Annotated in this window: 108 protein-coding genes, 6 tRNA genes, 1 rRNA gene, 1 other RNA gene and 1 pseudogene (2 of these 117 cut by a window edge); 57 read left to right on the top strand and 60 right to left on the bottom strand. The window is 67.5% G+C overall.

What is annotated here, in order from left to right:
* The 4 genes in view from VMV28_02145 to VMV28_02160 are tightly spaced (at most 43 nt apart) and all read right to left on the bottom strand, a layout consistent with a single transcriptional unit that may run on beyond the window.
* Positions 1-164, bottom strand: the 5' portion of a protein-coding gene (locus tag VMV28_02145; protein HUZ79411.1) for a 30S ribosomal protein S28e. It extends 49 nt beyond the left edge of the window; 164 of the gene's 213 nt are visible here — the first part of the coding sequence; it begins with the start codon at positions 162-164; its stop codon lies beyond the left edge, outside the window.
* A 28-nt stretch (positions 165-192) separates the two neighbouring features.
* Positions 193-564 carry a 50S ribosomal protein L7Ae gene (gene rpl7ae, locus VMV28_02150; GenBank protein HUZ79412.1) on the bottom strand — a complete coding sequence of 124 codons (372 nt, stop codon included), beginning with the start codon at positions 562-564 and terminating at the stop codon, positions 193-195.
* 43 nt (positions 565-607) lie between these two features.
* On the bottom strand, positions 608-1,369 hold the full coding sequence (locus VMV28_02155; protein HUZ79413.1) for a dienelactone hydrolase family protein: 762 nt from the start codon (positions 1,367-1,369) through the stop codon (positions 608-610).
* Between the two features lie 20 nt (positions 1,370-1,389).
* Positions 1,390-2,445 carry a tyrosine--tRNA ligase gene (locus VMV28_02160; protein ID HUZ79414.1) on the bottom strand — a complete coding sequence of 352 codons (1,056 nt, stop codon included), beginning with the start codon at positions 2,443-2,445 and terminating at the stop codon, positions 1,390-1,392.
* A gap of 123 nt (positions 2,446-2,568) precedes the next feature.
* On the opposite strand from VMV28_02160, the gene ffs reads away from it, so the two are divergent.
* An RNA gene (ffs, locus tag VMV28_02165) (signal recognition particle sRNA) lies at positions 2,569-2,881 on the top strand.
* Positions 2,882-2,962: 81 nt separating this feature from the next.
* On the opposite strand, the gene VMV28_02170 is transcribed toward ffs, so the two are convergent.
* Entirely contained in the window at positions 2,963-3,436 is a 474-nt protein-coding gene (locus tag VMV28_02170; GenBank protein HUZ79415.1) for an acyl-CoA thioesterase, read from the bottom strand.
* A 94-nt stretch (positions 3,437-3,530) separates the two neighbouring features.
* Between VMV28_02170 and VMV28_02175 the strand changes: the two genes are divergently transcribed.
* Positions 3,531-4,883, top strand: a complete 1,353-nt coding sequence (locus VMV28_02175; protein ID HUZ79416.1) for a serine hydroxymethyltransferase — start codon at positions 3,531-3,533, stop codon at positions 4,881-4,883.
* On the opposite strand, the gene VMV28_02180 is transcribed toward VMV28_02175, so the two are convergent.
* From VMV28_02180 to VMV28_02210, 7 genes are all read right to left on the bottom strand, one after another.
* Complete coding sequence (locus VMV28_02180) at positions 4,880-5,326, bottom strand: hypothetical protein (GenBank protein ID HUZ79417.1); 447 nt, start codon at positions 5,324-5,326, stop codon at positions 4,880-4,882. The two genes, VMV28_02175 and VMV28_02180, sit on opposite strands and share 4 nt — an antisense overlap.
* Before the next feature lie 55 nt (positions 5,327-5,381).
* Positions 5,382-5,930: an RNA 2',3'-cyclic phosphodiesterase gene (gene thpR / locus VMV28_02185; GenBank protein HUZ79418.1), complete on the bottom strand. Its 549-nt coding sequence runs from the start codon at positions 5,928-5,930 to the stop codon at positions 5,382-5,384.
* A 13-nt stretch (positions 5,931-5,943) separates the two neighbouring features.
* On the bottom strand, positions 5,944-8,520 hold the full coding sequence (locus tag VMV28_02190; protein HUZ79419.1) for a hypothetical protein: 2,577 nt from the start codon (positions 8,518-8,520) through the stop codon (positions 5,944-5,946).
* Between the two features lie 518 nt (positions 8,521-9,038).
* A complete protein-coding gene (locus VMV28_02195) occupies positions 9,039-10,079 on the bottom strand; it encodes an S-adenosylmethionine:tRNA ribosyltransferase-isomerase (protein HUZ79420.1) in 1,041 nt (346 codons plus the stop codon).
* Entirely contained in the window at positions 10,076-10,807 is a 732-nt protein-coding gene (locus VMV28_02200) for an SDR family NAD(P)-dependent oxidoreductase (GenBank protein HUZ79421.1), read from the bottom strand. Before VMV28_02200 ends, VMV28_02195 begins: the two co-directional genes overlap by 4 nt.
* Positions 10,804-11,466 (bottom strand): winged helix-turn-helix transcriptional regulator, encoded by a 663-nt coding sequence (locus VMV28_02205; GenBank protein ID HUZ79422.1) that lies wholly within the window; start codon positions 11,464-11,466, stop codon positions 10,804-10,806. The genes VMV28_02200 and VMV28_02205 overlap by 4 nt, the downstream gene beginning before the upstream one ends.
* Before the next feature lie 234 nt (positions 11,467-11,700).
* Complete coding sequence (locus tag VMV28_02210; GenBank protein ID HUZ79423.1) at positions 11,701-12,192, bottom strand: helix-turn-helix domain-containing protein; 492 nt, start codon at positions 12,190-12,192, stop codon at positions 11,701-11,703.
* Positions 12,193-12,352: 160 nt separating this feature from the next.
* Between VMV28_02210 and VMV28_02215 the strand changes: the two genes are divergently transcribed.
* Positions 12,353-12,943 (top strand): hypothetical protein, encoded by a 591-nt coding sequence (locus VMV28_02215; GenBank protein ID HUZ79424.1) that lies wholly within the window; start codon positions 12,353-12,355, stop codon positions 12,941-12,943.
* Here the strand turns inward: VMV28_02215 and VMV28_02220 are convergent.
* From VMV28_02220 to VMV28_02235, 4 genes are all read right to left on the bottom strand, one after another.
* Positions 12,940-14,190, bottom strand: a complete 1,251-nt coding sequence (locus tag VMV28_02220; GenBank protein ID HUZ79425.1) for an MFS transporter — start codon at positions 14,188-14,190, stop codon at positions 12,940-12,942. The genes VMV28_02215 and VMV28_02220 overlap by 4 nt on opposite strands.
* An 8-nt stretch (positions 14,191-14,198) precedes the next feature.
* On the bottom strand, positions 14,199-15,521 hold the full coding sequence (locus VMV28_02225; protein HUZ79426.1) for a DUF4147 domain-containing protein: 1,323 nt from the start codon (positions 15,519-15,521) through the stop codon (positions 14,199-14,201).
* Between the two features lie 87 nt (positions 15,522-15,608).
* Entirely contained in the window at positions 15,609-16,778 is a 1,170-nt protein-coding gene (locus tag VMV28_02230) for an FAD-binding oxidoreductase (protein HUZ79427.1), read from the bottom strand.
* Positions 16,775-18,427, bottom strand: a complete 1,653-nt coding sequence (locus VMV28_02235; protein ID HUZ79428.1) for an FAD-dependent oxidoreductase — start codon at positions 18,425-18,427, stop codon at positions 16,775-16,777. The genes VMV28_02230 and VMV28_02235 overlap by 4 nt, the downstream gene beginning before the upstream one ends.
* A gap of 149 nt (positions 18,428-18,576) precedes the next feature.
* On the opposite strand from VMV28_02235, the gene VMV28_02240 reads away from it, so the two are divergent.
* The gene (locus tag VMV28_02240; protein ID HUZ79429.1) at positions 18,577-19,644 is read left to right on the top strand and encodes a PhoU domain-containing protein; all 1,068 of its coding nucleotides are present in this window, start codon (positions 18,577-18,579) and stop codon (positions 19,642-19,644) included.
* 50 nt (positions 19,645-19,694) lie between these two features.
* Here the strand turns inward: VMV28_02240 and VMV28_02245 are convergent, their stop codons facing one another.
* The 3 genes from VMV28_02245 to VMV28_02255 form a co-directional block, all read right to left on the bottom strand.
* Positions 19,695-20,852 carry an iron-containing alcohol dehydrogenase gene (locus VMV28_02245; protein HUZ79430.1) on the bottom strand — a complete coding sequence of 386 codons (1,158 nt, stop codon included), beginning with the start codon at positions 20,850-20,852 and terminating at the stop codon, positions 19,695-19,697.
* Between the two features lie 577 nt (positions 20,853-21,429).
* The gene (locus VMV28_02250; protein HUZ79431.1) at positions 21,430-22,488 is read right to left on the bottom strand and encodes a response regulator; all 1,059 of its coding nucleotides are present in this window, start codon (positions 22,486-22,488) and stop codon (positions 21,430-21,432) included.
* A 321-nt stretch (positions 22,489-22,809) separates the two neighbouring features.
* On the bottom strand, positions 22,810-22,974 hold the full coding sequence (locus VMV28_02255) for a hypothetical protein (GenBank protein ID HUZ79432.1): 165 nt from the start codon (positions 22,972-22,974) through the stop codon (positions 22,810-22,812).
* Positions 22,975-23,062: 88 nt separating this feature from the next.
* Here VMV28_02255 and VMV28_02260 point away from each other — a divergent pair, with 88 nt between their 5' ends.
* Both VMV28_02260 and VMV28_02265 read left to right on the top strand, forming a co-directional pair.
* The gene (locus tag VMV28_02260) at positions 23,063-23,263 is read left to right on the top strand and encodes a hypothetical protein (GenBank protein ID HUZ79433.1); all 201 of its coding nucleotides are present in this window, start codon (positions 23,063-23,065) and stop codon (positions 23,261-23,263) included.
* 564 nt (positions 23,264-23,827) lie between these two features.
* Positions 23,828-25,219 (top strand): ice-binding family protein, encoded by a 1,392-nt coding sequence (locus VMV28_02265; protein ID HUZ79434.1) that lies wholly within the window; start codon positions 23,828-23,830, stop codon positions 25,217-25,219.
* A gap of 208 nt (positions 25,220-25,427) precedes the next feature.
* Here VMV28_02265 and VMV28_02270 read toward each other — a convergent pair.
* From VMV28_02270 to VMV28_02280, 3 genes are all read right to left on the bottom strand, one after another.
* Positions 25,428-25,512 (bottom strand) — tRNA-Leu (locus VMV28_02270).
* A 57-nt stretch (positions 25,513-25,569) separates the two neighbouring features.
* Positions 25,570-26,424 carry a 3-hydroxy-5-phosphonooxypentane-2,4-dione thiolase gene (gene lsrF / locus VMV28_02275; protein ID HUZ79435.1) on the bottom strand — a complete coding sequence of 285 codons (855 nt, stop codon included), beginning with the start codon at positions 26,422-26,424 and terminating at the stop codon, positions 25,570-25,572.
* Positions 26,425-26,489: 65 nt separating this feature from the next.
* On the bottom strand, positions 26,490-26,981 hold the full coding sequence (locus VMV28_02280; protein HUZ79436.1) for an Lrp/AsnC family transcriptional regulator: 492 nt from the start codon (positions 26,979-26,981) through the stop codon (positions 26,490-26,492).
* Positions 26,982-27,159: 178 nt separating this feature from the next.
* Here VMV28_02280 and glnA point away from each other — a divergent pair, with 178 nt between their 5' ends.
* The 4 genes from glnA (at position 27,160) to VMV28_02300 (ending at position 32,143) form a co-directional block, all read left to right on the top strand.
* Complete coding sequence (gene glnA / locus VMV28_02285; protein ID HUZ79437.1) at positions 27,160-28,566, top strand: type I glutamate--ammonia ligase; 1,407 nt, start codon at positions 27,160-27,162, stop codon at positions 28,564-28,566.
* Between the two features lie 83 nt (positions 28,567-28,649).
* On the top strand, positions 28,650-30,200 hold the full coding sequence (locus VMV28_02290) for an amidohydrolase (protein HUZ79438.1): 1,551 nt from the start codon (positions 28,650-28,652) through the stop codon (positions 30,198-30,200).
* 54 nt (positions 30,201-30,254) lie between these two features.
* Positions 30,255-30,905 carry a hypothetical protein gene (locus VMV28_02295; protein ID HUZ79439.1) on the top strand — a complete coding sequence of 217 codons (651 nt, stop codon included), beginning with the start codon at positions 30,255-30,257 and terminating at the stop codon, positions 30,903-30,905.
* Positions 30,906-30,937: 32 nt separating this feature from the next.
* On the top strand, positions 30,938-32,143 hold the full coding sequence (locus VMV28_02300) for a saccharopine dehydrogenase C-terminal domain-containing protein (protein ID HUZ79440.1): 1,206 nt from the start codon (positions 30,938-30,940) through the stop codon (positions 32,141-32,143).
* A gap of 42 nt (positions 32,144-32,185) precedes the next feature.
* Here VMV28_02300 and VMV28_02305 read toward each other — a convergent pair whose 3' ends face one another.
* Both VMV28_02305 and VMV28_02310 read right to left on the bottom strand, forming a co-directional pair.
* The gene (locus tag VMV28_02305; GenBank protein ID HUZ79441.1) at positions 32,186-33,085 is read right to left on the bottom strand and encodes a dihydrodipicolinate synthase family protein; all 900 of its coding nucleotides are present in this window, start codon (positions 33,083-33,085) and stop codon (positions 32,186-32,188) included.
* Positions 33,086-33,200: 115 nt separating this feature from the next.
* Positions 33,201-34,169, bottom strand: coding sequence for a proline racemase family protein (locus VMV28_02310; protein HUZ79442.1), 969 nt, complete (start codon positions 34,167-34,169; stop codon positions 33,201-33,203).
* 322 nt (positions 34,170-34,491) lie between these two features.
* Here VMV28_02310 and VMV28_02315 point away from each other — a divergent pair, with 322 nt between their 5' ends.
* Genes VMV28_02315 through VMV28_02325 form a run of 3 tightly spaced genes read left to right on the top strand, consistent with a single transcriptional unit; the run spans position 34,492 to position 37,739 of the window.
* Positions 34,492-36,096, top strand: coding sequence for an aspartate aminotransferase family protein (locus VMV28_02315; GenBank protein HUZ79443.1), 1,605 nt, complete (start codon positions 34,492-34,494; stop codon positions 36,094-36,096).
* On the top strand, positions 36,096-36,242 hold the full coding sequence (locus VMV28_02320) for a hypothetical protein (GenBank protein ID HUZ79444.1): 147 nt from the start codon (positions 36,096-36,098) through the stop codon (positions 36,240-36,242). Before VMV28_02315 ends, VMV28_02320 begins: the two co-directional genes overlap by 1 nt.
* A 9-nt stretch (positions 36,243-36,251) precedes the next feature.
* On the top strand, positions 36,252-37,739 hold the full coding sequence (locus VMV28_02325; GenBank protein HUZ79445.1) for an aldehyde dehydrogenase family protein: 1,488 nt from the start codon (positions 36,252-36,254) through the stop codon (positions 37,737-37,739).
* Here VMV28_02325 and VMV28_02330 read toward each other — a convergent pair.
* The gene (locus tag VMV28_02330; GenBank protein HUZ79446.1) at positions 37,711-39,222 is read right to left on the bottom strand and encodes an aspartate aminotransferase family protein; all 1,512 of its coding nucleotides are present in this window, start codon (positions 39,220-39,222) and stop codon (positions 37,711-37,713) included. The genes VMV28_02325 and VMV28_02330 overlap by 29 nt on opposite strands.
* Before the next feature lie 105 nt (positions 39,223-39,327).
* On the opposite strand from VMV28_02330, the gene VMV28_02335 reads away from it, so the two are divergent.
* The 4 genes from VMV28_02335 to VMV28_02350 all read left to right on the top strand — a co-directional run bounded on the left by VMV28_02335 (position 39,328) and on the right by VMV28_02350 (position 43,519).
* On the top strand, positions 39,328-40,671 hold the full coding sequence (locus tag VMV28_02335) for an aspartate aminotransferase family protein (GenBank protein HUZ79447.1): 1,344 nt from the start codon (positions 39,328-39,330) through the stop codon (positions 40,669-40,671).
* A gap of 111 nt (positions 40,672-40,782) precedes the next feature.
* Complete coding sequence (locus tag VMV28_02340) at positions 40,783-42,195, top strand: methyltransferase domain-containing protein (protein HUZ79448.1); 1,413 nt, start codon at positions 40,783-40,785, stop codon at positions 42,193-42,195.
* 191 nt (positions 42,196-42,386) lie between these two features.
* Complete coding sequence (locus VMV28_02345) at positions 42,387-43,256, top strand: hypothetical protein (protein HUZ79449.1); 870 nt, start codon at positions 42,387-42,389, stop codon at positions 43,254-43,256.
* A gap of 38 nt (positions 43,257-43,294) precedes the next feature.
* Entirely contained in the window at positions 43,295-43,519 is a 225-nt protein-coding gene (locus VMV28_02350; GenBank protein ID HUZ79450.1) for a hypothetical protein, read from the top strand.
* A 66-nt stretch (positions 43,520-43,585) separates the two neighbouring features.
* Here the strand turns inward: VMV28_02350 and VMV28_02355 are convergent.
* Together VMV28_02355 and hxlA are read right to left on the bottom strand one after the other, a co-directional pair.
* Positions 43,586-43,660 (bottom strand) — tRNA-Glu (locus VMV28_02355).
* Positions 43,661-43,746: 86 nt separating this feature from the next.
* The gene (hxlA, locus tag VMV28_02360) at positions 43,747-45,051 is read right to left on the bottom strand and encodes a 3-hexulose-6-phosphate synthase (protein HUZ79451.1); all 1,305 of its coding nucleotides are present in this window, start codon (positions 45,049-45,051) and stop codon (positions 43,747-43,749) included.
* Positions 45,052-45,104: 53 nt separating this feature from the next.
* On the opposite strand from hxlA, the gene VMV28_02365 reads away from it, so the two are divergent.
* Positions 45,105-45,914 (top strand): site-specific DNA-methyltransferase, encoded by an 810-nt coding sequence (locus VMV28_02365; GenBank protein ID HUZ79452.1) that lies wholly within the window; start codon positions 45,105-45,107, stop codon positions 45,912-45,914.
* A gap of 23 nt (positions 45,915-45,937) precedes the next feature.
* On the opposite strand, the gene VMV28_02370 is transcribed toward VMV28_02365, so the two are convergent.
* The 9 genes from VMV28_02370 to VMV28_02410 form a co-directional block, all read right to left on the bottom strand.
* Positions 45,938-46,468 (bottom strand): hypothetical protein, encoded by a 531-nt coding sequence (locus VMV28_02370; protein ID HUZ79453.1) that lies wholly within the window; start codon positions 46,466-46,468, stop codon positions 45,938-45,940.
* A 24-nt stretch (positions 46,469-46,492) separates the two neighbouring features.
* Entirely contained in the window at positions 46,493-48,175 is a 1,683-nt protein-coding gene (locus tag VMV28_02375) for a DUF87 domain-containing protein (protein HUZ79454.1), read from the bottom strand.
* Complete coding sequence (locus tag VMV28_02380; GenBank protein ID HUZ79455.1) at positions 48,172-48,513, bottom strand: hypothetical protein; 342 nt, start codon at positions 48,511-48,513, stop codon at positions 48,172-48,174. Before VMV28_02380 ends, VMV28_02375 begins: the two co-directional genes overlap by 4 nt.
* Positions 48,510-49,298, bottom strand: a complete 789-nt coding sequence (locus tag VMV28_02385; protein HUZ79456.1) for a hypothetical protein — start codon at positions 49,296-49,298, stop codon at positions 48,510-48,512. The genes VMV28_02380 and VMV28_02385 overlap by 4 nt, the downstream gene beginning before the upstream one ends.
* Position 49,299: 1 nt before the next feature.
* The gene (locus VMV28_02390; GenBank protein ID HUZ79457.1) at positions 49,300-50,421 is read right to left on the bottom strand and encodes a hypothetical protein; all 1,122 of its coding nucleotides are present in this window, start codon (positions 50,419-50,421) and stop codon (positions 49,300-49,302) included.
* Positions 50,422-50,428: 7 nt separating this feature from the next.
* Entirely contained in the window at positions 50,429-50,812 is a 384-nt protein-coding gene (locus VMV28_02395) for a hypothetical protein (GenBank protein HUZ79458.1), read from the bottom strand.
* On the bottom strand, positions 50,809-51,105 hold the full coding sequence (locus VMV28_02400; GenBank protein HUZ79459.1) for a hypothetical protein: 297 nt from the start codon (positions 51,103-51,105) through the stop codon (positions 50,809-50,811). The genes VMV28_02395 and VMV28_02400 overlap by 4 nt, the downstream gene beginning before the upstream one ends.
* 79 nt (positions 51,106-51,184) lie before the next feature.
* Positions 51,185-51,841: a fibrillarin-like rRNA/tRNA 2'-O-methyltransferase gene (locus tag VMV28_02405; protein HUZ79460.1), complete on the bottom strand. Its 657-nt coding sequence runs from the start codon at positions 51,839-51,841 to the stop codon at positions 51,185-51,187.
* 10 nt (positions 51,842-51,851) lie between these two features.
* Positions 51,852-52,313: a RidA family protein gene (locus tag VMV28_02410; GenBank protein ID HUZ79461.1), complete on the bottom strand. Its 462-nt coding sequence runs from the start codon at positions 52,311-52,313 to the stop codon at positions 51,852-51,854.
* A gap of 113 nt (positions 52,314-52,426) precedes the next feature.
* Between VMV28_02410 and VMV28_02415 the strand changes: the two genes are divergently transcribed.
* From VMV28_02415 to VMV28_02425, 3 genes are all read left to right on the top strand, one after another.
* Positions 52,427-54,061, top strand: coding sequence for a DUF885 domain-containing protein (locus VMV28_02415; GenBank protein HUZ79462.1), 1,635 nt, complete (start codon positions 52,427-52,429; stop codon positions 54,059-54,061).
* Positions 54,062-54,075: 14 nt separating this feature from the next.
* A complete protein-coding gene (msrA, locus tag VMV28_02420; protein ID HUZ79463.1) occupies positions 54,076-54,639 on the top strand; it encodes a peptide-methionine (S)-S-oxide reductase MsrA in 564 nt (187 codons plus the stop codon).
* Positions 54,640-54,735: 96 nt separating this feature from the next.
* On the top strand, positions 54,736-55,335 hold the full coding sequence (locus VMV28_02425) for a hypothetical protein (protein ID HUZ79464.1): 600 nt from the start codon (positions 54,736-54,738) through the stop codon (positions 55,333-55,335).
* Between the two features lie 13 nt (positions 55,336-55,348).
* On the opposite strand, the gene VMV28_02430 is transcribed toward VMV28_02425, so the two are convergent.
* Positions 55,349-57,214: a chloride channel protein gene (locus VMV28_02430; protein ID HUZ79465.1), complete on the bottom strand. Its 1,866-nt coding sequence runs from the start codon at positions 57,212-57,214 to the stop codon at positions 55,349-55,351.
* A 281-nt stretch (positions 57,215-57,495) separates the two neighbouring features.
* On the opposite strand from VMV28_02430, the gene VMV28_02435 reads away from it, so the two are divergent.
* The 4 genes from VMV28_02435 to VMV28_02450 all read left to right on the top strand — a co-directional run bounded on the left by VMV28_02435 (position 57,496) and on the right by VMV28_02450 (position 62,419).
* A complete protein-coding gene (locus VMV28_02435; protein ID HUZ79466.1) occupies positions 57,496-57,978 on the top strand; it encodes a hypothetical protein in 483 nt (160 codons plus the stop codon).
* On the top strand, positions 57,975-60,146 hold the full coding sequence (locus VMV28_02440) for an amylo-alpha-1,6-glucosidase (protein ID HUZ79467.1): 2,172 nt from the start codon (positions 57,975-57,977) through the stop codon (positions 60,144-60,146). Before VMV28_02435 ends, VMV28_02440 begins: the two co-directional genes overlap by 4 nt.
* A gap of 732 nt (positions 60,147-60,878) precedes the next feature.
* On the top strand, positions 60,879-61,721 hold the full coding sequence (locus VMV28_02445; GenBank protein HUZ79468.1) for an alpha/beta hydrolase: 843 nt from the start codon (positions 60,879-60,881) through the stop codon (positions 61,719-61,721).
* Between the two features lie 257 nt (positions 61,722-61,978).
* On the top strand, positions 61,979-62,419 hold the full coding sequence (locus VMV28_02450; GenBank protein ID HUZ79469.1) for a GNAT family N-acetyltransferase: 441 nt from the start codon (positions 61,979-61,981) through the stop codon (positions 62,417-62,419).
* A gap of 191 nt (positions 62,420-62,610) precedes the next feature.
* Here the strand turns inward: VMV28_02450 and VMV28_02455 are convergent.
* Together VMV28_02455 and VMV28_02460 are read right to left on the bottom strand one after the other, a co-directional pair.
* A tRNA-Met gene (locus VMV28_02455) sits at positions 62,611-62,711 on the bottom strand.
* 44 nt (positions 62,712-62,755) lie between these two features.
* Complete coding sequence (locus tag VMV28_02460; GenBank protein HUZ79470.1) at positions 62,756-63,466, bottom strand: 30S ribosomal protein S3ae; 711 nt, start codon at positions 63,464-63,466, stop codon at positions 62,756-62,758.
* Between the two features lie 217 nt (positions 63,467-63,683).
* Here VMV28_02460 and VMV28_02465 point away from each other — a divergent pair, with 217 nt between their 5' ends.
* The 3 genes from VMV28_02465 to VMV28_02475 all read left to right on the top strand — a co-directional run bounded on the left by VMV28_02465 (position 63,684) and on the right by VMV28_02475 (position 68,898).
* Complete coding sequence (locus tag VMV28_02465; protein ID HUZ79471.1) at positions 63,684-64,928, top strand: MFS transporter; 1,245 nt, start codon at positions 63,684-63,686, stop codon at positions 64,926-64,928.
* A gap of 69 nt (positions 64,929-64,997) precedes the next feature.
* Entirely contained in the window at positions 64,998-66,548 is a 1,551-nt protein-coding gene (locus tag VMV28_02470; protein HUZ79472.1) for a sigma 54-interacting transcriptional regulator, read from the top strand.
* Positions 66,549-68,478: 1,930 nt separating this feature from the next.
* On the top strand, positions 68,479-68,898 hold the full coding sequence (locus VMV28_02475; GenBank protein ID HUZ79473.1) for a hypothetical protein: 420 nt from the start codon (positions 68,479-68,481) through the stop codon (positions 68,896-68,898).
* Here VMV28_02475 and VMV28_02480 read toward each other — a convergent pair.
* From VMV28_02480 to VMV28_02505, 6 genes are read right to left on the bottom strand one after another with little or no spacing between them, the layout of a single operon-like run.
* Positions 68,895-69,842, bottom strand: coding sequence for a site-specific DNA-methyltransferase (locus VMV28_02480; protein HUZ79474.1), 948 nt, complete (start codon positions 69,840-69,842; stop codon positions 68,895-68,897). The genes VMV28_02475 and VMV28_02480 overlap by 4 nt on opposite strands.
* A 7-nt stretch (positions 69,843-69,849) precedes the next feature.
* Positions 69,850-71,460 carry a type II/IV secretion system ATPase subunit gene (locus VMV28_02485; protein ID HUZ79475.1) on the bottom strand — a complete coding sequence of 537 codons (1,611 nt, stop codon included), beginning with the start codon at positions 71,458-71,460 and terminating at the stop codon, positions 69,850-69,852.
* A 1-nt stretch (position 71,461) separates the two neighbouring features.
* Positions 71,462-72,430: a type II secretion system F family protein gene (locus VMV28_02490; GenBank protein HUZ79476.1), complete on the bottom strand. Its 969-nt coding sequence runs from the start codon at positions 72,428-72,430 to the stop codon at positions 71,462-71,464.
* Positions 72,427-73,365, bottom strand: coding sequence for a type II secretion system F family protein (locus tag VMV28_02495; GenBank protein ID HUZ79477.1), 939 nt, complete (start codon positions 73,363-73,365; stop codon positions 72,427-72,429). The genes VMV28_02490 and VMV28_02495 overlap by 4 nt, the downstream gene beginning before the upstream one ends.
* Positions 73,362-74,918, bottom strand: coding sequence for a type II/IV secretion system ATPase subunit (locus VMV28_02500; protein HUZ79478.1), 1,557 nt, complete (start codon positions 74,916-74,918; stop codon positions 73,362-73,364). Before VMV28_02500 ends, VMV28_02495 begins: the two co-directional genes overlap by 4 nt.
* Before the next feature lie 8 nt (positions 74,919-74,926).
* Positions 74,927-75,787, bottom strand: a complete 861-nt coding sequence (locus tag VMV28_02505; protein ID HUZ79479.1) for a hypothetical protein — start codon at positions 75,785-75,787, stop codon at positions 74,927-74,929.
* Between the two features lie 218 nt (positions 75,788-76,005).
* Between VMV28_02505 and VMV28_02510 the strand changes: the two genes are divergently transcribed.
* Complete coding sequence (locus VMV28_02510) at positions 76,006-76,494, top strand: ACT domain-containing protein (protein HUZ79480.1); 489 nt, start codon at positions 76,006-76,008, stop codon at positions 76,492-76,494.
* Positions 76,495-76,545: 51 nt separating this feature from the next.
* Positions 76,546-76,617 (top strand) — tRNA-Gly (locus VMV28_02515).
* 253 nt (positions 76,618-76,870) lie between these two features.
* Here the strand turns inward: VMV28_02515 and VMV28_02520 are convergent.
* Both VMV28_02520 and VMV28_02525 read right to left on the bottom strand, forming a co-directional pair.
* Positions 76,871-77,053, bottom strand: coding sequence for a hypothetical protein (locus VMV28_02520; GenBank protein ID HUZ79481.1), 183 nt, complete (start codon positions 77,051-77,053; stop codon positions 76,871-76,873).
* 102 nt (positions 77,054-77,155) lie between these two features.
* Positions 77,156-77,262, bottom strand: a tRNA-Tyr gene (locus VMV28_02525).
* A 65-nt stretch (positions 77,263-77,327) separates the two neighbouring features.
* Between VMV28_02525 and VMV28_02530 the strand changes: the two genes are divergently transcribed.
* Entirely contained in the window at positions 77,328-77,867 is a 540-nt protein-coding gene (locus VMV28_02530) for a histidine phosphatase family protein (GenBank protein ID HUZ79482.1), read from the top strand.
* Here the strand turns inward: VMV28_02530 and VMV28_02535 are convergent.
* A complete protein-coding gene (locus VMV28_02535; protein ID HUZ79483.1) occupies positions 77,864-78,505 on the bottom strand; it encodes an adenylate kinase in 642 nt (213 codons plus the stop codon). The two genes, VMV28_02530 and VMV28_02535, sit on opposite strands and share 4 nt — an antisense overlap.
* Positions 78,506-78,540: 35 nt before the next feature.
* Positions 78,541-79,239 (bottom strand): UMP kinase, encoded by a 699-nt coding sequence (pyrH, locus tag VMV28_02540; GenBank protein HUZ79484.1) that lies wholly within the window; start codon positions 79,237-79,239, stop codon positions 78,541-78,543.
* An 81-nt stretch (positions 79,240-79,320) separates the two neighbouring features.
* Here pyrH and rpiA point away from each other — a divergent pair, with 81 nt between their 5' ends.
* From rpiA to VMV28_02555, 3 genes are read left to right on the top strand one after another with little or no spacing between them, the layout of a single operon-like run.
* On the top strand, positions 79,321-80,031 hold the full coding sequence (gene rpiA / locus VMV28_02545; protein HUZ79485.1) for a ribose-5-phosphate isomerase RpiA: 711 nt from the start codon (positions 79,321-79,323) through the stop codon (positions 80,029-80,031).
* Between the two features lie 51 nt (positions 80,032-80,082).
* The gene (locus VMV28_02550; protein HUZ79486.1) at positions 80,083-80,865 is read left to right on the top strand and encodes an enoyl-CoA hydratase-related protein; all 783 of its coding nucleotides are present in this window, start codon (positions 80,083-80,085) and stop codon (positions 80,863-80,865) included.
* A gap of 28 nt (positions 80,866-80,893) precedes the next feature.
* A complete protein-coding gene (locus tag VMV28_02555; GenBank protein HUZ79487.1) occupies positions 80,894-81,745 on the top strand; it encodes a Phenylacetic acid catabolic protein in 852 nt (283 codons plus the stop codon).
* Here the strand turns inward: VMV28_02555 and mvaD are convergent.
* Positions 81,742-82,749 (bottom strand): diphosphomevalonate decarboxylase, encoded by a 1,008-nt coding sequence (gene mvaD / locus VMV28_02560; GenBank protein ID HUZ79488.1) that lies wholly within the window; start codon positions 82,747-82,749, stop codon positions 81,742-81,744. The genes VMV28_02555 and mvaD overlap by 4 nt on opposite strands.
* Positions 82,750-82,807: 58 nt before the next feature.
* Between mvaD and VMV28_02565 the strand changes: the two genes are divergently transcribed.
* Positions 82,808-83,335 carry a PaaI family thioesterase gene (locus VMV28_02565; GenBank protein ID HUZ79489.1) on the top strand — a complete coding sequence of 176 codons (528 nt, stop codon included), beginning with the start codon at positions 82,808-82,810 and terminating at the stop codon, positions 83,333-83,335.
* Here VMV28_02565 and VMV28_02570 read toward each other — a convergent pair.
* Positions 83,286-85,724: a M1 family metallopeptidase gene (locus tag VMV28_02570; GenBank protein ID HUZ79490.1), complete on the bottom strand. Its 2,439-nt coding sequence runs from the start codon at positions 85,722-85,724 to the stop codon at positions 83,286-83,288. The two genes, VMV28_02565 and VMV28_02570, sit on opposite strands and share 50 nt — an antisense overlap.
* Positions 85,725-85,941: 217 nt before the next feature.
* On the opposite strand from VMV28_02570, the gene VMV28_02575 reads away from it, so the two are divergent.
* From VMV28_02575 to mtnP, 8 genes and pseudogenes are all read left to right on the top strand, one after another.
* Positions 85,942-86,076 (top strand): hypothetical protein, encoded by a 135-nt coding sequence (locus VMV28_02575; GenBank protein HUZ79491.1) that lies wholly within the window; start codon positions 85,942-85,944, stop codon positions 86,074-86,076.
* 90 nt (positions 86,077-86,166) lie between these two features.
* Positions 86,167-86,288: ribosomal RNA gene (rrf, locus tag VMV28_02580) — 5S ribosomal RNA — on the top strand.
* A gap of 103 nt (positions 86,289-86,391) precedes the next feature.
* Entirely contained in the window at positions 86,392-87,150 is a 759-nt protein-coding gene (locus VMV28_02585; GenBank protein HUZ79492.1) for a hypothetical protein, read from the top strand.
* A gap of 59 nt (positions 87,151-87,209) precedes the next feature.
* Entirely contained in the window at positions 87,210-88,130 is a 921-nt protein-coding gene (locus VMV28_02590; protein HUZ79493.1) for a deoxyribonuclease IV, read from the top strand.
* A 25-nt stretch (positions 88,131-88,155) separates the two neighbouring features.
* A pseudogene (locus tag VMV28_02595) lies at positions 88,156-88,326 on the top strand (fructose-6-phosphate aldolase).
* Between the two features lie 45 nt (positions 88,327-88,371).
* Positions 88,372-88,656 (top strand): DUF357 domain-containing protein, encoded by a 285-nt coding sequence (locus VMV28_02600; GenBank protein ID HUZ79494.1) that lies wholly within the window; start codon positions 88,372-88,374, stop codon positions 88,654-88,656.
* Positions 88,628-89,287: a hypothetical protein gene (locus VMV28_02605; protein HUZ79495.1), complete on the top strand. Its 660-nt coding sequence runs from the start codon at positions 88,628-88,630 to the stop codon at positions 89,285-89,287. Before VMV28_02600 ends, VMV28_02605 begins: the two co-directional genes overlap by 29 nt.
* Positions 89,284-90,087: an S-methyl-5'-thioadenosine phosphorylase gene (gene mtnP / locus VMV28_02610; protein ID HUZ79496.1), complete on the top strand. Its 804-nt coding sequence runs from the start codon at positions 89,284-89,286 to the stop codon at positions 90,085-90,087. The genes VMV28_02605 and mtnP overlap by 4 nt, the downstream gene beginning before the upstream one ends.
* Before the next feature lie 15 nt (positions 90,088-90,102).
* On the opposite strand, the gene VMV28_02615 is transcribed toward mtnP, so the two are convergent.
* Complete coding sequence (locus VMV28_02615) at positions 90,103-90,321, bottom strand: DNA-directed RNA polymerase subunit K (GenBank protein HUZ79497.1); 219 nt, start codon at positions 90,319-90,321, stop codon at positions 90,103-90,105.
* Between the two features lie 178 nt (positions 90,322-90,499).
* Here VMV28_02615 and VMV28_02620 point away from each other — a divergent pair, with 178 nt between their 5' ends.
* Positions 90,500-91,555 (top strand): NAD-binding protein, encoded by a 1,056-nt coding sequence (locus VMV28_02620; GenBank protein ID HUZ79498.1) that lies wholly within the window; start codon positions 90,500-90,502, stop codon positions 91,553-91,555.
* A gap of 19 nt (positions 91,556-91,574) precedes the next feature.
* Here VMV28_02620 and VMV28_02625 read toward each other — a convergent pair.
* Positions 91,575-91,647: transfer RNA gene (locus tag VMV28_02625), tRNA-Gly, on the bottom strand.
* An 834-nt stretch (positions 91,648-92,481) separates the two neighbouring features.
* Positions 92,482-93,549: a hypothetical protein gene (locus tag VMV28_02630; GenBank protein HUZ79499.1), complete on the bottom strand. Its 1,068-nt coding sequence runs from the start codon at positions 93,547-93,549 to the stop codon at positions 92,482-92,484.
* A gap of 182 nt (positions 93,550-93,731) precedes the next feature.
* On the opposite strand from VMV28_02630, the gene VMV28_02635 reads away from it, so the two are divergent.
* The 12 genes from VMV28_02635 to VMV28_02690 all read left to right on the top strand — a co-directional run bounded on the left by VMV28_02635 (position 93,732) and on the right by VMV28_02690 (position 105,793).
* A complete protein-coding gene (locus tag VMV28_02635; GenBank protein ID HUZ79500.1) occupies positions 93,732-95,729 on the top strand; it encodes a PEGA domain-containing protein in 1,998 nt (665 codons plus the stop codon).
* 470 nt (positions 95,730-96,199) lie between these two features.
* Positions 96,200-96,973 (top strand): tRNA (adenine-N1)-methyltransferase, encoded by a 774-nt coding sequence (locus tag VMV28_02640; protein HUZ79501.1) that lies wholly within the window; start codon positions 96,200-96,202, stop codon positions 96,971-96,973.
* Between the two features lie 2 nt (positions 96,974-96,975).
* Positions 96,976-97,740: a hypothetical protein gene (locus VMV28_02645; protein ID HUZ79502.1), complete on the top strand. Its 765-nt coding sequence runs from the start codon at positions 96,976-96,978 to the stop codon at positions 97,738-97,740.
* A gap of 90 nt (positions 97,741-97,830) precedes the next feature.
* Positions 97,831-98,265, top strand: coding sequence for a hypothetical protein (locus VMV28_02650; protein ID HUZ79503.1), 435 nt, complete (start codon positions 97,831-97,833; stop codon positions 98,263-98,265).
* Positions 98,266-98,321: 56 nt separating this feature from the next.
* Positions 98,322-99,221, top strand: a complete 900-nt coding sequence (locus VMV28_02655) for a GNAT family N-acetyltransferase (GenBank protein HUZ79504.1) — start codon at positions 98,322-98,324, stop codon at positions 99,219-99,221.
* 88 nt (positions 99,222-99,309) lie between these two features.
* Entirely contained in the window at positions 99,310-100,212 is a 903-nt protein-coding gene (locus tag VMV28_02660) for a DUF4129 domain-containing protein (GenBank protein HUZ79505.1), read from the top strand.
* Complete coding sequence (locus tag VMV28_02665) at positions 100,209-100,628, top strand: hypothetical protein (protein HUZ79506.1); 420 nt, start codon at positions 100,209-100,211, stop codon at positions 100,626-100,628. Before VMV28_02660 ends, VMV28_02665 begins: the two co-directional genes overlap by 4 nt.
* Complete coding sequence (locus tag VMV28_02670; protein HUZ79507.1) at positions 100,625-101,926, top strand: DUF58 domain-containing protein; 1,302 nt, start codon at positions 100,625-100,627, stop codon at positions 101,924-101,926. The genes VMV28_02665 and VMV28_02670 overlap by 4 nt, the downstream gene beginning before the upstream one ends.
* On the top strand, positions 101,923-102,456 hold the full coding sequence (locus tag VMV28_02675; protein ID HUZ79508.1) for a hypothetical protein: 534 nt from the start codon (positions 101,923-101,925) through the stop codon (positions 102,454-102,456). The genes VMV28_02670 and VMV28_02675 overlap by 4 nt, the downstream gene beginning before the upstream one ends.
* Positions 102,457-102,710: 254 nt before the next feature.
* Entirely contained in the window at positions 102,711-103,658 is a 948-nt protein-coding gene (locus VMV28_02680) for a MoxR family ATPase (GenBank protein HUZ79509.1), read from the top strand.
* A gap of 48 nt (positions 103,659-103,706) precedes the next feature.
* Positions 103,707-104,660 carry a hydroxyacid dehydrogenase gene (locus VMV28_02685; protein ID HUZ79510.1) on the top strand — a complete coding sequence of 318 codons (954 nt, stop codon included), beginning with the start codon at positions 103,707-103,709 and terminating at the stop codon, positions 104,658-104,660.
* Positions 104,657-105,793 (top strand): alanine--glyoxylate aminotransferase family protein, encoded by a 1,137-nt coding sequence (locus VMV28_02690; GenBank protein HUZ79511.1) that lies wholly within the window; start codon positions 104,657-104,659, stop codon positions 105,791-105,793. Before VMV28_02685 ends, VMV28_02690 begins: the two co-directional genes overlap by 4 nt.
* A 52-nt stretch (positions 105,794-105,845) precedes the next feature.
* On the opposite strand, the gene VMV28_02695 is transcribed toward VMV28_02690, so the two are convergent.
* Positions 105,846-106,292, bottom strand: coding sequence for an archease (locus VMV28_02695; GenBank protein ID HUZ79512.1), 447 nt, complete (start codon positions 106,290-106,292; stop codon positions 105,846-105,848).
* 56 nt (positions 106,293-106,348) lie between these two features.
* Here VMV28_02695 and VMV28_02700 point away from each other — a divergent pair, with 56 nt between their 5' ends.
* Positions 106,349-107,116 carry a glycosyltransferase family 2 protein gene (locus tag VMV28_02700; protein HUZ79513.1) on the top strand — a complete coding sequence of 256 codons (768 nt, stop codon included), beginning with the start codon at positions 106,349-106,351 and terminating at the stop codon, positions 107,114-107,116.
* A 4-nt stretch (positions 107,117-107,120) separates the two neighbouring features.
* On the opposite strand, the gene VMV28_02705 is transcribed toward VMV28_02700, so the two are convergent.
* From VMV28_02705 to VMV28_02725, 5 genes are all read right to left on the bottom strand, one after another.
* A complete protein-coding gene (locus VMV28_02705; protein ID HUZ79514.1) occupies positions 107,121-107,273 on the bottom strand; it encodes a 50S ribosomal protein L40e in 153 nt (50 codons plus the stop codon).
* Between the two features lie 456 nt (positions 107,274-107,729).
* A complete protein-coding gene (ileS, locus tag VMV28_02710) occupies positions 107,730-110,981 on the bottom strand; it encodes an isoleucine--tRNA ligase (protein ID HUZ79515.1) in 3,252 nt (1,083 codons plus the stop codon).
* Between the two features lie 47 nt (positions 110,982-111,028).
* Positions 111,029-111,856, bottom strand: coding sequence for a hypothetical protein (locus VMV28_02715; protein HUZ79516.1), 828 nt, complete (start codon positions 111,854-111,856; stop codon positions 111,029-111,031).
* A gap of 14 nt (positions 111,857-111,870) precedes the next feature.
* A complete protein-coding gene (locus tag VMV28_02720; protein ID HUZ79517.1) occupies positions 111,871-112,308 on the bottom strand; it encodes a CoA-binding protein in 438 nt (145 codons plus the stop codon).
* Positions 112,269-113,008: the 3' portion of a CPBP family intramembrane glutamic endopeptidase gene (locus tag VMV28_02725; GenBank protein ID HUZ79518.1), read on the bottom strand. The gene runs 322 nt beyond the window's last position; the window shows 740 of its 1,062 coding nt (coding positions 323-1,062); the start codon falls outside the window, past its right edge; its stop codon occupies positions 112,269-112,271. The genes VMV28_02720 and VMV28_02725 overlap by 40 nt, the downstream gene beginning before the upstream one ends.

Consider the following 113,008-nt stretch of genomic DNA (forward strand, 5'->3'; position numbering starts at 1 on the left):
AGCACGTCCCCGAGCCGGATCGGGCCGGCGACGTTGCGCGTGATAATCTTGCCGCGGTCGCGGCCGGCGAGCACGCGGACCTTGACCTGGGTGGCCTCGCCGGCCATGCCGGTGCGGCCGATCAGCTCGACGACTTCCGCCGCGCTTCCCTTGTCATCTGCCATCGCCTGGACCTCGCTCGTTCCGAGTTCGTTACTTCTTCAACGTCGGGAACGCGTTGATGAGTTCTTCGAGCAGGGCCTTCGCGTCGCCGGGTTCGACGATCGCGATGGAGGCGGCGGACTTCGTGAGGCCGGCCGACTGGCCGAGCCGCTGCTTCTTGTTGACATACACGTACGGAATCCGCTTCTCCTCGCAGAGCATCGGGACGTGGACCAGGATCTCGACGGGGTCGACGTCCTCCGCCATCACCACGAGCTTGGCCTCGCCCCGCTCGCTCGATTTGGTGACCTCGTTGGTCCCCACCCGGATCTTCCCGGTCTCGCTCGCCACTTGCACGAGCTGGAGGGCCTTGTCGGCAACGTCGCTCGGGGTCTCGAACCGTACGTAGATTGGTCGCGCCATGTTGTACCTCGCGTCAGCGGAACCCCCGAAGGGAATCCTCGGCTCACGGGTGGGAGCGCGTAGGGGGACCGCTACTTAAGGCTGGCGAGGGAGCGGACGCCGCCGCCTCCGCTGAGGGCAGGTAGCCGGTTTCGGAGCGTACCCGGGCGAGGAATTCGAGGGTGCGCTTCCAGGCGTCGTTCGCGGCCCGATCCTCGTGCCCTTCCCAACCCGGGCGTTGGAACGCGTGACGAACCTGGGGGTACACCTGCACGTCGACCCGTCGCTTGGCATGGTTGAGAGCGGGCAGGAGCGCGGAGAAGGCCCAGCCCGTGACCTTCTCGTCGTCCGAGGCCAGGATCAGGAGGAGCGGCCCCCGGAGTCCGTTGACCTCCTGCGGGTGTTCGATGCGGCCGTAGGAGTCGACGCAGAAATCGAACGGGAGCCGACAGGCCCCGAGGAGCGCGTACCCACCACCCATGCTGAAGCCGATCACGCCGACTCGCGCCCCCGGATCGAGCCGTGCGGCGACCTCCGCCCTCGCCCGGTCGAGCATCGCGAGCACGTGGGCCTCCGTGAGCGCGCCCTGCATCGCGAGCGCTCCTTCCAGGCTCTGGGCCGTTCGGCCGCCGTAGAGATCCACCGCCACGGTGGGGAATCCCTCGTGGGCGAGGGATGCCGCGACCCCCCGGATGATGGGAGTGTAGCCGAAGATCTCGTGGACGAGGACGAGCCCGACCGGCCCGCCGCGACCGAACGCTTCGAATCCCCCGGGCGCGGTCCCTTCGGGCATGGGCGAGGCCTTTCGCAGACCCCAGCCCCCCATGGGGCTCCTACGCTATCTAACTAGGGAAGGCCGAGGAACGAGGTCGGGGAGACCTCGGGGTGGTCGGTGAAGTAGCGGCGGACCGGTTCGATCAACTGGTCGAGCCCGACCACCACCCCCGACTTCAGGTCCTGGGGGTGAAGCTTCCCGGACTCCCACTCGGCCCGGAAGCCGGCCGAATCCTGGAACGTGAGGGGTCCGCCGTACTTCGCGGCCCGAGGGATCTCGATCGACCCGAGCCATGGGAGGATCACGTACTCCACCAGCTCCACGACCGGATTCCCTGCGACCTGCTTCGCGGGGCAGAACGCCCCGGCGATACGCGCGGCGATCTCCTCGGAGGGAGCCGGCAGGGTGATCGCGGTGGCCGGATCCGATTTCGACATCTTGCCCTCGAACGCGCCGCTAGAAGGATCCATCCGACCCCCGCCCTTCAGCGAGGAAAGGAGCGGCGTGTGGATGCCCACCGGAGTGGGCCACCCGCGCTGGTGTGCGACCTCGCGCGCCAGCACGTGGGCCCGTCGCTGGTCCATCCCACCGTAGGCGATGTCGACGGGAAGTTCGAAGATGTCGGCGACCTGCATGGCAGGATAGAACAGCTTGGAGGTGTCCAGCGTCGCCTCCTCCTCGTTGCGGCCCATGATCGACATCGCTCGCTTCGTTCGGGCGAGGGTGGTCGATTTCGCGACCCGAACGACCCGGGCCCAGTAGTCGGCGCGGTCCGTCAGTTCGCTCGCCCATCGGAAGCGGGCGCGGTCCGGGTCGACCCCGAGAGCGGTAAAGCCGGCCTGCATGTAGCGACCCGAGGCCCGGATCCGCTCGAGATCGCCCCCGAGCTTGTCGTTGATCCAGGCGTGCCAGTCGGCGAGGAAGACGGTCACGTCGCACCCCGCCTCCTGCAGATCGCGGATCTTGCGCGTGGTGATGAAGTGGGCGACCGTCAGCATTCCCGACGGCTCGAAGCCGATGTACGCCCGCGGCCGGTCGTTCGTGGCGACGAGGGCGCGTAGCTCCTCCGTGGTGAGCACTTCCTGGGTCCGCCGACCGATGCGCTCGACCCGCTCCTCGGTATCCACGACCCGCGCGAGGGAGGCCACGCTATTTACCTGTCGTTTCGACCGCGCTCGGCGGGCAGGTGCGGGCCGGCGGTTCCCTCCTCCCCGGGACCCATGCTAAATACGGTGACGAGGTTGGTTCCCCGCTAGGCTTGACCGGGGGGTTGGGCGTCCCCTTGTACACCGAAACCGTCCTTAGCGGGGGTGACAGGTAGGAGCGACGTTCGGGGGAGGAGTACGTCTTGCGTTGCTTCGTCGACGCTCTGTTCCACTGGGCCGCGGGCACTGCGATGAACGCTCGGAGGAGCGATCTAGCGGTTATCCATCACGGGCACCGGGTCAGGTCCTGACGGGAGCAGCCTTACCGTGACCCGTCGACGCTGGTGGGGCGACGGGGCTGAGGAGCGCGCAAGATCAACGCACACCTTCTCCGGGCGGCTATCCTATCGGCCTAGCACGCCCACCCTCGCGCGAAGTGCAGCACCCCCACCCCCCTCTTTCCAGTGGAGATTCCCGGCTGGTCCCGCAGAGCGGGGGCCTACCAGCCTTCGCTAGCGGGGTCGACCGCGTGGCGTTCCATCGCGCGCCGGCGATCCTCGGGGATCGCTTTCTTCTCCCCTTTGGCGTAGTCGTAACAGACGACGACCGAACGACCTCGGGCGACGACCTCCTTCCCTCCCTTCCGGGAGAACCGGTACAGAAGAACGAAGCTCGTTCGCCCGAGCGGTCGAGCGACCGTGACCTCTCCGAGGATCTCCTCTCCGTAGAGGACCGGTGCGAAGTATCTGCAGGAGGCTTCTGCGATGATGATGTCGAGTTGAGAGGGATGGAAGTGAGGAGGAGGAGAGTTCGAGAGGAGCGGCAGATAGTACTCGCAACGCAGCGTCTCCATGAAACCGAAGTACGTGGCGTGATTGAGGTGCTCGAGAACGTCGAGGTATCGGTACTCGATGTAGAATCGTCGTTGAGTAGGCCAGGGTACGGTGGGCTCGGGAACGATCGGGGCCGTCATCCGCCCGGGTCCACGGGGTTGGCGAATATATGGGTGGGGGCGTAACGGAAGCGGAACGTGGGGCCCGTGCGCCCCGCGTGGAGCAGCGAAGGCCATGACCGGTTCCAGTGGAAAAGGAGGGGTGGGGGGGACTACCGCGCCGGCTCCGGGAGAGATGGCCGGGGTCGTGCAACAGATCCGGCAGACCGTCCGCCATCACTCCGCCCGCTTCGAGGCGGCGATTCCGCTCATCGCGAGCGAGAACCTGTTGTCACCGTATGCGAAGGAGCTCCTGATCAGCGACTTTCACTCCCGGTACGCGGAAGGACTGCCCGGTGAGCGGTACTACGAGGGGAACGAGGACGTCGACCGGGTCGAGAACGTCTGCCTCGACCTCGCGCGCCGCCTCTTCCGGTGCTCGTTCGCGGACGTCCGCCCCATCTCGGGCACGGTCGCGAACCTCGCGGTTCTGAAGGCACTCGCCGAGCCGGGCGATCTGGTCGGAACGAACCGGCTCGCGAACGGGGCGCACATCTCGAGCGCGTCGTTCGGCGCGTTCGGGCTCCGGGGGGTCAAACCGGTCTACTACGCCTGGGATGAAGAGCGCATGACGATCGACGTCGCGAAGACGCGCGAGATCCTCAAGGCGGTTCGGCCGAAGCTCTGTCTGTTCGGACTCTCGGTGTTCCTGTTCCCGCAGCCGATCGAGGAGCTTCGGAGCACGCTCGAGGAGATCGGCGCGAAGGGCTGGTACGACGCGGCCCACGTACTCGGCCTGATCGCCGGTGGGCAGTTCCAAGACCCGCTCCGCGAGGGGGCCACGGTCATCTCCGCCTCGACCCACAAGACGCTCCCCGGCCCCCAGCACGGGATACTCCTTGGGGAGACCCCCGATGAGGAGACGGTCCGGCGCCTGCAATCCGCCGCGTTCCCCGGCGTCACGAGCAACCACCACCTCCATACCATGGCGGCCCTCGCGGTCAGCCTCGCCGAGCACATCGAGTTCGGCCGCGACTACGCGCGGCAGACGATCGCCAACGCCCAGGCGCTCGCGCAGGCGCTCTACGAGCGGGGCTTCGAGGTCCTCGCTCCGAAGCTCGGGTTCACGCGCTCCCACACGATCGCGGTCCGGGTCGCGCGCGAAGGCGGAGGGGAGACGGTCGCGCATCGGCTCGCGGACGCCGGCATCATCACGAACAAGAATCTGCTTCCGGGCGACGCGAGCCCGAAGCATCCACAGGGGATCCGCCTCGGAACGCCCGAGCTCACGCGCGTGGGAATGACCGAGAAGGAGATGGTCCGTGTGGCCGAACTGTTCGAGATGCTGCTCCACCAGGGCCAGTCGACGGAGGACGTCCGAGAGGCGGCGACCGCGCTCAAATCCCCGTTCACGACCATCCGCTACTGTTTCGGTGCCGGCGAGTCGGCGTACCGGTACTACGACTTAGTCGGCCGAGATCCGAGCTAGAGCCCTTCTCCACTCCCCGCGCCCGGGGGCTCCTCGAGGTACAGCTCCGCGCGACGATCGACCCGCCGTCGAGCTCGCGCGGTGTCGATCGTTACCCGCGGTAGCGGCTCCGTGCTCTCGATGAACACGGCCCGTCCTTCCCGATCCAGCGTCGCGTGCAGGCTGCCGTCGGCGACCATCGATCCCAACCAATCCGCGAGCCGTTCCGGCCCCGGCGAAGGTCGAAGACGATCGCGCAAGGCCGCGAAGTCGAGCGGGCCGTATCGCGCGAGGGCATCGCGGACGGACTGACGGCCCCAGACCAGACGCTCGAGTTCGCGGGCGTGCTGGCCCCGGTGGGGTCGTGCGCGCCAGAGAAGTCCGGTCGCGGCCACGGCGCCCCCTCCGATCAGAGCACCTCCCAGGAGCGGCAGCATGCCGCGTGGGAGGACGATGGGGTCCATCTCCCGGAGCTACAGCGCGGACGATGAAACGTGAGGACCGCGCGGGGGACCGGCCTCAGGCGAGTTCGGAGTGGCTTCCCAACTCCACGCTCGCGATCGTGCGGTGGATGGGCCCGTCTCGAGTGAGCGTGCTTTCCTTGAGTGCGATCGCACGGACGAAAACGGAGAGCGGGCCCGGTCCCCCACCGCCGGCCAACACCTCACGGGCGATTGCGCGTTCGACATCCGAGCGGACCCTGAACCAGGTGAGGTGCGGGACGAACGGACGGTCCTCCGAGGGGAACCCAACCCGAGAGAGGCGACGATCGAGATTGGCGACGAGGTCGATGAGGGCCTCCCGACCATCCGTGATCCCGCGCCACACTACCTTCGGGTCACGCGGGGAGGGGAATGCTCCGATCCCTTCGATCGTGATCGAGAACGGCGCCGACTCTCGGGCTACCTCCGATAAGGCATCGACGACCGCAGGGACCGATGCGGCGGGCAGGTCCGCGAAAAAACGCAACGTGAGGTGATCCGATGGCGGGATCGCCCGCTCGCTCGAGGTGATCGGGGCGGCCGAGGGAAGGTCGATGGCGACGAACGCACGCATCGCCGCTCCCATGGAGCGGAGCCATCTATCGATTGTCGCCCCCCGATCTCACCGCGCAACCGGCCAGGGTCCACACCTGAGCCCGGTCGATCCCCACCCCCTCCTCCCGAAGCACCGCGCGCACCCGCCGCGCCCTGAGGGCATCGGAGACCAGGAACAGCGCGAAGGTGTCGTGGCGAGCCGCCTTGCGAAGACCGTGCCGTATTCGTTCCCGACGGAGCGCACCCGATACTTCCGCCTCCACGTGAACGTTCTTTCCGTGAAAGAATCGCCATGCCCATTCCGTGCGTGCGCGATCGATCGCCACCGCGAGCTCGCTTGGGGGACGACGCTGGAGGGGATCCGCGAGGAGACGAAGGCGCGCGTCCGGCAGCGTCGTGTCGAAACGACCCTGGCGGACGATCTCCAGACGGTGACCCTTGCGTGCGAAGATACGGAACGCCGCGAGGAGGAGGGCGCGGTGCTCCGCGGACTCCCGGACCGCTCCGGTGGGGGCCCCGAGACCGAGGATGCGTTCGCCGCTGGGGGTGAGCCGGCAGCCCTCCTCGGTCCGCTCGATCCACCTCCGCCGCTCGATCTGCGTCCAGCGGTCCAGGAGCCGGGCCGCGTCGGGAGAACTGCCGGGAAGCTCGAGTGCGCGACCGACCGCCTCTTCGGGTGGAAGCGGACGGCCCTGTTCCGACGCCGCGAGGACCGCGAGCAGCAATCGCTCGCTGGCCAGGTCGGGGCCCTGAGGGGTAGCCTCGGTCGTGTCGAAGGCGACGCCGTACGCCCGCTGAGTCCGGCGGACGGTCTCCAACCAGGCCGCCGGGTCCGGCTCGGGCGGGTTCGAGACGAGCAAGGTCGATCCGGCCCGACCGGTCCCGGAGTCGATCGCGATGGCCTCCCCGATCGGAAGTGTCGCGAGCTGCTCCGGAGCGTCGCGTGTCGATAGGCCGAGCCAGCGCGCGGTGCCGACCGCTCCCGAGCGCGGGACCCGGAAGCTCAGGTGCGCTCCGACCGCACCGGTGGCGGCCTCACGCGCCTCCCGACCAAGCCGGGAGGGGAACTGGGTCGAGACGATCGCGCGGACGCCGAACTTGCGACCCTCGGTGAGAACCTCGGCCAGGAGCGGCGGCGAGAACCCCTGGGCTTCGTCCAACAGCAGGAGCACGGGGGCTCCCGTGCCGTCGCCCGGCGATCGGGCGGCGATCCCCAGATAGATTCTCGCGAGCAGGAGGGTGCCGGCGAGGGCCGCGGCCTCGGGGCCGAGTTGGGCGAAGGAGAGCCGAACCAACAACGAACGACGGTCGGCGAGGACGGAGGGGATCGACACCGCATGGTCCGACGGTGCGAGGAGCTCGCGCAATTCGGGCACCAGCGTGATCTTGGAGAGGCGGGTCGCGGCCGACCAGAGAAAGTCCGGCTGTCGCTTGAGCAGAGGACCGAGCTCCTCGAGGAAGCCCGCAAGTTCGGGCCGTTGGGTGGCCAGTCGCGCGGCCTCCCTCCGGTCCGGATTGGACAAGAGGTCGGCGAGGTCGACGAGCGAGCCCGATTGCTCCTGCGCGAGCCGAACGAACGTGTCGAAGATCCGCTCGAGGCGGAACCCCCAGTACATCGCCTCTCCGTCCGGCGTGAGCCGCTTCAGGGCGGCCACTAGGTGGGCCGCAGATCGATCGTCGCCTTCGCGTGGACCGCGTGCGAGAACGTCGATCCCCGGCACGGGACGCTGGGCGACGTCGACGGCAACGACCCGATCCCGCTCGGGGAGGCTGAGGCGGGAGACGATCGCGACCGAAAGGTCCCCATGCAGGTCGAGTGCCACCACCGAGCGACCTCGACGGATCGCCGATGCGGCGACCTCGGCCAAGAAGGTGGTCTTCCCCGCCCCGGAGGCCCCGAAGGCACAGAGGTGACCTCGTTCCCAGGGGAAGGAGCGCGCGCAACGAGCCGGTGGAGGTAGCTCCGGGCTGGGTGCGATCGGGTACGGCGTGCATAGGGTCCACGCGGAACGGGGGAGGGCACCTACGGTTCGCCGTCTCCATTCGCGCCGGGAGCGGAATCGAGAGAGCGCGTGCGGGTGGCAAGGGCGATCGAGGGCGTCGGCCCACTGCCGGGCGAGGGCGAGGCCCGTGGTCCGATACGCCGGCTCGAGGGTGGAGGGGTCCGGAGTCGCGACGCGAAAGCGACGTGCGATCCACAGGGCGCCTTCGGGAGCGCGTAGCCAGTACGTCTGGATTCCCGCCCACGCTCCGTCCGCGGGCTGCAACACGACGGCCCCGGCGGGAACTTCGGGCGGAGGTCGATCTCCCGCCTTGGAACGGGATGGCGACACCCGCAGCACCCCGGAGCGTTCGCACCAGTCCGGCGGCGGATCGAACGGGGCGGGAGCGATCGACTCCCGTGTGGTCGCACGGGCCGCGCCGGTTCCGTACACCAGCGACCGGAGGGAGCTCGGACGGATCGTGATCTGCGGAGGAGCGCCCGCGATCCGCTGTTCGAAGACCGCCCCGGCGGGATCCGAAGCCGTCACGATCGCACGTGCGAGGTTCTGGTAGAGTCGCGCGCGGATCTCTGGGGGCCCGGTGCATCGGAGCGTGACGACCGACCGATCCACGGTCATGGGGACCTCGATCCTCGTGCGACCGGAGGCTCCGCGCGAAGGCGGTCTTGTCGTGTTCGGCTTCGAACGGGTTCGGTGGGAAGTGGTTCTCTGGGCATCCCTATGGGATTCATGGTCTCTCCAAAGCCCGGCGGCGCGCACGAGGGGTTCCGCGGACGCTCGGGCGGACGTCGCGGTGGGAACTGCAATCTCGACGGAGGGTCGCCGTGGATCCGGCCGGGCCGAGGCTCGCCGTAGCCGGATGCGAGTGGTCGATTCGCGCGTTCCGGTTACGTCCGGTCAGGCGAGCGGTCCACGGTAGGCACGGGCGGGTCGGCAAGGCGGTGCCCTGCGGAGCGGCCGGTGCGAAGCGGGGGTCGTCGGATCGATCCACGTCGGCGAGGAGTCGGCTTCCAAGGGGAGGGAGCGGGGACCTGCGTTCGATGGAGGGGATCCGTTCATGCAGCAAAGTGGCGCACGCGCCCGGAGGGGTCGATCGTGCGGTCCTGTAGAACGGTGAACGATGGTCCGACTCCCGGCTAGTGCGCGTAGGGAAGAATGAGGTGGCTGTCCCCGAACTCGTGCCAGAGATAGCCGGAGTCGATGGCGACCCGGTAGGCGCGATGCATCTCCGCGGTGCCCGCGACGGCGCAGAGGAGCGCAAGATGGCTCGATCGAGAATCGTGGAAGCCCGTGAGCAGCCCATCGAACGCGCGAGGTGGACGGCCGGGGTGGACGAAGAGTCGCGTAAAGCCGGCCGCCGCTACAATCCGCTCGCCGTTCCAGGCGGATTCGAGGGCCCGAACCACGGTGGTGCCGACCGCCACGACGCGGCCGCCTCGCTGCCGACATCGCGCGAAGGCGGTTGCGGTCGCGGGAGGAACCTCGAACGGTTCGGGGTACAACGGGGCCGACGCGAGGGTCGGTCCATCCACCTCGAGGCTGGATACCCCGGTGTGCAGCACGATCGGAGCGTGCTCGATACCATGCTCGCGCAGGGCTGCCAGAAGGGAGAAGGAGAACGGTCGACCGGCGCTCGGCATCTCAGCGCTTCCCGGAGAGCGCGCAAACACCGTCTGGTACCGCTCCAGGGGATAGTCCCGATCGAGGTAGCCGTAGCGGATCGGCCGACCCTGCTCATGCATGGTCGGCTCGAGAGCTTCGTCGAAGGTGAGGAAGAGCAGTCGTGGGATCCCGGGGAACGGCGCGACCACGCGGGTCTCGACCCCCGCGACCCTCAGCCTCGCGCCCGGGCGTAATGGGAGGGGGCCCGGACGGGAGGCCGACCAGCGCGGTTCGGCGAGCCAGAGCTGCGGGCCGTACCGGGTGCTCAGGTGAACGACGAACTCGCCGAACTCGGCCACCGCCGGCAGCGCCGCCGGCACGGTCGCGCTTTCGTTGATGACCAGAAGGTCTCCTGAGGCGAGCAACGAGGGGAGGTCGCGGAACCGGTAGTGCTCCTCGGCTCCTCCCCGGCTCAGCAACAGGCGCACGTCGTCCCGAGCGAGGCCGCGTTCCTCGGGCGGTCGCGTCGCCTCGAGATCCTTCGGTCGATCGAAGGTGATCTCCGAGACGTTCATCGCACAACCTCCCAGCGTTCGGCCTGGGCTTGGAAGCGGTGTCCGGACACCTGGGTGGGATCCTGATGCAGGAGCCACGCCCAGAACGGAAGGGTGACGTCCGGGAGAGGCCGGTCGGAGATGTCCCGGCCGGCGTACGCGGCCTGGTGCATCGTCGTTCGCATATCCCCTGGGTCGACACTGACGATCGCGATCCCGCGCTCGCGTAGCTCGTTCGCGAGGGTTCGGCTGACGAGATCGAGAGCGGCCTTGCTCGCCCCATAGCCGCCCCAGCCGGGGTAGCCGCCGAGCGCGGCATCGCTGGAGATGTTGATCACCCAGCCTCGGGCAGATTCGAGAAGGGGTAGAAGTTCCTGGACGAGCCCCACGGGCGCGACCACATTGATCGAGTACACCCGCTCGAGCTGGTCCAGCGGGTACTCCGCTAGGTGCGGCAGAGGGGACGGCCCGAGCTCGCTCGCATTGTTGACCAGCACATCGATGCGACCGCGCTGGGTCGCAACGTTACGCAGGCGAGCACGGTGGAGCGGATCGGCGACATCGCCCGGAAGTGCGACGACCTCGACCCCGAGCTCCCGGACGGAGGCGGCCGTTCGCTCGAGGTCCTCTCGTCCGCGGGCGGTGAGGATCAGTTCGTAGCGTTCTCCGGCAAGGAACCGCGCGATGGTCTCGCCGAGGCCGCGGCTCGCCCCGGTCACGAGGGCGACCTTGCGTGCCGCGTTCGTCATCGGTCCGCCGATGCATCCCGGATCCAGAAGCGGCAGACCGGATCGCCCGCAACGACCCGGTGAGAGACCTCGATGCGCGCGTGCAGCAACGACTCGAACATTCGGCGCTCGGTGTCGCAGGCTTCGGGATACTCCTGCGTGACGGTGAGGATCGGACAGTTGTGCTCGCGCATCTCGATCGCATCCCGACGTCGCGCGCCGAGCTCGGCCATGTAGCCGCCTTCGGTGCGGATCCGAGCGAGTTCGGAGACGCGCGCCCGCAGATCTCCGGACGCGAGGCGCGCGCGGTTCAGGTCGGCCACCTCGCGCGCGCGCTCCTGCAGGAGCTCTACGACCGCCGGGCGGCCGAGCCGTCGCTCGATGAAGGCGAGCGCGCAGCGCGACATCTCTCCGTAGCCCTGCGGGAAGAGTCCGTCGGAACCTTCCGCGAGCCGAAAGCAGACGGCCGGTCGTCCGACCGAGCCGCGCCGGTAGCTACGCTCGATCCAGCGCTCGGTCTCGAGTTCCTGCAGGTGGCCGAGCGCGGCGGCCTTCGAGATATCCGATGCGCGCGCGATCTCTGCGAGCGATGCGTCCGGCGTGCGCTTGAGGTAGAGGAGGATCTCCCGTTTCGCGGAGGAGAATCCGCGAGCTTCTCGGACCGGCGCGGGAGCGGACATGGAGGAAGCATCGGCCTGGTCGTTTATACACTGTTTTATTAACAAAACAAACGAACGCGCACCCCGCGCGCAAGGGTTTGAACGACCCCCTCGCACGCTCGAGACGCGGTGCCGTCTCCTGGGAGCGATGTTGAGGGGGTCGTTCGGGGTGGTTGCACTACCTCCAGGAGGTTCCGGGGTATTTCAAGCGGGAACGAAGGGGGAGCGCAACGCTTCCCCGAGAGACCGTTTCGTCTATCGGGTCCGGTGGCCTTCGGTGTCGGCGAGCACGATCCGCGGGAGCTCGCCCTGGATCGCGGGCGTCCGACGTGGATTCGTTCCCGGCCGGGTCGCCGGTGTCGCACGAGGCACGAGCCAGCGTTCCCCCCAGGCCCGCAGTTCGCGAGCGACCGGGGCCAAGCCCATTCCCATCTCCGTCAGGGAGTACGTCACCGAGAACGGTCGCGTGCTGATCACATGGCGCTGCACGACGCCTTGGTTCTCGAGATACTTCAGGGTCGCGCTGAGGGTCTTCGCGTTGAGGCGGGCGTTGGACTTGAGGATCTCGCTGAACCGCTGAGGTCCCTCGAGCAAGCGGTGGATGATCGCGAGGCGCCACTCGGTCCCGATCACTCCGACCGAGGCCAGCACCGGGCACAGATTGCGCCCCCGCATCGCCGCGGAGTCGCAGGAGGCGTCGGCCGGAGCTTCGGAGCGCGTGGTTCGACGGGAACGATCGGCTTGCATGGAGGTCACTAGAATATCGAGCGCCGGACCGTTCTTATAGTTACCGTATGGAATTAGCTGGCCTCAGGTAATCGAGTGGACGAACGGCACCCATGGGCACCGTCCACCGGCCGGCCTCTCCCGCGCGTACGTTTTGTCCGCGCGCTCCCCTCCGAAGGAGATGGCGCTCAAGCGGAGGGAGATCGAGCTCTCCGTCGAGCAACCGCTGGGTCCCCCCGCCGATGGGACCGTGCGGCTCAGCGTGCGCTTCGAGGTCGGCCCGCAAGAGACCACCACCGATCCCGAGGACCTGGCGACCGCGCTCGCCCATCTTCGAGAGGAGCTCTCCGAACTCGTAGGCTCCCCGGCCGCGGCAACCCACGAGGATCGCGATCTGGCCGAGCTTGTCGAGACGTATCGCCCCCGACAACCGGAGCTCCTCGAGCTCTTGCGTGGAGAGGGCGATCTCTCGCCTCGAGAGTATGAGCTGCTGAAGGCGCACCTCGCAACGGCGCCTCCGAGACCTGCGGCCGCTCCGGCCGCCCGCTCGCGACCGGCGGGTCCGGCGGTCCCGGCGATCCCCGCGACCCCCGTGGGACCCGCGACGCCACGGGACGTACCCGATCTCTTGCGAGAGTACCATATCGAATCGTTGCGGCAAGCCGGAGCCGTGCGGGCCCGGCGCCAGATTTCCTTCGAGGAGTACATGGCCCTCAAGCGCCACTTCGAAGAGGCGCCGGCCGTTGCGCCGAAGCCCGGGCCGACGACCTAGAATCGCAAGCGTCGGATCACGGGCAGCGCCAGCAACCCGGCGGCCCCGACGAGGACCATGAACACGCCGATCGTCGCGCCGACCCACGCGAGGGGCACCGCCGCGATCAGGAACCCGATCACGATCGCTCCTACCGCACGCGAGCTTCCGCGGAAGACGTAGGAATTGGTGATGGTCCGCGCGACGAGCTCGCGCGGGGCCGTCGCTTGAAGGTAGACAAGCCAGGTGGCGAAGAAGATCCCGTCGACCGCGCCCACGGCGAACCAGCCGAACGCGCTTGCGAGCAACTGCGGCGCGGCATAGATCGCGCCGACGAGCAAGAGGCCCTCGGCCACCGGCCCGATCCCGAGCACGATCCCGAGCCACCGACGAGGGTTCGTCTGCCCCAACGCGAGGACCCCGAGCCCACCTCCGATCGCGAAGGCAGTGAACATCACGCCGTAGGCGGCGGCCGGCACCGCGAACCGCTCGCTCGCCAGGACGGGCAAGAGAATCGCCGGCGCCGCCGTGAAGAACGACTGGAAGGCGGAGTACACCGAGAGTTGGAGGAGCGTGCGATGGGGCCCTCCGAAGAGGTATCGCCACCCGGCCCGGAACTCGGTCCCCACCGAACGGATCGCACGGACGACGCGAGGGACGTCCACACCGAGCGCCGAGATCCCCGCCGCGACGTTGAGGGCGGCATACAGGAACGCAGCGTAGGATGGGCCAACGAGGAGGAGCAGGGCCGACCCGGCCGCGTACCCCGCGATCTGGCCGCCGCCAGCTCCGGCGTTCATGACCCCGCTCGCACGGAAGAGCGTCGGGGCGTCGACGAGCTCGGGAGGTACGGCGTTGGAGGCGGTCCAGGTGAAGTCCCAGACGCTCGAGATGAGCACGACAAGCCCGAGGAGGAGCGGGATCGTCAGGACCCCGGCTTCGGCGGCGAACCCGAGAGCCGCCGCTCCAGCCGCCTGCAGCGGGTAGCCGACGATCAGCACGAGCCGGAGATTGTGGACGCGATCGATGTACGGGCCGACGAGGAAGGCGAGGGCGTAGACCCCGAACTCGATGCCGACGACGGCTCCGACGACCGTGACCTGGTGGGTGGTCGTGTAGGCGAGCCACGGGATCGCGACCGCGTATACGGCGTATCCCGCCTCGCCGAAGACGTAGGAGAGGAAGAACGCGAGGAAGCTCCGATCGGCGAATAGGCGGCCGTACGAGGTCGGAGGGTCGCGGGGGACCGCCGAGGTCGCTTCCGTCATCCCGAGCTCTAGGCTGTCGATGGCTTACCGAGAAGCGCGATCGCGAGACAGCCGACGTCCGTGACCCCGGACTGCATGGGGATCGCTCGTGCGCGGCCGACGGGGACCTTGGCCTGTGGATCGGTCGGCCGTCCGATCACGGCTCCGGGCGGATACGCCTCGTCCCCGATCGTCCCGGCCGTCCGCAGGAGAGCGATGCTCATCTCCGGTCGCCGCATCCTCTCCTGCGCTCGGTGGAGAAAGCGAGCGAGAGCCGGGCCCTCGTCGGCCCCTTCGGGAAGTCCGAGCGTCGTCATCGCGAACGCGCCGATCCCCTGGCTGTGATCGAGCTCGAGATCGGCCTCCCGCGCGACGATGGCCTCGAATCGCTCTAGGAACCGGTCGGCGGCGAGCTCGGGAGGGCCCTCGATCTGGAGCATCGCGAGACGGCTGCGCCACTTCTTGTCGAAGATGACGTCCCCGGCAGCGCGAAGCGCATCGTTCGGTCCCGCGACGCGCACGGGGCGATGTCGCGGAGGCTCTCCGGACTGCGCCGGGCCGCCTCCGGGTGCGAGCTCCGCGATCGTGGCCGACGGCAGGGCCCTCTGCAGGTCGAGACGCCGGAGTACCGAGCGCGCCTCCTCGCGTTCGCGCGGAGCGATGGGGTGGGCCGGTCCCCCTCCGAGCAGCGTGGCCCCATCCCCGTGATCGACGATGAACGTTGCGACGTCGGCCTTCTGGACCGCCGCCCCGAGGCGGCCTCCGACGGGACCGCGGGCGAGGACCCGCGCCAGCAGACCGACCTCTCGCCCGCTCGCTCCCCGCTCGTGCGCGTTCGTCAGAAATCGGCCGAACTCCTCGCCGGACATGCCCGGAGGTGGGAGCGCGAGCGCCGCGATCGTCCCGGGCGAGAGGAGCAGGAGGAGCAACTGATGCTCGCCTAGGCTCTCGGCAACCTCGAGCGCTCCACGGGCCGCTTCCTCCGCGCGGGGCGTGCCCGGGCTTCCGAGGGGGAGAGAGATGTGCAGGAACGGAACTTCGGGAGGGATGGGGGTGGGACCGACGGTGAAACCCATCGTGAGGCGGTCGTGGAGGGAATCGAGCGCTGCGATCGCCATCGATCCAGCCGCCGAGCCACAGGCGATGAACGCGATGTCCCGGTAGTACCCGAGGGGAACGAACCGGTTCCCAACCCGCATCGTGTCCCCTTCGATCTGGAGGGCGTCGCGCACGCCGTGGTAGGCGTCGGCCGCCTTCACCGCGGCTTCGTAGGCGAGTGCGGGCAAGGGATCGGGGCCTTTGGGAAGCGGAATCCCATGCGGGAACGGGTCCCAGGGGAACTGACCGATCACACTCGCGCGATGAAGTTCTGACTAAAAGGGTCTCGACCCCGACGAAGGATGTCGCGAGAGGCCCTTCGATGCTCGGAGAAGGCCGGTTTACCCGAGCTGGAGCCGTTCGGTGGGAAGCTCGCGGCCGGATTCGGAGAAGCGCTGGGGGCCGAACAGGTGGGGATCGAGGTCGGAGGGTTCTCCCAGGACGGCGCGGGCGACGCGCTGGGCAGAGGCCGGGGCGAGCATGAACCCGTGCCCCCCGAACCCGTTCGCGTGCACGAATCCGGGAAGGCGCGCATCCGTGCCGATCACGGGGAACCCATCCGGGGTATCGTCGTAGTACCCCGACCATGCGCGGAGGACTCGGAGCGATCGAAACTGCGGGAAGAGTCCGACGAGGCCTCGGGACATCCGCGCAAGGAAGTCAAGCGAGCTCCCCATCCCGGGCCGGGTCGCTAGGGTAGCGGAGGGCGCGATACCTCCGACGATCTCCCCGCGCATCGTTTGGCTGAAGTAGAGTCCGTCCGAGACCCGAACGACCATGGGGTCCAAGAACGGTTTCAACGGTTCGGTAGCGAGGATCTCGTGCCGTGTGGCCACGTTGGGGACATCGAGGCCAGCGCGGCGTGAGAGCTCCCCGGACCAGCCACCGGCGGCGTTGACGCAGTGCTCGGTCGCGATGCGACCGAGGGACGTCTCCACGGCCGCCACACGCCCCCCGAGAGCGTGGATTCCCGTGACTTCGGCCCCCAGGACGACCTCGACGCCAAGAGCGCGGACGGCCTCGTACAGACCCCACAGCGCCGGGAATGGGTACAGGATTCCGTCCGTGCGCAGGTACGTCCCGCCAATGGTCGCATCGGGACGGATACCGGGCACCAGCCGGAGTACCTCCGCGGCGTCGAGGACCCGGGAGACGAGCCCCTCGCCGCGCACGACGGCGTTGACCCGGCGAAGGCGGGCGAGTTGGCCCTCATCCTCGGCCACGAAGACGTAGCCCGATTGCCGGAACCAGATGTTGTACCCGAACTCCCGCCCGAATCGGCGGTATGCGGCGACGGATTCGCGCGCGAGCCGGATCGTGGCCGGGGTCTCCCATTGCTGGCGGACACCGCCGCCGTTTCTTCCGGATGCCCCGCTCGACAGGAACCCTCGATCCAGTACGAGGATCGGTCCGGCACCGGCGTGGGCCAGATGGTACGCGGTGTAGAGCCCGATGATCCCGGCCCCAACGACGACCGTGTGGTAGGAGGATCGGGCCGGGGAGGTGATCACGGCGCCTCCTTCTCATCTGGGGGGCCGGCAAAGGACGCTAGCGCTCCCAAAGATGTCGGCAGGACCGGAGGGCGTTGGGTGATGTAGCCGACCTCGGACGGGCGGCGCTGTTCCAGGATGGAGAGAAGCAGGACGGCGTCGGGGAGGCAATACCGGCCCTGGCAGAGCCCGGTGCCGAGGCCCGTGTAGCGCTTGATCACCTCGATCCCACGATACCCACGCCGCTCGGCGTCCTCCACTTCGTGGAGGAGGACGTCCTCGCATGGACATGCGATCCACTTTCCGGAGCCCCGGGGTTGGCGAAGAAGCTCCCGATAGTATCCTTCGAGCTCCCCAGGGAGATCCATGGAGGGAGGATTGGACGAGGACGGCGCGGAGGAGTCCCGCTGCACGATCGACGTCGCGGCGAGTTGAGCGCACCTGACCGCGGCCGCGGGGTCGAACACCCCAGCCGCCTCGCCCACGGCATAGAGGCCGGGCACGGTCGTCTGCCCGGTTTCCGAAACGATCGGGAAGTAAGCCGCGGCGCGGGAGCGCCACTGCATCAGGGCCCCGGCCTGGAAGAACAGCTGTGGGTGGGGCACACGCCGGTGGGCGAGTATGATCGCATCCGCTCCGAGCCGGAAGGATGGCCCATCCGAGCGGGTCCGAAGCGTCAGCCCTCGAACCCGACGTCGACCGACCGTAGAGAGAACTAGACTCCGGGGGTAGAGGGGGACTCCCTGCTCCGAGGCGAGCCGGGTGAGATCGGGATTGACGTCTCCCGGAGCCGCGATGGCCGAGATCCGGCTGGGAAAGCGTGCGAGTACCTCCCGCGCGCGCTCGCCTCCACCGAAGACGACGGCGCGGTTGAACGGCGGAGGCCCGGGGGCCGAGAGAGCGAATGCCCCTTCCGCCGTGAGCACCCCGGGGCGATCGTTCCCCGAGAACAGCAGGGAGGCATCGTAGCCTCCCGTCGCGACGATGACCGAGCGCGCGCGAACCTCCACGCCCTGGCCCGAGTCGTTGGTTGCGGCGAGGGAGAACGGCTGGGCCGCGGCCGGATCGGGAGGGGGGAGGAATACTGCCGTCGTGCGGCCGAGCATCTCGGCACCCGACAGGGTCGACGCCCGGGCATCGCGATCGAGCACTACGACGGACCCGACGCCCGAGCGCAGGAGGGCGCCGGCCGCGGCGCTTCCGCTGACCCCTCCGCCCACCACCGCGACCTCCACGATCCTACGGATCGAAGCCGGAGGAGGCTGCTGCGTGGCCTCGGTAGGAGGGTCGTCATACCCGCTTAGGCGACGGACGACCCGTTGGTAGAGCGACGTGAACGCCGCGGGGCGCCGGAACCCCCGAAGGGTGTCGATGCCCCGCGGGAACACGACATCGACGATGCCGAGGAGATCGAAGGACGGAGAGGGCCAGGCGTTCGCCGTTGTCTTCATTCCCGGCAGGTCGAACCCCTCCCGGCAGGCCCGAACGTTGGTCCGTCCGTCCACGCGGACGAGGCAGTTCGTGCAGTAGCCGACCCCGCAAAACGGGGCGCGGGGCCGGTGGTAGCGAATCGAACGTTGCAACAGAGGAAGCAGGCCCTTCCGCGACGGCGATCCGACACGGGGAACGCTCGACGGCTCGGGCGAGGAGGCCGAGGGCATGCCCGACATATGGAACGGGCTCGGAACCCGCGCCCGGAGTATTTTAGGGTCCCGGCTCCGGAACCGACCGCGGCGGGTGCCGAATCGTCCTCCGGTGGACACGGACGACACCTGCCGAACGAGCCAACTATATAGACTCCTGATACACCGACGCCCCGATGCGCGCCACCGGAGGATTTCATGGCCGGAAGATCCAGAAGACCGGTGGCTCGACCTACATCATCTCGCTTCCGAAGAACTGGGTCACGAGCCGGGGGCTCCACGCCGGTGACGTCCTGACCTTCGCCCCCCACCCGGACGGCTCGCTGCAGATCCAACCGGAAGAGGGCAGCTCGATGGAGGTCCTGCGCCGGGTAGTCGCGATCTCGAACGACATGGACGAGGAGCACCTGCTCCGCCGGCTGATCGCGGAGTACATCGCGGGCTCGACCTTGCTCGAGATCCGCACGCCGACGCGGATGAGCGCTCGCACCCGCGACATCGTTCGAGGATTCGCTCAGCGCGTGATCGGCCCGGAGATCATCGAGGAGACTGCGGAGTCGGTGATCCTCCAGGACGTCGTGGGCCCGAATCCGCTTCCGCTCCCGTCCGTCATCCGCCGGATGCACCAGATGGCGCGCGCGATGCAGTCCGATGCGATGGCCGCCTTCCACTCCGCGGACGCGTCGATCGCGAAGGACGTGATCGAGCGGGATCGCGAGGTCGACCGGCTCCACTGGTTCATGGAGAAGCAGGTCAACTCCGCCCTGCGGGATGCCCGTGTCCTGACGAGCCTATCGGTCACGCTTCCGGACTGCTCGACGTACCTGCTCGCTTCGCGCCTGATGGAGCGAATCGCCGACCATGCCGTGCGCATCGCGGGAACGATCCCCCTGTTCCAGAAGGAGCGGCCGCCGGCCGCGATGGTCGGCGAGCTCGAGCGGATGTCCGAAGCCGCGGCGAAGGCTCTCACCGAGGCCCTCGAGAGCCTTGAGCACCGGGACATCGAGCGAGCGAATGCGGTCATCGACGCGGCCCACCGCCTGGTCCGCGAGCGGGCCCACCTATTGCAGGAGGTCTCGACCAAGCGCGGCCGGATGGCGGTCGGCCTTGCCTATGTCCTCGAGAGCCTGGAGCGCAGCGCGCTCTACGCCGGAGACCTCGCAGAGATCGCGATCAACCACGCCGTCGAAACACCCACCGCCACGGTCGAACGTTCGGTCGGCGCCCCCGTGCCCAAGGCGTAAAATGGGCCCCCGGGCGAGACCTACATAGCTAGGGCCCAATAGTCGGTCGCCTATGGTGGTCGCGGGCCGTCGGTGCCCGCGACCTGCTCCACCAAGCGGCGGAGCTCCTCCGCCGACGGAACGCGGGGGTTCGCGATGCATGTGGTCGAGTGCAGTGCCCGTTCTACGATCACCGCCCGCTGGGCCCGGATCGCGTCGAGGGGAACCCCTGCCGCAGCCAGGGTCCGCGGGATCTGAAGCTGCTCGCCGAGCGCGCGCAGTCTTTCGGAGAGCGTCGCGTGGCTCTGACCCACCGGTTCGGAGAGCACCGGCCCGAGCGCGAGGTATCGATCGCGTGCCGAGCCGAAGTTGAAATCGACGACGTACGGCAGGACGATGCCGAGGAGCCGACCGTAGCCGAGCCCCGTGTCGGGGAGCATTGCCCGCGTGAGCGCGTGGGCGAGGCCGAGTTGGGCGTTCGATGCAGCGAGCCCGGCGCGCGTAGCGGCATAGAACAGGGCCGTTCGGGCCTCCTCGTCGCGGGGGTGACGGGCGAGACGCGGCAGGGCCGTCAGGGCGGTCACGGCCGCATCGCGCGCCAGCGCGTCCGAGAACGGATTCGCCCACTCCGATGCGAGCGCCTCGAGTGCGTGGGCGACCACCTCCATGCCGGTGTCTACGGCGAGGGCCGGCGGCATCGATCGTCCGAAGGTCGGGTCGACCAGGGCCCAGTCCGGAGTGAGGTCCCGGTGGGAGAGTTCGATCGTGGAGCCGTCCTCCGCGAGAAGGTTGCTCGATCCCGTGGCCTCGCTGCCGCTCCCCCCCGTGGTCGGGATCGCGATGAGCCGGGGTCGCGCCGGCACGGCGAGCTCTGCGAGCGGGGTCAACGTGCGCACATCGAGATCGGGGCGGGCGCGCGTGGCGACGAGCGCCTTCGCGAGATCGATCAGGCTACCTCCGCCGACGGCGAGGAGGGTGTCGAACGATACGTTCTTGGATCGATCGATCAGGAGGGCGAGCGTGCGAAGGGTAGCCGCCGACGGGAGATCGTCCACGACGATCGACGGGGTCTCGCTGCGGGCGAGCTCTCGGATCACCCGACGGGCGGGATCCAACGCCGCGATCGCCGGATCGATGAGAACGAACGCGGACCGGATCCCGAGTCCGCTCAGCTGTTCGATGGCTCCGGGTCCCCACGCGACGCGCGGCGACGTGAAGAACCCGGACATTTCACTGTACGGTTCCGATCAGGGCGATCCGGCGGCGCACCGAGGACAGACTCCGGTGAGCGAGTAGGAGATACCATCCACGGACCAGCTGCGCGGCCGTCGTTCGACGAGAGAGGCTAGGCTCCCGAGATCCTCCGGAGTGAGGGTGAGATGACTGATGCGGCCGCACCGTCGACAGACGATGTGGGTATGGGCGGGCCCGGGGACGGACGTCGCCGACACGGGCGGCGGCGGCGCACGCGGCCGGCGAGCCGTAGAACGCCGACGCGCGGGGCGCGCGCGGCGGGTCCGCCGACGGGCTGCCATCGAGCCGTGGAATCTCCTCCGCGTATTTGATGACGTGGAGACTTCCGGTGGCGACGCCGGGCTCGCCTCGCGGTGCGTCGAGCCGCGCGGGTTCGCCCGTGCATCGCAATCGATGACCTCCGCTCGCCCCGGGAGAATCACCAGCGCCGCGATCACCCTTCGGAAGGAGTAAGGTCGAATCTAGCTCGAGGAGATCCCGTCGAGTGGTCCTACGTTTCACGGGAATTTCCGTCCGCTCCAGGTCAGGAGTGCGCGGAGATGGACGGCCCGATCAGCGTCGGGAAAATTTCGAAGGCTTCGAAATGAAAAGCCGGTTGCCGCTTCCCTTTCGTGAGTCGAGGTCGTCGATCGAGCCCAAGACCTCCAGCGCTCCCTTTCCACGGGCGGTGAGCCGGTATCGCTCTCGAGGCAGGTGGGCGACGAGCCCGCTCTCGGCCAGCTTACGAAGGTGGAAGGCAATCAACGAGGAGTCGTCGAGGTGAGCCGCCTCCATCGCTTGACCGAAGGTGCAGGGACCTTCTGCAAGGCGTCGCAGGACCAGTCGACGCAGAGGGTTCGATAGCGATTCGAGCGTCATGTGCACGTCCGCCGACGCGATTGCGGCTCGAACGGCCAGGGCGCCGGAGGCCGTGATCTTGTCCGGATCGTACCCGATGGCGAGCGGCCCCTTCCCCTGAACGGCCCGTCGCAGCTGCTCGAGGAGCTCGGCGATATCCTCTTCGCGATGACGTGCGAAGAGCGTCTCGATGGCGGCGAGCACCACCGCTGCCCTCTCCCTCGCGGAGGCGAAATCCTCGACCGCGCCACGAATGTGGGATGGATCTCCGGCATCGAGAGGAAGGTGGCTGACCGCAGGGGGTACTATCGGAGGAGGAGGCGGCGTGATGAGGAGAACTTCGTAGCCTCCGTCCTTGGCCAGGGCCTTGGCATACTCGACGGGATCGAGGGGTTTCCCGCCCATCCGTACGAGGGCGAGTTGCTGACCGATAAGGTCCAAGACCCGCTGGACCTGGTCGGCTCGAATGGGCTTTCGGATGTAATCGACAGCACCCAATTGGAGAGCCCGGACCGCGGTTTCGACGGTCGCGTTGGTGGCCAACATGACCACAATCACCCGAGGCCACCGCTCGCGCACCTCTGTAAGGAGCCGCATGCCGCCGCGCCGGCCCAGCTGGAGGTCCGTAAACATCGCATCAAACTCATCCCGTTCAAGGGCCGCGGTGGCATCCGAGGCAGAGGCGACGCCCGTCACGAAGTGGTTACCCTCCTTCAGCTGCGAGATGAGCTCGTCCCGGAATTCCGAATCCCTATCGACGATCAGCACTCGCATTGCTCGGAGAATCACCTCCCCTTCGCATTGTTCTACCGTACTCGGAAAACTAGAATCTACATAATCTATCTGCGCGGACGCACCGTTCGGTGAATCGCTGGTCGATACCTCCGACCCCATCGCAGTGGGGAGCCAGCGGCACGTTCGAGGATAGGTCGATACGACGATCCAAGATGGAGGATTCGCTCGCGAAGATATCGTCCCTGAGCTCGATAGGCGTCGCTGGGTCCGATACGACCGAGGAGTACTGGATCGCGAGTCTGCCGAGACGCGGGCGATCGCGTGGCTACGATCGCCCCTATTCTAGTTAGTCGGCGGCGCTCAATTTCCGATGGTGACTCGGTTGCCGGGCCCCAGTGCGTACCATAGGAGGATCGCCGCTATGACTAGAATGAGCAGCCCCAGCGGGCCGATCACGAACAGCAATACGAGCGCGATCAGAATGATCAACAGAGCGGCTCCGAAACTGATTCTATGGACGGACATACTTGCATCCACCCTCTGGCGAGGGATGACGCTTCGCTTGATTCGGATTGAGCGACCGCTTATGGATGGCACCCGCGATTAATGACCGATGACAGCGAAACCAACGAAACGCAGAGAGACGGTCTCTTTCCTGGAAGGGAAGAAGACGCCGCGACGAATCCGAGTGAAGTTCACCGCGCCGAAATCGGCCGGGGCTAAGCGCGTGTCGTTCCTCGAGGGCAAGAAGTCGCCCCGGAGGACCCGCGTGACGTTCAAGGCGAAGAGATCCGCGAAGGCGCGCAGTCACTAGCGACTCACGTACATCGATCCAGGAGGGAGGGACGCGCGTGCCCTCCCCCACCCTCTGAGAAGAGGGAGGGGCGATTGGGACGGTCCTACCGGGCCGGGTCCGCGGCTCCCGCGCAGGGAGTCCGTCTAGAAGCGCTCGGTTTCCCTCCTCATCGCGCTGTCGGATCTTTCGGGACGTCCCATTGCCCGAGGTCCGCACGGACGGCACGACCGCGATCGGGTTGAGGCGTTGGTGCCCTCACTTCACGTAGTGCGGTTCGTGAACCGGTCGCCGCGGGGAAGACGGTTCATTGAGGTGATGTCACGGTGCCGCCCGATGTATGGCCATCCCACTAGCGCGTTGCCCTGAGGTGCTCGGCTCACTCTTCTCCGCTGGATCGCGACCTCCCTCGGTGACGAGGCGCGCTTTCGAGCAGGCCCGCCACCGGGGCCATGAGGTCGCATCGGTGGCTTGATTTGAATCAAGGGGGGAGCTATCTCATGATCGAGGGATCGAAGGACCGGTCTCAGGACTGCAGGGAATGTCAACATGAAGATCGTATCGAAGCGAGCAGCGACCGTAGCCATGAGCGTACTCGTCGTCACCGGACTGCTGTTTGCAGCATTCGTCGTGATGACTCCGCCCACATCTCCAAGGACCGCGACCTCCGACTCCGCTTCTCCAACGGGCGCTCGCATCGGAGAAGCTAGCGTTCATCTTGCTGCCACCTGCGGCCAGGTTCCGGTTCCGCTCGCCTCCGCTGCGTCCTACGCCGTTCTTGCGAGCAGCACCGTTACGAGTACGGGGGCGACCGCAATCACGGGAGATCTCGGGCTCTCCCCCGGCACTTCGGTGACGGGCTTTCCTCCCGGGACGATCACCGGCCTCAAGAACGTGACAACCCCCTCCGCGGCAGGAGCAAAGGCGAACCTCACCGTCGCCTACAACAATGCCTCGGCGCGATCGAACTGTCCGGTAACCGTCGCCGGCAACATCGGCGGGCAGACGCTGACCCCAGGCCTCTACAAGTCGACGTCCTCTCTCGCAATTTCTTCTGGGGACCTTACCTTGAGCGCTGCCGGTAATCCCAACGGAGTGTTCATCTTCCAGGTGGCATCGGCACTCACCACGACCTCCGGTCGCGCCGTTATCTTGGCGGGCGGTGCTCAGGCCGCGAACGTATTCTGGGTAATCGGAAGCTCGGCCACCCTCGGCACCACGTCGGTCATGAAGGGGACGGTCATGGCGTACGACTCCATTTCGATGTTGACGGGCTCCGTCCTCGACGGGCGAGCGCTGGCGGATACCGGCGAGGTGTCCCTCGCAGGAAGCACCATCGTAGTACCGACCCCCACCTCCCAATCGACGTACCCGGTGACCTTTACGGAGAGCGGGCTGCCCACGGGGACCGCCTGGTCGGTCACTCTGGCCGGAGCCCCGGTGAGCTCCACGTCCCCAACCATCAAGTTCAGTGTAGTGAGCGGAACGTACGCGTACACTACGGCCGTAGCTGGGTACATCGCGACCCCGTCGTCCGGGAGCCTTACGGTGAACGGAGCGGCGGTGGATCAATCGATCGTCTGCACGACCGCCGCCACGGGGACCTTCAACCTTACATTCACGGAGTCCGGGTTGCCCGCGGGGACAGGCTGGTCAATTGCGTTGAACGGAGTGACAACGAGCTCCGTCGCGACGACGATCGGGTTTACCGAGGCGAGCGGAACCTACAGCTACGCGGTGGGTTATCTGTCGAACTACACCTCCAGCCCGGCTTCGGGCAGCGTGACGATAAACGGTGCGGCAACCAGTGTGACGATCGCGTTCTCCTCCACCGGAGGTAACGGCACCACGTCACCCGGCGGCGGATCCCCCGGAATCTCCTCCGGGGAGTGGGCGCTTCTCGCGATTGTCGCGGTTGCGGCCGTGGTCGCAGCTGTCACCGTTGCCGTGGTCTTGCACCGGCGGAAGAGTCCCTAAGGGCCTCACCCGCACGAAGGTGTCGCCTGCCCGAGCGTCGGGAACGCACCGCTGATATCCGCGTCGACCGCTCTCGCCTAAGGGCGGCCGATCACCTCGATGCGCTCGGTGAAGCACCGCTTCAGGGAGTCCCGTGCGGTGGAGGGCAGATCGTCTCGCGCGAGAACTCTCGGAGAGTCCTATACAACCCGCGCGCGCGGCCGAGAGGTGCGGGGAGAGGGATTTGAACCCACGAACTCCTACGAGACCAGACCCTGAATCTGGCGCCTTTGACCAAGCTGGGCGATCCCCGCGGCGTGGGGAGTGGTGTACCGCTTATGAGAATTCCCGAGCCCGGACCCGCGCACGTGTTACGCGACGGTGGCGCGCGAAGGCCGTGCTTTCTCCTGGGTCAGAATGTCCATCGCCTCGCCGACCGTGGCATGCTCATGGACGATCGATCGCAGCGCCTTGAGCATCGCAACGGGATAGTCGGATTGCCATATGTTCCGGCCCATGTCGATTCCCTTCGCGCCGAGCGCGATCGCGTGGTGGGCTAGCTCTAGAGCGGCCTGGTCGCTGTCCAGCCTCGGTCCGCCGGCCACGACGATCGGGACGGGACATCCCTCGACGACCTTCTCGAAGTCATCGCAGTAGTACGTCTTGACCATGTGCGCCCCGAGCTCGGCGGAAACGCGGCAAGCGAGCGCGAGATAGCGCGCATCCCGTTTTTCCAGCTCCTTCCCTACCGCCGTAATCGCAAGCACGGGCATCCCCGCTTCCTCCCCTTGGTCGACCAGCTCGGAGAGGTGAACGAGCGAGGAATGTTCGTGGGGGGAGCCGACGAACACGGAGAGTGCTACGGCACTGACGTTGAGGCGGACCGCATCCTCCATCGAGACCGTGATGTCCTCATCCGAAAGATCCTCCTGAAGGACGGTCACGCCCCCGCTCACCCGAAGGACGATCGGGGTCCGGGTCGAAGGTGGGACGCAGGTGCGCAGGATCCCGCGGGTCAGCGCGAGCGCATCGGCGTGGGGGAGGAGCGGTGCGATCGTCGCGCGCGGGTCCTCCAAACGTCGCGTCGGGCCCATGAAGTATCCGTGGTCGACCGCGAGCATGACCGAGTTCTGGCTCCCGGGGGAGAACATCCGGGCCATCCGATTCGCAAGACCCCAGTCCATGGCGACCTCGCTCTCCGATGGGCCGAGGGCCCTCATAGCCATTGCCCCGGACGCTCCGCGACCGGGCGACCGCTCCCCGCCGGCGAGAAAAGCGGGGCTCGTGGGTACTAGGCGGAATCCGCCCGATCCGCCGGGCGCAGGGACACCGGCACCCGTCGGTCCTCCTTGACCCGGTTGAGGACCACCTGGGTGTTGGTCCGCTCGATGTGGGGGTCTTGGAGAGCGTGTTTGACGAACCGGTCGAGATCCCTCCGATCCCGGAACCGACCGATGACGAGCGCGTCGAACTCTCCCGTGAGATCGTAGATCGCGTAGGCGCGGGGGTTGCGCGCGAGTCGCTCCTCGACCTCCCGGAGCTTCCCTTTCGAGATCCGGATGCCGATCGTGGCCCAGAGGTCCCAACCGAGCTGCTCGTCGTCCAGGATCGGAACGTACCCACGGATGATCCCGCTGGCCTCCAAGCGCGCGATCCGGGTGCTCACGGTTGTGGGGGAGACATCCAGATGGTGGGCGATCGTTCGGTGACTGCGGCGCGCATCTACATTGAGGTCTTCCAAGATGGCTCGATCGAGCTCGTCCACGCTGGATGTACGCACCATGTATAGAGTACAATTCAGGTGAAATTAACAATTTTCGTCGGGGAGTAGGACAAACGTCCAATATTATTGGCCATGCCTTGATGTAGCCGGGGACCCTCGTCTTCGCCGGGGGCTCGAAAATTTGCCACCGCAGACAGGTGCCGGAACCACGCCGGACGGAGCGAAGGTACTACGGGATCTGAAGGAGGCCAAGGTCCGCTGGATCGAGCTGTGCTACACGGACGTGCTGGGGGGATTCAACCAAGTTGACGTCCCGCTGGATACCCTGGACGCCGAGTCGTTCGTTTCCGGAGTACCCAAGCTCGACGGCTCCTCCGTGCGCGGATTCCGCGAGATTTACGAATCCGACATGCTGCTCGTGCCCGATCCGCGGACCGTGGCCATCATCCCATGGCACCCGGACGCCGGCGGGATCGCGCGGTTCATCTGCGACGTGCGCCTGGGTACGATGAGCGAGCCGTACGCCCACGATCCTCGCGGGGTCGCGCGCAAGACCGAGAAGATCCTTGCGGACGCGGGCTACGATCAGTCGTTCTGGGGCCCGGAGATCGAGTTCTTTGTCTTCGATTCGATCGAGCTGATCCCCTCCGCCCAGGGTGTCCGGGATGCCTGGGGAGGTTCGGGATATCTCATCAACAGCGGTGAGACCTCCTGGCAGGAAGGGCCCACGCCCGCCCCGATACGATTCAAGGAAGGGTACCATCGCACCGCGCCGTACGACACCTTGATCGGGATCCGGGCCGAGGCGTCGAACATCCTCGCCGATAACTTCCACGTCAAGATGGACGCGCACCATCACGAGGTGGCCACGGCTGGGCAGAGCGAGCTCAACGTGCACTACGACGAGCTCGTCCCGATGGCCGATCATGTTCAGGATGTTCGGTACGTCCTCAAGAACGTCGCCCACCGGCACGGCAAGATCGCCTCGTTCATGCCGAAGCCGGTCTTCGGGGACAACGGCATTGGGATGCACGTCAACCAGTCCCTATGGACGAAGGGGACGAACACGTTCTTTGATGGCAACGACGCCTACGCCGAGGTCAGCCAGACCTGCCGGTACTACATCGGCGGGCTGCTCGAACACTCCCGGGCGTTGTGCGCGATTACCAACCCCACCACCAACTCCTACCGTCGCCTCGTCCCGGGCTACGAGGCCCCGGTGTTCATTGCCTGGAGCAAGGCAAACCGATCGGCGAACGTCCGGATCCCGTTCTATCATCGCGGGCGCCCCGCCGTGAAGCGAATCGAGTACCGCACGCCGGATTCCGCGGCCAACATCTATCTAACCGAGGCCGCCCTCGCACTCGCGGGTCTCGATGGGATTCGCCGGAAGATCGAGCCGCCGGCCCCGGTCGACCACGACATCTACAAGCTGACGCCCGCGAAGCGCAAGGAGCTCAGCATCCGAGAGCTGCCCGGATCGCTCGGAGAGGCCCTCGACTGCCTCGCGAGCGATCACGAGTTCCTGAAGCCCGCGTTCGCGGACTCGCTTCTCGAGGCGTACACCGACATCAAGCGCGAGGAGCAGCTGCAGCTGAACCTGAGGCCCCACCCGTACGAGTTCTATCGGTACATGGACGTCTGAGGCCGGCACGCGGGCGGTGTCCAACCTTTTCCTCCGCTCGACCCTTCCTGGGATACCCGACGGAAGGGGGAGAGGAGGGGCGCATGGTCGACGCACGTCGATGGATCGGAGGCCGCATCTTCACCGGGAGCGGATACGCCGAGGCGCTCCTGATCGAGGACGGCCGCGTGGTCGTCGCCGGTACCGAGGAAGAGGTTCGCCGCGCCAGCCCCACGGGGGTCGAGACGAATCAGCTCACGGGCCGCCTCGTGATTCCGGGACTCGTAGACTCTCACCTGCATCTCTCCGAGCTTGTTCGCCAACGGGAGGGAGTGGCCCTCGACGGGGCCCGCTCGATTGCCGAGGCGGGGGAGAGGATCGCCGACTGGTCGGTCCGGAACCCGCACGGCCCGATCTTCGGTCGCGGGTGGAACCAGGACGAACTCATCGACGGTCGGTGGCCGGATCGCCGGGACCTCGACCGGTCCGCTCCCGATCGACCGACCGTGCTCTACCGCATCTGCGGGCACGTGGTGTGGACCAACAGCCCGGCGCTCGCGCTCATGGGGATCGAGCGAGAAACGCCCGATCCTCCGGGTGGGGCCATCGGGCGCGACTCGCGCGGAGAGCCGAATGGGCTTCTCTACGAGAGTGCGCTGTCCCTGGCCGAGTCCATCGTCCAGAGCGCGCTCGTCGTGGACGCGTCGAGGTTCGAACCGACCGTGCGATCGGCCGTGCAGATGGGCCTGACCAGCGTCGCCTCGATGCGGGCCGATCTATCCGAGATCGAAGGATTGCGTACGCTGGCGCGTGCGGGTCGGCTTCCCCTCCAGGTGCGGCTGTATGTCGGGATGCGGTACCTCGACGCCGTGGAGCGCGCGGGAGCGATTGACGTATCGGTACCGTCCGGGTCCGTGCGGGTGATCGGGGTCAAGGCCTTCGCGGACGGGTCGTTCGGAGGGCGAACCGCGCTCCTCGATAGCCCCTATCTGGACGCCCCGGAGACCTCGGGTATCGCCGTCGCTTCCCCCGCCCAGCTCGCCGAGGTGGTCACGCGGGCTCGTTCCCGTGGGCTCGCTCCGGGAATCCACGCGATCGGTAACCGGGCGATCGATCGGGCGCTCGATGCGCTCGAGACGGATCGGTTTCCTTCCCCTCCCCCTCGCATCGAACATGCCTCGCTGACTCCGCCGTCGACGATGGATCGGATCGACCGAATCCGGCCAGCCCTGATCGTCCAGCCAGGGTTCCTGGCGAGCGATTACTGGCTCCAAGATCGCCTCGGGTCGGAACGGGTTCGATGGGCGTATGCCTTCCGGACCCTCCTCGAGAAGGGACACTTGCTCGCGGGCTCGAGCGACGCTCCCTTCGATTCGTTCAATCCGTGGGTCGGGATCCGCTGCGCGGTCCGACGGACCGACGACGCCGGACGTTCGGCGAACCCGATCCGCTCCGAGGGACTCGATCCGGAGATGGCCGTGGCCCTGTACACGGTGAACGGCGGTCGCGCGTTGGGAGACGAATCGATCGGGTCGCTGCGAGCGGGGGCACGCGCCGATCTGGTCGTGCTCAACGGCGGTAGCCTCGAGCGGATCCTGGATTGGTCCGTCACGCCCGTGGCCGAGACTTGGAGCGGCGGGGCGCGCGTCGCATGAGCGTGCGCGAGGGTCCCCGAAACGTCTAAACGTCCGCGGGGAGGAGGGCGAAACGTGGGCGCGCCTACCGTTCCCAAGTTCGTCGAGTTCTCTCCCACGATCAAGGTCGACCTGATCGTTTCCGACTGGAGAGCGGAGCTATTGCCCGAGTGGTCCAGCGAAGAGAAGGAACGGCGTCTATACGATCAGGCGTGGCAGGCGTACACCGCCGGTGATTACGGGTTCGGGCTATGGTGCTGGCACGAGTGCGACCGGCTCTCGAACGCGCTCTCCAACAACGTTCGAGAGGTAACGCGCGTGCTCGGCCCCGGCCGATACTTTGGTTTCTCTCAGAAGAAAGCGGTCGCCGAGGCCGTTCCGTTCGATCGGATCTACCGGCCGCGCAAGGGAGACATGAGCCGCCCCCGCCCCGATTCTTACGTGCTCGCGCACTACCAGCTCCTGTGCGTCTACGCGGTCCGCGCGCAGAGCGGGGATCCGAAGGCGAAGGCGCAACTCGAGATCGCGCTCGGGGATGTCGAGAACCAGCGTCGGGCCGACCCCTTCCTGAGGCACTTCGAAACATTCCAGTCGATCCTCGCCCGAGGAGACGCAGAGGCGGCCGGCGCGGCCGCCACCCCGGAGTCCCCGCCGATGACGCCACCTCCACCGAAAGTAGCGACCGGACCCCGATCCCCGGCCACCCTACGGCGCGCAGGAAAGTAGCTCCTCAACGCGTGAGGCAACACGAAGGTCCGATGCGCGCAGTGGTCCTTGGGGGAGGTGGCCTGACCGGCCGGTGCACCGTCCGTGACCTGGCCGCGGGTCACCAGTTCGACTCGATCGTCGTCGCCGATCTCGATGAGGAACTCGCCCGGGAAGCCGCGCGACGTGCCGGAGCCCCGCGGCGGGTCCGCGCCGAACGGGTCGACGTCCGCGACGCCGCGGCCCTCGCCCAGCTCCTGGAGGGCGCCTCGGTCTGCGTCAATGCGGTCCAGTACACGTTCAACCTCGCGGTCATGAACGCCTGCCTCACCGCGAGGGTCCCCTACCTCGACTTCGGCGGACTCTTCCACACCACTCGGAGACAACTGGCCCTGGATCCGAAGTTCCGCGAGGCCCAACTCCTGGCCATCCCCGGCCTTGGCCAGGTTCCGGGCATCTCGAACGTGCTCGCCATGGCGGCGTGCCGGGACCTGGAACGCGTCGAGTCGATCCTCATCCGCGATGGCTGGAAGGACTTCACCGAGAACGGGCCCGAGATCGCGTTCACGTGGTCGCCGAGCACCTTCCTCGATGAAATGATCCAGCCGGCCCTGATCTTCGACAACGGGGAGTACCGGGAACAGCTTGCGATGAGCGGGGCCGAGGAGTACGACTTCCCATCTCCGGTGGGTCGCACCCGCGTGTATCGGACCTTGCACTCGGAGGCCGCCACGCTCCCCGAGAGCTTGCGAGCGAAAGGGCTGCGCCATTGCGAATGGAAGGAAGGGGGTCCCGGGATCGATCTCATGCGAACGATGGCTCTGCTCGGGCTCGGATCCGACCGGCCGGTTCAGGTCGGGGATCGGTCGGTCGTGCCCCGCGAATTCCTCGCCGCTTTGCTGAAGCGAGAGGGCCTGCTCGGGTCCCCGCCCGGAGTGACGATCGAGGATTGGGAGGTCTGCGACATCGAGGTACACGGCACGCTCAGCGGCCGGCCGGCCGAACGTCACGCGGTCGCACGTTTCCCGCCTCGACCGGATTGGCAGCTCAGCGCTACGGAGTACGCGGTCGGAGTCGCCGGCTCGATCGGCGCGGAGATGATCGCGCGCGGAGAGATCACGGGCGTCGGCGTGCTTCCGCCCGAAGTGTGCGTCCCCGCGCCTCGGTTCCGGCACGAGCTCGCGCGACGGGGGATCGAGACGACGATCTCTCCCCCCGAGCGGGAGCTCGCCCCCCTGGACCTCGTCCGCCAACGCTAGAACTACCTCAGGGTGGGGTCCCCCCTCTGCCGAGGAGCACTCTCAGCTCGAAGAGGCGTTCGGGCGATTCGAGAGCGTCGCCTGGATCAGTCGACGGGTCCGGTCCAGCTCCTCCGCGTGGAGCTCGAGTCGCGGAGGGCGCACCCGAGAACTTCCCATCCCCACCTCTTGCTGAACGAGCTTGATCAACTGGACGAACTTCGGATTCGCATCCAGACGGAGCAGCGGCAAGAACCAGCGGTATCGCGCGAGCGCATCGACTTGCCGTCCGGCGCGCGACGCTTCGAACAGTTCGACCGATTCTCGAGGGAGCGCGTTGGCAAGCCCGGCCACCCACCCGGACGCCCCGGCGGCCATCCCCTCCAAGATCTGGTCATCGATCCCGACGAATCGAGCGACGTGGGAACCCAGCCGAAACCCGAGATCGGTGATGCGTCGAACGTCTCCGCTCGACTCCTTGACGGCCACGAGATTGGGGTTGTCGCGCGCCAGTGCCTCGACATCGTCGGGTACCACGTCGGTGCCGTAGGCGATCGGGTTGTTGTACAACATGCACGGGAGCCGCGTTGCACGGAACACCTGAGAGAAGTGGGCGCGCACCTCCCGGGCGTCCCCGTGGTAGACGTACGGCGGGAGCACCATGAGTCCGCTCGCGCCCCACTCCTCAGCCGCACGCGCGAGTCGAGCCGCGTCCGCAGTGGAGTAGGCCGAGATCCCGACGAGCACCGGCATGCGGCCGGCGGTGCGCACCGCGCTCTCGACGATCCGCATCTTCTCCTCCGCGGTGAGCGCGGGAGCCTCTCCGAGTGAGCCGAGCACGACCACACCCGCGCACCCGGAATCGAGCAGCCATCGAACGTGCCGCTCGAGAAAAGGCAGATCGACCTCCAACGACGGATCGAACGGGGTCGTGAGGGCCGGCCAGACACCACTCCACGTCATCGACGCGCTTCTCCTCCCGGGTTCGCCCACGCACCGGGGCCGGCCAGATGGAGGTTTCGGCCCTCGAGGCGTTCGAATCCATCGCCGACCGCGTCCGCGTCGGGTTCCCGAGAGCTCACCCTCGTGGATTCCGGATCAACGGATCGTCGCGGTCGACGAGAAGTTCCGTTTCACCCGTGACATAGGCCGAGCCGCGGATCGCAGGGTAGAGGATCCCGTCGCGGCGCACTAGTCGACCCACGAATCGAGTGCCGAGAACGCTCTCCTGCCGCCAGAGCGCTCCCTCGGCAAGCTTTCCATCGGCGTACAGGCAGGCCATCTTCGCGCTCGTTCCCGTGCCGCATGGGGAGCGATCGTACGCGTCCCCAGGGCATAGCACGAAATTCCGAGCATCCGCGTCGGGCCGTTGCGGCGGTCCGGAGAGCTCGACGTGGTCGATCTCCGCCCCATCGGCCCCGGTGATGCCCTTTCGGTGCAGTTCCCGTCGGATGGCAACGGTCCGGTCCGTGAGGGCGGGTACGTCGGCGAGCCGCAGCTCGATGGTCGGATCGGCGACGAGGAAGAACCAGTTCCCCCCCCATGCGATGTCCCCGTAGACCCGTCCGTACCCAGGGACTTCGAGCTCGACGTCCTTGTGATGGCGGTAGCTCGCAACGTTGGTGAACGTCACCTCGTGAGCGTTGTGCAGCTCGGCAGAAACCACGCCGACCGGCGTCTCGAGCCGGTAGGTTCTCGGGGCCGCGATCCGGCCCAGGTGGTGGAGGGTAACGAGCACTCCGATCGTACCGTGCCCGCACATCCCGAGGTACCCGACATTGTTGAAGAAAACCACACCGGACGCGACCGGAGCGACCGGTGCGCAGAGGAGCGCCCCGACGGCGATGGGCGAGCCCCTAGGTTCGTCTACGATAATCCGACGAAAGTTGTCGTGGAGGGTCCGGAAGCGCTCGACACGGCTCGCGAGCGATCCGCCCCCGAGGTCGGGCCCTCCGGAGAGGACGACGCGGGTCGGCTCCCCTTCAGTGTGGCTGTCGATCACCCGGATGCGCCCGTCAGCGGGTCGTGGATTCCCGTGCGACGCCATGCGACCCAAGGGGGCCCGGCCGCCCCGGGAGGCCATGGCGCCCGCGAACGCATCAACCTTCGGGGCCCCGGAGACCGACCCCCGCGGGGACCCCACTCGGCAGGTGAAGGGTTACCCAACCGTGTCCGAAGTGGATAATTTGGAGAACTTATAGCAGTGTTTTCGAGGGCGAGTTGGCAATATCATCGATATAGAGTCCTTTAACTTAACACGCGTGAAAATGTATTATAACGTACATCTTACGTACCACGGATTCCGTGGGTTCGCTGTCTATATATACGGTCCCCCGGGTCGATGAGACAGTTACGGAGATGAAATTCTCATGGCGGAATCGGAGACCGCCCCAACTCCCCCACCCCGAGCCCCGGGCGACCGTCCGGGCGCGGATGGCCGACCGGTCCGGGAGCTGCCGGCAGGCCTGAAGGCAGAGGGCGCCGCGCAGCCCTCCATCGTCCCTGCCGAGAACGCCGCCGCGGCCGACGCGCGGAAAGAGGAGCTGTCACGAGAGGCCAAGAAGGACCCGACCTCTGCCCCCCTCGTTGTCGAGGTCGAAACCCCTCCGGAACTGCCGATCCCGATCGCACGGCTCGTGCCCAAGCTCAGGAAGAGCGCGAAGCTCTTCGCGGAGGGGAAGCTCTACGTTCCGAACGCATCGAGCTCCTTGATCCGGGTCGCCTCCTACGATCCCTGCCCACCGTTCATCGCTCGCGGGAAGGGCGCCCGCATCTGGGACGAGGACGAGAACGAGTACCTCGACTTCAACCTCGCGTACGGGTGCCTCATCAACGGGCACGCACCCGCGGACCAGGTGCGTGCGATCGCCGAGCAGGCGGAGAAGGGGATCCACTTTGCTGCCCCTACCGAGCTCGAGATCGACGTAGCGAAGCAGTTCCGCCGGCTCGTCCCGAGCGCCGAGCGCGTCGCGTTCTGCTCGAACGGTTCCGACGCCACGATGAACGCTATCCGGATCGCCCGCGCCGTGACCGGCAAGGATGCCATCTTGAAGTTCGAGGGCCACTACCACGGCCAGCACGACTACGCGCTGATCAGCGCCGAGGCTCCGCCGATCGTGGCGGGCCTGGACGAGTATCCTCGCCCGCTCCCGAACTCCGCCGGGATCCCGCCGGGCGTCACGGACTACGTGATGGTCGCGCAGTACAACAGCATCGTCTCCTTCGAGCGGATGGTCAAGCGCTACCGCGATCGGCTCGCCTGCGTGATCCTGGAACCAATCATGGCGAACGCGGGGGTCATTGCGCCGGTCCCGGAGTACCTGAAGCGGATCGTGGAGATCGCCCACCAGAACGAGATCCTAGTCATCTTTGACGAGGTGTTCACGGGATTCCGGGTGGCACCCGGAGGCGCGCAGCAGCTCTACGGGGTAGAGCCCGATCTCTCTTGCTGGGCGAAGGCGCTCGGCGGAGGCGTGCCGATCTCGGCGGTCTCGGGGAAGGCTGAGTACATGGACTCGATCGCGCCGGGCCGGATCTCCTTCGGAGGTACGTACTTCGCGAACAACCTGTCCCTCTCCGGAACGCTCGCGAACCTCAAGCACCTCGCGCGCGGAGGAGAGGAGTTGTACGCGCGCTTTGGGCACCTCACCAACAAGCTCGAGAAAGGCATCGAACAGGCCGCGCGCGACGCCAAGGTGTCCGTCCTGGTGCAGTCGGTCAACGGGATGCTGCAGTACTTCTTCACCCGCCGCAAGAAGATCCAGAACTACCGGGAGGCCCTCCAGATCGACTGGAACCTCTACTTGCGCAACCACCAGCTCCTGCTCGACAAGGGGATCTACACACATCCGGACAACTACGAGCGGATCACCTTCTCGAGCGCGCACACGGACAAGGACGTGGAGCGGTTCATCCAGGCGATCGGAGAGACCTTCACCGAGCTCAAGACGCTCCCGCGCGATTACCTGGCGTGATGGCCGCGTCCCCGGCTGCCCGGATGGTCATCGGCGGGGAGTGGGTCGACCTGCTCGCCCACTACACGGTCCTGAGGAACATCGGTGCCGACTTCGCGGGCCCGGTGCGGAAGGGATGGCATTACACGGTCTACGGCGATCCGTAGGCAGGTCGCATGATCGAGGGAGTGCCGTCGGACGGCCGCGGTCGCCTGTTCATCGCGGGAGAGTGGCGGGCTCCGGCCGGGGGAGGGTACCGACCCGTGGTCGATCCATCGACAGGGAGCACGGTCGGGCAGGCGCCGATCGCTTCTGTGGACGAAGCGCGCGCTGCCGTGGACGCGGCCGCGGCGACCGAAGAGAGCTGGGCGGCGGTCACCGGCCATCAACGAGCGCGCATCCTGCGGGAGATCGCCCAGCGCCTTCGCGCCGATCGGGACCCCCTCGCTCACCTGATCGCCCTCGAGGTGGGCAAGCCGATCACCGAAGCGAGAGTCGAGGTCACCCGGGCGGCGAGCGTCTTCGAGCTCGCGGCCGAGGAGATCCGGCAGCTCGGAGGGGAGAGCTATCCGGCCGACGCCTACGAGTATCCGGTCGGCAACGATCGTCGATTCCTGTTCACCGTCCGGGACCCGATGGGGGTCATCGTCGCGATCGGCCCGTTCAATTTCCCCCTGAACCTCCTCTGCCACAAGATCGCTCCAGCGCTGGCCGCTGGGAACCCCGTGGTTGCCAAGCCGACGAGCAGCGCGCCGTTCACGGCGCTCCGCCTCGCCCAGCACCTCGAAGCGTCGGGGATCCCGCCGGGGGTGTTCAACGTCGTCATCGGCCCGGGCGGCGCGATCGGCAGTGCGCTCGTCGAGCATCCCCGCACGCGCCTCGTGACCTTTACCGGATCGACCGAGGTCGGCAAACAGCTCGCGGAAGCCGCGGGCCGGCACGCGAAACGCGTGATTCTCGAGCTCGGCGGGCTCGATCCGTTCATCGTGCTCGACGACGCGGCCCTCGACGTGGCGGTCGCGGCCGCCGCGCGAGGAGCGTTCGGATATTCGGGCCAGGTCTGCACAGCCTCCAAGCGGTTCCTCGTCCAGGAAGCGGTGGCCGACCGGTTCGGCATCGCGCTCGCGGCGCGGGCCAAAGGGCTCCGCCTGGGACCGGCCAGCGAGGAGACCACCGAGCTCGGCCCGCTCATCGACCGGGCCGCGGTCGATCGGGTCGAGCGAATGGTGGAAGACGCACGTCGTCGGGACGCTACGGTCCTGACGGGCGGCCGGCGCTCGAATGCCTTTCCGGGTGGGAACTTCTTCGAGGCGACAGTGCTCGACTCCGTGCCCGAGGGTGCGGAGGTCGTGCGGCAGGAGCCGTTCGGTCCGATCGCGCCGATCCTCCGCTTCGAGAAGATCGAGGACGCGATTCGGATCGCCAATGCCACTCCGTACGGACTGCAGGCCTCCGTCTACACCCGGGATCTCGCGCGGGCGTTCCGTGTAGCGAAGCGGATCCGAGCCGGCTCGGTCCATCTCAATGACCCGACGAACTTGCGCTGGGACGCGCTTCCCTTCGGTGGGGTGAAGGAGAGCGGGCTCGGCCGTGAAGGGATCCGCGACGCGATGCTCGAGATGACCGAGGTCAAGCTCATCTCGGTGAACTACGCCGACGGTTGATCCGTCGGATCGCGGCACCCGAGGCCGTGGGATGGGGTTGGTACGCGGCCGGACGTCGAGCGTGAGCCGGAGGCGGCGATGGGCTCGATCCGTCGGCGGCGGATGCCGTTGCGGGAGGCTGGCGGTCGAGGTCTCCGATCGCCTGTTCGAAGATCTCGGTCCCACGCTCGAGGAGCTCGTCCTCGATCGTGAGCGGGGCCATGAACCGCAGCACCTGATCGTACGAGCCGGCGGTGTGCATGAGCACCCCGCGGCCGAGCATGCCCGTGCGTACCGATTTCGCACCCTCGGTCCAGGGGGAGCGCGCGCGGGCATCGCGGACGAACTCCGTGCCGATCATGAAGCCGAGACCGCGCACGTCGCCGATTGCGGGGTGGGACGACGAAATGGAGCGGAACCGCTCGAGCAAGCGAGCACCGCGCGTCCGGGTCCGCTCGATCACATCCGTTCCGGCGAGGATGCGGAGGACCTCGGTTCCGACCGCGAGCGCGAGGGGATTCCCTCGATAGGTTCCCAGGTGGAATCCGGGGGGGAGTTCGGGAGCGAGATCCTCGCGGTAGGCGACCAGCGAGAGGGGGATTCCGCCCCCGATGCTCTTCGCGATGCACAGGATGTCCGGGGTCACTCCGGAGTGTTCCACGGCCCAGAAGCGTCCGGTCCGGCCGAGTCCCGTCTGCACTTCGTCGGCGATGAGCAGGATGTGATGGCGGTCGCAGAACTCCCGCAAGGAGGGAAGGAAATCGGCCGGCGGGACCACGTACCCTCCTTCGCCGAGGATGGGCTCGACCAGCACCGAGGAGATCTGATCGATCCCCGAATGCGGGTCCGTGACCAGATGCTCCAGATAGCGGATCGTTCCGGCCGCGCCCGTGTCGGCACCGAGGACCGGGTGGTACGGGTCGGGGTACGGAACTCGAACGATCGAGCCTCCGTGGAAGGACGTGGTGCGATGGTACCGGCGGCCGCTCGTCAGGTTGACCGCTCCGCCGTGGACCCCGTGGTACGCCCCGGAAAAGGCGACGGTGCCGGTGCGGCCCTGAGCAAAATCGGCGAGGCTAACGGCCGTCTCGACCGCATCGCCGCCCGTGACCGTGAAGAGGATCTTCGCATGATTCTTCAACGTTCCCGGTAGATGCGCCTGGAGCTCGCGCAAGAACTCGATCCGTGCCTCGGTCGGGAGTTCGAGGGCGTGCCAGATCTTGCCTGCCTGGGCGTGGAGGGCCGCTTCGAGGCGAGGGTGGCGGTGACCGAGATTGAGGACCGAGATGCCCGCGACCCAGTCGATGAACCGGTTGCCGTCGACGTCCTCGATCGTCGCTCCCTGGGCGGAAGCGATCGCGATCGGAAAGTGGCGGGGGTAGGAAACTGCCTCGGTCTCGAGTCGCGCCTGCTCGGCGAGGAGTTCCCGGGAACGTGGACCCGGAGGGGGATGGAGGATCCGGGGAGCGTCCCGATAGCTCGACCACTCGGCATCGCGGGTCATCGACGTGCTCGCGCGCTCCAGTGCCCTTGCGCATATCACAATGCCCGGAGGGTCGCGCGGCGATGGGCCCTTATTAGGGGAGGCTCGCTCGCCGAGTCGAGAGCGATGGATCCCGAAGCGGAGCGCAAGATCGTACGGGAGACGAACTACGTCACCTGGCGACGCCAAGGCGGATGGGATCCCGTGGTCGTGGTCCGTGCCCAGGGGTCCAAGTTCTGGGACCGGGCCGGCAAGGAGTACCTCGATCTATCGGCCCAGCTGATCGCGACGAACCTCGGCCACGGGAACGAGCGGGTCGCCCAGGCGATCGTCGATCAGGCGCGCACGTTGCCGTACGTCGCCCCCGGCATGTCGACCGAGGTCCGCGCGCAGGTCTCGGCCCGGCTCCTCGAGGTGCTGCCCTCCCCGCTTTCCCGGTTCTTCTTCAGCACGTCGGGGACGGAGGCGAACGAGGCCGCGCTGAAGATCGCACGGGCTGCGACCGGCCGCACGAAGGTGATCTCGCGCTTCCGATCCTATCACGGCGCCACGGCCGCCTCGATCTCCGTGACGGGCGAGCTCCGTCGTCGGGTCATCGAGAAATTCCAGAAGGTCCCGGGAACCGTCTTCGCTCCCGACTGTTACTGCTATCGCTGCCCGTTCGGGCTCACGTACCCCAGCTGCAACGTGGAGTGCGCGGAGTACGTGGACCAGCAGATCACGCGGGAGGGGGACGTCGCGGCGATGATCGTGGAGCCCGTGGTCGGCACGAACGGCGTCATCGTCCCGGTGCCGGAATACCTTCCCCGCATCCGCGAGATCACCCGAAAGCACGAGGTGCTTCTGATCGCGGACGAAGTGATGAGCGGCTGGGGCCGCGTCGGGGAGTGGTTCGCGGTCAACCATTGGAACGTCGTCCCGGACATCCTGACGACCGCGAAAGGGATCACCGGCGCGTACGCGCCTCTCGGATTGACGGCGACGACCCCGGCGATCCACGACATCTTCCAAGAGCGTTACTTCCCGCACGGACACACCTACGAGGCGCACCCGCTCACCCTCGCGCCGGCCGTCGCGGCCATCGAGGAGTATCGCCGTCTCGCCCTCATCGAGAAATCACGACGGGACGGGGAGTATCTATTGGGCCGGCTGCGGGAGATCCAAGCCCGGCACCCATCGGTCGGAGAGGTCCGGGGCCTCGGGCTGTTCGCGGCGGTGGAACTGGTCAAGAACCGCACGACCCGCGCGCCGTTCAACACCGAGGACGACAAGATCGCGGGGAGGCCTCTCGTGGCCGATGCCGTGAGCCAGGCGATGATGAAGGAGGGGGTCTACTGCATCAGTTGGGTGTCGCACCTCGTGATCGGACCTCCCCTCATCATCACCCGAGAGGAACTCGACCACGGCCTCGAGGTGCTCGACCGTGCCCTGGCGGTCGCCGACGCCCGCGTGGATCCCTCAACGGCGTAAGCGCTCAAGAACCACCTCGGGGTTCGGTGGAACACGACGCGCTGGCTAGTCCGCTTCGGATACGATGGTGCCGCGTTCGACGGCTGGGCCCGCCAGCCGGGTCGCCGTACGGTGGAAGGAACGATCCGATCGGGAGTCGTGCGCCTCGGCATCGCTCCGAACGCAGACGCCGCTCGCATCGATGTTGCGAGCCGTACCGACGCCGGGGTCAGCGCGCGCGGGAACGTTCTGACCGCTACGAGCCCGCTCGCGGGCCCCGCCTTCTTGCGGGCGATCAACGGAACCGCCGAGGATATCTTCTTCAACGCGGCCCGTGAGGTCGACGAAACCTTCCGCGTCCGAAGCGCGACGCACCGCGTCTATCGCTACTACTTACCCGGGAACGAGCGCCGGATCCATCACCTGGAGGAGGGCGCTCTCCTTCTCGGCTCGAGCGTCGACGCGCGTACCTTCGGCCGCGGCCTACCGGCCGAGCGGGCAAGCCTCCGGCCGATCGAATCAATCCGGGTGCACGCCGCCGTTCGCGGGATCTGGATCGAGGTGAGAGCTCCCTCGTTCGTGTGGGGGATGGTCCGCAAGATCGTCGGCGGTCTCCTGATGTGGGAGAGCGGCTCGCTGTCCTCGGAGAAGCTTCGGGCGGCTGCCCGCGGCAAGGAGCGGCTCAGCCTACCGCTCGCCCCGCCGGACGCGCTCGTCCTGTGGGAGGTCGGGCACTTGGGACCGTGGGAGTTCAAGTTCGAGCGGGCCCGCCGCCATCAACTCCGGTACCGCCTCGAGTCGGCGCGTCGGGCCGACGCTCGGGTTCATGTGCTCGACGCCCTCAACGCCCCGGAGGCCGGGCGGTCCAGCGAGCCCGACGTGATCGCGGACCCAGCCTCGCCGCTTTCGAGCGCGCGTGCGAAACGACTGGTACGAGACGGATGGGATCAGGTCTCACTTCGATACCGTTCGGATGACGCCGCAGCGGATCCGTTCCGACATACGGCCGCGGAGTATGAACCGTGGTTGGGGCCGATCCTCGATCACGTCGACGCGGGAGCGGAGGTGCTCGACCTCGGGTGTGGGTGCGGCGTCCCGATCGCCCGTCGGCTCGCGCCGAGGTATCGGGTCACGGGCGTGGATATCTCCGACGTTCAGATCGAGCGGGCGCGCGCGCTCGTTCCTTCCGCACGGTTCATCCGCGTAGACATGGCCAAGGTCGCCTTCGCCGAGAACATGTTCGGAGCGGTCGTTGCGCTCTATTCCATGATCCATCTGCCGCTCGCCGAGCAACGCCCGCTCTTCGAGCGGATCTACTCATGGCTCATGCCAGGGGGATTCTTCCTCGCCACCCTGGGAGCCGAGGCGTACACCGGTATCGAGAGAGGGTGGCTCGGATCGGAAGCAACGATGTATTGGAGCCATGCCGACGCCGGGACGTACCAGCAGTGGCTCGGGGAACTCGGGTTCGAGCCGATCGAGCAGGCGTTCGTCCCGGAAGGGGACGGCGGACACACGAGGTTCCTCGTACGCAAGCCAAGGTGACGGACCGAGCCGTCCGCCCCGTTCCAGTGGTTTTGCGCTGCTCGCGTCTCCTCCGAGAGACTTCGAGGGAAACGACCTTGGGAGAGGAGCGCCCTCCTCGGAACGCACCCGCAAGGTGTCCAACGGACCCACCCCCATCTTGGACTCAAGTACAACTAGCCGGGGTCCGCATCGAGGGAGCGGTGAACCTCATGGAGACAAACCCGGCCGTGGTCGCCCACGAGACGATCGTAACGAAAGGCGCGAAGCTGAGCGCGAGCGAAACGGCGCGAGGAACCGCAAGCGCCGGCCCCTCTTCGCCCAGACCCCCACCGACATCGGGAGGATCGACGGGCACAGCGACCCACGCAGGCTCTTCGGCTCACGTCGGGGCGACCGCCCAGCTGGGTGCGCAGGCGCCCGCGGGGACTTCGGCAGGTCCCTCCTCGATCGGAATCCACGTCGTGAACACCGGGACCATCCATGGCGCAACAACGGCGTCCACGTCCACCGGCGTGTCCACAAGCACGATCGCGCATGCCGGAGTGGCGGCCCACGGGATCGCTCAAGGCTCCGCCGGAGCGTCGGCGGGTTCCCCTTCGGTAGGGGCTCACGCCGTGGGTGCAGCCGCAGGCAAGACCTCAATCGACCTCAACGCTGCCGGGGCAGCGGCGGGCAAGACCTCGACCGGCATCCACGCCGCTGGAGGGACCACAATCCACGGTGTTACGCATATCGCTCCGATCACCATCGGCACACATGCCGCGGGACACGGCTCGATCGCGGTCTCGGCCACCGGAGCGCTGTCGAGCGGTGCGAAGTCCATGATGGCAACCTCGGTCAGCAAGATCGGATGGGCCGCGAAAGTGGGCGCGATCGCCGCGAAGGGGAGCTTGGCCGCGAAGGTCGTCGCCGTCGCGAGCGTCGGCGTCGCGGGCCTGGTCATCGCGGCTCATACGGGCGCTGCACCCGGCGTGGAGACCGCGCTCTCCGTGGTGCCGGTCTGGAGTCATGGACATAGCCTGCTCAGCCAGGTACAAGCGGGGATCCAAGGCCGCGCTTCCGGCGGGTTGAACCTATAGCGGAAGGTCCCGGGAGTCCCCAAGAGGCAGGAGGAGCCATGGACGCGGACTTTCTGCCGCGCCGGACCCCTCCCGCCAGCCCGGGAACGCGCTGGCCGCACTGGACCGGCATCGTCCTGGTCCTGGCAGGCGTCGTCGTGGTGGTCGCGGAGACCAGCAGCCTCCTGATGGTGGTCGGGGCACTCTTCGTCGTGGCGGGAGCGTACTCCCTCCTGCGCGGATGGAGCACCAAGTACACCCGAGCTTCGCTGTCGACCGACTAGTCCGCGCGCGATATCGCTCGTCCCGTACCCCGTTCGGTCCGATCCTCCGGCACCGAAGGGAAGGAGTGCTCCCGGCGGGATTCGAACCCGCGTTACGTGGTCGAAGGCCACGAATCCTTGACCGGACTAGACTACGGGAGCGCCTCGGGCGGCCCTCGTTCGCGAGCGCCGGCCCGTCCTATTGAGCTTTCGTGTGGGTCGAGTGCCCCGTCGGACCCGAGCACGGCTCAGCCGACCCGTTCCCATCGCTCGAGCTTCTGAACCTTGGAGAGCGTCGATCCGCGCTGGATCTCCTCCCGGACGCGGTTCTCGTGCTCGAGCACGTCCAGCGATCGGTTCGCGATCTCCTGCGCCCGCTCGCGCGGAACCACGACGATCCCGCTGAGATCGCCCACGATCCAGTCCCCGGGACGGACGCGCTGGCCTCCGACCAGGACCTCGATCCCGATCTCACCGTGGCCCTTCGGCTCTCCGGCGTTCGGGCTCAGGTTCCGGCTGAAGATCGGCAGCCCGATATCGAGGATCGCATCGATGTCCCGGGCCGCGCCGTCGATGACGACCCCCGCGACGCCCCGTCCGCGAGCGCTCCAGCTCGCGAGCTCCCCCCAGACGGCGGTGCTGCTGCCTCCGGCGTCGATCACGATTACGTCCCCGGGGCCGGCCCGGTCGATCGCCTCGACCGGCTTCGCCCAGTCCCCGTCCCGGGTCACGACGGTGACGGCGGGGCCGACCATGCGAACGGTCCGGTCCGTAAGGTGCGGCTGGATACCGTGCATCGCTCCTTGGCGCTGCATCGCGTCGGTGACGTTCGGGCTCGAGACCTTCGAGAACGCCTCCCGGATCTCCGTTCCCGAGTACCGCCGGAAGAGCTCGGTGGAGACCTCTTTCTGCGTATCGATCGCGCGCCGGATCTCGCGGGTCGCTTCCACGATCTTCGGGCTCTTGGTGATCGCGCCCCCGACGATGAGGATCTGCGCGCCGGCGCGGGTCGCGCGCGCGACGCTCTCGCTGTTGAGACCTCCGGCGACCGCCACGGGGATCGGTGAGCCCCTCGCCAACTCCTCGATCATGGCGAACGGCGTCTTTCCCTGCATCTGCATGTCGATCCCGACGTGCCAGCAGACCGCGGCCGCTCCGAGCTCGGCGGCTCGCCGCGCGCGCGCGACGGGATCGGCCACGTTCAACAGATCCACCACGACTTCCGCTCCGTAGAGCTCGCCGCCGCGCACCGCGTCGGCGATCGTGTCGTCGTCCGCGGTTCCGAGGACGGTCACCACGTCGGCGCCGGCCTTGGCCGCGATCTCGACCTCGAAGGCGCCGGTGTCCATGATCTTCATGTCGGCGACGATGCGATGGCTCGGGAACGCCTTCTTCAGCTCCCGGACCGCGTCCAGTCCTTCGCTCTTGATCAGCGGGGTTCCGGCTTCGATCCAATCCGCCCCGCCCTCGACCGCCTCCCGAGCGGCGAGCAGCGCACGAGAGAGGTTCTCGAAGTCCAGCGCGACCTGGAGAACGGGCCGGTCGAGCCTCATCGCTCGATGGAGGCCGGTGGCGGTATTAACCATCGCCTCGCTCTCACGGAGCGGTGGCCGTGATTCGCCCGCTGTTGGTGACGCTCCTCCGCGGCGACGCCCGCTTGCTGCCCGGAGTCGCCGACACGTCCGTCGATCTCGTCGTCACCTCCCCTCCGTATCCGATGATCCCGCAGTGGGACGAGACCTTCCGGCGCCTCGGGGCGTTAGAGTACGACGGGATGCACGCGGCGCTTACCGAAGCGTGGCGAGCGTGCCATCGAGTGCTCGTACCCGGGGGGATCCTCGCGATCAACATCGGGGATGCGCTTCGGTCGACGAACGGACAGTTCCAGCTGTGGCCCAACCACGCCACGGTGCTCGCGAAAGCGAGCGCAATCGGGTTCCGACCGCTCCCGTATCTCCTCTGGAAGAAGCCCACGAACAAGCCGAACGCCTTCCTGGGGTCCGGCTTCCTTCCGCCGAATGCGTACGTCACGCTCGACTGTGAGTTCATCCTCCTGTTCCGCAAGGGAGCCCTCCGGCGGTTCTCCCCGGGGGATCCGCGCCGGCGATCGAGCCGGTACACCCGGCCCGAACGGGATCGCTGGTTCTCCCAGATATGGACCGATGTCCGGGGAGCGCGCCAGAGGGCCGGCATGCAGCGGACCGGCGCGTTCCCTCCTGAGATCCCGCGTCGGCTCGTCCGCATGTTCAGCGTGGTCGGCGACACAGTCCTCGACCCGTTCGCCGGTACGGGGACGACGCTATGGACCGCGGCCGGCCTCGGCCGGAAGGCGATCGGGGTCGAGATCGATCCCGAGATCCACGCGCGTTCGGTCGACGAGGGACGCCGCCAAGGCTTCGAAGTCGCCGTGGAGTAGATGGAGATGGGTTCGATCCGACCCTACTCGGGTGCGGCCGCCGGCGGAGTCCGTTTCGAGCGCGTCCGGTGGACGCGCTCTTCTTCGACCGCGTGGCCGAGGTAGACCAGCGCCGTGTCGCTCAGACGATCCATGTGCAACAAGAGATAGTGCAGATAGAGCCGCTCCGGTCGAGCCAGGGGCCCCGGAGTTCGCCCGGTGTTCGCGGGCGCGTCCGGGCCGGTGCGATGGCGAGCGATGGTCTCCGCGTCGTGCTCGTGGTCCTTACCGTGATACTCGCGCCCGAGCTCGCCGACGAGCGGCGGGTAAATCGCTTCGATCGGATCGGGATCCGCGGCCTCCCGCGCGTCCGCGGCCGGAAGGGACTCGCCCGGCGGGGCGGACTCGGCCACGCCGGCACTCGAACGTGGGGCCGGAGGAGTTGGAAGCGACCGGGGAGGATCCTGAAAGTGCGCAATCGGGTGGCCCGAGACGTTCTCGACGATGGTCCTCAGGCTCCAGTTCGGGCGGCGTCGCGCGGGTGCGGTCGCGGTGGCCCGGTCCTGCGTCGCCACGTCGAGACGGTTCGGGCCCTTTCCTCATAAGCGTGGTGTTGGAGGCGCAGGATGGGGTCCCTTCGACGCGGAGTCGGGGGCCAAGACCCGAACCAAGAAGTCGTATTCCGGGGTCGAGGCGACCAGGGCGATCGGGAGGTGGAGATCTCCGAGGCGCAGCAGGCCTTCGGAGTACCCCGCCTCGCGCGGGAGCCGCGCGCGAGGGATCCACTCTGCCTCCGCGTCGGTCAGCCCGAAGAACGCTCGCACGTCCGGCGCGACGTGGGTGAGCCTCAACAGGAAGGTCGCGCGGAGGTTCCCGAGCAGCGAACGACCACTCGGATGGAGGAGGAAGTCGTCCGGATGCTGGCTGAGCACCACGACGCCTCCCTGGAAGTGCCGCACATGCCGAACGATCCGGTCGAGGAACTCCGCCGTGGCACCGTGCCGCACCAGCAGGTGAGCCTCGTCAACCACGAGGAGCTTCGGGCCGGGGCGATCCCGCAGCCGTCCGTACGCCCAATCGAGAACGTACGCGAGGTGGAACGGCAGGTGATCTTCGGGGATCCCTCGGAAGTCGACGCTGACGACGTTCGTCTCCACGTTGACCGAGGTCGGACCGTTCACGCTTCGCAGCGAACCCGAGCGGAACGGCTCGAGCAGGGCCTCGAGGCGCTCGGTGGCCGGTCCGCGATCCACTTCGGCGAGGAGATCGGAGAACACCGGGATCTCCGGCCCCCGGTCGTACAACCGACTCACCGCCGCGTCCAGCGCCGCGGACTCCTCGTCCCGCAGGCTCGGAAACAGCGTGCGCAGGATGGCGCCGACGCGCCCGGCCTTCTCGGCACGATCCCCGCCCGTGGAGATCGGGTCGAGTGGGTTCAGACGAACTTCGCTCTCCGCACCAAAGGTCAGAACGGTACCTCCGAGCGCCCGCACGAACCCCCCGAACTCGCCGAGAGGATCAAGGAGGACGACGCCCGCTTCCGGGCGGATCCACCGCGTGCGCAGGAGGGTCAGCGCGGTCGCGAAGGTCTTGCCGGACCCGGTCGCTCCGAAGATCCCCCAGGAGTGGCTCGCGTGCGACCAGCGGTCGAGGAAGACCGGGGCGGCATCCTGCAACAGGAGCCCGACCAGCACTCCGCCGGGCTCGAGCACGGTCTCGTCCACGAACGGATAGAACGCCGCGAGACCGTCGGTCTGGAGGGTTTGCCAGTAGCCGACGGGCCGGACCTCCGAGCCGGTCAGTCCCGGAGCGGCCAGCGCTTCGCGTACCGCATAGCGAGGCACGCGCGTGTGGAACCCCAGTGCGGCGAGGCGCCGCTCGAGTCCCGTGCGCGTCCGCTCGGCCTGGCCCTCCGAGCTCGCGACCGCGGCGAATCGAACTCCCACCCTCCAAAGCTCCTGCTCGCGCCGGGCGACCTGATGGCCGAGCTCCTGGGCGCTCTCGCGCTCCGCATGGAGCTGGGCGGATCGGCCGTCTCCGTCGCCGCCGTGGGCGAGTTCCGCTTCGGCGACCGCGCGCGCTCCGTGCAGGAGCTCCAGCGCTCGTCCCGAGCCGATGGGGTGGGCCTCGACGAGGACCTCGAGCGACTCCGAGGTCGGACAGAGGCCACCGAGGAATCCGAACGGAACCTCCCTCGGGAACTCTCGGATCAACAGGGGGGCGACGTAGCGCCCGCGCGTGCGGAGCCACCCCGGCCCTTCGACCGCACTCGCTCGGGTCATGCAAGCCCTCCTCGATCGGCGGTCGGATGACGGGTCGCCCACCACAGGGGCAGAAGGCTCATCGCGAGGATCGGTCCGCGCACCGCGTCGACCGGAATCGGGGCCGCCACGTAGAGAAGAGTCGCTAGGGCCACGATCGATATTCCCGCGAGCTCCTCGCGGGGCACGCGCAGTCCACGAGCGGGGGAGCGCAGATGCACGAGGCGCGCCGCGATCGCGAGCGCGACGAGCGTGAGCGAGAGCGCGCCGAGCTGCGGATCTTCGACCGACGCAAGCGCGGTGGCGATCGCGAGGACGACGGCCATCATGAACGGATCATGGTCAAGCGGTCCGTTCATGGTCGCTCGCTCCCCGGTCGCCTCTCGCCCCATCCAAAGTGGCGGAGCGCTGCCGTGAGCGACCGGTCGCGTAGGCGAGCGGGCTCCGCCCCGAGGGTCGCGAGTCCCTGACGCATCGCCTGGACCCGGTCGCTCAGTCGGGAAGCCCCGTCCGTCCGGAACGCATGCTCCCAGAGGAGCACGTAGACCCGACGCCGGCGACGGCGAGAACAGAGCAGCTGGACCATCTCCGAGTATGCGGCTCGTGCGGCGGCGTCCGGGCGGTCGCCTTCCGTGCTCGATGGGAGCCAGGGCCGGGCGTCGATCGGCGTTCCGACCGAAGCGAGCACGATCCCGCCCTCGCTCCCGCGCAGGAGGTCCCGGTACCCCCGGAAGCGCCGATGGAGTTCCTCCGGAGGAAGGAATGCGACGGGGGATCCCGCGCACTTCAACACGGCGACCCGCACGCCCGAGGCGAGACGAACGGTATCTCCCAACTCCGCGCGGGTCGACGGGCCGCTCACAGCATCGACCTCCCGGTGCGTCCGCAACGTCCAGCGGACGTACGCGGCGATCCGCGCGTCGACGGCCGTTCCTTCGGGGTGCCAGACGGTGACGAGGAACGCCACACCGACGATGGGAAGCCACGTCCACGCGCCGGCCCAGGGGATGACCAGCGCACCCACCGCGGCATACGCCACGCACCGGAGCGCGTCGCGTACGGAGGGGAATGGACCGAATCGCATCCGTCGGTCGATCCGCTCCGGCAGCGGGATCCGCTCGGGCCGGATCTCGCCCAGGGCCATCTCATCCGCCGCCTCCTCGACCCACCGGGGCGAACCGGCGCGTCGAGGTCTCCATCGAGCCACGAATGTGGCGAGCGAGGTGGGCCGCGCTTCGCCCGAACGCATCCGCTACGAGGATCGGAGCCGCTGCCGGCATCGCAGCCCCCGAGAGCGAGCGCGAAGACCCCTGGATCGCGGCCCCCGCGCCTCCACTGCCTCCGCCGCCGCTACTCGAGAACGCCTGCGCCCCCGACGACGGCCCGCGGGACGCCTGGGCGAGACCCCGCTCGACCCCGTTGGAGAGCGTGGAGCCGACGTTCGGGAACCCGAAGGAGGAGAGCTGCGTGCCGGACATCGACAAAAGGAACGGCGAAGCGAGGGCGATCGACAGGTACGCAACGAGCAGTCCCACGTTCGGCGAGCCCACCGCGAGCTCGAGCGGGATGACGAGAACGCACGGTAGGAAGGCGAGCTCGATGAACAATAGCCATCCGCGCTTCGCCCAGATCGAGAACGGGCGGATCGGCCAGACAATCGTGAAGAGCGGCAGGACGACGATCAGCACCGCGAGGAGAGCATCTCGCACGCCGATCGCGAGCGCTAACAGGAGCACGAGGGAGAACTGAACGAAAGCGAGGACGAACGTGAGTGCGCCGTTGCTCCAGGAGAAGCTGAACTCCGCGCTCCCCGCGAGATTCACCCAGTGCTGCCAAGCGCCGCCGTCGTAGCCGGCGATGGTCGGGTACATCGCGCCGGCGACCTCGAGGATCCCGCCGGCGATCGGGACGGTGAAGTTGGCGAGGACGACCGCGACCACGAACCGCGCGATCAGGCCGTCCGCCCATGCCGGCGAGCGCGGCCAGACCGACTTCGCGAGGTAGACGCCGCCGATGCCGATCGCGACGAGCGCGATGAGGGGATCAACGAGGCTCACCAGAGTGAACGAGCTGAAATTCGCCGCCTGGGCGAGATAGCTCGGGCCCCCATGGCTCCCCGGTCCGAGCGGTGGGAACAACTGGCCGACCTGCAGCTCGGGAACGACCAGGTTGTCGTACGTGGGCCCGATGATCGCAGCGAGCGCCGCGGTCAGCGCGGCGAACAGCCCGAAGAGGATTGCCTGGACGATCTGGCCGATGTCGACCATGGGGGCGTTAGACCCCGGTGATGACCCACTGCGCGAGCCCCCAGACGAGGCCCGTGATCGCGGCGGTGAAGACGAGCGTTCCGATCAGCGCGTCGCGCGCGCGGTCCTTCGCTTGCACCTTCTTCGTGATGTCGTTGGAGAACCAGCTGAAGGCGACACGTGCCCACACCAACGCGAGGATCCCACCGCCCGCCACCGCAAGGAGATCGACCAAACGGTTCACCGCCGCGGAGAAGTTTCCGACCGGGCTATTCGCCGACGCCGCCGACGGGGCCGGATGCGGAGCGTGGGGTCCCGCCACGGTTCCAGGAACGACCGCAGTTCCCGCTCCCACGCTGAGGAGGCTCGCGACGAACACCGCGAACGCGGTCGGGCCGAGGCGGGGGTTCACCGTCCCTCCCGACGCTCGATCCAGGTCAGTCGGACCACCCCGTCCTCTCCGCGATCCGATCGGATCCGGCCCGTAGCGCACAATCGATCGATCGTGCGTCGCACGCGCGCCCAGGGCACCCCTTCCTCCTCCGCGAGGAGCTCGACCATCGCCCGCTCCGCCCCATCGCACGGCTCGATGATCCGTCGTAGGACCTCGACCGCGTCCGGGGGCGTCACCGACGGAGGCGGACGCCTCCCCCACAGCCATCCGATCCAGTTCCCGCGCGTCGTTGCCTTCTCTTCGTCGTCCATGCAGCCACCCGTCCGTGCGACGGGAGGTCGGTATTTGCGGCTCGATCGGCCCGCGAACGGTGAACGATGGGGGCTGGGTTTACGACCGAACGAGGAGCGCCGTGTGCTCCCGCGAGAACGGGACGAGCGCCGTCTCCGATAGGACCGTCAAGCCGTCCCGCGAGAGCTCGGATCGAGCCGCGTGGACGATCGCCGGAGCCGGGCGGGTCTGGGTCACCGAGCGGATCTTGAGCATCATGAGCCCCCGCCCGCCGGTGGCGAGGAGACTCCTTGCGTTCTCCGCAAATATCGCTGCCTGCGTTCTCTGGGCGATGTCCTGGTAGAGGAACTCCACCGTCCCGACGTCCGCCGCATAGCGCTCGGGAAGCTGCGCGTCGGCCAGGATCGGGTATAGATTGGTGCGTCGGCGTGCGAGCGCGAGCAGGGGAGCGAAGGAGGTGGGGCTCTTTTCGACCACGAAGATCCGCGCGTCCGGCAGCAGGTCGGACAGGTGGCTCGCGGTGGTCCCGTGCGCTGCCCCGAGATAGAGCACGTTCTTCGCTCCGACCCACGGTGCCTCTTCGGCCCCGCGCAGGAGCCAGGCGGCCAGCTTCGAACGGAATGGATCCCACTGGCGGTACTCGACGCGCGCGGAGACGCGGAGCTCCTCGCCGTAGACCCGCTCGCCGGGCCGCAGGTTGACCGTGTAGAGATCGCGCCCCTCACGAAACACGCCCGGCCAGTTCGTCGGATCCATCGGGCCCCGCTCAATCGATCGCGGCGACGATCTCGACTTCGACCGGTCCGTTCAGGGGGAGCGCGGTGACTCCGACCGATACGCGGGCAGGCCGCGCCGCCTCCCCGAATAGCTGGACGAGGAGATCGGTCGCTCCGTTCCCGACCTCGTGCTGGCGGACGAAGCCGGGAGAGGAGGCGACGAAGACGACGACGCGCACGATCCTCCGAACGCGGTCGAGCGATCCCAGCGCCGCCGTGAGCGCGCTCAGGGCCTGGAGGGTAGCGCGACGCGCGAGGTCCTTCGCGATCTCCGCCGAGACGTCCCGATCCACGAGTCCCGGATGGGCGACCGCTCCTCCCTCCACGACGATCTGGCCGGAGACCCAGGCGATCGGTCCGTCGGCCACGACCGGGGCGTAGGAACCTACCGGCTTCGGCGGCGGGGGAAGCAGAATCCCCAGTTCGCGTAGGCGTTCGGTGACGCTCGGCATGAGGAAGGATATCCGGTCGCAGGGAAAATGCTGCGGGAGGGCGCCCGGAGGGGTCGGAGTGGGGCCCGAAGCGGACCCGTGACCGTTTAGGAGGGAACCGCTTCGGCGCGGCGATGACACCGAACGTTCCGTCCGCGGCGGGGGAATTCGAGGCACTCGAGCGCCAGGTCGTGGACCATTTCTTCGAGCTCTATCCGAACTGGGCGGTCTCGCTCGGGCTGCACGAGTACGATGGCCGGCTGCCCCTGGTCTCCCGCGCCTCGACCGATCGTTGGGTCGGAGGGGCGGAGGCACTGCTTCAGCGGCTGGCGGCCATCGATGTGAGAGACGACGCGAATCGGAACATCGACCGGTTCCTCCTGCAGCTCCTGCTCGAGGGCCCTCGATTCGACCTGAAGGATCTCGGCGAGTTCGACCGCAACCCGATGGTCCACCTCGGCTCGCTCTCCCTCACCTCGTATGTCGCCCGTGACTACGCTCCCATCGCCCAGCGAGTGGAGGGGATCGTCCAGATCTTGGACACGATCCCGGAGCATCTCGCCGAGGCCCACCGGCGCCTCGGAGCGAAGCTTCCGAGGCCGTTTCTCCAACTCGCGGTCTCGATGGGCCGGGGCCTGCCCGCCCACTTCCTCGAGGCCGAGGAGTTCGCCGCGAAGGCCGATCCGCTCCTCGGAGCTCAGGTGGCGAAGGTGCGTCGGCCGGCCGAGGCCGCGATCACCGCGTTCCTCGCGCACATCCAGGACAATCTCCTGCCGCAGTCGACCGAGGATTTTGCACTCGGGCCACCGCGATTCCAGCGACTGCTCTTCGTGCGCGAAGGGCTCGAAACCCCATTCGCGGAGATTGAGAAGGCCGGCTGGGTGGACCTGAAGCGCAACCAAGCCCGATTGGCGGAGATCGCTGCGGCGGAGCACTCGAGCGAGGACACGCTGTTCGAGGGTCTCCGCCAGGACCACACGAGCGCCGCCGATCTGATCCCAACAGCGCAGGCCGAGGTCGAGTTCACTCGACGGTTCGTCCAGGATCGCGAGCTCGTCTCGATCCCGGATCCGGCCAACTGTAAGGTCGAAGAAACGCCGGCCTGGGGCCGAGCACTCTCCACGGCGAGCATGGACTCTCCCGGTCCGTTCGATACCTCGAGCGGGCAAGGGATCTACTACGTCACCCCGGTCGATGCAAAGTGGAGTGCGAAGGAGCAAGAGGAATGGCTACGTTCGCTCAATCGCACCATGCTGCGCAACATCACCGTACACGAAGTGTTCCCGGGGCACTTCCTGCAGTTCCTCCACCTGCGGCAAAGCTCCGGAAGTCTCTCTCGGAAGGTGTACATGTCCCCGTCGTTCGTCGAAGGTTGGGCGCACTACTGCGAACAGCTGGTCATCGAGCAAGGGATGGGAGGGCGCGGAACATCCGACGAGGTGGCGCAGATCCACGACGCCCTACTGCGGGACTGCCGCCTGATCGCGTCGGTCGGGCTCCACACCCGGGGCTTGTCCGTGGCCGACGCGACACGCCTGTTCGAGACGGAGGCCCATTTCGAGCACCTTCCGGCCGAACGCGAGGCGGTCCGGGGAACGTTCAACCCGGAGTACTTCTGCTACACGCTCGGGAAGCTCGCAATCCTCCGGGCCCGGTCGAAGCATCTCGAACCGCGGTTCGGGGGTTCGTTGCTCCGCTTCCACGACACCCTCCTCGGATTCGGGTGCCCACCGATCGGCCTGTTCGATCGGCTGCTGGCGCCGGTGTAAGGAAGGTGCAGCGGATGTCGGAAGCGACGTCGAACGGAGGGGCTGGAACGGAGGTCGTAACGCTCGGCGGAGGGTGCTTCTGGTGCGTGGAAGCGGTCCTCTCGGAATTGCGGGGCGTCCAGAAGGCGGTCTCGGGGTACTCCGGCGGCACGGTGGAGAACCCTTCGTACGAGGAGGTCTGCGGAGGTCGGACCGGTCACGCCGAAGCGGTGGAGGTTTCGTTCGATCCGGCCGTGATCTCCCTGCACGATCTCTTGTCGGTGTTCTTCACGACCCACGACCCGACGACCCGAAACCGCCAGGGAGGGGATGTCGGTCCCCAGTATCGATCGGTGGTCTTCTACCGGAACGCGGCCCAGAAGGCGATGGCGGAACGAGTGTCGGGTGAGATCCACGCCGCGAAGATCTGGCGCGGGCCGATCGTGACCGAGATTGTTCCCTTCGTGAAGTTCTACCCGGCCGAGGAGTACCATCAGGACTACTTCCGGCGGAACCCGGAAAAGGCGTACTGCCAGCTCGTGATCCAGCCGAAGGTCGTGAAGTTCCGACAGCATTTCGCTACCCAGCTCAAGCACTAACGCCCGTCCGCCCGCCGACGACCCGGTGAAACTCTCTTAGGGCGTCACCCCTCACCGAGAGCTATGACGCCGCCCCCCGGTCTACCGCAGTCCGGCATGTCCGCTCCCGGACTCTCTGGGTCGGTCTCTTTCGTGAACTGGCCGATCGCCGCGGCCGGAGCGAAGAAGCGGACGGGGAAACGGCCCTTCTCGCACGTCGCCCTCGAGGTCGATCTGAAACCCTCGAATGCGGAGCTCGCGAAGCACTCGGCGCTCCGTCGCTTCGAGAGGATCCTGAAGGAGCGGAACATCGAGGAGGGCGACGATCTCCTCCGCCTGGTCGGGAGCGCGCTGCATGCGTTTTCCGCGGCCGGGTACGGTCGGGTCAATCACTGGGAGCTGATCCCGGGAGGCTGGCTTCCACTCCCCGGAGACCCCACAGGAACAGGAGTCGAGCCGCTCGGTCGTCTCCTCAAGGCCCTCGACAGCGAGCAGTGGAAGCCGTTCTCGACCGCGCGCGAGTTCTCCGTTCGCCTATCCGGCGAGGGGAATCGCGCCGACCTCACGGTGCGCCGGACCCATCGCGAGCGGCGCCACTCGATGACGGTCGATCTGTACGGTTCCGTGACCTCGGCCGACGTACACGCCCTCGTCGGAAAGCTGCGCGAGCGGCTGCCCGTGGCGAGCTCCGACGTCACCAGGTTCACGTACGCCTGAGCGGTGGGGTCGCTCACGCCCGCGGGGAACGCTGGAAGTTGGTGATCGACTCGCGGGTCACCACTCCCAAGAGGTGGTGCGGATCGTCCGGATCGACAACGAGGATCGCGTCGGCGTTCTCCGCATCCATGCGCCCGAGCGTATCGAGCAGCGTGCTCGCCGGATGGACCACGGGATAGTTTTCGCGCGCGATCCGCTGTACGGTCTCGAGCGCTCGTTCCCGGAGCGGCACGTCGAGCACGTCGGCGAGTCGCACCTCGCCGACCAGACGATCGTGGTCGATGACCGCGACCACGGACACGTCGGATCGACCGAGCGCGCGGTGCGCCTCTTCCACCGACGCCGTGGGTGCCGCGCAGGGAACGTCGGTCCGCATCGCGGCCGAGGAGGGCACGTGCTTGAGGAACTCGGCGAAGTACTCGGTCGTATGGGCGGGGGAGGCGAGCCGGTTCTCGACCTGTTCGGTGTACAGATTGTGGCGCGCGTTGACGTAGTACGCGATGAAGATCGCGATCATCGCCGGGACGATCAGCGACTCCGAACCCGTCATCTCGACGACCATCAAGATCACCGCCACCGGAGCCCTCGATACGCTTCCGAAGAAGGCCATCATCCCGATGATGGCGAACGCGGCCGAATCGCCGGTTACCGCGAACGAAGGAACTAACTGATCGGTGAATCCCGAGACCGAGAACCCGATCAGCGCGCCGATCACGATCCCGGGACCGAAGAGCCCCGCGCTACCCCCGGAACCGACCGTCAGGGAGGTCGCCACGATCTTGACGAAAATGAGGCCCACGAGCAGCACGAGGACCAAGATCGGAAGGGATCCTTGGAACAGGAGCCATTGGACGATGCCGTAGCCGATCCCGATGCCTCCTACCGCCAACAGATGGCTTTCCTGGGGCACCAGATAGTACAGGCCGACGAACAACGCGCCCACGATCGCGACGCCGATCGCCGGACGCGCCCACGTCGGAGCGTTCACTCGATCGAACGCGCGATGGGTCCGGTGGAACGTGACGACGTAGAGGATGCCGAGGAGACCGCAAACGACGCCGAGGATCGCGTAGAGCGGAAGCTGGTCCGGGGACCAACCGAGCCCGGCCGGGGTGGCGAACTCGGGCCCGAACCCCTCGACCGATCCGAAGATCGAATAGGAGATCACCGAGCCGAGGATCGACGGCATGATGACGTCCGGCTCGAAATCGGAAAGGTAGAGGATTTCCGCGGAGAGCAGCGCGGCGCCGAACGGGGCCTTGAAGATCGCTCCGATGCCGGCACCGACGCCGACCATCATCGCAATCCGGCGTTCGCGCGTGGTGAGGCCGAGGGGATGCGCGAGGAAGGTCGCCAAGCCCGAGCCGATCTGGGCGGTCGGACCTTCGCGGCCCCCGCTTCCCCCCGTTCCCAGCGTCAGGACGGAGACGAGGAACTTCATGGGTGGGACCCGGGCCCGCACCGCCCCACGGCCGCGGTGGAAGGCGCGGATCGCTTGATCGGTTCCGTGTCCGCCCGTCTCCGGGGCGAGGTTCGTGACCAGGAGACCGACGGCGAAGCCTCCGGCGATGAGGAGCAGCGGGAGGATGAAGAAGGTCGAAGGGTCCGTGCTCCAACTGAAGGACGTCCCGGGAGCCGACCCGTTCGTCGGCAGATTGATGCCCAGCAGGCCGCCGAGCATGCTGTTGCTCGCGAGCTGGAGCGCGTAGTAGAACGCGAGCGCGACGAATCCCGCGATCACTCCCACCGTGATGCCGATAAGCGCCCACCGGTAGAGCGCCCGCGTGTCGGTGAAGGAGTGGGCCCACGCCTTCCAGCCCTTCGAGGCCGGAGGGTCTTCGGGAGCCAGCGGTTGCGGATCCGTCCCTGCCGAAGTCATCTTCCACTTAAGCCGACGACGGCGAGAGGGGGTCCGGATTCCGCGGCGATCCGAGCCCGCGGCGTTGCCGCGAGGTCGGCCCCGCTGGGAAGGTCCCGTTGGCCACGGCGGAGCCTCTCTGCGGTCGACTCGGCTCTTGTACGAGGGAGAGCCAGCCCGCCCGATTTTATATGGTTCACGTGCTCCCGTGATCGGGCCTCGGGCTCGCGGCGAGCCGGTAGGCTCCTCGATCGGCGTCCCGTCTCCGAACGCATAATGGGCTCGGACCGCGTCCCCTCCTCGTGAGCGACCGGGGACTCGGTTCGTGGTTCTCGCTCCTGCGCCAGGGACTTTCGGTCGAGAGGGAGTTCGGTCGGCATTCGCTGGAGGCGCTCGTCTCGATTGCGGAGACGATCGAGCAGTCCGTCTACGAACGCGGCTCCCTTACACGGACCGCGAACGGGTTCACCTTCTGCCTGAACAATCCCCCGCTGCGTCTCGGCGCCTTTTCCTCGCTCCATCTGATCCTGGACGAAATCCCGATCGCTCCGGAACGGGTGCGCCTCCGTAGTGGCCCCGGCCGCGCTTGGCGTGAACTGACGGACCTCTCGAAGGAGCAACCCCTCGATCTAGGTCCCGGGGCCCGGATCGAGTTCGCGGTGGACGGCCCGCTCCCCAAGGACGCGAAGGACCTGGGAATTCGCCTCGAGTTTCAGTCCATTGCGATCCCGCCCCTCGTCTGGTTCGAGTTCACGGACATCTTGCGTGACGAGGACGCGGCTTGACCGCGAGCGCCCGCCCCGTTCTGCTGACGAGCCTGGCTTCCGCGGCGCTCCTGGACGGGCGCGGAGATCTCGAACTGGTCCGGGAGACACGCGGGGCGCCGGTCGACTGGGGAGGCGTCTATGCGCAGTCGGTCCGCCTCACGGGGCCGTGGCGGCTCTCCCTGCGCGCCGGAGAATCCGCATTCGAACTGCCCGCGACCCTAATCGCTTCCGAATCGTCGAACGGGATCTGGCGGAGCCGCCACCGCCATGGGCCGATCGAGATCGAACAGACCGTCGCCCCGATCGCCGACCCTCCCGGCGTGATCCGTACGTTGCGGACGACCACCTCGGAAGTGGTTCCGGGTCCGTTGATGATCGAGAATCATTGGTCGCCGTATCTCCTTCCCGTCCTGATCGAAGGGATCCGCCCGCTCCTCTTTCACGCCGAGACCCGGGGAGAGGAACTGCGCCTGCGCCAGCGAGAGTTCGGGCTCTCGTTCCGGTCGACCGTTCTCCCGACCCGTCTCTACCTCAACCGCGGATCGTGGATCGGAGGCCGCTACGAGGGGCGGCTGGAGGAGGTCGCCTCCGAGCACGAACTCTTGGTGGCTCCGGGCCGAACGGCCGAGATCACGTTCCTCATCCACGGCGGGCTCGAGCGGGAGATCGGGCGCCGCGACGCAGTCGAACCCGCGCTCGCGGATCCAGAAATGGCAGCGGGGCGGGTCGGGACGGCGGACGCCACCTGGATGGAACGGACCCCAATCCTTCGATTCCCCGATGCGCCCGAGCTCGAACGTGCGTACTCCCTTGCGCGCGCCTCGCTCCGGCGCCTGTATGCCGCGCCGGGAGAGGGACTGAACGGGCTGGTCGCGGGCTACCCCTGGTACTCCGCGATCTGGTGCCGGGACCTCGCCTGGATGCTCCCCGCGGTGCTCTGGCTCGGAGACGTCGACTGGGTCGAACGCTCGCTCTCGTCCGTCTTCCACTACCAGCTGCACGCCGATGTTCCGATTCTCGGAGGACGTCCCGGTGAGCTCCCCATGCAGATCGCCCCGGGCCCCATCTTCCTCTACGGAACGTCCGACACGACGCTGTACTACCCCGGCCTCATCGACCGGTTCATTCGTCATTCGGGGCGGACCGCCACCGCCCCATCGTGGAACGGAGTGCTCGAGCGGATCTTGAGCTGGGGCGAGGCCCGCACCGACCCGAAGACGGGACTTTTCCGCAACGGCGGAGAGGTCCACTCCGTGGGCGCGGTGAAGGATTCGCTGGCCCGCGTGCACTACGGGATCGATGCCGCGGACACGACAATCTGGGACTCCACCGACCGACGAGACCACGCCATCGACATCCAGGTCCTTTGGAACGAAGCGCTCGGGGCGGGGGCTCGATGGACCTCGCGCGGAGCGGACGATCCACGCTCGGCTCGATGGACCGCGATGGCCGACCGGGTTCGGGACACGGTCGGCCGCCGGTATCCGTGGCCCGAGGAAGGGTATCTGTTCGATTCCATGGACGCGGAGGGACCGGTACGAAAGGTGCGACCGAACGCCCTGCGCGCGGTGAGCGCCGGCTGGTTCGATACGGCGTTCGCCCGCTCGGTCGTGCATCGCGCCGCGCGCGATGACCTCACGACGCCGTGGGGCGTGCGCACGCTCTCTCGTCTCCATGCGACGTACGATCCCCAGGCCTACCACGACGGACAGGTCTGGACGATCGCGACCGCGTGGGCGGCGGACGCCGCGCTCGCCGCGGGGGAGCAGGACATCGGCATGGCCTACCTGGAGACCATCGCCCGCCGCATCGTGGAGGAGGGTGGGTACGCGAACGAATGCTATCGAGGCGACCGGCCCGAGCCGTTCAACTCCTGCTTCCTGCTCGGATTCAGCGTAGCGCCGTTCCTCACAGTGGTGTTCGAGCGACTTTGGGGTCTTCGGATCGACGCTCCCCGCGTTCGCCTCACGGTGCGTCCGGTGTTTCCCGTGACGTGGACCTCGGCATCGATCGCCGGGCTTCGTATCGGGGAAGGCTCGGTCGACCTCGATTGGTCCCCGTCGCGGCTCAGCGTCCGATGGTCCGGCCCGAGCGCCCTCACCATCGTCACTCCGAACGGGGAGGGGTCGGTACCGAGCGGCACCCGTCGAGCGTTCGATCTTGCGGCACGAGCGGGATCGAAGTAGGCCCGCGTTCGCCCTCGCGGGGGAATGTCGGAGGGGGATTCTGAACCTCCCCGGGGGTCAAGCGTCGGTAAGCTCCGCGCGTTCCAGCATCCAGTCGCGTCCGATAGGACACCTGCCCCTTACACAACCCCTTCGTTAGAAATCAATTCGCGCGGATGGATCCGGGCCTCCCGTCGCAGAACGTGCCCGTTCTGAGGGAATACTCCCACCCGGTCTCCTCGGCTTGTCCTAGCTGGACACTGAGGGGAATGATCGGAGTACGCCCCCGTCTCCCCCTTGCTGCTCGACATGCCCCCGTAGCGAGGTGCTAGGCGTCCTCGTCGTCCTCGTACCTGGGTCAGGATTCTGGTCTTCTCGAACAGGGATAGACTCTGGAACCTGGCAAACAGATACCCGCCCTCAACCGAATCCTCTACCCCATCCCAAGACTTCAATGTTGAATCGTTCCGCTCGAAGTAGGTTGTGGCCTCAGGAAACCTAGCTTGAACCTTGCTGGCACCCGCCGGCCCTTCGTGAGCGTCGCCGGGAGGAGAGCCACCGATGGTTAGGTTCGGTGGCTGAATACGTCACCCACCCGGCTTCGAGTGGCCCTCCCGAGCGCCCGGTGCGATGGGTCGGGGTCCAGCTCAACTCTGGCCCGACCGCGGGGCTTCAGCTGCCGAGCTGGTCTGTCTCGAGCCGTTCCATCATCCCTCCTTCTCGTTTATGAGGCCGGGAGCGGCTCTCCGGCCGATGAACGATCCGGTCGTAACGAAGACGCTGGAAGTCCGCGGCGGGAAGATTTCCTACGACGTGGGAGGACGGGGTCGGCCAATCGTGTTCCTCCACGAGGGAATCGCGGACCGACGCATGTGGAATCGCGAGGTCCCGCTCTTCGCGCGCGACCATCGCGTGGTGCGCTACGACCTACGGGGGTACGGGGATTCAACACCCGCGACTTCGGAGTATTCTCCCGTCCGCGATCTGGTGGCCCTGCTGGACTGCCTTGGCTTGACGCGGCCCCTGATCGTCGGTCCCAGCGTAGGGGGGAAGATCGCCCTCGACCTGACACTTGCGTACCCCGATAGGGTGGGAGCCCTGTTGCTCATCGCTCCAGGGTATTCGGGTATGGATTACGATCACGTTCCCGGTGGAAAGTCCACTTTCGAGCGCGACGAAAGGCTCTCCAAGGCGGCGGCAGACGCCTGGGCCGCCGGAAGGCTCGAGGAGGCCACAGAGCACCTCAGGCAGCTGTGGGCCTCGTCGCTCACAGGAAGCGCACTGGCGCTCTTCCAGACTATGGTCCGGCATAATGCGAAGGAAATCTTCGAGGAGCGTTCCGGCCGATACGAAACGCGCGAAGGAGAGCCCGCCGCTGCTCGACTGAGGGAGATTCACGTCCCGACCCGGATCCTCGTCGGAGACCGTGACAACCCCGCGATGCCGCACTGCGCGAACTTCCTAGCGCGAGGGATCGGGGGCGCTCAGGTACAGCTCGTTCCCGGAGCGGACCACCTCTTGAACCTCTCCAGGCCGGACGCATTCGACACCGCACTCCGCGGATTCATCGAGAGTCTTCCGAGCGCTGGCGAGTAGACGCGGAGAGCTTCTCCTCGATGACCGGTGACTCGAGAACCTCTCACGGCGCCCCGAAGGTGTCTCCTGCACATCCTCCGGGGCGTGGTCGTCCCTCACGAGCCTGGTGTTTCACCTCAAGACCGCTCTCCGCGGACACATGGCCCGCGTTTGCCCGCCTTGTGGAGAAGCACAACGGAATCTTCGGCGGGTGCTGGTGCATCTCATTTCATCTCGGCCCGGGCGAAGGGAAGCGCACGGCCGTCGAGTACCGAGCCATGAAAGAGGCGCGCGTCCGGGAAGGGCGGGCCCACGCCGCACTCGTCTTCGACGGCCCGGACGCGGTCGGATGGTGTCAGTTCGGTCCTGCCGGAGAACTCCCGAACATCCGGAGCCGGAGGACCTACGAAGAGGGGCTGCGCGAGTTCCCCGATTGGCGCATCACCTGCTTCTTTATTGACCGAGAACGCCGGGGCGAGGGGATCGCGAACTTCGCCCTTCGCGAGGCGCTTTGGGAGATTGCCCGACTGGGAGGGGGAACGGTCGAGGCGTACCCCGAAGAAGTTGCTGGCCGTAAGGTCTCTCGTTCGTTCCTATGTAGCGGGACCCTGGGCATGTTCGAGAAAGCGGGATTCGAGAAGACCCGCAAGATCGCTATGCATCGATGGGTCGTGGCTCGTAGGGTTTCCCCGGATCGGGCGAAGCATTCCGCGAACTGAACCTAGCCGTTCGGTCTCGACCTCACGGCTCTGTAAGGGCGGAAGCCGCGGATCTAGGGGGCAGATTTCGTTCACGGCGGGATCGTAGCCAAGCTATCCCTTTCCGGAGGAGCAACTCACTGGTTCGAACCCCCCACAGGGCCGCGGCCCGTGGGCCTGTCTCCCGATGGGATTTGAATCCCCCGGGGAGATGTCGGAGGGGGGATTTGAACCCCCGGCCCCAGGATATCTCCCGGGACGGTCGATCGTCCCGCTATGAGTCCCGTGCTCTACCGGGCTGAGCCACTCCGACAAGGGTCATGGGCGAGGACGGTCGGTCCATCGCACGGCCGCCTTCTAAGCTTCGGGCGGGGCTTCGCCCGCGGCCACGACCGGCTCCGGCGCCGCCGACGGGATCGCGCTCGCCGCGGACTCCGGAGCCGGGGCCTCGTCGGCGATCGTTCCGAGGACCACCGAGGCGCGGATCTCGATCTTCTTGAGGGGGTAGAGGGACTTCATCCCGTGTGCGAGGAGCTTGACGAGGTCTCCTCCGAGGATCTCGCGAACGAACTCGGCTCCGGATCGGAGCTTTGCCTCTTCGATGAGAATCGAACGCATCTTGTGCCGCAATTCGGCGCGCAGCCGCGTTTGCAGGCGCTCCTCGCCGACAGCCACGGGCTTGAGAATAAACTGGACCCCGTCGCGGGTCGTCACGTCGACCGAGAGCTCGATCTTGGAGCGCTTGCGTCGCGCGAGGCGTCGCACGTAGTCGGAGGTGAGCGCATGGCCGATGAACTTCGTTTCGGCCACTCCGTCGCCGCCGATCCGCTCGATCTGGAACCGGAGCTTGACGTGGGCCTTCGCGACGTCGGCGCCCCCGGTCAGCTCCTCGAGCGTCGTCTCGAGCGTGCGCCCGATGATCTGCTCCGGCTCGGTCGCGGTCGTCTCTCCGAGCTCGGCGTGCTGGAAGAGGCCGGGGGCCCGGACCTTGAACCACTGCTTGGAGCGCCATTTGTCCTTGACCGTACGGGCCAGGGTGGCTTTTCGCGGGGCTTCCTTCTCCGCCATGGGTCGCGGGGCGGCGAGCGGGGTACCCTACTTAACCATGTCGAGACCGATGAGCCCCGTTCTCGGCGAGAAAACGGCCCCGAGTCCCCGATCGATGGCGCGGCGCTGGGTTTGTGACCTTTGTGAACGCTCGGAGTGATGGTCCGGCAGCTCCTGCCGACCCTGGACGACCGCTACCCCTGCGCGCCCGGACCGCCGAGCATCAGGAGATCGGAGCATGGAAGGGACCCGCGAAGCACCGGCCCCACCCGCCGGCTTCCGCACGGTGCTCAAGAACCGACAGTATCTCCTCTTCCTCGCATCGGCCAACTCCTCCGCCGTGGGCTACTCCGTCTATGCGATCTCGATCGTCTGGCTCGCCTATTCCGTTTCGGGCAGCCTACTGGTCGTTGGGGCGACGCTCTTCATCGAGTACGCCGCGTACACTGCGACCTTCCTACTCGCACCGCTGGTCGACCGCGCCCGCAACATGCGCACGATCTTCCTCGTAAGCTACCCGATCCAGGCCGTGGCCGCGGCGGGCATCGGGATCGGCTTCCACGAGGGGGTCCTCTCCGTCGGCTTGCTCCTCGCGCTCGTGGCCCTGATATCGATCCTTTGGGACCTGCCATGGGCGGCGGCGAACGCCGCCCCCGGCGTGCTCCTGCGCCCGGAGGAGCAGTTCGCGGCCCAAGGGGTGGCGGAGGCGGTCGGGGGAGCGAACAGCATCGCGGGGTTCGCCGTCGGTGGGGCCCTGATCCTCGTGGTGGGGCCCCAGGGCGGGATGTACCTGTACGCCGGCCTGCTCGCGGTCGGAGCGCTCCTCGCGATCCCGCTGCACATCCCCGGCCATGGCCAGGAGGGCGAGAGCTTCGGGGAGAGCTTCCGTGACGGGTGGCGCGAGATCTTCTCCGGACCGGGCCGACCCCTCCTCCAGCTGGCGGCGATGGACTCGATCGTCGGCTTCTTCACCTCGGCTCCGGCGCTCCTCATCACGTTGCTCGCGAGCGTGACGTACGCCGCATCGGCCTCGACGGGCTACGCCGTACTGTTCACGGCCGAGGTGGTCGGGGGAGTCGCCGCGGGTCTCGTGCTGGGGCGGCTCAACCCACGCGGACGGATCGGTCGGGTACTGATCGGTTCGCTGTTCGCCGCGGCAGCGTTGATCGTTCTCTCTGTGAACCTGCCGCCGGTCGTGGCGTTGGGCGGGATCGCGTGGTTCGCGATTGGGTTCGCCAGCACCGCCTACCTCAATGCAAAGTACGCCTTCCTGAGAGCCGCGGTCCCGAAGGGCCGGCTCGGCCGCGTCGTCTCGAACATGTACCTGTTTCCGGGAATCGCCGCCTCGATCGGAGCGCTGGTGATCGGCGACGCGGCCGGAAGCGGTGATCCCTGGATGGTCGGGATCCTGATCGCCGCAGGGTTCCTCGCGGCAGGGCTCGTGGGGCTTTGGATGCCTCAGGTCCGGGCCCTGCGCTACTGAACGACGGAGCCGCAGTGCGCTCGAAGCGACAGGCGAAAGTACATATTTCAATCCCAACTCCGCAACTTCGTGTCAGGTTCTCCATCCGACCGGCCCGGCGCCGCGACCCGCGTAGGAGCCCGGAGCACTGCAGCGGAACTGCGCGCCGCTCGCGTAGCGATCCAGAGCCCCGGCGAACGCCTCCGAGCCCGGATCCTAGAGCGGCTACGCGCCTCCGAAGCGAAAGGCGATGATCGCACCACCGCGCTTGCGTCCCTCTTCCCGCACACGGTGCTCCCCGCGTCGACCTACGACGATCTGGTCACGGCGCTCGTTTCGGGCGCCCACGTGCTCTTCTTTGGGCCCTCGGGTGCGGGCAAAACGAGCCTCGCGCGTGACGTCTGGGAGCTGTTCCCGAAGGAGGCATGGGTCGTCGAGGGATGCCCCGTGCTCGATCATCCGCTGAGCCTCGTCGACCCCGCCACCGCGCTCCGGTTCCCTCCGTGCCCGATCTGCGTGCGCCGTTTCTCTCCGTCCGGAGACCCGGGTTCGTTCGATCCTTCGTCGGTCGACGCGGCCAAGGTCCCGGCCGTGTACGGGCACCTAAGGGAAGGATTCGGTTTCGCTCGACTTCAGGGGAGTTCGGAGGTGTTCCCGGACCATCTGACGGGCAACGTGAACTTGCGCAAGCTCGAGGAGATCGGGGACCCCATGAGCCCGCTCGTCATGGAGCCGGGCAAGCTCCTCCAGGCGAATCGCGGGATCCTGCTCGTCGACGAGATCGGCAAGCTTCCCCTCGGTACGCAGAACGTGCTCCTGCAGGCGCTCCAAGAGGGCACGGTCACCCCCTCCAAGTCCCGGGAGACCTTCCCCGCGGCGTTCATCGCGGTCGCGACCTCCAACCTCTCCGACCTCGACAACATCAACGACCCGCTCTCCGATCGCTTGACGAGCCTGCACGTCGGCTACAACCCGCACCATGCCGACAACCGCCGGATTGTCGCAATCGGGCGATCCGAGGCGCTCAAGACCTACGTACCCGAGATCCTCGTCGACGCCGGCATCCGAGTCATCGAATCCTGGCGGCTGCGGTCGAGCGACGACAACCCGGATATCGGTGAGGTCGGATCGAACCGTACGCTCATCGACGTCGGTGCACGGACGTCGGCGATCGCCACGTTGAACGGCCGATCGATCCCAGGGCCGGAGGATCTCAAGGCCGGCCTCCTTCACGCGATGCGCGGACGGATCCGCGCCCGCAGCGGAGAGTCGTTCCAACAGAACGTGCGCCGCATCACCGAGTTCATCGATCAGTACCTCGATCCCGCGATCAAGCGCAGCGCGGGGATCTACTGGTGCCGGTTCTATCGCGGGGTGCTGAAGGAGAGCACCCCGGAGGGAGAGGCCGTGGTCGCGGAAGGGCGTCGGCTCCAGGACGATGCGGAGCTCCAGACCCAGCTCGCCATCACGGCGGGAACCTTTCCGCGGTTCCACCGCTTCCTCGGGTACGTCGCGGATCGCGAAGGAGCGGCCGGTCCACCGGGAAACGTCGAGGCGGCGATCGCGGAGTTCCGGCTGCTCGACCGCTACTCCCTCTTCTCCTGCAAGGAGGAGGCCGACGACGACGCCCCCCTCCGGTGAAGCGGTCGAACTTCCCGACTGCGAACGGTTCGTCGACGACGTCACCTCGGACGACCTCCTCGACGCGGTCGATTCGGACGCCCTCGCCCGCGCGCTCGCCGAGCATGGAGTAGCCGGCGCGCACGACCTCCTTCGACGCTCTGCGGATCGCGAAGGGGAGCTGGCCCGGCGGCTCGCACGCCTGCGAGAGCGCCTGCGCCGGCAGGCGGAGCGTCAGGCTCACCGAGTCTCCGACCAGTATGACCGCCGCCTGGAGGAGCTCCAGCTGGCCGAACACCGGTCGCAGGAGGAGATCGACCGCGAGATCGCCGCTCTCGAGGAGCGGCTGCGCGCGGCGCGGGCGGGCCGCTCGACGTTCACCTTACCGGAGTTCCTCCCCGACGTGACGGCGGCGCTCCTCGTTCCCGACGCTCCATGGAATCAGCCTCCTCCGCGACCGTCGATCTGGGAGCGGATCCGGGCGTGGTTCATCGAGTTCTTCGGACGTCTGTTCGGCCGCCGTGCGAAGGCGGTCCCCAAGAGAGAAGGACGCCGGATCCCCATCGCACGGCTCTCTCCAGACGGGAGAACGCTCGGACCGTCGGAGTTCGCCGAAGCGCTCTCCCAGTTGAGCCCGGAGGAGGGCCACGATCTCGGAGAGCGCGTCGCCGGGCGCCTCCAGCAGCAGGAACGGGACCTCGAACGGACCGCGGAAGCGAAGCGTCGCGACGCCGAATCTCAGCTCCGCCGGCTCGAGGAGGAGCGCCGAGAGGCCATGAAGCGGGCCGACAGCGCGGTCGACCGTACGGTCCGCGAGGCCGAGGAGCGACGGGTCGATCGGGAGCTGCGCGAGCGGGGGTTCGTGGCCGAACGCGGCGGCGAGCTCGTCGTGACGTACGGGCTGATCGAGCGGTTCGCGCGCCTTTTGCTCGAGGAGGAGCGACGTACGGCCCCCACGGACGTGCGATTCGCCCTGCAGGGGGGCGCCCCGACCGGAGTCTACGAGAAGGCTCGACTTCGCCAGTCGGTCGAGGTCGCGCACCTGGACGTATCGAGCTCGCTGCTCGCGGCGCGCCTCGCTGGGCAGAAGCACATCGACGAGAGCACGAGCTACGTCTACCGCGAGGCCACGGGGGAGAGCGTCCACGTCGTTCTCGCCTTCGATCGCTCGGGCAGCATGGCGGAGGGCGGAAAGCTCGAGGCGGCGAAGAAGGCCCTCCTCGCGCTCTACGTGGCGGTCCGTCGCAAGTATCCGGCGGCGACGATCGATGTTCTCGCCTTCGAGAACGAGGTCAAGGTTCTCGATCTGGTCGAGCTGTGGGAGTGCAAGCCCGGTGCGTTCACGAACACGGCCGAGGGCTTGGGGACCGCCTACCGTCTCCTCGCCAACTCGCGCGCGAGCCGGCGCGAGGTCTACTTCATCACCGACGGGCTCCCCGAAGCCTACACCGACGCGCTCGGGGTCGTCCACAGCGGTCGGCTCGACCTCGCCATGGATCAGGCGCTCGCGCGGGCCCGGGAGCTGGGCACGCTCGCCCCCCTGCGATTCTCGATGATCCTATTGAAATCCGACCACCCGGAGTACGAGGCCGCGGCCCGCGCGATTACGCGCACCCTGAACGGGGAATTGATCGTCACGGACCCGCAGCACCTGGGGGTCGAGCTCCTGATCCGCTGGACCCGCGGGACCGAGACCGTCCGGCGGGTGACCACGCCCGTACCGACCGTCGCGTCTCCCCGCACGTCGCCGTCTCCCGGCGCGGGACGCCGCCGCCGCGCCGACCGAAGGATGGGCGGGTAGCCCGCGCCCTCCGGGCGCCGCGACCGCCGGGCGAGGCGCGGGGGTGGCATTCCTGGATCTCCCGCTTCCCCGCGCGGTAAAGATCACGCATTTCCTCCCGCCGTCAATCTTTATCTTCCGAGACGGGCCTACTTCTCGGGGGCAGGGACGATGTCCGACTCTTCCGAGCAATCCCAGTTGCGCGAGCACCTCACCGACATCAAGAAGGCGATCCGCGGCCTGGGCCAGGACATCTCGGTCGAGATCCAGCATCTCGATCGGCGGATCGGCGAACTGAGCCAGCGCACCGGCATGGAGGCCGAACGCGCCGGCGGCGACTTCAAGCGCGACCTCACCAAGTTCGGACAGTCGATCGACGAGGGAGCCTCCCGCATCCCGGGCCAGGTCTCCCACGTCGGGCAGCGGATCGGCACGGGCGCGAAGCAGGTAGCGGATACCACCGCCTCGACGGTGGTCAAGACCGCGCACCGGGCCAAGGAAGGGACGCAGGACGTCTTTGCGAGGGCCGCGGGGGTCAAGCGGACCCCGATGCGGGAGTGGGCCGCTCCTCCGGACGACAAGGACCGTTAGCCGTCCCGGCGAGACGAAGGCGGCCGGACGGGGCGGGCGCGACGCGGGGAGCGGTCGCCGATCGAACGGGGACCCGCGAGTTCTCGACGAGCCCGGTCGCGAGCGACGGCGAGGTACTCCGGATCGATATCGAAGCCCACGAACGGGATTCCGAGCCGCGCGGCGGCCACGGCCGAGGCGCCGATCCCCACGAAGGGATCGACCCAACGCCGAGTTCGCCGCACGCCGTGGAGGCGAACGCACCACTCCGGCAGCTCCGGTGGAAACGTCGCCGGGTGGGGCCGATCCCGCGCGCGTCGCTGGATCGTCGGGTACGGCAGGAACCACGTGCTCCCGCGGCAGCGCATGGGTTCGCGCGGCCGGCGCCACCGCGCGATGTTGCTGGGATCTTGATAGGCGACCCCGATTGCGAGGCGGTCGAGGGGGACGTCGCCGCTCCGAGAGAAGTGAAAGACGTACTCCTGCGCGCTGTGCAGGAAGCGTTCCGAGCCGATCGGTTTGTAATGGCCGAGCGCGAGGTCGCGCTTGACCCCGCTCGTGCGGCTCGTAAACCGGCGATCGATGGCGATCGACTTGATCCAGTGGACGACGTTCTGCAGCGCGAAGCGGTGGCCGACCTCGCGGGCCACATCCCAAGCGAACCACGGATCGCGTGGAGGGCTACCGACGTTCAGGAAGAAGGAGCCTCGGTCGGACAGCACCCGGTCGACCTGAAGGACGAACGCGCGGATCCAGCCGAGGTACTCCGCCCGCGGCAATCGATCGCGATAGCGGCCGTAGCGGATCCCGAGGTTGTACGGCGGCGATGTCGCGATGACGTCGACGGAGCCGGGGGCGAGCCGGCGAGCGAGACCCTCGAGGCAGTCCTCGTTCCACAGGACGATCTCGCCTCGGCGGGGAAGTGGAAGGCGTGCGAACGGGCGGTCTCCCTTCGGGTCGGCCACGGGCCCTCTACGCGGCGGGGCCGAGCGTCGGGTCGACCCGGTCGATCCTCTCTGCCGCGGCGCGTGCATGCGCGAGGGCCCCGATCGGGTCCCGGTAGTACTGCGCGATCGCCTGCCCAAACTCCACGTACGTGAACGGCCGATCGGGCGAAGAACGGGCGGATCGGAGGCCCAAGAGCTCGAGAAGCTCCGCACGTCGGGCGAGCTCTCTCTCGACGTCGGCGAGCGCTTGGTTGCGTTCGCGCGCGATCCGATCGAGGACGTAGGACTGCCCCGTCGAGTGGAACCGGTCGGCGTCCGCATCCCAGACGTACGCCGCGTTCGTGACCAGTTCGCCGGTGTCGGAGTCAAGACCGACGACCTCGGTGATCGCGTGCACCCGCCGGGCGTGGTCCTCACCGAGCTGGATCTGCCGCTGGAGGACCACGAAGCCGAGCGCGCTGAACAGCGCCCGGGGCAGCGAGATCGGAGGATTCTCCATCCGGTGGACCATCGCCTCCACGTCCTCGGCGTGGAAGGTGGTCAGGCAGGTCTTCCCCGTGGCCATCGCTTGGAAGACGATGTACGCCTCGGGCCCGCGCACCTCGCCGACCGTAAGGTACTGGGGGCGCTGGCGCAGCGCGGTCGACAACAGGTCGAACATGTCGACCTCCCCCGGGGACTTTCCCGTGGTCGGGTTCGTACGGCCGACGCCGGAGCGCGTGACGAGCGCGACCCAGTTCTCGTGGGGCAGGTTGATCTCGCGCGTATCCTCGATCGAAACGATCTTCATATCGGGAGGCACGAACGACAGGAGCGCGTTCAGGGTCGTCGTCTTGCCGCTGGCCGTCCCGCCACAGATCATCCCCGATCGGCCGCTCTCGACCGCGAGCCAGAGGTACGCCATCGGCTCCGCCCCCAGGGTCCCGAGGCCGATCAGATCGACTGGGGTGAGCGGCCGTTCGCGGAACCGGCGGATCGTGAACGAGCTCCCGCGGGAGGTCACGAAGGTGCCCAAGGTTGCGTACAGGCGGGCGCCCTCGGGAAGGGCCGCCTCGAGCATGGGAGAGGCAGCGGAGAGGTGTCGCCCCGAGCGCTGGGCGAGCCAGACGACGAACCGGTCGAGCTTGAGCGCCGTCGGGAAGCGAATGGTCGTACGGATCGATCCGTGGGCGCGGTGGTGCACGTAGATCGGGATCCCGGCGCCATCGCACGAGATGTCCTCCACGGCGGGATCGTTCATGGGCACGTCGATCGGTCCGTATCCCAGGGTGTCCCGCTCGAGGTAGTACGCAAGTCGCGCACCCGCCTCCGCGGAAAGTGCCGGGGCCACCGACCGGATGCAGGCGAGAGCCAGGGGGCGGAAGACCCGTCGTCGGGCTTCGGGATGCGGATCGACCCCGGTCGGGAGCTCGTCGATGAGCCGATCGAGTACGCTGCGGAGGGTGGCGGCCTCGGTCTCGGAGAGGACCGGTTCGACCACCTCGTACTCATATTCCTCGGTGGCCGCGCGGTAGGTCACTCTCGCCTCTCCCCACTCGGGTCCGGACGCGAGATGCGCCTGGGGAGTCTCTTGCCCGCTCGGGGGCGCGCGCCCGGTCGCTTCCGACCCCTTCGATGGCGGTTCGATGAGGCTCATGCTAGCTCGTCCCGCCTACGATCGGGACGATGAATCGCATCACGGTCCATCCGATCGCGAGAAGGATCGTCACGTTGAGGAATCCATCCACGAGGCGCCCACGGTACAGGATCCCGGCGACCATCCCATCTCCCACCGCATGAACGATGACCGCGACGAGCAAGGCGAGCGAGAGGGTCGCGACCAACGGGGCGGTAATCCCCAGCCCGCTGTACACGGCCCCGAAGGCCCCCGGGTTGGCCGTCAGCATCTGCGGCAGGAACACCGCCGCGAGCACGTAGATCGTGACGAGGAAGACACCGAATGCGAGGTAGACGACCGCCACGTATGTGAGCATCGACGCTCGGCGACGCTCGACGGCGAGCTGCTCGGTCCGGGTGTCGTGCGCGACGCGCGTGAGCACGTCCCCATAGTTCCCGCCGGCCGCGTGGGCGCGGATCAGGATCGCGACAGCCTTGCGGACGATCGGCGTCGGGACCCGGTGCGCGAAGCGCTCAAGCGCGGTCGAGACCGGGACCCCCCATTCGATCTGGGCCGCCATCTTCCGGATCTCGGGGGTGAGGGGACCGTAGCGACCGGCAGCGGCGACGGTGATCGCCTCGGGCAAGGTCCGGCCGAAGCGTCCGGACTCCGCCACGTCCCGCAGGAAATCCGGGAGGCGACTCTCGAGCCCTTCGACACGATGGAAGCGAATCGCGCTCGCAACGCCGTACGGGCCGAGGAGCGCAAGGAGGCCCAAGACGAAGAAGTCCACGACGGGGTTCCACCGGAGCCCCTCCCCCGGACGCAGCTGGATCGAAAGGATCCCGGCCGCATTGAAGATCGCTACAATCCACATCCCCAAGGCGACCGTGGCGCCGATGTACAGGATGTGCCGATCCCGCACCGCCTCCTCGGCCACAACGTACGGCGTCCCGGAACGGAGCGCACGGCGTCCCGTCCAGGCGAACGGGGCGTCCTCGGCGCTCACAGTCGCTCCGAGAGGGCGTGGGAGATCACTCCGAAGGCGAGCTGGGTGGCCGGGATCAGACCGAGCACGGTCGCCCAGAGGATCAGGATCAGCGCGGGGTTCGTCCCGTCGACCATCGAGAAGACGGCGAGGATTACGATCAGGAACAGCGGGAACGCCACGGCTACGGTCACGAACGCCTCGGCGAAGATCCCCATGCGCTCGAGCCCCTGCTGGCTCGAGATCGCTCCTTCCCGCTCGTACTGTTCGGACTTGTTCAGGAAGTACGGCTTGAGATCGCCGCCGCTCTCGGCCGTGGCCACGACCCCCTGGAGGAACTCCTGGAACCGGCGGGAGGGGCTGCGACGCGCGGCGCGGTGCAGGGCCGTGAGGATGTCGGTCCCCAGAAGATCGGTGTCCCGCGCGATCCAGGTCGCCTCCTCCGCGACCTCTCCGTAGAGCGGCTGCTCTGCGAGCTCGCGGAAGATCTCATCGACGCGGACGTCGGCGCAGCTCATCGCGCTGACGAAGTTCACCGCGGAGGAGAGCTGACGGTCGATCGCTTGCCCCCGCTGCCGGGCGCGGCTCGCCGGTTCGAAGGAGAGGGCGAGATACGTGAGCGCGGTGCCGGCGAAAGCGACGAGGGCGCCGAGGACGATCGCCAGCGAGACCGGCTCGCCGACGGAGAGCCGCCAGAACAGGATCCCGCCGAGGGCGATGCTCGCAGCGGCCCCGACGAGCGTCCCGGCGACTACGAGAGCGAGATGCTCCGGGGCCGTCCGCCCGATGTGAGCTTGCAGAAGCTTCTGATCCAGCGCCTCATTCGGCGGCGCGCGGGCGGCACGACGGCCGAAGACCTTCCAGGCCCAGCGTTCGAACGCGGTGAGCCGTGGCCGTTCGCGCCCTCGAGCCGACGCGATCGGCTCGATCGTCGGATCGGCGATGGCCGGGGTCACGGTCGCTCCCCTCCGGGCGAGGCGCGCTCGATGCGCTCGAGAAGGGCGCTGGGGTCCCGGTAGTATTCCGCGATCGGGTGCCAGAGTTCTCGGTAGTCGGTGATCCGTTGCCCGACGAGGTAGCGGATCACCCGGACCCGTCGCTCGAACTCGGCATGCATCTCCTCCATGGAGCGGTGCGTTGCGACCGCCACTCGATCGAGCAGGTAGGAGTGGCCCTGGAAGTGGAACGAATCCGTCGCCGGGTCCCATTCGTAGACAGGGTTGGTGACGAGCTCGTTGGTCTCGGGTTCGAGGCGGACGATCTCGACGATCTGGAGGAGCCGACGCACGGTCCCGCGACTCGTCTGGACCTGGGCCTCGACCGCGACCTGCCGCAACGAGGACAGGAGCACGCGCGGGACGTGGATGGGGGGATTCTCGAGCCGTGCGACCATGGAGCGCACGCTGTCGGCGTGCATCGTGGCGTACGTGGCGTGCCCGGTCGCCATCGCCTGGAACATCGCGTAGGCCTCGCGACCGCGCACCTCGCCGACCAGGATGTGGCTCGGACGCTGGCGCAGCGCCGCCCGGACGAGATCGAACATGTCGATCTCCCCGAGGCTCTTGCCGTCGGGCCCGCGGTCCCCGATCCCGTCGCGGGTCGCCGTCGCGACCCAGTTCTCGTGCGGGAGATGGAGCTCGCGCACGTCCTCGATCGAGACAATCTTCGCGGAGGGAGCGATGAACACGGCGATCGCGTTGAGCGTGCTGGTCTTCCCGGCGCCGGGCCCTCCGCAGACGATCAGCGACTCGCCATGCTCAGCGCCGAGCCACAGGTAGGCGAGCATCTCCTCGTTCGCGGTGCCCGAGAGGACGAGGTCGACCGGGGTGAACGGTCGGTCGCGGAACCGGCGGATCGTGAAGCTCGCTCCGCGGCTCGTCACCTCCCGGCCGTACGTCGCCTGGACGCGGTGGCCCTCGGGGGTGGTCCCATCGAGGATCGGCCGCGCGACGCTGAGCGATCGCCCGCACCGCTGTCCGAGCAGGAGAACGAAGGAGTCGAGCGCGCGTTCCTCGGGAAAGCGAACGTTCGTGGGGATCGATTCGTAGCGCGCGTGGAAGACGTAGAGGGGGACACCGACGCCGTCGCAGGAGATGTCCTCGACCTCGGGATCGCGCATCATCGCGTCGATCGGCCCGTACCCGAGGGCATCGCGCACGAGGTCATGGACGATCCGTCCCCGAGCGTCGCGCTCGAGCGTGCGGTGGTGGGAGTCGAGATACTCCTCGGCGATCCACCGTACGCGCTCGACCCGCTCGCGCGGTGGCCGAGGGCGGTGCTCACCGGGGAGGATGTGGGGAAGCGCCGCGCGCAGTTCCTCGGCGACGTGCCGTTCCTCCGAGGAGAGCGCCGCCTCGAGCACCTCGTATCGGGGGGTCTCGGTCGCCCGGTCGAGCAGCACCCGGACGGCACTGTAGGGTGGATCGATCGCTGTCCGTTGCAGCTCTCGTTCGCCGGCGGAGGAATCGAGGGCGGACGGCACCAGGATCGTTCGACCCGCTCCGCTCATCGCTTCCCCTATGCGGATCCGGAGCCGACTGCGATGTCGATCTCGGCGAGATAGAGCGTGCAGAAGCTTACGGAGGTGAGGGTCAGGAGCACCGTTCCGGCGCAACCGGCCGTGGGGCCGCTCAAGGTGTAGCCGCCGGGGGCGATTCCCGAGACGGAGAGCGCGTTCGCGAGGTAGGCCTCCCAGGCGCAGGCGTAGACCGAACCGATGCGCAGGGTCACCCCGAAGGACCCGGCCGACCCGTTGGCCCCGAAGAGGCCCTGGGTCGTGATCACCGAGCGGGCGAGAAGGGTGCTGGTCACGGGCTGGGTACCCGGGGCGCTGGTGCTCCGCTGGGCCCCGACCGTGTTGAGGAGGACGAGGGCGAGGGAGGTGTTCCCGGGCACGTGGCGGAGCGAGAACAGCGGAGAGAAGGCGATCGTGGGGCCGGCTCCGCTCGGGACCCGGATGACGGCGTCGTTCTGGAAGGCGAGCGTCTCGGGGCTCGCATAGCGGTTCGGGAGGTTCATCGTGAGGGTCCCGGTCGACACGTTCTGCACGTACGAGACCGAGCCCGCGCCGGCCGAGATTGTCAGATTCGCGTAGGAGGTGCCACCGCCTCCCGTGAAGACGAGCGATCCCTGGGTCGGGCTCGCCAGGACGGGGACCCCCGAGCTGCTCAGCGAGAACGGGACGGAATAGACGGGGGAGGCCCCGAGGGAGTACTGGAGATCGACATCGGCCTTGAACGAGGCCATCGACATTTCGCCGCTGTTGATCCAGGAGGTCTCGTTCTGCCCCATCCAGACGGGGATCGTCTGGGTCAGGAACACTCCGAAGATCGTGAAGAAGATCACGACCACGAGCAACGCCCCGATCACCGTCGCCACGCCGCGCCGGGACCGGCGCAGGTGGCGAAACCGGCGATACCGACGTCTCTCGCGTGCGAGGTTGCTGCCCCCCATGGGGGTGGCCCGGCTCGGACCCTCCGTCCTAGCAAGCGAATCGACCCGATGCCGGTTATAAATACGTAAGGCGGGAGTGGAAGCGCGATTCTGGCCCCAGCGCTAGATTTTTCTTGCCTGCGGGCCTATCCGAACCGTTTCAGATGCCGGTTCAGGAGATCTCGCTCACGCTGCCGAACCGGCCCGGTGCCCTCGCTGGGGTTGCCCGCGTCCTCGCGAAGGAGCGCATCAATCTCGCGGCGATCAGCGTCGACTCCACCCCCAGTCGCGGCCGGGTCCGTCTCATCGTCAGCGACCCGGAGCGAGCCTATCGGCTCCTCTCGGAGGCCGAGTACGAGGTCGAGCTCCGCGAGATGCTCGTGATCCGCCTCGAGGACCGGGCGGGAGTGTTTCTCAAGGTCTTGGAGATCCTCGCGCAGGAGAAGATCAACATCCAGAACGTAGCGATCCTCCTCGCGCGCGACAACGGTCGCGCACTGGTCGCGCTCTCGGCGACCGACCTCGGACGGGCGCGCAAAGTTCTCCAGCAGGCGGGCGTGATCTCCCCGTATGCCGAGCAGCTGGTCAGCAACGCCGACCTGGTCGCCGCGGTACCCACGATCCCCACGGAATCGGTCGGGTTCCTCATGTGAGGACCCTTCCCGCGCAAGCCTCTTGTGCGGGCGCTCTTCCTCGACCGTAGCGCGGTTGTGGTCTAGTGGTTAGGACGGTAGCTTCCCAAGCTACCTACTCGGGTTCAAATCCCGACAACCGCATCCCACCCCGGATCGAACGACCTTCCGGTCCCTCCGGCGAGCGCCCCCTGGAGGGCGCATAGGGTTTGGAGGTCAGTAGGTGGAGATCACAACCAGAACTCCTTGCCGTCACGGAACATCGCGACCCGGCCCCAAGGAAACTTCTCGGGCGGCTGGGGCAATTCGAAGAGCTTCTTCTACCTCCGGCCATGGACGGACAGGGTCGGCTCATTCGGGACGAGCAGGATGCCCGAGTTTCCGAGCTCCGACTTCTTCAGCTTGCGTCCGGGCCCCCTCGCAGAGGTGGAGCTAGAGCCTCCCTCGGGGCATCGGTCGTGGTCATCCAGTGCTCCTTGTCCTCATCCCGGACCCGGAACCCGAGCTTCCCGACGGACCACTTCGCGGCCTTCTTTCGGTCCCGGGCTGCGAGCGACACTGACGTCCGCACGAGCGCCATGCATCCCCTTGGATCGGAGCCGATCCCGAGGAGCTTCGCCGTTCGCCACCGGTCGAAGGGCCCACCGGGCGCGCCCTCCGAGAACCGCACGGGTTCCCGGAGTCCCGGCTGCCTGACTCGAACAGGCGACCTGAGGATGTCCACGGGGGCCGCCGGAATACCGGCAGTCTCACCTACAGTCCCCCGCTCTACCACTGAGCTAAGCCGGGACGGGAACGACGAGCGGGGGTCGGCCTATAAAACTTGGCGTGCTGCCGCGTTCGAGGCGAGCGGAATGCGGATGCTCGAGCATCGACGCCACGGCCAGCGTCTCCCGGGAGGGACGCATCTGAGCGCCGAGGGGGTCCGGAAGGCCCGCATCGTCGGCAATTCGATCGGGCCGTTCTACCGGGTCGTCACGTCGCCTCGGCCGCGCGCGATCGAGACCGCGGTAGCGATGGGCTTCGCGGTCGACTATGAGATCCCCGAGCTCGCCCGCTTCCCGGAGGACCTCGAACCGACCGCGGGGGCCACCGCGGGCGAACAGATCCCCTTCGATGCCTGGGCCCGGGAGATCAAGCACAATCCCCGCCTGAAGGAGTACGCCGAGACGCAGGCATTCCTTTGGCGCTCGGCGTTGGACGACGTGCCCGATGGCGGGCACGTCCTCATGATCTCCCACGGCGGGATCATCGAAGTGGGCGCCCTCGGCGCCGACTTCGAAGGGGCACGCGGTCTGGGAGATGGGTTGCACTACCTCGAAGGCGTCCGCCTCGAGTGGACCGGCACGAAATGGGGCCGGATCGAGCGCGTGCGGAGCGACGACGGGCCTTAGCGGAGGGCCGCGTGCAGTCGCGCGGCGACCTCCGCCGGCGTCCCCGCTGCGTCGATGGGTCGTAGGCGTCCCCGCCGTCGGTAGAAATCGAGCAGAGGGGCGGTCTGCTCCGTGTACACTTTCAGCCGGACGGCCACGGCTTCCGGCCGATCATCGGGCCGCTGAATGAGCTCCGTGCCGTCCCGATCGCATCGTCCCGCGACTCGCGGGGGTTGGGTCTCGAGATTGTACACGGTGGTGCACTTCGGACAGATCCGACGTTGGCTGAGCCGGGCGACGAGGACATGGGACGGGATCTCGAAGGAAACGACGATCTCGCTGGGGGCGATCCCTTCGAGAGCCTCGGCTTGAGGGATGGTACGGGGGAACCCATCGAGGAGATAGCCGGAACGCGCATCGGGTGCGGCGAGCCGCTCGGCCAGCATCTTCAGCACGAGGGCATCGGGGACGAGGCGGCCGGCGTCCATGAAGCCGCGCGCCTCCCTCCCGAGCACGGTTCCCGCGGCGACCGCCGCTCGCAGGATGTCGCCGGTGGATAGGTGGGGGATCCCGAGCTCCTTCGCGAGCGCGGCCGCCTGCGTGCCCTTGCCCGCCCCTGGGGGCCCCAGGAACACGATACGGTGCACGCCCGCGTCCATCGGCTCTCGGCTAAATGCGTTGTGGCCGGGGGAGATCACTCCACCCGGCTTCCGTCGAAGGTCCGGCCTTCGATCGCGCGCTCGAGGTTGGCGAGATCGCGCCCCTGGACGATGGCGAGCGGGATCTTCGCGCGCGCCAGGACGTTGACAGCGAGATGATCGAATGGGAACTGCTGGCCCGCGGCCGAGGACGCCCCGGCGTGGACCATCTCGCGGAACCTCTCCCAAGAGAGCCGTTCCACCCTCTTCGCGGTCGGGTGCGTCCGTGGATCTCGATCGTAGATCCCGTCGACGCTCGTCGCATTGATGATCCGGGCGGCCCGAAGTCTCACGGCGAGCAGCGCGGCCACGCCGTCGGTCGTGTGCCCCGGCTCGGTGCCTCCCATGACCACGAGGGGCCCCCGCTGGATCTCGTGCACCGCCGCGGCGACCGTCGTCGGGGGGTGGGCCGGCGTCGGGGGCCCGATGCGTCCGGCCAACAGGCGTGCGTGCAGACGGGTGACGTCGATACCGATCTCGTCCAGTTCGACCTCCGTCAGTCCGAGCTTTCGCCCCAATTCGATGTACTGGCGAGCCGTCGAACCTCCGCCCGTGGTGACGCCGATCGGTCGGCGCTTGCCCGCACGGCGTAGCAGCGTCGCCAGCCCATCGAGGTAGTGCGCGTCGTCCTCCCCGGTCCAGATCACGGAACCCCCGATCGAAATCACGACCGGTGCGGAGGAAGGGGACCCCATCGCACGGTCGAGCCGTGGCGACACTTTACCGTTGCCGGGAGAGGAGAGATTCAAGAGCGCGGGAGCCGTGGGCGCCGGAGGATGGGCGATTCCGGCGATGCGGCCAAAGCCGCCGCCGCCCGCTCCGCGGTCGCGCGCCTGACCCCGGGACGAGTGGCGTTGGGGACCGGCTCCACCGCGGCCTGGGCGGTGAGGACGATCGCCGAACGGTTCCCCAAGGGACGCGGTTTCGAGTTCGTGTGCTCCTCCCACGCTACCGAGGACCTCGCCCGATCCCTCGGGCTCCCGGTCCGGGGCCTACGCGAGGACGATCGGTTCACCGTCATGGTCGACGGAGCCGACGAGGTCAGCGAAGCGCTCGATCTGACGAAGGGCGGAGGCGGCGCGCTCTTCCGAGAGAAGCTCCTCGCCGTTCTCTCCGAAGAACTGGTCATCATGATCGACCCGAGCAAGCTCGTCACCCGGCTCGGAGAGAAGGCTCCGATCCCTGTGGAAGTGGTCCCGTTTGCGCGCGGAGTGCTCGCCGAACGGTTCCGCAAGCAAGGGTACCAAGTCCAGCTCCGCACGCTCCGCGAGGGAGTGCCGTACGTCACCGACAACGGCAACGAGATCCTCGATCTGCGTCCCCCCCGGCCCCTCGAGGATCCGCGGGCGACCGCGGCCGAACTCCGTGCACTGATCGGAGTGGTTGAGACCGGTCTGTTCCCCGGGATGGCCCACCGGGTCGTGATCGGCCACTCGGACGGCCGGGTGGAGGAGCGGATCGCCTCGGCCGGGGTGCGTCGGCGTTAAACGGACCGGCGTTTCGCGAGGGCACCCATCGAAGGAATCAGAGGTACGGTCATGCAAGGGAAGTTCGTTCGGACCCGGGTCGACAACGGGGTCGGCTACATCGAGATCGCGAAGCCGAAGGCCAACACCTACGACCTCGAGATGATGCACGAGGTCGACGCGGCCCTCGAGGAGCTGCGCTTCGACGACCCCGCAAAGGTGATCGTGCTCACGAGCACCCTCGCGGGATTCTTCAGCGCCGGCGCCGATATCGAGATGCTCAAGAAGAGCCAGCCGGACTTCAAGGCGATGTTCTGCCTCTTCTGCCAGGAGACCCTGAACAAGTTCGCGCAGACCCCGAAGGTCGTCATCGCGGCGCTCCCCGGTCACACGGTCGGCGGCGGCCTCGAGATCGCGCTCGCCTGCGATCTACGCATCATGGCGAAGGACTCCGGGAAGATCGGTCTGCCCGAGGTAAACCTGGGGGTGCTCCCCGGGACAGGTGGAACGCAGCGCCTTCCCCGCCTCATCGGTAGCTCCCGCGCGCTCGATCTGATGATCACAGGCCGGCTCCTTAGCCCAGACGAGGCGCTCGCGATGGGGCTCGTCAACTACGTCTATCCCAAGGAGACGTTCGCCGCGGATGTCCAAGCGTTCGCGAGCGGACTTGCGCACGGTCCCTCCCGCGCGATCAGCCTGATCAAGCGCTCGGTCCAAGAAGGGGTCGAAATGCCCCTGAGCTCCGGTCTCGCCCTGGAGCGGGAGCTGCAGAACCGCCTCTTCGTCACCGAGGACGCCAAGGAAGGGATCGCCGCCTACCTCGAAAAGCGCAAGCCCAACTTTAAGGGGCATTGATCGATTGAGTCGACGCGAGGAGCACGCGATGCACTCACCGACCTCTCCAGGACCGGAGCCGCACGCCGCGGCGCCGGCGGCGAACGTCTCCAAGATCATCCAGGAGGGCGGGACCGTCGAGCCCGTCCGCGAGATCCTCTGGGGCTCGTCCGCGGGAGTTCGCAAGTACGAGACGGGGGAGGAGCTCCCTGGCGACATGCGCAAGCTCGTCATTCGGCTCATGGTGGTGCAGGCCGACACCGAGTTCGCATCGATCCAACAGCACCGCCCCTGGCTCGACTCGGCCCCGACGCTCGAGGATCGCTGGATCGAAGCCCGCATTGTCGCGGACGAAGCGCGCCACGGACTCCAGGCGTGCCGCGTCCTCCGCGACTTCGGTGAGGACGGCCAGAAGGACATCGACGAGCTGTTGACGAAGCGCGAGGGCGAGCACAAGCTCGACGCGTTCAACATGAAGTTCGAGCGCTGGAGCGATGTCGGCGCGTTCACCTGCCTCGTCGACCGGGTCGGCGTCTACCAGCTCCGCTCCTTCCAGGAGTGCTCGTACGGCCCGCTCGCGCGCGCGATGCCCTTGATGCTCTCCGAGGAACAGCTCCACCTCAACTTCGGGTTCAGCGTGCTTCGCCGGATGGCGCAGTACGGACCGAAGTACTCGGGCTCGAAGGACGAGGCCCAGGCCGCGGTCAACAAGTGGTACCCGCGTGCCCTCGACATGTTCGGGCACTCCAATTCCGACACGAGCCGGCGAGCGATCGAGTACGGTCTCAAGCGCTGGACGAACGAGGAAGCGCGCGAACGGTACATCCACGAGGTCACGCCGCTCCTGACCTCGATCGGGCTTCAGGTGCCGGCGGCGGACTTCGACCGCCACATCCACTAGGCGAGACGCCGCCCGCCCGGTCCCGGCCGGAGCAAGAGCATCCGGCGAATGCCGGGGATCCTCGAGAGGCGGCGCCGCACCCGGGGCGCGTCCGGTGCGAGCAGGAAGACGTGCAGGTGGGCGCCCGCATCATGGGTGTACGCGGCCACGGGCCGCCCTTCCTCATGGTTGAGCCCGCGCACCTCGGAGATGATCGCCCGCGAGGAGACCGTAAGGTAGTCGAGCGATGGCACCGTCGTTTCGCAAACGTTGCGGAAGCTATCGCATTCCTCCATCACGAGGGGAAACAGGGTCGGTGCATCTCGATCGTGGATCGCCCGGGTCATTCTTCGGGTCCGAGCCGGCAGCTCGCGTTGACGCTGGGGGAAGTACGGGGAGGTATGTACCGAGGTCTGCATCGCATCGGCCGAGCGCACGGATTTCGTCGGAGCGGCGTCGATGAGCACGACGAGATCGCGAAAGGACGGCCAGTACCGCGGTGGGTGCAGCGTCCGCGCGTAGCAGTCTCGGCCGTCCGAGCGCGTGCCGGCGCGCCACTCCACGAACCCTCCGAAGATTGAGCGCGAGGCACTGCCCGATCCGTAGCGGGCGAGCTGGGAAAGCGCCCGGTCGCTCAGATCGAGACCCGCCGCCGCCGTGCTCGCTCCCGCGAGCGCCGCGAAGCCGCTCGCGCTGCTCGCCATGCCGCTCGCCGTGGGGAAGTTGTTGGTCGAGCGGACGAGCGCGTGCGTCGGCGTGTGTGCGATCGCCCGCACTCGATCGAGAAAGGCGGAGACCGCCGAGAGCGGTCCGCCGCGCTGGAGCGTCCCGTCGAGGACGAACCGATCCTCCGATAGAGCTCGATCGAACACCACCGTCGTGCGGGTCCGGAGCCGATCGAGCGTGACCGAGAGCGACGAATTGTACGGGAGGGCGAGCTCCGGATCCCGGACGCCCCAGTACTTCACGAGGGCGATGTTCGGAGCGGCTTCGTACGTCGCCCGACCCGGGATTTCCCTCGCCATGCGCTCCTCCCCGAGGACGGCGCGCAGTACTTATCCACCACGGCGCCTCCTACGGACGATGGCGCGTCCCCCCGCGACACCGCGGCCCGTGGCGTACCGCTCTCCACGCGATCTCGCGCGTGCGAACCGCCTCGGGGGGTTCCACCAAACGGTGGGATTCCTCATCGACGCCGAACAATCCGGGGTCGGCTACTGCACGGTCGCCGGGACGGTCGACCAGCGGCACCTGAACATCAACGGGGTCGTGCACGGAGGGGTCTATGCCACGATCCTCGACACCGCGATGGGAGGGGCGGTGGTCACTACCCTCGGGGAAGGCGAGACGACTGCGACCACCTCACTCTACGTGGAGTTCCTACGAGGGGCCCGCGAGGACGCCGTGCTCCGGGCCCGAGGCGACGTGCTCCGACGGGGCCGCCACCTTGCGTTCGTCGAGGGCAACCTGTACGACGCAGAGGGGCACCGGCTCAGCCAAGCGCACGGCACTTGGTACATATGGTCGGCGGAGGAGCGGCCGTCCTCGCGCCGGGGCGCCCCTACGCCCGCTTCCCGCCGATCCGGCGGGCGAAGTTCTCGGCGATCGTGAGCATTTCGAGCCCCTTCGCTGCCCCCCGTGCCCCTTCCGGGAACGGGTTCGCGGCGAAGAACGCACGGACCTCCTTATCCCGCCCGAGTCCCAGAACGGGGATGAGCGGGTAGAGGACCTCGGGCATGAACCCGGTCCCCCGGAAGAACTCGTTCAGCTCGGTGACGTGGGCTTGGAGCCACTTCCATGTGATCTCCCGGGACGGGCGGTTGAGGCCGGCGTGGATGATGACGGTCCACACGTGGCCGCGATTGATCTCCCCCCGCAGGGCCCCATCGAGCGTCGCCTCGACGAGCCGGGGGGCGGCGCTCCAGCTCAGCGCGTTCTCGAGTCTCGCCGCCTCGCCCTCGGGCGGGTTCTGCGAGAGCCGTTGGCGGATCTCACGATGCGCGAGGTCCCCTTCGGTGCGCGAGCGCCCGATCGCCACGGCCCCTCGAAGGTCGGGATCGAGCCGCTCCCACTCGACGAACAGCTCGGAAAGTTCCCGGGCGAAGCCCGGATCGAGCATGGCGCGGGAGAGGGAGAGGCTCTCGCGGAGCACCCCGGTGCCGGCGGGCTCCTCGGGCCGAGCGCGCGGACCGATGCGATGGAACTGATCGGCGAGGTAGGATCGGGCGAGGTCGTTGACCTCGACCGCATCGGGAGCGTACAGCCCGAAGGCGCGCAACGCCGAGCTCACCGAAGCGACGACCGGGTAGTCGACGCACGAGGACAGGGCGCGCGCGAACCGTGCGTAGGTCTCGAACGGAACCTCTCCAGAGAGGACGAACGCGTACAGGTCTTCCATGACGATCCACTTCTCGGCCATCGATCGCTCGACGAACGTGGACAGGAGCCGATCGTACAGCGTCGGGTCGTAGAGGACGCGGTAGAATCCCGTGGCCCCCCGATTGAGATGGACGGAGGCCGTTGCGGGCACCGGTAGCATGTGGCGCTCCGAGTCGAGCCGCACGCGTTCGGTCCGACCATCGACCTCGATCACCATGGGGATCATCCAGACGCCGGGCGCGTGCACTCCGTCCAACCGGTACCGGCGCTGACGCAGTTCGAGGCCGCCCGAGACCCCACGCGCCTCCACGACCGGTAGGCCGGCTCGCTCGATCCAGGGCCCGAGGATCTCCGGGATCGGCTGCCGCGACGCTTCGCCGAGGGCCTCCCACAGATCGCTCGTCCGGGCGTTCTGCCACTTGTGGCGAGTCAGGTACTCGATGACCCCACGGCGGAACGTCTCCTCCCCGAGGTAGGCCTCGATCATGCGGAGGACGCTCGCCCCCTTCCCGTAGCTGATCGCGGGATCGAAGACCTGGTTGATCTCGTCCGGCTCGACGACCGGCACGCTCACTGGGACCGTGGAAGTCAGAGAATCGCTGCGCAGCCCGGGTCCCATGAAGATCATGAAGAACTCGTTGATCGCCTGCAGCTCCGGGTCGAGCCGATCGACCATCTTGAGCGCCATCAGAGTCGCGAAGCTCTCGTTCAGCCAGATGTCCGTCCACCACTGCATCGTCACGAGGTTCCCGAACCACTGGTGGGCGAGTTCGTGCGCGATGGTGTCGAAGGTTTGGCGCCGGTCGAGCGTTCCCGAGCGCTCCGTGACCAGGAGCCGCATATCGCGGAAGCTGATCGCTCCCCAGTTCTCCATCGCTCCGAACGGGTGCTCTGGGACCCCGATCAGGTCGAGCTTGGGGAGTGGGTACTCGATCCCGTAGTACTCCTCGAAGGCCCGAAGGAGGCGGCCCGTGACCGAGAGTGCGAAGGCGGCGGCCGGTCCGCTTCCCGGAGCGGTCACGACCGCGATCGCGACGCGCCCGGACTTGTCCTCCGCCCGTTCGAACGTTCCAATCCCCACGAAGAAGAGGTACGTTGCCATCGGCGGAGTAGGGGCGAACTTCCAGAGGCGACGCGCACCATGCGTCGTGACCTTCTCCGGAAACGTGTTCGAGACGACCTCCTGGGCTGCATCGGTCGTGATGCTCGTCCGGAAGCGCGCCTTGCGATCGGGCCGATCGAAGCAGGGGAAGATCTTGCGCGCCCCCGTCGCCTCGCACTGGCTGACGAGCGCGTAGCCGCCCGCGAACTTCGACCGGTAGAGTCCCATCATGTTCGCCGGATCGACGACGCCATCGAACTCGACCCGGACCCGGGCCCGTGGACCCGGCCGAGGAATTGCGATGTGCAGGCTGTTCGTCGCGCGGTCCACATGGTGGGTCGCGGGGAGGCCCTCGACCCACGCCCCACGGATCTCCAGGCGATCGCAATCCAGCGAGATCCGCTCCGGGGCCGGAGCGATGTCGAACTCGATGGTTCCCGTCCAACGCTGATCGGCAAAGTCGACGTCGAGGTGCAGTCGGTACTCGTCCACCTGGGGCGGCTCGGCCTGTCCGATCATCGGTGTTCCGTGTCCCCACCGGACCCCCGGGGCCCGGCGAGTTCTACGGGCGGGTGCAGCGCCGGGGCGGGATGATGATTTCGATGGGCGTCGCTCGCGCTCGGGTCCGCCGCGCGCCGTTCCGTACGTCCCAGGATAGGAACGCGACCACATCGACATCGATTGGGTGAGCGAGACCGTCTCCCGGCGGGCGGCCGGGAAAATCCGGTCGGAAGCGATGATGCACCAACCGGGCCCAGCGCTCGAGGCGGAGAACCCGAAGGCGGTCTACGTTCGGGACCCGGACGGCGTGCGGCTCGAGCTGTTCGAGACCATGGGCGCGCCGGCGAGAATCGACGCGCGACGGTACTGAAGCACCCGACGCACGCCCCGGGCCGCCTTTCCTCCGCGGAGCCCATCCGCTTCCATGAACGTTAAATAGCGTGCCTCGGTGGACCGTTCGGCTGACGGTCAAAGCGGTGGGGAAACACCCGGTCCCATTCCGAACCCGGCAGTTAAGCCCACTGGCGTTCCGCGAGGTACTGAAGTGCGCGAGCCTACGGGAAGCGCGGAAAGCTGTCAGCCTCTCCCCGGGTCCCGGGGATGTACGCTTCTCTAGCCGGTCGGGCATAGAGAGGCCGCGATCGGCTCCTCTACGTAGGAGGATCGAGAGCGCGCGAGAGACGGGATGACCGGGAATCCGGGTGCAACGGCTCCCGCCTCGGAACCATACGACAACTCCCTCAGCCGCCAAGAGCAGAAGGGGCTGCATCGCTTTCGGATGGGTGCGTGGGCCGGCTTCGTCGGAGCGGTAGCTGCGATCGCGCTTCCCGCCGCGTTCCTCTGGCTCGCGGCTTACAACCCCGGGGGCATCTTCACCTTCGACTCCACCTTCCTGCAGTACGCCAACTGGCTCCTGATCGCCGGCGCCCTGCTGTTCCTGTTATCCCTGATGATGTACCGGTGGGGATTCAGCGCGCTGCGCAAGGAGGATTCGCGGTTTGACGTCGCCATCGCCCTGTGCTGGGTCGGGTCGATCGGATTCATCCTGGTAATCGTCGGCGCGTCGTACTTCCTGGGATCTCTGGACTCGATCACCGCATGCATCCGCGGGCAACCCACCCAGGCGCTCTCGTGCCTCAACTCGCAGAGCCCCCTCGGCGCCGCCACGGCGGTGATCGGGTTCTGGCTCGGCTGGGCGGGCAGCGTCGGGGTCGTCGTCGGCCTCTTCATCGGAGGAGGTCGGATCCCCTCCGCGCTCTTGATCGTGGGTGGCGTTCTCTACCTGCTCCTGCTCGTCATCCTGGTGCTTCCCTTTGCGAGCATGCTCACCCACGTTCCGGGTCTGCGATACATCGTGATCCTCGCGCCGCTCTTCGGCATTCTCGCGCCGCTCTTCGTCCTCGGAGGAGCGCACCGTTCAGGCCCCTCCGCGGCCTCCGCTTGATCCAACGACGCCGGGCGAAATTCGACAAACCCTAAGTGCGCCGAGTTCCGTCCCGATCCGTGTACCTCGGCGCGCACATCGGCATCGCCGGTGGACTCGCCAACGCTCCCGTACAGGGCCGGCAGATCGGCTGCGAAGCGATCCAGATCTTCTCCAAGAGCCCGCAGATGTGGGCGGGTCCCCCCATCGCCCCCGAGGCGGCCCTACGGTTCCGCGAGGCCGTGGTCCGGGAGAGGCTCCGGGCCACAGCGGTACATCATGGATATCTTCTCAATCTCGCCAGCCCCAAATCCGCGATGCTCCGGCAGTCCCGGAAGACGTTCCGCGATGAGATCCAGCGCGCGGAGCTCCTCGGGGTCGACGGACTGATCTTCCATCCGGGGGCCCACACTGGATCCGGGGTCGAAGCCGGCATCGCGTCGATCACGGCAAACCTGAACGACGCCTTCCTCGCCACGCCGGGGGTCCGCGTGCGCGCGCTGCTCGAAAACTCGGCGGGACAGGGCACGACGCTCTGCTCCAGCTTCGAGGAGCTCCAGGCAATCCTCGCCGGGCTCGATACCCCGTCTCGCGCCGGCGTCGCCCTCGACACCTGCCACCTCTTCGCGGCGGGGTTCGATTTTCGCACGGCAGAGGACTACGGAGCGCTCATCGATCGCATCCGGGACACGATCGGGATCGAGCAGGTGCATGCGTTCCACCTGAACGATGCCAAATCGGGGCTCGGTTCCCACCTCGATCGCCACGAGAACATAGGACATGGGGAGATCGGGCTCGAAGGGTTCCGCCATCTCGTAAACGACCGGCGCTGGAGGGCGGTCCCCGGGTATCTCGAAACTCCGCTCGACGAGAACGGGTACGCTCGCTACGTGACCGACCTCCATAGCCTGGCCGCACTTCGACCGCGTACGTCCGGCGGATCTATCGTCGAGCAACCGGCCCGCCCCGCTCGAGCACGCCGTTCCTCCACGGCAGGGTAGAACGCCCCAGCTCCAGCGCATGCCGGAGGTCTTGGTCGCAAGCGTGCGCCACCCGGTGCATGTGCTCGAGGCGGCCCGGCTCGGTGCGGACATCGCGACGATGCCGTATGCGGTGATGGAGAAGCTTCCGGTCCATCCCCTCACGGACATCGGGCTCGCCCGGTTCCTCAAGGACTGGGAGAAGGTCCCGAAGTAGGGCCGCGCCCGCGTTATATCGCCGGCCCGCCATCGGTCACCCACCGTGACCGATCGGCCGCTGTACGCGAAGTATCTCGAGCTCACGCGGGAGGCGCTCCAGCGCGTGCGGCCCGCCGCCCCGCGGCGCTCGTTCCTCGCGGGAGCCGCCGATGATTACCTCGCGATGGCCAAGGCGTATCTCACGGACGCCGAGCATTTCGCCGAAAAGGGAGACCTCGAACGGGCGCTTGCCGCCGCGAGCTACGCGCATGCGTGGCTCGACGCGGGTGTGCGTCTTGGGATCCTGGACGGAGGGAACGATGATGCCCGTTTCACGCTCTTCCGGTAGTCCGAAGCGGCGGTTCGCGGGCGTACCGGAACCGGTCGTCGAGAGCATCGAGGCCCATCTCCGAGACCGGGAGCGTCGACGCGAGGACCTGGATGCGCGCGCCCGGCGCCTTCGACGCCATGCCCAGGGTACCATGATCCAGCTGCACGGCGGAGCCGCCTCCGCATCCGACCTCCGCATGCTCCGGGACGAGACGCGTGCGCTCGCCCAGTATCTCGACCGCGGTGCGCGCGTGGACGCCTCCCTCGCTCGCGACGCCTTCCAAGAGGCGAGCGAGGCGCTCCTCCTGGCGGCCATCGTCGGAGGTCGACGGTTGCCATCTCCGGCCGAGGTGGGGGTCGACGTGGAGTCCTATCTGCTCGGCCTCGGCGATGTAGTTGGGGAAGTGCGCCGTCTCGCGCTCGATCGCCTCGCGGCGGACGACCTCGACCGGGCCGAGGCGTACCTCGAGCTCATGGCGAGCCTCTACCATACCTTGATGCGTTTCGACACTACCCGGGCAATCGTGCCGCTCAAACCCAAGCAGGACACCGCGAGATCCTTACTCGAACGGACCCGGGGGGAGGTCGTCATGGCCCGCGTCGGGGCGCGCAACCGACCCCGGGCCATCCCTCGGAAGGAGACGCCATGAACCCCGTCGCGGAGACCCCACCTCGCCGCACGATCGCGGTGATCGGAGGCAGCGGTCTCTCCGGGATATTCGCCGGGGAGAGCAAGATGCACCGGATATCGACGCCCTGGGGGGCCCCATCGGCCCCGATCGAGGAGGGCCAAGTGGGCGGCGTGCGCACCCTGTTCCTCCCGCGCCACGGCGTCGGCCACACCATTCCGCCGCACCGGGTGAACTATCGAGCGAACATCGACGCGCTCCGGGCGCTCGGCGCGGATGCCATCGTGACGGTGAGCTCGGTCGGATCGCTCCGGGAAGAGCTCGCTCCGGGCACGTTCGTGCTGCCTCGTCAGTTCGTCGACTTCACCAAGCAGAGGCCCACCACGTTCCACGACGGAGGTCGGGTCTATCACGTGTCGATGGCCGACCCGTTCTGCCCGGACCTGCTCGCGCAGGCGTCCACGACCGGCCGGGAGCTCTCGAGCCCCTTCGCGGAAGGCTCGACGTACGTCTGCATCGAGGGTCCACGCTTCTCCACACGCGCCGAGTCGAAGTTCTTCCGAGGATTCGCGGACATCATCGGGATGACGTTGGTGCCCGAGGTCACTCTCGCGCGCGAGCGGTGCCTGTGCTATGCCTGCCTGGCCATGGTGACCGACTACGACGTGTGGGCGGAGCACCCGGTCGAGATGCGCGAGATCATCGAGACCATGAACCGTAACGTCGAGCGGATGCGCAAACTCCTCTCTGCGCTGATCCCACGGCTCGCGCGCGCCCCAACGTGCGCGTGCGCGCACGCCCTCGATCAAGCCGGAGTGTGAGCGCCCCCGGGCGCACTACGCGTGCGGCGGGCCGGCGCGGACCGTGATCGGGATGACGTCCGCCGCGAACTCGCGCTCGGCGATTTCGACCGGGTCGATCATGGAGGGCGGAAGCTCGATCAGGATGGGGGCACCGAGCGAGATCTGAAGGGCCCGAGCGCCGAGGATGCGCGCCCGCTCGAAACGGGTGAAATCTGCCGGCCCCTTCGGTGATGCAGGAACACCGGTGGTCACGACAGCATCTCCGAGGGCCGCGACGGGAGTGGCGGCCATCAAGTGCTCATCCACCTGGGCAATCCTACTTAGCATTTGCTAGGACCCGGCAGGCCCCCCGCCGTCCGGGACGTCCCCCCGGGGCACGCGATTTACGGCGATATAGAAAGAGTTACCCCTCGATGGTACTTCGGCGAACGTGGCGAGCGGTCATGTAGGTTTCTACAGCGCATTGCTGCGACGGCTGTGGAAGTTCCTCGCGGCGTACGCGGCGCTCCTCCTCGGCGCCAGCGCCGGGTTCTACCTGCTCGAGGGTGGGGGCGACGACCTAGGCACGTCGTTCTACTGGGCGGTCGTAACGATCGCGACCGTCGGCTACGGGGACGTCGTTCCCACGACGCCGAATGCTCGCTGGTTCACGATCGGTGTCATCCTGGTCGCGGTGTTCCTGACGGCGTACCTCATCTCTATCATCATCGGTGTCGTGAACGACGAGTCCCACAAGCGGAACCTCGGCATGCTCGGAACGGATTTCACCGGCCACGTCGTCGTCATCGGCTACGCCGGAGTGGGCCGCGCAGCGGTCCGCGAGCTCCTCGCCGTCGGCGAGCGCGTTGCGGTCGCGACGGCCGACATCAACGAGCTCCCCAACATCCGGGCGCTCGCGCCGGAACACCGGATCTACGTAAGCTTCTATCCGACAGGAGATTCCGAGGTCCTGAACCGATTGAATGCGGCCGCGGCCAAAGCGGTCGTCATCTGCACCCCGGACGACACGACCAACCTGATCACCGCGCTCGCGGTCCGGCAGATCGCCCCGAACGTACGGATCGTGGTATCGGTCACCCGTGCGGAGCTGCGGCCCACGCTGCGCAGCGCCGGGGTTACGTACGTGGCTTCCCCCAACGACATGGGAGGCCGCCTCGTCGCCAACGCCGCATTCCGGCCCGAGGTCGTCAACGTCTTCGAAGATCTCACGAGTGCCGCCTACGGGGCGGACATCGGCGAATACGTGCTCACTGAGAAGACCCCACTCTCTCGCCAGGCGCTCTCGGAGGCCGAGACGATGGTGCGCGCCGCTTCCGGTTGCATCGTCATCGGGTACGCGCGCCCGCGGGGCCCCGGCGAGTATGTCACGGCGCTCAACCCTCCGGCGTCCTTCCACTTCCAACCCGGCGACGCGCTCCTCGTGATGGGCAGCCTGGAGAACCTGAAGCGGCTCGAAGCGTGGCTCGGCGTACCCCAAGGACGGTAGGCGGGCGCCTCGGTCGAGGTGCGGGCACCGGGATTTGAACCCGAGTTATAGGCTTGGCAAGCCTATGTGATACCAGACTACACTATGCCCGCGTGTCGCCGACTCCTCCTCGGAGCCGTGGCCCCATAAAACGGCGACCGTGCGCGGGCAGATCTACGACTTACGGGCAACGCGAGGCGGAGCTTCAGGGTGGGGGCGGGCGCGGTCCGGACGGTCTCCCTTGCGCTCCTAAGCCCGGGGTATGGTAATGGGCACAGGGCACGATGGGCGAGAGTCGCTGGTCGGAGGGGGATGTCGTGGCCCTGAAGCACCCGGGCACTCCTCCGATCCTCGTTCCGTTGCGGCGGGGCCCCCAGCGGGTCGGCGACGCGGCGGTACTCGATCCGCGTGAGCCTTGGGACGTTCTCGCGTCAGTGCGGGCCGTGCTGTGCGACGGTGGTCGAGTAGTTACCGATACGCCCACGTAGACCCAACAGGAACGGACGGTGCGGTCGCTGAGGGGGATCGAGTTCGATGAGGTCAGGTCCGTGGAGCTCCCCGAGCAGTCCTTGCACGTCGGCGACGGGGGGAGGGCGCTGGCATTCGAGATGCTGGGACACACAGGGGTTCTGACCGTGACACGCAAGGTCGGCCGACGAAGACCGCGACCTCCTGGTCGATCGCGGGACCCTCAGGGTCGTCTTGGCTGGAGGATACCTCTGGTGGGAATCAGGTTGGTTCACAATTCTCAAGGTCGTGAGAGCCGGTGCGACGATTGGCGGATGATGCCCGTGTGCAGCTCGACCAGTTCGTGGGTATCTCGCCCTCGTTACCGTGGCTCCTACGCCTCGCCGGGCACGATCTCCATCGTCCCGACCGTCGTAGGCTTCCTCCGGTCCGCCAATCGCCCTGCGGTTCGATGCTTGGCTTCGTCCGACCCGCCCGATTTATTCGATGCGATTCGTCCCCGTATGCGACATCAGACCCTCGTACCTGTGATCGATGACGGGCCGGAGCCACTGCAGCGATTCCCGAACGATCGTAATGGCGCGTAGGCGATCTTCGAAGAATGCCTGTACGGAGATCTTCCGCCCTAAGGACCGAGAGCGCTCAGTTCCTTGTCCCACAGCGAGAAACGCGAGGAGGACATCGCCGGTGCGTTCCCCATCCACCATCGCCAAGTACGGATACACACCGCACTCTGATACGATCTCTTCCAAGAGTCGTGTCCCGGTAGTCTTGCGGATCAGCCTGCCGTGTACGAACACAAAATCATGAAGGATGCGCCCGCGGAAGCTCGGGAGGCGGCCAAGGTCTGGAAGAACTCTCCATTGGACGAGTCCATCGGCGACGAGTTGTGCTTGATTCCGGGGCAACCCCAGAGGGAATGGAGGCACCGAGCGGCTGAGAAGATGGAAGTCGCGCCGACGCTCGGATGCCGCAACGAGATCGGCGGCGGCCCGGATTCGGTCGGGTGAAACCGGCCGCTCCTCGCCGTTGTCCCCCGGGGCTGGATCGAGCTCCCGGATGCGAAGGGGGTAGGACCTGGGCCGGGCCAGCCCAAACAGAACGGCAAGTGGCCCTGAGGCATCGAAATAGGCTGGGACCCCCTCCGCGGTCGCGGGACACGTAATCCGGAGCGAGCGCGCCTGAGTGCTGCTGGTGAGCGAGTCAGTCGCCGGCGTGCTCTCCGCGGTCAGGCGAACGTAAAAGATGACATTCGGGGAGCTCCAAGCCACGACGGTCTGAGGGTCGCTCTGGAGTCGCTGCAGGTCAGAGGCCCGGCGTGCCGCGAACGGCCAAAGGACTTCGGCCGTGGCGAATCTCACTCCGGTAACGCGGGGATGAGGCACGTAGCGGTCGTGAAGCCACTCTCTCGCGTAGAGGCGGCGGCGAACGTACTGGAACGTGGAACGGGGAAGATGGCACTGCTGGATCAGCGCGCGCTCCGTGACCGGAGGCGCCCCAATCAGTGTCTGGATTACGCACGCCTCCGACTCACTTAGGTTCCGCATGAGCTCGCCAGGCGACGGTGTAGCATCCGGCTCAATTTCCTATCGGGAAATCGAGGCCCGATATAAATAGAGTCACCTGGATTGCAACGACAATGGGACGCGGACGGTTGGGCACGAGAGTAGGCAACGGCGTCGGAGCGATTGGACTGACTGCAATCATGCTTGCACTTGTAGTTTCAGCAATGCCCGGCATGGGGGCATCCCCGGCCACCGGTGCAATCCCGCTGGTCTCGGCGAACGATGGCGAGGCATCGCACTACAACGTGACGTTCGTGGAGACCGGACTCGCGCCGGGGACCTCGTGGACGGTTGAGATGAACGACGTCACACGGAATTCGAGCACCTCCACGATCACGTTCCTCGAGCAGAACGGGACATACAACTTCTCGGTGGGTGACGTAGCGGGTTATACGAGCACGGGAGGATCCGGGACGGTCACGGTGGTCGGTCTCGCGCAGTCGGTCCCAGTGACGTTCAGCACGAAGGCCGTAGGTTCCTTCCCGGTGACGTTCGTGGAAACCGGACTCGCGCCGGGGACCTCGTGGACGATCGAGATGGGCGATGCCACCCAGAACTCGAGCACCTCCACGATCACGTTCCTCGAGCAGAACGGGACATACAACTTCTCGGTGGGTGACGTAGCGGGTTACACGAGCACGGGAGGATCCGGGACGGTCACGGTGGTCGGTCTCGCGCAGTCGGTCCCAGTGACGTTCAGCACGAAGGCCGTAGGTTCCTTCCCGGTGACATTCGTGGAAACCGGACTCGCGCCGGGGACCTCGTGGACGGTTGAGATGAACGACGTCACACGGAATTCGAGCACCTCCACGATCACATTCCTCGAGCAGAACGGGACGTACCGCTTCTCGGTGGGTGACGTTCCGGGCTATGCTAGCTCGACCACTTCTGGGGCCATCATTGTGAACGGAGGGGCGGCCACTGAGACGATCGACTTCACCGCGTTCGCCGAAGACACCTACCTCCAAGTCTCAGTCCTCCCCATCAACGCGTCGGTCACCGTCAACGGGCGATCGACGATTGGCTCCGAGGGAGTGTACGTCTGGACGCTGCTCCCGGGGTCGTACTACGTAAACGTGACCCTCGTGGGTTACACGCCCTACTCGAACCTTGTGATCGTGACGGCGGGAATGGCTACCGAGCTTTCCATAGTGCTTACGGCGCTCTCGACCTACGGGTATCTTGTCGGGACCGTGACGCCCGCCACGGCGACGGTAATCGCGAGCGGGGTGATCGTACCGATCGAGGATGGGGCGTTCAACGTGACCGTGGCCCCGGGAGCTTACTACCTCTCGATAACGGCGTCCGGATACGAAAGTTTGGTACTAGAGGCTAACGTCTTCGCCGGGCAGGCCACGCACGTCACGCTCAACTTGACGACCGCCCCGACGACCGTGACGCTCTCCGGGGAGCTCTCGCCCGCTAACGGCTCGGTGGTAGTGAACGGGTTCATCGCGTACGTGAACGCAACCGGCCACTTCCAGGTCTCGGTCCTGCCCGGAACGTATACCGTGTCCGTCTCCGCTCCGGGATATTTCCCGTTTTCTGAGAATCTGACCATCTTCTCGAGCGTCACCGTGAACTTCACGTTGACAAAGGTGCCGGGATCGACCTCAATGAAGACCACAGGCAACGTGACCGCCACCGGGTACAACATTACGGTGACGGAGCTGACGAACGGCAACGGGAGCATTTCCGTCACGTTCACCTCTCAGGCCAACGGGACGTTGCTGGTCACGATCCCGTACGCGGAGGTCGAGAACGCCACTTTGGCGCAAGTCTTGTCCAGCCACGTCTACGTGAACGGTGTACTGTTCACGGACTTCGCGGTCACGGTCACGGCGAACTACACGGTCATCCTTACGGTACGCGGTCTACCAGCTGATCCGACCCTGTTGTGGACTTTCTCGTCATCTGGCTCACCTTCGGGGCCGGCTTCCGGATTCCTGGGGTTGCCCGGGAACCTCGGGTTCTATCTCCTTACATCTATCGCTCTGGCGGCCATCATCGCGACGGTCCTCGTGTTGGCATTGAAACACAGGGAAGGTCGCCCGCCCTTGCCTCCACCGGGGGATGCCACTAAGGAGACAGAGACCACGGTGGGAAAGCAGCCGGACGTGGAGGATCTCCTCATCGACGTACTCGCCCCCCTGCCTGGGTGAATCCAGCGGATCGAGAAGCCGGATCCGCGATACCATCTCGGACCTCGGACCTCGAACCGGACGGGAGTAACTCCGGACGGTCGAGACTCCCAGTGCCACCTTCGCCCACGAGCGATCGCTCCGCAGGGCGAAGCCGGGCCCGCGGCGGCGGGAGGAAGATGTAGGAGCCGCGAAGATGAATCGAACCGGACCGGAACCTTCCCGCAGTTCGAACAGGTCGATGCGAGCGCGGGGAATCGAACTCGAGTTACAGGCTTGGCAAGCCTATACGACACCAGACTACACCATGCCCGCGTGTCGCCGACTCCTCCTCGGAACCGTGGTCCCGTAAAACGGCGATCGTGCGCGGGTGGATGAACGGCTTCTGGGCATCGTGAGGCGGAGCTGCAGGGTGGTGGGGGTTCGGGCGCGGTTCGGAGGGTCTCCCTTGCTCTCATAAGCCCGGGGTATGGTGATGGGTACAGGGCGCGATGGGCGAGAGTCGCTGGTCGGAGGGGGATGTGGTGGCCCTGAAACACCCGGGTACCCCCCCGATCCTCGTTCCGTTGCGGCGGGGCCCACAGCGGGTCGGCGACGCGGCGGTACTCGACCTGACCGAGCAGATCGGTCGGCCCGTAGGCGGCTCGATCGAGTGGGTGGGCACCCGGTACGCGGTCCTCCGGCCCTCGCTCTCCGATCTCCTCTCGACCATGACGCGCGGAGCCCAGATCATCACGGCGAAGGACGCGGCGTACCTCGTGCTCCTCGCCGGGATCGGCCCGGGGGACCGAGTGGCGGAGGCGGGCAGTGGCAGCGGAGCGCTGACGACCGTGCTCGCGTACGCCGTCGGGCCCGCCGGGCACGTAGCCTCCTTCGATCGACGACCGGAAGCATTGCACCTCGCCCGGCAGAACCTCGAGCGCGGCGGACTCGCCGGTCGGGTATCCTTCCACGAGCGGGATGTCCTGGCGAACGGCATCGAGGGAACGGACTACGACGCCGTGGCGCTCGATCTGCCCGAGCCCTGGGGGGTGCTCCCTTCGGTGCGGGCCGCCCTCTGTAACGGAGGTCGTGTCGTCACCTATTCACCGACCTACAACCAGCTGGAACGGACGGTGCGCTCGCTGAGGGAGCTCCGCTTCGATGAGGTCCGCTCCCTCGAGCTCCTCGAGCGCCCCTTGCATGTCGGCGAAGGGGGCACGCGGCCCGCATTCGAGATGCTCGGCCACACCGGGTTCCTGACCGTGGCGCGCAAGGTCGACTGACGATGGTCGTGCTCTCCCTCACGATCGCGGGGGCGCTCGGGATCGTACTGACCGGAGGATACCTGTGGTGGGAGATGGGTCGGTACACGACCCCGCAGGTCGCCGAAAGCCGCTTCGACGAGCGACGGATGATCTTCGCGTACACTCTCGGTCTGTTCGTCGGGATCCTCCTCTCCCTCCCATGGCTCCTGTACCTTGCGGCGATGACGAACGCCGCTCTGCTCGGCGCCTTCGCACTTCTCGCCGTGCTCGTCCTCTCGATCGAGCTCGCCGAGTGGGCGATCCGGCGGACCCACTATTGGGGAAAGGGTCCGAGCTTCCCGTTCTACGCGGTCGGATTGCGTGCGGGGATCGTCGGGATCCTCGTGCTGGCGCTCGTGGGTCAGTACCTCTCGGCCTCGACGATCACCTGGGACGGGACCTCCGTAGTGGGACTCCAGGCGGTTGCGATCGTGGCGCTCGAGGTAACGGGCGCGCTCCTGTCCCTACCCGCGACTGCGGCCGGAAGCCCGCGACGGGGGGCCGGTGTGCTCTCGGGCGCCCTCATCTCCGGGATCGGCTTGTTCCTCCTTGGGTTCAACGCCTTCGGCGGAGAGATCGTCGGGAGCATTGCGGCGGCGATCGTCCTGATCGGCTCGATCTATCTCTATCGGCGCGCGCGTGTGATCCTCGATCGCGTCCCGCCGCCGTCGCTCGTGGGAGCGCCAGCGCCGGTCTCGCCCGGCGGTCGATACGGGCGCAAGGACCGGGACCCTCCCTCGCGATGAGCCCGACCCGCTACGACGTACTCGAGGCGGTACGGGTCGCTCGGCTCCCCTTCCATAGCTTCTTATCGGAGGGGCGCTCCGGGCCGCGCGATGGGATCGAACACGGACCACGAGAGCTGGGAGTATCGATTCCGAATCGGGCTACGCACCCACCGCGCGATCGTCTCGATCATCGTCTTCGCCGCCGGCCTCGTGCTCACGGTCCTCGCGATCGGGGCGTTCACTCCGCTGGCGAACTCCTGGCCGTTCCAGCAGATCACGGCGAGCACCGACGACAGCGGGAGCGGGGGCTGGAACTGGAACCTCGTGTTCGCGATCGTGGGTCCGATCGTCGTCATCATCGGGGCCTATCTGGTCGGCGCGTACTACACGGCCCACCGCAAGTTCGAGCACCTGATGCGAACGAAGAGCAAGGCGGAGTTCCTGCGGAACATCCCGCTGATCGAAGAGCTCCTGTGGGACCTCACTCCGAACGACGAGGTCCGCTACGCCCAGAAGCGCGAGGAGCTTCGCCTCCCCCGGTGAGGGACGCTCCGTCCTCTTGCGAGCCGGGTTAAGTAATCCCCTCCCGTTCGAAATCCATGGCCACCGGGGCCGGACCGATCGAAGATTTTCGCCTGCGCCGCCTCGACAAACCCGAGGAGTTCCGCCAGGTCGACCAGGTCCACCGGCTTGCCTGGGGCGGAGAGGAGGTCGATCCGGTTCCACCGGTGCTCCAACGAGCCGTCCAGGACAACGGGGGGCTCGTGCTCGGCGCCTTCGCCGACATCTACCTCGCGGGGTTCGCGCTCGGCTTCCTCGGCTTCGACGGAGAGCAGCTCTACCACTACCTTCACCAGCTCGCCGTCCGGCCTGAATACCAAAACCATGGGGTGGGCCATCGACTCATGAACTACTACCGGGATGAGGTCGTCCGCCTCGGCCTCGCCGAGATCCGGTGGGTCTTCGATCCGCTCCAGAGCAAGAACGCGATGCTGTTCGTCCGGCGGCTCGGAGCGCGACCGGATCGCTACCACTCCCACTACTACGGGCAGATGGGCGACGCCGTGAACGCAGGTCTCGAGACGGACCGGGTCCGCGCGGTGTGGCCGCTCACGAATCCGCAGGTCGTGGCCCGTCTCGCAGGAGCGTTCCCGAGCCCGGCGGAGGATCTCCAGCGGTGGACCTCCTCCTCGACGATCCTCGAGACCGAGCCGGGGGAGACCGGAATCCGAGTTCCCACCGCCGTTGCGGAACCCTCGGCGGAGACGTCGCACATCGAGATCCCGTTCGACCTCGATCTCGTCCGGACCCACGAGCGAGCGGCGCTGTGGCGCTGGCGGCATGCGGTGCGTGATGCCTTCCGGTCCGCGTACGATCTGGGCCATCGCGTGGAGGATTTTGCCGTGATCACCGCCGAGCACGAGCGCCGGAGCTTCTACCTATTGCGTCGGCGCGCGCCGGATCCCGGCGCTGCGAGCGAGCCCCCTCCTCCGAGCTAACCTCGGGATCCGACGTCCCGGAGGATGTGGGGGACGCCGTCGACCGTTGCGCAAAGCGGCATATGGAGTGCGGTGCGTACCGGTAGGGATGAGCGCGATCCGCCGTTCCCCTCCGGCGTTTTCGCTCTCCTGGGTGTTGATCCTGGGGATCGCGCTCGCCGTGGGCGGTGCGGCCGCACTCTTGACGGCCTCCGCCACGGCGCCTGCCTCTTCCTCGACCTCTCCCACCCTCCTCGAGCTCTCGGAGACGGCGTTCCAATGGATTCTGGTGGCGGGAGTCCTGGGGGTCGCCGGATTCCTGATCGTCGACCGGCTCCGGCAACGAACCATGCCCTACCCTGCCCGGATCCTCGCCGTGCTGCTCACCGCGATCGTCCTCCTGACGGTCTTCGCGGTGGTGGGTCGGGGCCTCGGGGGTGGAAGCCTGCTGCCACTGAGCCCCGTGGGCCCGGGCTCGAACGACACGTCGGGGGGTGGCAACGCCTCCCCCGGGGCGAACGGTACCGGGTCGGGCACAGGCTTCGCACCACTCCACCTATCCATCCCCCCGTGGGCGCTGTTCGCGTTGGTTGCGGTGGTCGCGCTCGTCGGGACAGCGGTAGCCCTGCGGATGCTCGGGACTCGTGAACGCACGCGAGCCGCACGCCCGATCCCCTCCGACGAGGAGGTTCGCGAGGTGCTCGTGCAGGCTTCCGCTGCACTCGACGCGGACGAGGAGCCCCGGACGGTGCTCGTGCGCCTGTACGGCCTGCTCCTGGACCGCCTGACTCCGATCGTGGGGGACACGGATCGGCAGACCGCCGAGGAGATCCGGCGGGGCCACTTGATGCGTCTCGGGATCCGGCCCGATACCGCGCAAGAGATCACGCACCTCTTCGAGGAGGCCCGCTACTCGCCGCACCTGATCGGACCGGGGGAAGTGGCCCGGGCGAAGTCCGCCATCCAGCGAGCCATCGAGGAGCTGGACGCCAAGGAGGCCCATCGGGCGTGACGGCAGCTCCATCCACGGGCGCGATCGTAGGGATGCTCGCCCTCATCGCGATCGCCATCGCGCTCGCGGTCGCGGTAGGACCCAACCTCGCCCTGGCCGTGCCCGCGGGTGCGGCGGCGGTGATGCTCGCGGCCGCACTCGGCCTGTACGGCGCTCTCGCTAGCCGCGGCGAGGATCGCAGACCCGTGCGCGTTCCAGATAGCCGGCCCTCGCTCCGGGCTCTCCAGGCGTTCGCGGGCGACCGGATCCACCGAGAGGAGCTGGTCCTCCTGCTCGATCACGTCGAGCGCGCCGGACCGAACCCCCGGCTACCCTCTCGCCCCCGGGGCGAGCTCGCCGCGATCGCATCGATGAACGCCGCGGGATTCCGCAGGTACATCGCCACCCGGGTCGAACAGTTGGAGCGGGAATTGTGATCTTCGGCGGGGAGACCGAGCAATCCCGGCTCCAATGGCGGCCCCGATCCTGGCTCTTCTATGGGATCGGAGCCGTCCTTCTCGTGCTCGCGTTGGCGGCGCGGACCCCGGTTCCACTCTTCCTCGCATTGCCGTTCCTGCTCGCCCCCCTCGGGGCGGCTCTCCTCGGTCCTCGACGGGCGAGCGCGGTGCTCGACTGGAGTGTGTACGGCGGCGAAGAGGAGGTCACCATCCGAGGACGGGTCCTACCAAGCGAGCGTGCGCTCCGGCCGCAGGAGCTTCGACTACGGCTGGACCGGCCTCCCGGCCTCCTCGTTCGCGCTCCGCCTCGTTTCGAGTACGCCGAGGGCTCCCTGAACTTCGAGTTCTTCTGGAGGGCCCACGAGCCGTTGATCACCCAGATCGCGGTGCCCGAGGTCCTATGGGTCGACCCGCTCGGTCTGGTCGAGCGATCGATTCGACCGGTCGCCGAGGAGCTCTCGATCGAGCGATATCCTCCCGAGATCGGTCGCATCGGACGTGTCCGGCTCATGCGGACGATCGTCCTTCCTGGGGAGACTCGCTCCCGCGCGCTCGGTTCGAGCGGAGAGTTCTTCGGTCTGAGGATCGCACTTCCATCCGATCCGCCGCGTCAGATCAATTGGGCTGCCACCGCACGTTCGGGGCGTACGTGGGTCAACGAGTTCCATCTCGAGCGTACGGGCGACATCCTGCTCGTCCTCGACCTGCGCCCGACCGGGCTCGGCCCCGAGGTCGACAAGCGAGTCGTGGGCGTCGCGCGCGCGGCGGCCCTGGGGATCGCCGGAGCCTTCCTTCGGGAGAAGGCCCGGGTCGGCGTGGCCACGTACGGGGAGTTCCTGACGGCGGTCCCGCTCGGAGCGGGTCGGGCCCAGCGATTCCGCATCCGCCACGTGCTGATGGACAGCCACGTTGCTACCGTCGCGGGGCCGTCCGAACGATGCGCGATCGCGATGCGACGCTACTTTCCTGCCGGCGTCACCACGATCCTGCTCGCCCCCCTCGCCGATGAGGAGGCCGCCCGTCTCGTTCCCTACCTCCGCCGGCGAGGGTTCCCGACCGTGGTGCTGAGCCCCTCGCCGATCACCGCGGCTTCCGATCCGCCGGGATGGAGCGAGGCGGACCTCGCGCTCATGCACCGGCTGCTGCGCTTAGCCCGCCACGAGCGGATCACCCGGGTCTGGAAAGACGCTCCCGTGATCGATTGGGAGGAGTACTGGTCGCTCGCGGGCTTCCAGGCGATGCTGCGAGCGGGACTTGGCTCGCGGAGGCGTTCGTGACGACAAAACCGACCGCGCCGCCCCGAACCCTGCGCCCTGAGGGCCCGGGCCTGCTCGCGGCCGGAGCGGCGGTCGCGGTAGGGCTCGGGATCTGGGACCCGCACGGAGCTCTGGCGGGAATCGCGATCGCCATCGTGGGATTCGTGGCTGCCGGGGCGCTGCGCGCGTTCGCTGGACGGAGCGTCCGGCCATACGAGTTCCTGCCGGCCGTGGCCTCCCTCGGATACCTCACCCTCGTCGTTCCGACCTCGCTCGTCACCGATCTGTTGGCCGGGGTCTCCGCGCTCGCGCTCTTCGTCTGGCTTGCGGACGACCCGGAGCTGCCGCGCGGCAACCTGCGACGCTCCGGGGATGTGCTCCTCCTGCCGGCGCTCGGCCTCGCGGTGGCCCTTTCGAGCTCGCTGCTCATCCAGCCGGGATACGTCTACGTGGGGGTCGCGGCAGGGCTCCTGGTGGGAGGCCTCCTCGCGGTCGCCTGGGTGCTCAGCCATCCCGAAACGTTCGATGCGCCCGACACGCCAACGATTTAGCCGACGGCCCCTCTCGTGCGATCGGCGCGGCCTCAAGGTCGCGCTCGGGTACCGTCGAAGGGTCCCTCTCGACCCAACGCGGACGGGTCGTCCGCAGGGAGTGAAGTGAGGACAACCCCGGTGTCCGACAGCCCCGGCCTGGGTCAGACCGCGGAGAGGGCATCGGCCTACGGTGATGCGGATCGTTACGGTCGGGGAATAGCGGAGGCGGCCACATATACCGGTCGACGTTCGTGAAGCACGAGGGACGGAGGATGGACGGGGCCGCGACGCGCGTTCGGATGGGCCGGATCCGCGAGGCCGTCCACCGGGCGATCGTAGGTCGGGACGCGGTCCTCGACCAGATTGCGGTGGGCCTCCTCGCGGACGGGCATCTCCTGCTCGAGGATCTTCCGGGCCTCGGCAAGACGCTCATGGCGAAGTCCTTCGCCCAGGCCCTCGGGCTGAAGTTCCAGCGGATCCAGTTCACCTCCGACCTCCTGCCGCACGACATCACCGGCACCGAAATCCTGGAGGTGGATCGACAGATCCGCTTCCGGCCCGGCCCGTTGTTCGCGAACCTGGTGCTGGCCGACGAGATCAATCGCGCTCCCCCCAAGGTGCAGTCGGCTCTGCTCGAGGCGATGCAGGAGTACCAGGTCACCAGCGAACGATCGACGTACCCGCTCGACCGACCGTTCCTTGTCCTCGCCACCGAGAACCCGCTCGAGCTCGAAGGAACCTATCCACTACCGGAAGCCCAGATCGATCGGTTCCTCCTTCGATTGAGGGTGGGGTACCCCACCATCGAGGAGGAGCGAGAGATCCTGAAGCGTCGTCGCGAGCGCAAGCAAGAGACGGTCGAGGTTCCCCCCGTCCTGACCCTCTCGGAGTTCCAGGAGATGCAGCGCTCGGTAGAGGAGGTCGCGGTGGACCCCTCCATCGAGTCCTACATCGTCGATCTCGTCCGCGCGACGCGCGACGACCCGCGTTCGGAGGTCGGCGCCTCCCCCCGGGGCTCGCTCGCGCTCGTCCGCATCGCGCGGGCCCGCGCGCTGGTCGAAGGGCGGGACTACGTGCTCCCCGACGACGTGAAGTCCTACGCCATTCCCGCGCTCGCCCACCGCATCACGGTCAAGGCCGAGCCCTGGATCCGTGGGATCCGCGGTGAGGAGATCGTGCGGGTAGCGCTCGAACGCACGACCGTACCGAAGGTGCCCTAGGTCCAGAGAGAGCGGAAAGGCTTAGCTCCCCACTCGATTCGCCGTGCCGTGCCCGATGTCGCTCGGATCGTAGTGATCGCGGACCCGATCGATCGAGCCGCGGTGGATCGATTGCGCTCGGGACCCTGCACCGTGGTCGATGCCACGGCCGGCGCCGGCGCGCTCCGCGCCGCGCTTCCCACCGCGTGGGCGCTCGTGGTGCGCAGCCGGACGAAGGTGACCGAGGAAGTGCTCCGTAACGCGCCCCACCTGCGTGTCATCGCTCGGGCGGGGGTTGGGGTGGACAACATCGACATGAACGCCGCCGCAGCCCGGTCGATCGACGTCGTCAACGCGCCCAGTGCCGCGACCGCGAGCGTCGCCGAGCTCACGGTGGCGTTCGCCCTGATGCTCGTCCGCCGGATGTGGCCAGGGATCGCATCGACCAAGGCCGGGGGCTGGGAGCGCGGCACCAACGGCGGGGAGATCGCCGGGCGCACGATCGGCTACATCGGGTACGGTCGGATCGCGCGCGAGGTCCAGCGGCGACTGGTGCCGTTCGGCGTCCATGCGATCGCCTACGATCCCTTCCTTCGCGCCCCGGTCGACGCGACCGAGCTTGTGGATCTACCGACCCTGCTCGGCCGAGCGGACATCGTCAGTCTGCATGCGTCCCTCACCCCGGAGAACCACCACCTGATCGACGCCCGCGCGCTCGAACAGATGCGGCCGGGCGCGGTGCTGATCAACGTGGCGCGGGGGCCCCTCGTCGACGAGGCGGCGTTGCTCGCGGCGTTGAAATCCGGACGACTCGCCGGCGCGGCGCTGGACGTCTTCGAAGAGGAACCACCCAAGCTCCGGGAGCTGCTCGAACGGCCCGACGTCATCGCGACCCCGCACATTGGCGCTTCCACTCGGGAAGGCCAGGCGCGTGCCGGGAACCTCGTCGTGGACGAGATCCTGCGCGCGGCCCGCGCAGAGCCTTTGACCGCGCGCGTGCTCCCGCCAAGCGGGGCCTTATGACGTTCGATCCCGAAACCGCCACGTTCCTGATCGCCGGACCGGTCCGCATCCATCCGCGCGTGCTGCGCGCAATGTCGATGCCGTCCCTGAACCATCGGGGTGACTACTTCCACGGGGTGGTGGCCGAGATCCGCGAGCTGTTGCCCGTGCTCTTCGGTACGAAGGGTCACCAGGTCATCCTCACGGGCAGCGGGACCTCCGGTCTCGAGGCGGTCTACTCCAGCCTCGTCCCGAAGGAGGGGCGCACCCTCGTGCTCAGCAACGGGAACTTCGGGCAACGCACGGACGCGATCATGCGCCGCTACTCTTCGCAGGTGACGACGATCAGCGCTCCGTGGGGCCAGAACATCCCTCTCGAGGCGGCTCGGACCGAGCTCGAGAAGGGCGATATCCGCGCGGTCTGCGTCGTGCACAACGAGACGAGCGTCGGGCTCGCGAACGATATCGCTTCGCTCGCCCCCGCGGTACGCAAATCCGGCGCGCTGTTCCTGGTCGATGGGATCAGCGCGGTCGCCGGGATCCCTTGCGATATCGATGCCTGGGGCATCGACGCGCTCGTGGCGGGCCCCCAGAAGGGGCTCGCCGCTCCGGCGGGCCTCGCGATCGTCCATCTTTCCGATCGCGCGGTCCGGGAACTGCACCCCGGAACGTACTATCTCGACCTGAAGGCGCACCTTACGTCGCTCGAGAAGAACGACACCCCGTGGACGCCGGCCGTCCCTCTCTTTCTCGCGCTGCGGGAAGCCCTCGTGCTCCTGCGCGAGGAGACGCTCGAAGGGCGGCTCGCCCGGACCCGCCGGCTCGCGGAGGCCACCCGAGCGGCGACGAGCGCCCTTGGCTTGGAACTCTTCCCCGACCCGCGCTACGCGAGCGACACGGTCACCGCGATCCGCAACCCCAGCGGAATGGAGGATGCTCAGGTCCGCAGGGCCCTCGAGCGCCAGTACAACGTCTTGGTGCAGGGAGGTCAGGGTGAGCTGACGGGCAAGATCTTCCGGATCGGGCACATGGGGATCGCCGACTGGCCCGATCTCTTGGTCGTCTTCGCGGCCCTCGAGCGGATCCTCGGGAAGGCCGGGCGCCTGCCCCGACCGGGCGCCGCGTTGCAAGAGATCGTCCAGCGGATGCCCTGAACCGAACCGTGGGCCCGCCGCTGTTCACTCCTCCGATGGGAGTTCGCTCCGCTCAGATGTCGACGATGACCCGCGCCCGGCCCCGTTCCAGGTCGATCACGAGGTCGTGGAGAGTGATCGCCTTCACCTCGATCCGGAGGTGGTGGCGTGTCGGGTCGTACTTCTCCCCGGAGACGCTCGCGAGGATCCCCGTCGGAGGCCGGCCGATCGGGCGTGCCTCGATCGAACGGACGAGGAAGCCCTCGACGGTCTGGAGCAACAGGAGCTGGTTGAGGTAGGCGACCGTAAGGGAGATCGGGTCGACGCCGGTGGCGCTGAGGGCGCGTTCCTCCCGAGCTTCCACGCGCCGTAGATCGGTCTGAAGGGCGAAGAGTCCGAGCCCGAGGGCCTCGAAGAGCTCGGCCGGCGACCCTCCGGTCGCCCAGATCCCCATGTCGGCCGTGGTGGGAAAACTTCCCCACCGGCGGCGCGGGCGAAGGCCGGAAGCACCCCGCGGCACGAGAGTGCCCAGGAGGACGAGGCGTTTAAGGGGTCGGCGGTCTGCGAGAGGTTCTAATGCGCGCCAGCATGGTCGTCCCGACCCTCAACGAGGCGGGTTCGATCACCACGGTGCTCCGCACCTTCCGGGGGGCCGCGGAACAGGCGAATCGCACGATCTTCCGGGACGATCCGATCGACTGGGAGGTCCTCGTGGTCGACGGGGCCTCGACCGACGGGACGGGAGCTGCGGCCGAAGCCGAGGGTGCCCGCGTGATCGTGGAACGTCGCAAGGGGTACGGACGGGCGTATCGGACGGGCTTTGCCGAGGCGAGCGGAGAGATCGTCGCGACATCCGACGGCGATGGCACGTACCCGGTCGAGGAGATCCCCGCCCTCGTCCGACGCCTGATCGATGAGCGGCTCGATTTCCTCACGGGCGATCGCCTCGCGTATGTCACGCGCGAGGCGATGACAACCGAGCACCGGATCGGGAACTGGGTGCTCAACTTCTCCTTCGAGATCGCCTACCATCGGTACCTGACGGGGCCGACCGGCACTCCGATCCACGACAGCCAGAGCGGACTGTGGGTCTTCCGTCGTTCGATCCTCGACCGGGTCGTTCTCACCCAGGATGGGATGGCGATGAGCGAGGAGCTCAAGATCGAGGCGCTCATCCGCGGGTTCCACGTTCTCGAGGTTCCGATTCGGTACGGGGAGCGGGTCGGCCATCCCAAGCTCTCGAGCTGGCGCGACGGGGTGCGGAACGGCTGGTTCCTGCTGCGCAAGCGCTTCTACCTCGATCGCGAAGAGCGGACCGCGGCGCGCCGCACGGCGGCGCGCTGATCCGTTACTGGGTCTTCCCCGAACGCTCGCGGGACTTGACGCGCAGGCCCTTGTAGCCGCACTTGCGGCACTGGACGGCCTTCGGAGGGTTCCGTGCCGAGCAGCTCATGCAGATCTTCTTGTTGAGCAGTCGCTCGACCGCCTCGGGGAACGGCATAGGTGCGCGGCGGGACCGTGGACCCGTATAAAGCGTGTCCCAACCGCAGGGCCTCGGGAACCGCCTCTTCCCGGTTCGCCTCGGCGTCGTCGACCACAAGCACCTCGGGTCCCGGGAACCGCTATCGCGGGACCGAGCCTCTCGGGAGCATGGTCGCTCTGAGCACGGGGCGGTGGGCCGTGCGTGAGGCGCGCGCGGCGATCGCGGGCTCCCTCGGTCTCCCCGCCCGTCCCATGGGCACACCCCCTCCCGATGCCGAGGAGTCCCGAGGCGTGTTCGTGACCCTGGTCGACCACCCCTCGGGGAGGTTGAGAGGATGCATAGGATACCCCCTGCCCGTCCTGCCGCTCGAACAGGCGATCCGCGGCGCCGCCGTGGCCAGCGCGCACGAGGATCCCCGATTCCCATCCCTCCTCCCGGAGGAGTTCGACCGGATCGTGGTCGAGGTGTCGATCCTCACGCCGCCCCAGCCGATCGCCGCTTCCGACCCCGAGGGCCGGCTCGCTTCGGTCGAGGTCGGGCGGGATGGGCTGATCGTACGCGCTCGGGGCGCGAGCGGGCTGTTGCTCCCGCAGGTCGCTGTCGATCAGGGCTGGGACGCTTCCGAGTTCCTGGATGCGACGTGCGAGAAAGCCGGGCTGCCCTTCGCCGCGTGGCGACAGGCCTCGACCGTCGTCGAGCGGTTCCGGGCCGAGGTCTTTGCGGAGGTCGAGCCGAACGGGCCGGTGGCCCCGCGGAGGGGCGCTCCTTCCGGGAGATCCGCGCCGTAAAGCGGGATCCTTCGACCTCCCAGCTCCGTACCTCGGGTCCGTCCGGGAGCAACGCATCGACGAGATCGAGAGGTTCGGCGAGGAGTTCCCGCGCCACGGTCTCTCGATGCCGCGCGAGGGCGCGGTGGATATAGTCGGTCGCCCCGATGCGGATCGCCACCAGTTCGGTGAACTTCAGCTGCATCTCCTTGCGCGTCTGCTGGAGCCGGCGGAGCACCTCCCGGACCAGCCCCTCCTCGAGCAGCTCCGGGGTTGGCCGTCGGGAGAGCGCCGCTTGGGTGGCCCCCTCCTCTCGCCGAAGCACCCAATCCGCTTCTGGGTAGTCCTTCGGATCCGCCTGGGGCGCGAACGTCACGCGGCGAACGTTGAGCTCGGCGGCGAGGATCTCGTCCCGCTCGCGCCTCCACGGCTCGGTGTCCGCGGGACCGCGTGAGAAGAAGACGAGTTCGGCGAGCGGTATCCGCGACTTGACCTGGGCCCGCTGGCGGAGCTCGCGTCCGATCTCGACCAGCTCGCGGATCCTCTGCATGCCTCGCTCGAGATGTTCGTCGCGTTTGCCGGCCCCTTCGGGCCACGCCCCGAGGTGGACCGAGGACGAGGATTCCGTGAACGGCGCGTCCGAAAGCTCCTGGTGGATCCATTCGGCAGTGAACGGAGCGAACGGGGCCAACAGGCGAGCGGTCACGGAGAGCGTGTAGGAGAGGGTCGCGTGCGCCTCCCGACGCGCCGGATCGTTCGCCTCGGCCCAGAATCGGGGCCGAGAGCGTCGGAGGTACCAGGTCGACAGATCATCCACGAACGAGCGGATCGCCTGGGCGGCGGGCCGGGGATCGAACGACTCGAGCGCGTCGGTCGTAATCTTGCGCGTTGCTTCCAGGCGGGAGAGCAGCCACCGATCGAGCGCGTTCTCCGGTCGGGGCCGCTCCCATACGGTCGCAAGACCGTCCGCCTCGGAGTTCTGCCGATAGAACGCGACGACGTTCGTCAGCGTCCCGAGCGTCCGGGCCCCGGCCTGTCGGATGGTGTCTTCCGCGATGCGCATCCCCTCGGTGAAGTCGACAACGAGAACCGACCACCGGACCATGTCCCCGCCGAACCGCTCGAGAAGCGCGAGCGGCTCGAGCACGTTGCCCTTGGACTTCGACATCTTCTTGCCGGTGGTGTCGAGGCCGTGACCGGTCACGAGGGCCGCACGGTAGGCGGGGCGATCGAACAGCCCGACCGACAGCACCAGGAGCGTGTAGAACCAGCCGCGGGTCTGGTCGATCGCCTCGGAGACGTAGTCGAGGGGCGCCGCGGGCTCGAACGGCCCCGGCTCGAAGGGATAGTGGAACTGAGCGAACGGTGCCGCTCCGCTATCGTACCACACGTCGATCGTGTACGGTTCCCGCACGCTCTTCTCGCCGCATGCGGGGCAGGCGAAGGCGATCCGGTCGACCGTTACTCGGTGGGGGTCGAACTCCGGTGGGAGCCCTTCTCCCGAGCGTTCCTCGAGCTCGGCAAAGCTTCCGATGCAGGTGGGGTGGCCATTCGAGCACATCCAGATCGGCAGCGGGGTCCCCCAGTACCGGCTGCGGGAAAGTGCCCAGTCCTTCGCCTCGGTCAGGAAGTTGCCGAAGCGACCCGCGCGCAGGTGCGCGGGGATCCAGGCGACTCCGGAATTGTGCCGGACGAGCGCCTCCGAGAAGCGCGACGTGCGGACGAACCAGGAATCGATCGCGCGGTACAGGAGTGGAGTTTCGCATCTCCAACAGAACGGGTAGGTGTGGCGCACCGACTCGTTTCTCTCGAGGAGTCCACGATCTGCGAGGTCTTGGATCAGGATCGGATCGGCGGTCTTGAACCACTTTCCCTGGACGAGGGGGACGAGGGAAGTGAAGACGCCGCGCCCATCCAGTGGATCGAACCCACCGACGCCCTCCCGGGCGCCGATCCGCTGATCCTCCGGCCCGAAGTTCGGGGAGCAGTGAACGAGCCCCGTTCCTTCATCGGTCGCGACCATGTCGTCCAGGACCACGCGAAACCGCCCCGGTCCCGGTGGCACGAACGGGAACGGTGGGCGATACTCCCGGCCGGCCAGTTCGCGGCCGGTCAGTCGCGTCACGATATCGGCTCCCGCAGGAAAGTACCGGGGAAGCGCGGCTTCGGCGAGGATCCCTTCGGTACCATCGCTAAGGCGAACGACGACGTAGGTAAGGTCCGCACGCGCGGTGACGAGAAGGTTCGAGACCAGCGTCCACGGGGTTGTCGTCCAGACGAGGAGGGAGCGCGGAGGACCGATCTCTCCGAGCAGCGGGAAGCGGACGGTAATGGACGGATCGGTCGCCTCCTTGTAGCCCTGGGCGACCTCGTGCGAGGAGAGCGTCGTCTCGCATCGCGGGCAGTACGGGAGCACGTAGTGACCCTTCTCGAGGAGACCGCGATCGAAGAGAACCTTGAGCGACCACCAGACGCTCTCGATGTACGAGGGTTGCATCGTGGTGTAAGGATGGGTATAATCGAGCCAGTAGCCGAGGCGCTCGCTCATCTCCTCCCAGATCGCCGCGACCGAGAGCGTGGTCGCGCGGCACTCGTCGCAGAACCGGGCCACTCCGAAGGCCTCGATCTCCTTCCGGGACTTCAGGCCGTGACGCTTCTCGACCTCGATCTCGACCGGAAGACCGTGGCAGTCCCAGCCGGCCATCTCGCTGATGATCCGGTAGCCGCGCATGCGGCGATACCGGAGCTGAAGGTCCTTGGTGGCCCGGGGGAGGATGTGCCCGATGTGGGGTCGCCCGTTCGCAGAGGGAGGGCCCTCGGTGAATCGGAACGTCGGGGCTCCCGGGCGGTCGGCGAGCGCGCGTTCGATCACGCCCGCCCGCTTCCAGTACTCCGATACCCGGGTCTGGATCGCCGTGGGAGAGGGGCTCCCGCTCCCTCCCTCGTCTTCCGCGGGCATGCGTCGTGCGACGGGACAGGGGGAGATAAAAGCGGCCCGCCGGCGGCTCAGCGCGACATTCCCGGTGGGTGCGGGGACCGGGATTCCGGCCCGAGATGGCTCGATGGGTGACAGGAGTCGATCGTTCCGTCGTACCGTACGACGTGGCAGTTGCGCCCGACTACGATCCGGTCGGCCCGGAGGTACTGGACCGTGACGCCTTCGATGTGGACCGTCTCCGCCTCGATCCGGTCGATGTCCAGGGTCGGGCTCTCGAGGATCGAGCGCAGGATCGGCGGCCGGACGGGCAGCGTGAATCGCACGTCGCCGCCCTCGACCGTGCCGATGTGGCTCACTCCCCGGATGGTCGCCTGCACCCGGGGGGCTCGGAGGGTACCTCGGATCTCGAACCGCCCGTCCGCTTGGAAGAATCCAGCGCTGGCGGAGCCCACGACCGCGAGTTGGCCCCGGATCTGGAGGAGGCGGGTGACTCGGAGCGCGCCTCCGATGTGTACGGTGCCATCGAACCCCGCGTCCGTGGCGTCGACATCGGTGAACGTACGGCACTGCCCGCGGACCTCGAGCGTTCCGCGCGTCGTCACGATTCCGACCACTTCGAGCTCTCCGCGAGCCAGCACCCGGTCGGCGCTGAGGGCTCCGACGATGGTCACGAACCCGCGGAGGTCCGCTTGGCCGACGTCCACGTTGCCGAGGACCTTGGCCGTTCCGTCGATCGCCCAGGTCTCGGCGTGGATCGACTCCCGTCGAACGGTCCCTCGGTCGATGACCTGGCCGGTGCGCGGTGGGAGAGGTGCGGCTGCTGGCTTCGGAGGCGCAGGCGGCGCTCCGGGGACCGCAGACGGCGAGGCCGGTACCGGAGAGGGCGATACGGACATGGAACTCCTCCGGACTAGCGTCCGCGTCCTTTGGCCGGAATGCGCAGGCGGCGGTGCTGGGCCATGATGCACAGGTTCTCGTACACGGTCGCGCCGCTCGTCCGGGCCTTTGCGGCCGCCTCGTGATGCTCGACGCCGCTCTGCATCCAGATCGTCGGGGCCTTTCGGGCGATGGCCTCGTCGACGATCGGGGGCACATCCTCGCTCTTTCGGAAGATGTCGACGATGTCGAGATGGATGTCCATCGGTACCGCGGTCAGGGAGGCGTAGGACTTCTCTCCCAGCACCTCGGGAACGGTCGGGTTCACGGGGATCACCCAGTACCCTTGGGACTGGAGGTATCGGGCGACCTCATTGGAGTCTCGCTCGGGTTTGTCGGAGAGTCCGACGATCGCGATCCGGTGTGCTTTCGTTAGGATCTCGCGCATGTGCGCATCGTCGGATGCCGCCATTCCTCCGGCGGGAGGCGGGAGCGGTTCAAGATGCTAACGGAGGGGGTCCGAAGGACCCGACACGGCCCTTCCCGCCGGTCGAGCGGCCCCGACAAGCGCCCCGAGCTCCAGGACGGCGGCTCCCCTCCCACTCCGTACGGCAGTTCTGAGTGCGAGGTCGAGTCGGAGGGCCACCAGCCGGCCGGCGGATCGAAGACCCGGTAGGTCATGCTCAGATACGTCGCGAGAGCGATCGCGAGCCCGATCAGTACCAGTCCGTAATGGAGCACCAAGCCATCGGTTGTCGACACGAGCGTAAGGTACGCTGCGGCGTCGGTCGCCCCGTGTAGGAGGGCGATCACGACGATGTTTCCACCGGAATGGCGCATCGCCGCGGCGAACGCGAAGCCCGTCAGGAAGAGCGTTGGGAAGATCAGCGGGGCTGCGGCTCCGTAGGTGGTCCCGTAGTAGAGGTGGACGGCGGCGAATAGTAGGCTCGTCCAGATCGCGGGCCCGATCCATCCACGCGTCCGGCCGAGCCAGAAGCCAAATATCCACCCACGAAAGATCGTCTCCTCGAACGCCCCGATGACGAAGGAGAACCCGACGAAGAACCAGGGGTTGCCCTGGGCGAGCTCGAGCGCGGGGTTCGGACGGTCGAGCAACGCGAGCGCGGATGGGTCCAGTATCGTGTAGGCGATCGTGAGGATCGCGGTCACCA

The sequence above is a fragment of the Thermoplasmata archaeon genome, from assembly GCA_035532555.1.
Lineage (GTDB): Archaea > Thermoplasmatota > Thermoplasmata > Lutacidiplasmatales > UBA184 > Lutacidiplasma.

Excerpts from the sequence above, each read along its gene's own strand:
- VMV28_02245 (HUZ79430.1), bottom strand. The coding sequence starts at position 20,852 with ATGTCCGGGTTCTTCACGTCGCCGCGCGTCGCGTGGGGACCCGGAGCC.
- rpl7ae (HUZ79412.1), bottom strand. The coding sequence starts at position 564 with ATGGCGCGACCAATCTACGTACGGTTCGAGACCCCGAGCGACGTTGCC.
- VMV28_02255 (HUZ79432.1), bottom strand. The coding sequence starts at position 22,974 with ATGTCCGTCCATAGAATCAGTTTCGGAGCCGCTCTGTTGATCATTCTG.
- VMV28_02205 (HUZ79422.1), bottom strand. The coding sequence starts at position 11,466 with ATGTCCGCTCCCGCGCCGGTCCGAGAAGCTCGCGGATTCTCCTCCGCG.
- VMV28_02155 (HUZ79413.1), bottom strand. The coding sequence starts at position 1,369 with ATGGGGGGCTGGGGTCTGCGAAAGGCCTCGCCCATGCCCGAAGGGACC.
- VMV28_02330 (HUZ79446.1), bottom strand. The coding sequence starts at position 39,222 with ATGACCCGCGATGCCGAGTGGTCGAGCTATCGGGACGCTCCCCGGATC.
- VMV28_02350 (HUZ79450.1), top strand. The coding sequence starts at position 43,295 with ATGGACGCGGACTTTCTGCCGCGCCGGACCCCTCCCGCCAGCCCGGGA.
- VMV28_02240 (HUZ79429.1), top strand. The coding sequence starts at position 18,577 with ATGCGCGCCACCGGAGGATTTCATGGCCGGAAGATCCAGAAGACCGGT.
- rpiA (HUZ79485.1), top strand. The coding sequence starts at position 79,321 with ATGGGCGATTCCGGCGATGCGGCCAAAGCCGCCGCCGCCCGCTCCGCG.
- VMV28_02450 (HUZ79469.1), top strand. The coding sequence starts at position 61,979 with ATGAAAGAGGCGCGCGTCCGGGAAGGGCGGGCCCACGCCGCACTCGTC.
- VMV28_02605 (HUZ79495.1), top strand. The coding sequence starts at position 88,628 with ATGATGCCCGTTTCACGCTCTTCCGGTAGTCCGAAGCGGCGGTTCGCG.
- VMV28_02510 (HUZ79480.1), top strand. The coding sequence starts at position 76,006 with ATGCCGGTTCAGGAGATCTCGCTCACGCTGCCGAACCGGCCCGGTGCC.
- VMV28_02535 (HUZ79483.1), bottom strand. The coding sequence starts at position 78,505 with ATGGACGCGGGCGTGCACCGTATCGTGTTCCTGGGGCCCCCAGGGGCG.
- VMV28_02345 (HUZ79449.1), top strand. The coding sequence starts at position 42,387 with ATGGAGACAAACCCGGCCGTGGTCGCCCACGAGACGATCGTAACGAAA.
- VMV28_02170 (HUZ79415.1), bottom strand. The coding sequence starts at position 3,436 with ATGACGGCCCCGATCGTTCCCGAGCCCACCGTACCCTGGCCTACTCAA.
- VMV28_02180 (HUZ79417.1), bottom strand. The coding sequence starts at position 5,326 with ATGGACCCCATCGTCCTCCCACGCGGCATGCTGCCGCTCCTGGGAGGT.
- VMV28_02650 (HUZ79503.1), top strand. The coding sequence starts at position 97,831 with ATGGGATCGAACACGGACCACGAGAGCTGGGAGTATCGATTCCGAATC.
- VMV28_02375 (HUZ79454.1), bottom strand. The coding sequence starts at position 48,175 with ATGACCCGAGCGAGTGCGGTCGAAGGGCCGGGGTGGCTCCGCACGCGC.
- VMV28_02415 (HUZ79462.1), top strand. The coding sequence starts at position 52,427 with ATGACACCGAACGTTCCGTCCGCGGCGGGGGAATTCGAGGCACTCGAG.
- lsrF (HUZ79435.1), bottom strand. The coding sequence starts at position 26,424 with ATGGCTATGAGGGCCCTCGGCCCATCGGAGAGCGAGGTCGCCATGGAC.
- VMV28_02660 (HUZ79505.1), top strand. The coding sequence starts at position 99,310 with ATGAGCGCGATCCGCCGTTCCCCTCCGGCGTTTTCGCTCTCCTGGGTG.
- VMV28_02585 (HUZ79492.1), top strand. The coding sequence starts at position 86,392 with ATGACCGGGAATCCGGGTGCAACGGCTCCCGCCTCGGAACCATACGAC.
- VMV28_02500 (HUZ79478.1), bottom strand. The coding sequence starts at position 74,918 with ATGAGCGGAGCGGGTCGAACGATCCTGGTGCCGTCCGCCCTCGATTCC.
- VMV28_02720 (HUZ79517.1), bottom strand. The coding sequence starts at position 112,308 with ATGGCGGCATCCGACGATGCGCACATGCGCGAGATCCTAACGAAAGCA.
- VMV28_02530 (HUZ79482.1), top strand. The coding sequence starts at position 77,328 with ATGCGGATGCTCGAGCATCGACGCCACGGCCAGCGTCTCCCGGGAGGG.
- VMV28_02235 (HUZ79428.1), bottom strand. The coding sequence starts at position 18,427 with ATGTCGGGCATGCCCTCGGCCTCCTCGCCCGAGCCGTCGAGCGTTCCC.
- VMV28_02475 (HUZ79473.1), top strand. The coding sequence starts at position 68,479 with ATGTCCGACTCTTCCGAGCAATCCCAGTTGCGCGAGCACCTCACCGAC.
- VMV28_02465 (HUZ79471.1), top strand. The coding sequence starts at position 63,684 with ATGGAAGGGACCCGCGAAGCACCGGCCCCACCCGCCGGCTTCCGCACG.
- VMV28_02550 (HUZ79486.1), top strand. The coding sequence starts at position 80,083 with ATGCAAGGGAAGTTCGTTCGGACCCGGGTCGACAACGGGGTCGGCTAC.
- VMV28_02680 (HUZ79509.1), top strand. The coding sequence starts at position 102,711 with ATGGACGGGGCCGCGACGCGCGTTCGGATGGGCCGGATCCGCGAGGCC.
- ileS (HUZ79515.1), bottom strand. The coding sequence starts at position 110,981 with ATGCCCGCGGAAGACGAGGGAGGGAGCGGGAGCCCCTCTCCCACGGCG.
- VMV28_02430 (HUZ79465.1), bottom strand. The coding sequence starts at position 57,214 with ATGACTTCGGCAGGGACGGATCCGCAACCGCTGGCTCCCGAAGACCCT.
- VMV28_02190 (HUZ79419.1), bottom strand. The coding sequence starts at position 8,520 with ATGACCGTGGATCGGTCGGTCGTCACGCTCCGATGCACCGGGCCCCCA.
- VMV28_02700 (HUZ79513.1), top strand. The coding sequence starts at position 106,349 with ATGCGCGCCAGCATGGTCGTCCCGACCCTCAACGAGGCGGGTTCGATC.
- mvaD (HUZ79488.1), bottom strand. The coding sequence starts at position 82,749 with ATGGCGAGGGAAATCCCGGGTCGGGCGACGTACGAAGCCGCTCCGAAC.
- VMV28_02380 (HUZ79455.1), bottom strand. The coding sequence starts at position 48,513 with ATGAACGGACCGCTTGACCATGATCCGTTCATGATGGCCGTCGTCCTC.
- VMV28_02690 (HUZ79511.1), top strand. The coding sequence starts at position 104,657 with ATGACGTTCGATCCCGAAACCGCCACGTTCCTGATCGCCGGACCGGTC.
- VMV28_02320 (HUZ79444.1), top strand. The coding sequence starts at position 36,096 with ATGGCCGCGTCCCCGGCTGCCCGGATGGTCATCGGCGGGGAGTGGGTC.
- VMV28_02310 (HUZ79442.1), bottom strand. The coding sequence starts at position 34,169 with ATGGCGTCGCACGGGAATCCACGACCCGCTGACGGGCGCATCCGGGTG.
- VMV28_02460 (HUZ79470.1), bottom strand. The coding sequence starts at position 63,466 with ATGGCGGAGAAGGAAGCCCCGCGAAAAGCCACCCTGGCCCGTACGGTC.
- VMV28_02175 (HUZ79416.1), top strand. The coding sequence starts at position 3,531 with ATGACCGGTTCCAGTGGAAAAGGAGGGGTGGGGGGGACTACCGCGCCG.
- VMV28_02645 (HUZ79502.1), top strand. The coding sequence starts at position 96,976 with ATGGTCGTGCTCTCCCTCACGATCGCGGGGGCGCTCGGGATCGTACTG.
- VMV28_02410 (HUZ79461.1), bottom strand. The coding sequence starts at position 52,313 with ATGCCGAGCGTCACCGAACGCCTACGCGAACTGGGGATTCTGCTTCCC.
- VMV28_02390 (HUZ79457.1), bottom strand. The coding sequence starts at position 50,421 with ATGGTCGACATCGGCCAGATCGTCCAGGCAATCCTCTTCGGGCTGTTC.
- VMV28_02445 (HUZ79468.1), top strand. The coding sequence starts at position 60,879 with ATGAACGATCCGGTCGTAACGAAGACGCTGGAAGTCCGCGGCGGGAAG.
- thpR (HUZ79418.1), bottom strand. The coding sequence starts at position 5,930 with ATGGGAGCGGCGATGCGTGCGTTCGTCGCCATCGACCTTCCCTCGGCC.
- VMV28_02640 (HUZ79501.1), top strand. The coding sequence starts at position 96,200 with ATGGGCGAGAGTCGCTGGTCGGAGGGGGATGTGGTGGCCCTGAAACAC.
- VMV28_02630 (HUZ79499.1), bottom strand. The coding sequence starts at position 93,549 with ATGCGGAACCTAAGTGAGTCGGAGGCGTGCGTAATCCAGACACTGATT.
- VMV28_02210 (HUZ79423.1), bottom strand. The coding sequence starts at position 12,192 with ATGCAAGCCGATCGTTCCCGTCGAACCACGCGCTCCGAAGCTCCGGCC.
- VMV28_02655 (HUZ79504.1), top strand. The coding sequence starts at position 98,322 with ATGGCCACCGGGGCCGGACCGATCGAAGATTTTCGCCTGCGCCGCCTC.
- VMV28_02315 (HUZ79443.1), top strand. The coding sequence starts at position 34,492 with ATGGCGGAATCGGAGACCGCCCCAACTCCCCCACCCCGAGCCCCGGGC.
- VMV28_02215 (HUZ79424.1), top strand. The coding sequence starts at position 12,353 with ATGGCGCTCAAGCGGAGGGAGATCGAGCTCTCCGTCGAGCAACCGCTG.
- VMV28_02385 (HUZ79456.1), bottom strand. The coding sequence starts at position 49,298 with ATGGCCCTGGGCGAGATCCGGCCCGAGCGGATCCCGCTGCCGGAGCGG.
- VMV28_02260 (HUZ79433.1), top strand. The coding sequence starts at position 23,063 with ATGACAGCGAAACCAACGAAACGCAGAGAGACGGTCTCTTTCCTGGAA.
- VMV28_02555 (HUZ79487.1), top strand. The coding sequence starts at position 80,894 with ATGCACTCACCGACCTCTCCAGGACCGGAGCCGCACGCCGCGGCGCCG.
- VMV28_02425 (HUZ79464.1), top strand. The coding sequence starts at position 54,736 with ATGTCCGCTCCCGGACTCTCTGGGTCGGTCTCTTTCGTGAACTGGCCG.
- VMV28_02570 (HUZ79490.1), bottom strand. The coding sequence starts at position 85,724 with ATGATCGGACAGGCCGAGCCGCCCCAGGTGGACGAGTACCGACTGCAC.
- pyrH (HUZ79484.1), bottom strand. The coding sequence starts at position 79,239 with ATGGGGTCCCCTTCCTCCGCACCGGTCGTGATTTCGATCGGGGGTTCC.
- VMV28_02335 (HUZ79447.1), top strand. The coding sequence starts at position 39,328 with ATGGATCCCGAAGCGGAGCGCAAGATCGTACGGGAGACGAACTACGTC.
- VMV28_02280 (HUZ79436.1), bottom strand. The coding sequence starts at position 26,981 with ATGGTGCGTACATCCAGCGTGGACGAGCTCGATCGAGCCATCTTGGAA.
- VMV28_02705 (HUZ79514.1), bottom strand. The coding sequence starts at position 107,273 with ATGCCGTTCCCCGAGGCGGTCGAGCGACTGCTCAACAAGAAGATCTGC.
- hxlA (HUZ79451.1), bottom strand. The coding sequence starts at position 45,051 with ATGAGGCTCGACCGGCCCGTTCTCCAGGTCGCGCTGGACTTCGAGAAC.
- VMV28_02635 (HUZ79500.1), top strand. The coding sequence starts at position 93,732 with ATGCCCGGCATGGGGGCATCCCCGGCCACCGGTGCAATCCCGCTGGTC.
- VMV28_02575 (HUZ79491.1), top strand. The coding sequence starts at position 85,942 with ATGATGCACCAACCGGGCCCAGCGCTCGAGGCGGAGAACCCGAAGGCG.
- VMV28_02405 (HUZ79460.1), bottom strand. The coding sequence starts at position 51,841 with ATGGATCCGACGAACTGGCCGGGCGTGTTTCGTGAGGGGCGCGATCTC.
- VMV28_02565 (HUZ79489.1), top strand. The coding sequence starts at position 82,808 with ATGGCGCGTCCCCCCGCGACACCGCGGCCCGTGGCGTACCGCTCTCCA.
- VMV28_02715 (HUZ79516.1), bottom strand. The coding sequence starts at position 111,856 with ATGTCCGTATCGCCCTCTCCGGTACCGGCCTCGCCGTCTGCGGTCCCC.
- VMV28_02325 (HUZ79445.1), top strand. The coding sequence starts at position 36,252 with ATGATCGAGGGAGTGCCGTCGGACGGCCGCGGTCGCCTGTTCATCGCG.
- VMV28_02300 (HUZ79440.1), top strand. The coding sequence starts at position 30,938 with ATGCGCGCAGTGGTCCTTGGGGGAGGTGGCCTGACCGGCCGGTGCACC.
- VMV28_02305 (HUZ79441.1), bottom strand. The coding sequence starts at position 33,085 with ATGACGTGGAGTGGTGTCTGGCCGGCCCTCACGACCCCGTTCGATCCG.
- VMV28_02195 (HUZ79420.1), bottom strand. The coding sequence starts at position 10,079 with ATGAACGTCTCGGAGATCACCTTCGATCGACCGAAGGATCTCGAGGCG.
- mtnP (HUZ79496.1), top strand. The coding sequence starts at position 89,284 with ATGAACCCCGTCGCGGAGACCCCACCTCGCCGCACGATCGCGGTGATC.
- VMV28_02265 (HUZ79434.1), top strand. The coding sequence starts at position 23,828 with ATGAGCGTACTCGTCGTCACCGGACTGCTGTTTGCAGCATTCGTCGTG.
- VMV28_02200 (HUZ79421.1), bottom strand. The coding sequence starts at position 10,807 with ATGACGAACGCGGCACGCAAGGTCGCCCTCGTGACCGGGGCGAGCCGC.
- VMV28_02485 (HUZ79475.1), bottom strand. The coding sequence starts at position 71,460 with ATGAGCCTCATCGAACCGCCATCGAAGGGGTCGGAAGCGACCGGGCGC.
- VMV28_02520 (HUZ79481.1), bottom strand. The coding sequence starts at position 77,053 with ATGGCGCTCGTGCGGACGTCAGTGTCGCTCGCAGCCCGGGACCGAAAG.
- VMV28_02250 (HUZ79431.1), bottom strand. The coding sequence starts at position 22,488 with ATGCGAGTGCTGATCGTCGATAGGGATTCGGAATTCCGGGACGAGCTC.
- msrA (HUZ79463.1), top strand. The coding sequence starts at position 54,076 with ATGTCGGAAGCGACGTCGAACGGAGGGGCTGGAACGGAGGTCGTAACG.
- VMV28_02400 (HUZ79459.1), bottom strand. The coding sequence starts at position 51,105 with ATGGACGACGAAGAGAAGGCAACGACGCGCGGGAACTGGATCGGATGG.
- VMV28_02290 (HUZ79438.1), top strand. The coding sequence starts at position 28,650 with ATGGTCGACGCACGTCGATGGATCGGAGGCCGCATCTTCACCGGGAGC.
- VMV28_02220 (HUZ79425.1), bottom strand. The coding sequence starts at position 14,190 with ATGACGGAAGCGACCTCGGCGGTCCCCCGCGACCCTCCGACCTCGTAC.